The 110891-nt window shown below is 68.7% G+C and carries 114 protein-coding genes, 6 tRNA genes and 1 pseudogene (2 of these 121 running past the window's edge); 75 read left to right on the top strand and 46 right to left on the bottom strand.

All coding sequences use genetic code 11. From position 1 onward, the window contains the following. The 10 genes from purD to E0H50_RS00805 all read left to right on the top strand — a co-directional run. Positions 1-200 carry the end of a phosphoribosylamine--glycine ligase gene (gene purD / locus E0H50_RS00850; protein ID WP_131283708.1) on the top strand. 1078 nt of this gene lie to the left of the window's left edge, so only the last 200 of its 1278 coding nucleotides appear in the window; the start codon falls outside the window, past its left edge; its stop codon occupies positions 198-200. A gap of 76 nt (positions 201-276) precedes the next feature. Further along, a complete protein-coding gene (locus E0H50_RS00845; RefSeq protein WP_131283706.1) occupies positions 277-765 on the top strand; it encodes a SigE family RNA polymerase sigma factor in 489 nt (162 codons plus the stop codon). Then, positions 758-1375, top strand: coding sequence for a hypothetical protein (locus tag E0H50_RS00840; RefSeq protein WP_131283704.1), 618 nt, complete (start codon positions 758-760; stop codon positions 1373-1375). Before E0H50_RS00845 ends, E0H50_RS00840 begins: the two co-directional genes overlap by 8 nt. A gap of 24 nt (positions 1376-1399) precedes the next feature. After that, entirely contained in the window at positions 1400-2827 is a 1428-nt protein-coding gene (gene purB / locus E0H50_RS00835; RefSeq protein WP_420323227.1) for an adenylosuccinate lyase, read from the top strand. Between the two features lie 3 nt (positions 2828-2830). After that, positions 2831-3187, top strand: coding sequence for a hypothetical protein (locus tag E0H50_RS00830; RefSeq protein ID WP_131283700.1), 357 nt, complete (start codon positions 2831-2833; stop codon positions 3185-3187). A gap of 1 nt (position 3188) precedes the next feature. After that, on the top strand, positions 3189-3581 hold the full coding sequence (locus E0H50_RS00825; protein WP_131283698.1) for a hypothetical protein: 393 nt from the start codon (positions 3189-3191) through the stop codon (positions 3579-3581). Positions 3582-3644: 63 nt separating this feature from the next. Beyond that, a complete protein-coding gene (locus E0H50_RS00820) occupies positions 3645-4865 on the top strand; it encodes a bifunctional glycosyltransferase family 2/GtrA family protein (protein WP_131283696.1) in 1221 nt (406 codons plus the stop codon). 1 nt (position 4866) lies between these two features. Then, complete coding sequence (locus E0H50_RS00815; protein ID WP_131283694.1) at positions 4867-6879, top strand: glycosyltransferase family 39 protein; 2013 nt, start codon at positions 4867-4869, stop codon at positions 6877-6879. A gap of 2 nt (positions 6880-6881) precedes the next feature. Continuing rightward, on the top strand, positions 6882-7256 hold the full coding sequence (locus E0H50_RS00810) for a hypothetical protein (RefSeq protein ID WP_131283692.1): 375 nt from the start codon (positions 6882-6884) through the stop codon (positions 7254-7256). Between the two features lie 139 nt (positions 7257-7395). Further along, a complete protein-coding gene (locus E0H50_RS00805; protein ID WP_131283690.1) occupies positions 7396-7818 on the top strand; it encodes a hypothetical protein in 423 nt (140 codons plus the stop codon). Here the strand turns inward: E0H50_RS00805 and E0H50_RS00800 are convergent. Beyond that, complete coding sequence (locus tag E0H50_RS00800; protein WP_131283688.1) at positions 7802-8380, bottom strand: TetR/AcrR family transcriptional regulator; 579 nt, start codon at positions 8378-8380, stop codon at positions 7802-7804. The genes E0H50_RS00805 and E0H50_RS00800 overlap by 17 nt on opposite strands. 53 nt (positions 8381-8433) lie before the next feature. On the opposite strand from E0H50_RS00800, the gene E0H50_RS00795 reads away from it, so the two are divergent. Further along, positions 8434-9495, top strand: coding sequence for an FAD-dependent oxidoreductase (locus E0H50_RS00795; RefSeq protein ID WP_131283686.1), 1062 nt, complete (start codon positions 8434-8436; stop codon positions 9493-9495). A gap of 21 nt (positions 9496-9516) precedes the next feature. Further along, a complete protein-coding gene (locus E0H50_RS00790; protein WP_131283684.1) occupies positions 9517-10392 on the top strand; it encodes a phosphoribosylaminoimidazolesuccinocarboxamide synthase in 876 nt (291 codons plus the stop codon). Here the strand turns inward: E0H50_RS00790 and E0H50_RS00785 are convergent. From E0H50_RS00785 to E0H50_RS00765, 5 genes are all read right to left on the bottom strand, one after another. Further along, positions 10389-10880 (bottom strand): hypothetical protein, encoded by a 492-nt coding sequence (locus E0H50_RS00785; RefSeq protein WP_131283682.1) that lies wholly within the window; start codon positions 10878-10880, stop codon positions 10389-10391. The two genes, E0H50_RS00790 and E0H50_RS00785, sit on opposite strands and share 4 nt — an antisense overlap. Before the next feature lie 79 nt (positions 10881-10959). Further along, positions 10960-11580, bottom strand: a complete 621-nt coding sequence (locus E0H50_RS00780; protein ID WP_131283680.1) for a CDP-alcohol phosphatidyltransferase family protein — start codon at positions 11578-11580, stop codon at positions 10960-10962. Then, positions 11580-12905, bottom strand: a complete 1326-nt coding sequence (locus E0H50_RS00775) for a hypothetical protein (RefSeq protein WP_131283678.1) — start codon at positions 12903-12905, stop codon at positions 11580-11582. The genes E0H50_RS00780 and E0H50_RS00775 overlap by 1 nt, the downstream gene beginning before the upstream one ends. Continuing rightward, positions 12905-13579: an ABC transporter ATP-binding protein gene (locus E0H50_RS00770; RefSeq protein ID WP_131283677.1), complete on the bottom strand. Its 675-nt coding sequence runs from the start codon at positions 13577-13579 to the stop codon at positions 12905-12907. The genes E0H50_RS00775 and E0H50_RS00770 overlap by 1 nt, the downstream gene beginning before the upstream one ends. Further along, entirely contained in the window at positions 13579-14097 is a 519-nt protein-coding gene (locus E0H50_RS00765; RefSeq protein ID WP_130387956.1) for a PadR family transcriptional regulator, read from the bottom strand. Before E0H50_RS00765 ends, E0H50_RS00770 begins: the two co-directional genes overlap by 1 nt. 112 nt (positions 14098-14209) lie before the next feature. Here E0H50_RS00765 and purS point away from each other — a divergent pair, with 112 nt between their 5' ends. The 4 genes from purS (at position 14210) to purL (ending at position 19465) form a co-directional block, all read left to right on the top strand. Then, positions 14210-14458, top strand: a complete 249-nt coding sequence (purS, locus tag E0H50_RS00760; protein ID WP_131283676.1) for a phosphoribosylformylglycinamidine synthase subunit PurS — start codon at positions 14210-14212, stop codon at positions 14456-14458. Further along, the gene (gene purQ, locus E0H50_RS00755) at positions 14455-15123 is read left to right on the top strand and encodes a phosphoribosylformylglycinamidine synthase subunit PurQ (RefSeq protein ID WP_131283674.1); all 669 of its coding nucleotides are present in this window, start codon (positions 14455-14457) and stop codon (positions 15121-15123) included. Before purS ends, purQ begins: the two co-directional genes overlap by 4 nt. 62 nt (positions 15124-15185) lie before the next feature. Beyond that, positions 15186-17204: a hypothetical protein gene (locus E0H50_RS00750; RefSeq protein WP_202867958.1), complete on the top strand. Its 2019-nt coding sequence runs from the start codon at positions 15186-15188 to the stop codon at positions 17202-17204. Further along, the gene (gene purL, locus E0H50_RS00745; RefSeq protein WP_131283673.1) at positions 17204-19465 is read left to right on the top strand and encodes a phosphoribosylformylglycinamidine synthase subunit PurL; all 2262 of its coding nucleotides are present in this window, start codon (positions 17204-17206) and stop codon (positions 19463-19465) included. The genes E0H50_RS00750 and purL overlap by 1 nt, the downstream gene beginning before the upstream one ends. Positions 19466-19476: 11 nt before the next feature. Here the strand turns inward: purL and E0H50_RS00740 are convergent, their stop codons facing one another. Further along, positions 19477-20109: a hypothetical protein gene (locus tag E0H50_RS00740; protein WP_131283671.1), complete on the bottom strand. Its 633-nt coding sequence runs from the start codon at positions 20107-20109 to the stop codon at positions 19477-19479. A 197-nt stretch (positions 20110-20306) separates the two neighbouring features. Here E0H50_RS00740 and E0H50_RS00735 point away from each other — a divergent pair, with 197 nt between their 5' ends. Next, complete coding sequence (locus E0H50_RS00735) at positions 20307-20789, top strand: DUF1707 SHOCT-like domain-containing protein (protein WP_131283670.1); 483 nt, start codon at positions 20307-20309, stop codon at positions 20787-20789. On the opposite strand, the gene E0H50_RS00730 is transcribed toward E0H50_RS00735, so the two are convergent. Beyond that, the gene (locus tag E0H50_RS00730; RefSeq protein WP_131283668.1) at positions 20778-21749 is read right to left on the bottom strand and encodes a LacI family DNA-binding transcriptional regulator; all 972 of its coding nucleotides are present in this window, start codon (positions 21747-21749) and stop codon (positions 20778-20780) included. The genes E0H50_RS00735 and E0H50_RS00730 overlap by 12 nt on opposite strands. A gap of 104 nt (positions 21750-21853) precedes the next feature. Between E0H50_RS00730 and E0H50_RS00725 the strand changes: the two genes are divergently transcribed. Beyond that, on the top strand, positions 21854-24169 hold the full coding sequence (locus E0H50_RS00725) for a beta-L-arabinofuranosidase domain-containing protein (protein WP_238150695.1): 2316 nt from the start codon (positions 21854-21856) through the stop codon (positions 24167-24169). On the opposite strand, the gene E0H50_RS00720 is transcribed toward E0H50_RS00725, so the two are convergent. Next, positions 24162-24998, bottom strand: a complete 837-nt coding sequence (locus E0H50_RS00720) for a hypothetical protein (RefSeq protein ID WP_131283664.1) — start codon at positions 24996-24998, stop codon at positions 24162-24164. The genes E0H50_RS00725 and E0H50_RS00720 overlap by 8 nt on opposite strands. Further along, positions 24985-25557 carry an RNA polymerase sigma factor gene (locus E0H50_RS00715; RefSeq protein WP_238150694.1) on the bottom strand — a complete coding sequence of 191 codons (573 nt, stop codon included), beginning with the start codon at positions 25555-25557 and terminating at the stop codon, positions 24985-24987. The genes E0H50_RS00720 and E0H50_RS00715 overlap by 14 nt, the downstream gene beginning before the upstream one ends. Before the next feature lie 186 nt (positions 25558-25743). Between E0H50_RS00715 and E0H50_RS00710 the strand changes: the two genes are divergently transcribed. From E0H50_RS00710 to E0H50_RS00700, 3 genes are read left to right on the top strand one after another with little or no spacing between them, the layout of a single operon-like run. Beyond that, entirely contained in the window at positions 25744-26475 is a 732-nt protein-coding gene (locus E0H50_RS00710; RefSeq protein ID WP_131283660.1) for a MarR family transcriptional regulator, read from the top strand. A gap of 15 nt (positions 26476-26490) precedes the next feature. Further along, a complete protein-coding gene (locus E0H50_RS00705) occupies positions 26491-27033 on the top strand; it encodes a GNAT family N-acetyltransferase (protein ID WP_131283658.1) in 543 nt (180 codons plus the stop codon). Beyond that, a complete protein-coding gene (locus E0H50_RS00700; protein WP_131283656.1) occupies positions 27030-27680 on the top strand; it encodes a cupin domain-containing protein in 651 nt (216 codons plus the stop codon). The genes E0H50_RS00705 and E0H50_RS00700 overlap by 4 nt, the downstream gene beginning before the upstream one ends. On the opposite strand, the gene E0H50_RS00695 is transcribed toward E0H50_RS00700, so the two are convergent. The 5 genes and pseudogenes from E0H50_RS00695 to E0H50_RS00680 form a co-directional block, all read right to left on the bottom strand. Continuing rightward, a complete protein-coding gene (locus E0H50_RS00695; protein ID WP_337590363.1) occupies positions 27659-29503 on the bottom strand; it encodes an HPr family phosphocarrier protein in 1845 nt (614 codons plus the stop codon). The genes E0H50_RS00700 and E0H50_RS00695 overlap by 22 nt on opposite strands. Before the next feature lie 54 nt (positions 29504-29557). Beyond that, positions 29558-29959, bottom strand: a pseudogene (gene dhaM / locus E0H50_RS44365) (dihydroxyacetone kinase phosphoryl donor subunit DhaM); the annotation flags it as partial. Next, a complete protein-coding gene (gene dhaL / locus E0H50_RS00690) occupies positions 29956-30576 on the bottom strand; it encodes a dihydroxyacetone kinase subunit DhaL (protein ID WP_131284942.1) in 621 nt (206 codons plus the stop codon). The gene dhaL and the pseudogene dhaM, both read right to left, overlap by 4 nt. Positions 30577-30578: 2 nt before the next feature. Further along, positions 30579-31583, bottom strand: a complete 1005-nt coding sequence (gene dhaK / locus E0H50_RS00685) for a dihydroxyacetone kinase subunit DhaK (protein ID WP_131283652.1) — start codon at positions 31581-31583, stop codon at positions 30579-30581. A 224-nt stretch (positions 31584-31807) separates the two neighbouring features. Then, entirely contained in the window at positions 31808-32368 is a 561-nt protein-coding gene (locus E0H50_RS00680) for an RNA polymerase sigma factor (protein ID WP_131283650.1), read from the bottom strand. 61 nt (positions 32369-32429) lie between these two features. On the opposite strand from E0H50_RS00680, the gene E0H50_RS00675 reads away from it, so the two are divergent. Then, the gene (locus E0H50_RS00675) at positions 32430-34031 is read left to right on the top strand and encodes a serine/threonine-protein kinase (RefSeq protein WP_131283648.1); all 1602 of its coding nucleotides are present in this window, start codon (positions 32430-32432) and stop codon (positions 34029-34031) included. A 389-nt stretch (positions 34032-34420) separates the two neighbouring features. Here E0H50_RS00675 and E0H50_RS00670 read toward each other — a convergent pair whose 3' ends face one another. Together E0H50_RS00670 and E0H50_RS00665 are read right to left on the bottom strand one after the other, a co-directional pair. After that, positions 34421-35149 carry a hypothetical protein gene (locus tag E0H50_RS00670; RefSeq protein WP_131283646.1) on the bottom strand — a complete coding sequence of 243 codons (729 nt, stop codon included), beginning with the start codon at positions 35147-35149 and terminating at the stop codon, positions 34421-34423. A gap of 90 nt (positions 35150-35239) precedes the next feature. Continuing rightward, positions 35240-35953: a hypothetical protein gene (locus E0H50_RS00665; protein ID WP_131283644.1), complete on the bottom strand. Its 714-nt coding sequence runs from the start codon at positions 35951-35953 to the stop codon at positions 35240-35242. A 276-nt stretch (positions 35954-36229) separates the two neighbouring features. Between E0H50_RS00665 and E0H50_RS00660 the strand changes: the two genes are divergently transcribed. The 5 genes from E0H50_RS00660 to E0H50_RS00640 all read left to right on the top strand — a co-directional run bounded on the left by E0H50_RS00660 (position 36230) and on the right by E0H50_RS00640 (position 40873). After that, positions 36230-37513, top strand: coding sequence for an extracellular solute-binding protein (locus E0H50_RS00660; protein WP_131283642.1), 1284 nt, complete (start codon positions 36230-36232; stop codon positions 37511-37513). Further along, positions 37510-38442: a carbohydrate ABC transporter permease gene (locus tag E0H50_RS00655; RefSeq protein WP_131283640.1), complete on the top strand. Its 933-nt coding sequence runs from the start codon at positions 37510-37512 to the stop codon at positions 38440-38442. The genes E0H50_RS00660 and E0H50_RS00655 overlap by 4 nt, the downstream gene beginning before the upstream one ends. Then, positions 38439-39263 carry a carbohydrate ABC transporter permease gene (locus E0H50_RS00650; RefSeq protein ID WP_131283638.1) on the top strand — a complete coding sequence of 275 codons (825 nt, stop codon included), beginning with the start codon at positions 38439-38441 and terminating at the stop codon, positions 39261-39263. The genes E0H50_RS00655 and E0H50_RS00650 overlap by 4 nt, the downstream gene beginning before the upstream one ends. Positions 39264-39314: 51 nt before the next feature. Further along, entirely contained in the window at positions 39315-40085 is a 771-nt protein-coding gene (locus E0H50_RS00645; RefSeq protein WP_131283636.1) for a hypothetical protein, read from the top strand. An 80-nt stretch (positions 40086-40165) separates the two neighbouring features. Then, positions 40166-40873, top strand: a complete 708-nt coding sequence (locus E0H50_RS00640; RefSeq protein ID WP_131283634.1) for a hypothetical protein — start codon at positions 40166-40168, stop codon at positions 40871-40873. Here the strand turns inward: E0H50_RS00640 and E0H50_RS00635 are convergent. Next, positions 40870-42273 (bottom strand): family 43 glycosylhydrolase, encoded by a 1404-nt coding sequence (locus tag E0H50_RS00635; RefSeq protein ID WP_131283632.1) that lies wholly within the window; start codon positions 42271-42273, stop codon positions 40870-40872. The genes E0H50_RS00640 and E0H50_RS00635 overlap by 4 nt on opposite strands. Positions 42274-42390: 117 nt before the next feature. Between E0H50_RS00635 and E0H50_RS00630 the strand changes: the two genes are divergently transcribed. From E0H50_RS00630 to E0H50_RS00555, 16 genes are all read left to right on the top strand, one after another. Next, positions 42391-42606, top strand: coding sequence for a hypothetical protein (locus E0H50_RS00630; RefSeq protein ID WP_131283630.1), 216 nt, complete (start codon positions 42391-42393; stop codon positions 42604-42606). 27 nt (positions 42607-42633) lie between these two features. Then, the gene (locus E0H50_RS00625; RefSeq protein WP_131283628.1) at positions 42634-45276 is read left to right on the top strand and encodes a patatin-like phospholipase domain-containing protein; all 2643 of its coding nucleotides are present in this window, start codon (positions 42634-42636) and stop codon (positions 45274-45276) included. 297 nt (positions 45277-45573) lie between these two features. Continuing rightward, positions 45574-45807, top strand: coding sequence for a hypothetical protein (locus E0H50_RS00620; protein ID WP_165546960.1), 234 nt, complete (start codon positions 45574-45576; stop codon positions 45805-45807). 139 nt (positions 45808-45946) lie between these two features. Further along, complete coding sequence (locus E0H50_RS00615; protein WP_131283624.1) at positions 45947-47281, top strand: FGGY-family carbohydrate kinase; 1335 nt, start codon at positions 45947-45949, stop codon at positions 47279-47281. Then, complete coding sequence (locus E0H50_RS00610; RefSeq protein ID WP_131283622.1) at positions 47278-47895, top strand: histidine phosphatase family protein; 618 nt, start codon at positions 47278-47280, stop codon at positions 47893-47895. The genes E0H50_RS00615 and E0H50_RS00610 overlap by 4 nt, the downstream gene beginning before the upstream one ends. Further along, complete coding sequence (locus E0H50_RS00605; RefSeq protein ID WP_131283620.1) at positions 47892-48692, top strand: DeoR/GlpR family DNA-binding transcription regulator; 801 nt, start codon at positions 47892-47894, stop codon at positions 48690-48692. Before E0H50_RS00610 ends, E0H50_RS00605 begins: the two co-directional genes overlap by 4 nt. 12 nt (positions 48693-48704) lie before the next feature. Beyond that, positions 48705-50165: an FGGY family carbohydrate kinase gene (locus E0H50_RS00600; RefSeq protein WP_131283618.1), complete on the top strand. Its 1461-nt coding sequence runs from the start codon at positions 48705-48707 to the stop codon at positions 50163-50165. Beyond that, a complete protein-coding gene (locus E0H50_RS00595) occupies positions 50162-51181 on the top strand; it encodes a 2-hydroxyacid dehydrogenase (RefSeq protein ID WP_131283616.1) in 1020 nt (339 codons plus the stop codon). Before E0H50_RS00600 ends, E0H50_RS00595 begins: the two co-directional genes overlap by 4 nt. Before the next feature lie 21 nt (positions 51182-51202). Beyond that, the gene (locus E0H50_RS00590) at positions 51203-51898 is read left to right on the top strand and encodes an MgtC/SapB family protein (RefSeq protein WP_131283614.1); all 696 of its coding nucleotides are present in this window, start codon (positions 51203-51205) and stop codon (positions 51896-51898) included. A 77-nt stretch (positions 51899-51975) separates the two neighbouring features. Further along, positions 51976-52785: an inositol monophosphatase family protein gene (locus tag E0H50_RS00585; protein ID WP_131283612.1), complete on the top strand. Its 810-nt coding sequence runs from the start codon at positions 51976-51978 to the stop codon at positions 52783-52785. After that, positions 52782-53732 (top strand): carbohydrate ABC transporter permease, encoded by a 951-nt coding sequence (locus E0H50_RS00580; protein WP_238150692.1) that lies wholly within the window; start codon positions 52782-52784, stop codon positions 53730-53732. Before E0H50_RS00585 ends, E0H50_RS00580 begins: the two co-directional genes overlap by 4 nt. Next, positions 53729-54541, top strand: coding sequence for a carbohydrate ABC transporter permease (locus E0H50_RS00575; RefSeq protein ID WP_131283610.1), 813 nt, complete (start codon positions 53729-53731; stop codon positions 54539-54541). The genes E0H50_RS00580 and E0H50_RS00575 overlap by 4 nt, the downstream gene beginning before the upstream one ends. Positions 54542-54543: 2 nt before the next feature. Further along, complete coding sequence (locus E0H50_RS00570; protein WP_165546965.1) at positions 54544-55860, top strand: ABC transporter substrate-binding protein; 1317 nt, start codon at positions 54544-54546, stop codon at positions 55858-55860. Then, positions 55857-56531 (top strand): glycerophosphodiester phosphodiesterase, encoded by a 675-nt coding sequence (locus tag E0H50_RS00565; protein WP_131283606.1) that lies wholly within the window; start codon positions 55857-55859, stop codon positions 56529-56531. The genes E0H50_RS00570 and E0H50_RS00565 overlap by 4 nt, the downstream gene beginning before the upstream one ends. Positions 56532-56679: 148 nt before the next feature. Then, complete coding sequence (locus E0H50_RS00560) at positions 56680-57870, top strand: Gfo/Idh/MocA family protein (protein WP_202867957.1); 1191 nt, start codon at positions 56680-56682, stop codon at positions 57868-57870. A 25-nt stretch (positions 57871-57895) separates the two neighbouring features. After that, positions 57896-58234 carry a VOC family protein gene (locus E0H50_RS00555; protein WP_131283602.1) on the top strand — a complete coding sequence of 113 codons (339 nt, stop codon included), beginning with the start codon at positions 57896-57898 and terminating at the stop codon, positions 58232-58234. Here the strand turns inward: E0H50_RS00555 and E0H50_RS00550 are convergent. From E0H50_RS00550 to E0H50_RS00540, 3 genes are read right to left on the bottom strand one after another with little or no spacing between them, the layout of a single operon-like run. After that, positions 58231-58860: a DAPG hydrolase family protein gene (locus E0H50_RS00550; protein ID WP_131283600.1), complete on the bottom strand. Its 630-nt coding sequence runs from the start codon at positions 58858-58860 to the stop codon at positions 58231-58233. The genes E0H50_RS00555 and E0H50_RS00550 overlap by 4 nt on opposite strands. Positions 58861-58896: 36 nt before the next feature. Continuing rightward, a complete protein-coding gene (locus E0H50_RS00545) occupies positions 58897-59307 on the bottom strand; it encodes a hypothetical protein (RefSeq protein WP_131283598.1) in 411 nt (136 codons plus the stop codon). Continuing rightward, positions 59304-59984, bottom strand: coding sequence for a GntR family transcriptional regulator (locus tag E0H50_RS00540; RefSeq protein WP_131283596.1), 681 nt, complete (start codon positions 59982-59984; stop codon positions 59304-59306). The genes E0H50_RS00545 and E0H50_RS00540 overlap by 4 nt, the downstream gene beginning before the upstream one ends. Before the next feature lie 143 nt (positions 59985-60127). Between E0H50_RS00540 and E0H50_RS00535 the strand changes: the two genes are divergently transcribed. The 8 genes from E0H50_RS00535 to E0H50_RS00500 are packed head-to-tail and all read left to right on the top strand — an operon-like array spanning position 60128 to position 71829. Beyond that, positions 60128-62842, top strand: a complete 2715-nt coding sequence (locus E0H50_RS00535; protein WP_131283594.1) for a UxaA family hydrolase — start codon at positions 60128-60130, stop codon at positions 62840-62842. Positions 62843-62853: 11 nt separating this feature from the next. Next, entirely contained in the window at positions 62854-63759 is a 906-nt protein-coding gene (locus E0H50_RS00530) for a fumarylacetoacetate hydrolase family protein (RefSeq protein WP_131283592.1), read from the top strand. Further along, entirely contained in the window at positions 63756-65207 is a 1452-nt protein-coding gene (locus tag E0H50_RS00525) for an aldehyde dehydrogenase (NADP(+)) (RefSeq protein ID WP_131283590.1), read from the top strand. Before E0H50_RS00530 ends, E0H50_RS00525 begins: the two co-directional genes overlap by 4 nt. Next, positions 65204-67024, top strand: coding sequence for an IlvD/Edd family dehydratase (locus tag E0H50_RS00520; RefSeq protein WP_131283588.1), 1821 nt, complete (start codon positions 65204-65206; stop codon positions 67022-67024). The genes E0H50_RS00525 and E0H50_RS00520 overlap by 4 nt, the downstream gene beginning before the upstream one ends. After that, positions 67024-68328: a nickel pincer cofactor-dependent isomerase, group 22 gene (locus E0H50_RS00515; RefSeq protein WP_131283586.1), complete on the top strand. Its 1305-nt coding sequence runs from the start codon at positions 67024-67026 to the stop codon at positions 68326-68328. The genes E0H50_RS00520 and E0H50_RS00515 overlap by 1 nt, the downstream gene beginning before the upstream one ends. Beyond that, entirely contained in the window at positions 68325-69191 is an 867-nt protein-coding gene (locus E0H50_RS00510) for a U32 family peptidase (RefSeq protein ID WP_131283584.1), read from the top strand. The genes E0H50_RS00515 and E0H50_RS00510 overlap by 4 nt, the downstream gene beginning before the upstream one ends. Beyond that, complete coding sequence (locus tag E0H50_RS00505; protein ID WP_131283582.1) at positions 69188-70561, top strand: FAD-binding oxidoreductase; 1374 nt, start codon at positions 69188-69190, stop codon at positions 70559-70561. Before E0H50_RS00510 ends, E0H50_RS00505 begins: the two co-directional genes overlap by 4 nt. Then, a complete protein-coding gene (locus E0H50_RS00500) occupies positions 70558-71829 on the top strand; it encodes an alpha-L-fucosidase (RefSeq protein ID WP_165546964.1) in 1272 nt (423 codons plus the stop codon). The genes E0H50_RS00505 and E0H50_RS00500 overlap by 4 nt, the downstream gene beginning before the upstream one ends. Positions 71830-72279: 450 nt before the next feature. Here the strand turns inward: E0H50_RS00500 and E0H50_RS00490 are convergent. The 10 genes from E0H50_RS00490 to E0H50_RS44160 form a co-directional block, all read right to left on the bottom strand. After that, positions 72280-72363: transfer RNA gene (locus E0H50_RS00490), tRNA-Tyr, on the bottom strand. After that, complete coding sequence (locus E0H50_RS00485; protein ID WP_202867956.1) at positions 72364-72756, bottom strand: methyltransferase family protein; 393 nt, start codon at positions 72754-72756, stop codon at positions 72364-72366. A 26-nt stretch (positions 72757-72782) separates the two neighbouring features. After that, a complete protein-coding gene (locus E0H50_RS00480; RefSeq protein ID WP_131283574.1) occupies positions 72783-73607 on the bottom strand; it encodes an alpha/beta fold hydrolase in 825 nt (274 codons plus the stop codon). A gap of 139 nt (positions 73608-73746) precedes the next feature. Continuing rightward, the gene (locus E0H50_RS00475) at positions 73747-74937 is read right to left on the bottom strand and encodes an RtcB family protein (RefSeq protein ID WP_238150691.1); all 1191 of its coding nucleotides are present in this window, start codon (positions 74935-74937) and stop codon (positions 73747-73749) included. 29 nt (positions 74938-74966) lie between these two features. Beyond that, a tRNA-Gln gene (locus E0H50_RS42720) sits at positions 74967-75039 on the bottom strand. 33 nt (positions 75040-75072) lie between these two features. Further along, positions 75073-75519 (bottom strand): HNH endonuclease, encoded by a 447-nt coding sequence (locus E0H50_RS00470; RefSeq protein WP_131283572.1) that lies wholly within the window; start codon positions 75517-75519, stop codon positions 75073-75075. An 82-nt stretch (positions 75520-75601) separates the two neighbouring features. Continuing rightward, positions 75602-75675, bottom strand: a tRNA-Leu gene (locus tag E0H50_RS00465). Between the two features lie 117 nt (positions 75676-75792). Next, positions 75793-75866 (bottom strand) — tRNA-Arg (locus E0H50_RS00460). 148 nt (positions 75867-76014) lie between these two features. Further along, positions 76015-76090: transfer RNA gene (locus E0H50_RS00455), tRNA-Pro, on the bottom strand. A 244-nt stretch (positions 76091-76334) separates the two neighbouring features. After that, positions 76335-76466 carry a hypothetical protein gene (locus E0H50_RS44160; protein WP_272948480.1) on the bottom strand — a complete coding sequence of 44 codons (132 nt, stop codon included), beginning with the start codon at positions 76464-76466 and terminating at the stop codon, positions 76335-76337. 259 nt (positions 76467-76725) lie between these two features. Between E0H50_RS44160 and E0H50_RS00450 the strand changes: the two genes are divergently transcribed. The 3 genes from E0H50_RS00450 to E0H50_RS00435 all read left to right on the top strand — a co-directional run bounded on the left by E0H50_RS00450 (position 76726) and on the right by E0H50_RS00435 (position 78370). Continuing rightward, positions 76726-76801: transfer RNA gene (locus E0H50_RS00450), tRNA-Thr, on the top strand. A gap of 286 nt (positions 76802-77087) precedes the next feature. Next, positions 77088-77600 carry a peptidoglycan-binding domain-containing protein gene (locus E0H50_RS00445; RefSeq protein WP_131283570.1) on the top strand — a complete coding sequence of 171 codons (513 nt, stop codon included), beginning with the start codon at positions 77088-77090 and terminating at the stop codon, positions 77598-77600. A gap of 182 nt (positions 77601-77782) precedes the next feature. Continuing rightward, positions 77783-78370 (top strand): GNAT family N-acetyltransferase, encoded by a 588-nt coding sequence (locus E0H50_RS00435; protein ID WP_165546963.1) that lies wholly within the window; start codon positions 77783-77785, stop codon positions 78368-78370. Here the strand turns inward: E0H50_RS00435 and E0H50_RS00430 are convergent. Further along, positions 78333-78803 (bottom strand): NUDIX hydrolase, encoded by a 471-nt coding sequence (locus E0H50_RS00430; protein WP_165546962.1) that lies wholly within the window; start codon positions 78801-78803, stop codon positions 78333-78335. The two genes, E0H50_RS00435 and E0H50_RS00430, sit on opposite strands and share 38 nt — an antisense overlap. Before the next feature lie 60 nt (positions 78804-78863). Here E0H50_RS00430 and E0H50_RS00425 point away from each other — a divergent pair, with 60 nt between their 5' ends. Then, the gene (locus tag E0H50_RS00425) at positions 78864-79460 is read left to right on the top strand and encodes a mycothiol transferase (protein WP_131283562.1); all 597 of its coding nucleotides are present in this window, start codon (positions 78864-78866) and stop codon (positions 79458-79460) included. Positions 79461-79536: 76 nt separating this feature from the next. Here the strand turns inward: E0H50_RS00425 and E0H50_RS00420 are convergent, their stop codons facing one another. The 4 genes from E0H50_RS00420 to E0H50_RS00405 form a co-directional block, all read right to left on the bottom strand. Beyond that, positions 79537-81429 carry a heparinase II/III domain-containing protein gene (locus E0H50_RS00420; RefSeq protein ID WP_238150690.1) on the bottom strand — a complete coding sequence of 631 codons (1893 nt, stop codon included), beginning with the start codon at positions 81427-81429 and terminating at the stop codon, positions 79537-79539. A gap of 288 nt (positions 81430-81717) precedes the next feature. Continuing rightward, positions 81718-82473: an SGNH/GDSL hydrolase family protein gene (locus E0H50_RS00415; RefSeq protein WP_238150689.1), complete on the bottom strand. Its 756-nt coding sequence runs from the start codon at positions 82471-82473 to the stop codon at positions 81718-81720. Between the two features lie 54 nt (positions 82474-82527). Next, entirely contained in the window at positions 82528-83388 is an 861-nt protein-coding gene (locus E0H50_RS00410) for an SGNH/GDSL hydrolase family protein (RefSeq protein ID WP_202867955.1), read from the bottom strand. A gap of 185 nt (positions 83389-83573) precedes the next feature. After that, on the bottom strand, positions 83574-83948 hold the full coding sequence (locus tag E0H50_RS00405; protein ID WP_131283558.1) for a VOC family protein: 375 nt from the start codon (positions 83946-83948) through the stop codon (positions 83574-83576). 120 nt (positions 83949-84068) lie between these two features. Between E0H50_RS00405 and E0H50_RS00400 the strand changes: the two genes are divergently transcribed. Both E0H50_RS00400 and E0H50_RS00395 read left to right on the top strand, forming a co-directional pair. After that, complete coding sequence (locus E0H50_RS00400) at positions 84069-84479, top strand: VOC family protein (RefSeq protein ID WP_131283556.1); 411 nt, start codon at positions 84069-84071, stop codon at positions 84477-84479. A gap of 70 nt (positions 84480-84549) precedes the next feature. Continuing rightward, entirely contained in the window at positions 84550-85071 is a 522-nt protein-coding gene (locus tag E0H50_RS00395) for a DinB family protein (RefSeq protein WP_131283554.1), read from the top strand. Position 85072: 1 nt separating this feature from the next. Here E0H50_RS00395 and E0H50_RS00390 read toward each other — a convergent pair whose 3' ends face one another. Further along, on the bottom strand, positions 85073-85561 hold the full coding sequence (locus E0H50_RS00390; protein ID WP_131283553.1) for a carboxymuconolactone decarboxylase family protein: 489 nt from the start codon (positions 85559-85561) through the stop codon (positions 85073-85075). Between the two features lie 165 nt (positions 85562-85726). Between E0H50_RS00390 and E0H50_RS00385 the strand changes: the two genes are divergently transcribed. Beyond that, the gene (locus E0H50_RS00385) at positions 85727-86611 is read left to right on the top strand and encodes an RNA polymerase sigma-70 factor (RefSeq protein WP_131283551.1); all 885 of its coding nucleotides are present in this window, start codon (positions 85727-85729) and stop codon (positions 86609-86611) included. 3 nt (positions 86612-86614) lie between these two features. Here the strand turns inward: E0H50_RS00385 and E0H50_RS00380 are convergent, their stop codons facing one another. Then, positions 86615-88036, bottom strand: a complete 1422-nt coding sequence (locus E0H50_RS00380) for a serine hydrolase domain-containing protein (protein ID WP_337590360.1) — start codon at positions 88034-88036, stop codon at positions 86615-86617. Between the two features lie 37 nt (positions 88037-88073). On the opposite strand from E0H50_RS00380, the gene E0H50_RS00375 reads away from it, so the two are divergent. Next, positions 88074-88733 carry a hypothetical protein gene (locus E0H50_RS00375; RefSeq protein WP_131283547.1) on the top strand — a complete coding sequence of 220 codons (660 nt, stop codon included), beginning with the start codon at positions 88074-88076 and terminating at the stop codon, positions 88731-88733. Between the two features lie 15 nt (positions 88734-88748). On the opposite strand, the gene E0H50_RS00370 is transcribed toward E0H50_RS00375, so the two are convergent. After that, the gene (locus E0H50_RS00370) at positions 88749-89174 is read right to left on the bottom strand and encodes an SMI1/KNR4 family protein (RefSeq protein WP_165546961.1); all 426 of its coding nucleotides are present in this window, start codon (positions 89172-89174) and stop codon (positions 88749-88751) included. Positions 89175-89274: 100 nt separating this feature from the next. After that, entirely contained in the window at positions 89275-90306 is a 1032-nt protein-coding gene (locus E0H50_RS00365) for a 2-hydroxyacid dehydrogenase (protein ID WP_238150687.1), read from the bottom strand. A 68-nt stretch (positions 90307-90374) separates the two neighbouring features. Between E0H50_RS00365 and E0H50_RS00360 the strand changes: the two genes are divergently transcribed. From E0H50_RS00360 to E0H50_RS00350, 3 genes are all read left to right on the top strand, one after another. Next, positions 90375-91379 (top strand): magnesium and cobalt transport protein CorA, encoded by a 1005-nt coding sequence (locus E0H50_RS00360; protein ID WP_131283542.1) that lies wholly within the window; start codon positions 90375-90377, stop codon positions 91377-91379. 74 nt (positions 91380-91453) lie between these two features. Further along, positions 91454-92389, top strand: a complete 936-nt coding sequence (locus tag E0H50_RS00355) for a hypothetical protein (RefSeq protein ID WP_131283541.1) — start codon at positions 91454-91456, stop codon at positions 92387-92389. 52 nt (positions 92390-92441) lie between these two features. Next, entirely contained in the window at positions 92442-92858 is a 417-nt protein-coding gene (locus tag E0H50_RS00350; RefSeq protein ID WP_131283540.1) for a VOC family protein, read from the top strand. 54 nt (positions 92859-92912) lie between these two features. Here E0H50_RS00350 and E0H50_RS00345 read toward each other — a convergent pair whose 3' ends face one another. Further along, positions 92913-94229: a Gfo/Idh/MocA family protein gene (locus E0H50_RS00345; protein ID WP_131283539.1), complete on the bottom strand. Its 1317-nt coding sequence runs from the start codon at positions 94227-94229 to the stop codon at positions 92913-92915. 78 nt (positions 94230-94307) lie between these two features. Between E0H50_RS00345 and E0H50_RS00340 the strand changes: the two genes are divergently transcribed. Continuing rightward, entirely contained in the window at positions 94308-95273 is a 966-nt protein-coding gene (locus E0H50_RS00340) for a LacI family DNA-binding transcriptional regulator (RefSeq protein WP_131283538.1), read from the top strand. Here E0H50_RS00340 and E0H50_RS00335 read toward each other — a convergent pair. Further along, positions 95270-95758, bottom strand: coding sequence for an Lrp/AsnC family transcriptional regulator (locus E0H50_RS00335; protein WP_131283537.1), 489 nt, complete (start codon positions 95756-95758; stop codon positions 95270-95272). The two genes, E0H50_RS00340 and E0H50_RS00335, sit on opposite strands and share 4 nt — an antisense overlap. 120 nt (positions 95759-95878) lie before the next feature. Between E0H50_RS00335 and E0H50_RS00330 the strand changes: the two genes are divergently transcribed. The 3 genes from E0H50_RS00330 to E0H50_RS00320 are packed head-to-tail and all read left to right on the top strand — an operon-like array spanning position 95879 to position 99215. Next, complete coding sequence (locus E0H50_RS00330; protein WP_131283536.1) at positions 95879-96967, top strand: thiamine pyrophosphate-dependent enzyme; 1089 nt, start codon at positions 95879-95881, stop codon at positions 96965-96967. After that, positions 96967-97953, top strand: coding sequence for an alpha-ketoacid dehydrogenase subunit beta (locus E0H50_RS00325; RefSeq protein WP_131283535.1), 987 nt, complete (start codon positions 96967-96969; stop codon positions 97951-97953). Before E0H50_RS00330 ends, E0H50_RS00325 begins: the two co-directional genes overlap by 1 nt. Beyond that, the gene (locus E0H50_RS00320) at positions 97950-99215 is read left to right on the top strand and encodes a dihydrolipoamide acetyltransferase family protein (protein WP_131283534.1); all 1266 of its coding nucleotides are present in this window, start codon (positions 97950-97952) and stop codon (positions 99213-99215) included. The genes E0H50_RS00325 and E0H50_RS00320 overlap by 4 nt, the downstream gene beginning before the upstream one ends. Here the strand turns inward: E0H50_RS00320 and E0H50_RS00315 are convergent. Continuing rightward, a complete protein-coding gene (locus E0H50_RS00315) occupies positions 99212-99922 on the bottom strand; it encodes a TetR/AcrR family transcriptional regulator (RefSeq protein ID WP_131283533.1) in 711 nt (236 codons plus the stop codon). The genes E0H50_RS00320 and E0H50_RS00315 overlap by 4 nt on opposite strands. Positions 99923-100286: 364 nt before the next feature. Between E0H50_RS00315 and E0H50_RS00310 the strand changes: the two genes are divergently transcribed. Then, complete coding sequence (locus E0H50_RS00310) at positions 100287-101171, top strand: hypothetical protein (protein ID WP_238150686.1); 885 nt, start codon at positions 100287-100289, stop codon at positions 101169-101171. A gap of 325 nt (positions 101172-101496) precedes the next feature. After that, positions 101497-101907, top strand: coding sequence for a class F sortase (locus E0H50_RS00305; protein WP_238150685.1), 411 nt, complete (start codon positions 101497-101499; stop codon positions 101905-101907). A gap of 4 nt (positions 101908-101911) precedes the next feature. Here the strand turns inward: E0H50_RS00305 and E0H50_RS00300 are convergent, their stop codons facing one another. Both E0H50_RS00300 and E0H50_RS00295 read right to left on the bottom strand, forming a co-directional pair. Then, a complete protein-coding gene (locus E0H50_RS00300; RefSeq protein WP_272948485.1) occupies positions 101912-102742 on the bottom strand; it encodes an aldo/keto reductase in 831 nt (276 codons plus the stop codon). Beyond that, positions 102739-103914 carry an MFS transporter gene (locus E0H50_RS00295; protein ID WP_131283526.1) on the bottom strand — a complete coding sequence of 392 codons (1176 nt, stop codon included), beginning with the start codon at positions 103912-103914 and terminating at the stop codon, positions 102739-102741. The genes E0H50_RS00300 and E0H50_RS00295 overlap by 4 nt, the downstream gene beginning before the upstream one ends. 118 nt (positions 103915-104032) lie before the next feature. Here E0H50_RS00295 and E0H50_RS00290 point away from each other — a divergent pair, with 118 nt between their 5' ends. Beyond that, positions 104033-104482 (top strand): MarR family winged helix-turn-helix transcriptional regulator, encoded by a 450-nt coding sequence (locus E0H50_RS00290; protein ID WP_131283524.1) that lies wholly within the window; start codon positions 104033-104035, stop codon positions 104480-104482. 1 nt (position 104483) lies between these two features. Continuing rightward, positions 104484-104672, top strand: a complete 189-nt coding sequence (locus tag E0H50_RS00285) for a DUF3099 domain-containing protein (RefSeq protein WP_131283522.1) — start codon at positions 104484-104486, stop codon at positions 104670-104672. Between the two features lie 270 nt (positions 104673-104942). Here E0H50_RS00285 and E0H50_RS00280 read toward each other — a convergent pair whose 3' ends face one another. Further along, a complete protein-coding gene (locus E0H50_RS00280; protein WP_131283520.1) occupies positions 104943-105836 on the bottom strand; it encodes a LysR family transcriptional regulator in 894 nt (297 codons plus the stop codon). A gap of 71 nt (positions 105837-105907) precedes the next feature. On the opposite strand from E0H50_RS00280, the gene E0H50_RS00275 reads away from it, so the two are divergent. The 5 genes from E0H50_RS00275 to E0H50_RS00255 all read left to right on the top strand — a co-directional run. Further along, positions 105908-106960: an SDR family oxidoreductase gene (locus E0H50_RS00275; protein ID WP_131283518.1), complete on the top strand. Its 1053-nt coding sequence runs from the start codon at positions 105908-105910 to the stop codon at positions 106958-106960. A gap of 234 nt (positions 106961-107194) precedes the next feature. Continuing rightward, positions 107195-107800 carry a helix-turn-helix domain-containing protein gene (locus E0H50_RS00270; protein ID WP_131283516.1) on the top strand — a complete coding sequence of 202 codons (606 nt, stop codon included), beginning with the start codon at positions 107195-107197 and terminating at the stop codon, positions 107798-107800. A gap of 110 nt (positions 107801-107910) precedes the next feature. Continuing rightward, a complete protein-coding gene (locus E0H50_RS00265; protein WP_131283514.1) occupies positions 107911-109071 on the top strand; it encodes an NAD(P)/FAD-dependent oxidoreductase in 1161 nt (386 codons plus the stop codon). Then, complete coding sequence (locus E0H50_RS00260; protein WP_131283512.1) at positions 109068-110855, top strand: 2Fe-2S iron-sulfur cluster-binding protein; 1788 nt, start codon at positions 109068-109070, stop codon at positions 110853-110855. The genes E0H50_RS00265 and E0H50_RS00260 overlap by 4 nt, the downstream gene beginning before the upstream one ends. After that, positions 110852-110891 carry the 5' end (the start) of a dihydrodipicolinate synthase family protein gene (locus tag E0H50_RS00255; protein WP_131283510.1) on the top strand. The gene runs 878 nt beyond the window's last position, so only the first 40 of its 918 coding nucleotides appear in the window; the start codon lies at positions 110852-110854; its stop codon lies beyond the right edge, outside the window. Before E0H50_RS00260 ends, E0H50_RS00255 begins: the two co-directional genes overlap by 4 nt.

Raw genomic sequence — 110891 nt, 5'->3', positions numbered from 1 at the left:
TCTTCCACGCGGGGACGGCGCTCGACGACGAGGAACTGGTGACGGCAGGCGGCCGCGTGCTCGCGGTGAGCGCCGTCGGCAAGGACCTCGCCGAGGCCCGCCAGCGCGCGTACGCCGCGGTCGGTCAGATCCGGATCAAGGGCTCCCAGCACCGCACCGACATCGCCCTCAAGGCCGAGCGCGGCGAGATCACCGTCTGACCCCTCCGCCGGCCCGGCCGGGATAAAGTCGAGAATTCGATGGAACCGGATCGACAGGTCGGGGGTGTTGGTGGGTATGGAGACGGAGGGGTTGCGAGAGTTCTACAGCGCCCACCAGCCGCGGCTGGTGGGTGTGATCTCGCTGCTGACCGGGTCACGTGCCGAGGCCGAGGACATTGTCCAAGAGGCGTTCGTGCGGCTCGTGCCCCGCTGGGAGAAGGTGTCGCGGTACGACGCTCCGGAGGCCTGGGTTCGCCTGGTCGCCCTGCGCCTGGCCGCGAACCGGCATCGGGACGGCAATCGGTTCACGCAGCTGTTCCACCGGCTGCCGGCCGAGAACGTCCCGGACCCCGCCGACCGGTACACCGGTGACCTCGAGCAGGCTCTCGCCGGCCTGCCGATGCCGACCCGGCAGGTCGTCGTCCTCCACTACGTCTGTGATCTGAGCGTGGCTCAGGTGGCGGACACGCTCGGGATCGCGGAAGGCACGGTCAAGTCGCGCCTTTCGCGGGCCCGGGACGCCCTGTCCGATTCATTGCTGTTGAGGAGTGACGACCATGCCTGAGCTGCAGGAGGACCTGCAGGCGCTGGCCGACCGCCGCGCCGCCGAGTCGACCGGAGACTTCGACTCCGTTCTGACCACGGCCAAGACCCGCAAGCGCCGCCGGACCGCCGGTCTGACCGTGATCGGTGCCGCCGCTGTGGTCGGCGCTGTCGCGATCGTCCCGACGCTCCGTCCGGCCTCGAACACGCCCGTGGCCGAGAGCCCGGTGCCCACGACCGCCGTCGTTCCGCCGCAGGTGTCGACGATGCCGTCCGCGCCGAAGCTCCCGAAGGCCGGCCTGCTGGGGCTGAAGGCGGCGAAGTCGGTGACCACGCTCGCCGGCGGACAGTTCGTCGCCACGTTCCCGGACAAGCAGGTCCGCGCGGTGACGTTCTCGCTGGCCTCGGCGTCCCAGCCGGAGAAGTCGCTGTACACGCTGGTCGCGAAGATCCCCGGCGACCCGACCACGCCGTACGCGATCCGGATGACGGGTGAGATGGGGATCGCGATCCCGTCGTTCTCCAGCGCCGGCCCGTACACGCTGGGGATGCCGAAGGGCCTGCCCGCCGGCTCGTACCGGGTGTGCACGCTCTCCGGTGCGCTGCTCTGCGGTCTGGTGACCGTCAGCTAGTCGCCGTCTGGGAGAATGGGGTTCGTGACCAAACCCCGGATCCCCAATGTTCTCGCCGCGCGCTACGCCAGTCTCTCGATGGCGGAGCTGTGGTCACCGGAGCACAAGATCGTGCTCGAGCGGAAGCTCTGGGTCGCCGTACTGAAGGCCCAGAGCCGGCTCGGGGTCGCGGTTCCGGACGGGGTCGTCGAGGACTACGAACGAGTGGTCGACCAGGTCGACCTGGCGTCGATCGCGGACCGCGAGCGGGTCACGCGACACGACGTGAAGGCGCGGATCGAGGAGTTCAGCGCACTCGCCGGGCACGAACACATCCACAAGGGGATGACGAGTCGTGACCTGACCGAGAACGTGGAGCAGCTCCAGATCCGCGCCGGCCTGGAACTGGTCCGGGACCGTGCGGTGGCAACCGCCGTACGGCTCGGCCAGCTGGCGGCCGACCACGCGGCGCTGGTGCTGACCGGGCGCTCGCACAACGTGGCCGCGCAGGCGACCACGCTCGGCAAGCGGTTCGCGTCGGCCGCCGACGAGCTGCTGGTCGCGGTCGCCCGGATCGAGGAGCTGATCGAGCGGTACCCGCTGCGTGGCGTCAAGGGCCCGGTGGGGACGTCGCAGGACATGCTGGACCTGTTCGGCGGTGACCCGGCCAAGCTGGAGGAGCTGGAGCAGGACATCGCCCAGCACCTCGGGTTCAGCCACACGCTGACGAGCGTCGGCCAGGTGTATCCGCGGTCGCTCGACTACGAGGTCGTGTCCGCGCTGGTGCAGCTGGCCGCGGGGCCGTCGAGCCTGGCGACCACGATCCGGCTGATGGCCGGCCACGAGCTGGTCACCGAAGGCTTCAAGGAGGGCCAGGTCGGCTCCTCGGCGATGCCGCACAAGATGAACACCCGGTCCTGCGAGCGGGTCAACGGTCTCGCGGTGATCCTCCGCGGGTACGCGTCGATGGCCGGTGAGCTGGCCGGCAACCAGTGGAACGAGGGCGACGTCTTCTGCTCCGTCGTACGGCGGGTCGCGCTGCCGGACGCGTTCTTCGCGCTCGACGGGCTGTTCGAGACGTTCCTGACCGTCCTGGACGAGTTCGGGGTGTACCCGGCGGTCGTGGCGCGTGAACTCGAGCGGTACCTGCCGTTCCTGACCACGACCAAGGTGCTGATGGCCGCGGTGAAGAACGGTGTCGGCCGGGAGACCGCGCACGAGGTGATCAAGGAGCACGCGGTCGCCACCGCGCTCGACCTGCGCAAGGGTCTCGCGGCGAACGACCTGTTCCACCGCCTCGGCGCCGACGGCCGTCTCGGCCTCACCGAGGAGCAGATCGTCGGCATCGTCGGCGAGCCGCTGTCCTTCACCGGCGCGGCCGTCGCCCAGGTCGCCGCGGTCGTCGCCAAGATCGACGAACTCGCCAAGCGCCACCCGGAAGCAGCCGCCTACACCCCGGGTGACATCCTCTAACCCGTGTTCGCACCGCTCACCTGGTTTCTCGTCGCGCTGGCGCTGCTGGCGATGGTGTACGCCGTCGTGCTGGCGGCGCGGGACAAGCGGATCGACTGGCCCGTGCTCGGCGCGGTCGGCGTCGTCGAGGTCGCGCTGCTCGCTCAGCTCGTCGTGGGCATCGTGCAGTTGAGCGGGACCGAGCGCGACGTGTCCGGTCCGTTCTTCGTCGGGTACCTGGTCGGGTCGCTGATCATCCTGCCGATCGGGGCGTTCTGGGCGCTGGCCGAGAGCAGCCGCTGGGGTGCCGGTGCGCTGGCTGTCGCCTGTCTGGTGATCCCGATCCTCGAGCTGCGGCTGCACGACCTGTGGGCGGTCTGAAATGACCGATCCGGCGGCCACGAAACACGGGCCCGGACGGATCCTGATCGCGGTGTACGGCGTGTTCGCGCTGGCCGCCACCGCGCGGGCCGGCGTCCAGATCGCGACGAAGTTTGGCGACGCCCCGATCGCGTACCTGTTGTCGGCCGTTGCCGCGGTCATCTATTGCGCCGCGACGTTCGCGCTGGCGAAGGCGACCGTGGTGTCGCGCAAGGTCGCCACCGTCGCGATCGCGATCGAGCTGGCCGGCGTGATCGGGATCGGCGCCTTCAGTTACGCCGTACCGGACGACTTCCCGGACGCGACCGTGTGGTCGCACTTCGGCCAGGGGTACGGCTTCGTGCCGCTGGTGCTGCCGGTGCTCGGCCTGCTCTGGTTGCGTCGCACTCGGTAACTGCCAGGAAACTGCCAGCCATGCGCAGGGGCTGACTCAGGTTCGCCGGACAGCATCGGTGACATGCAGATTCCAGGTCATCCTCGGGTCGAGATCGTCGTACCCGTCAAGAACGAGGAAAACGACCTCGGACCGAACATCAGACGGCTGCGGGAGTTCCTCGACACCGCTTTCCCGTTTCCGGCCGAGGTCTGCGTCGCGGACAACGGAAGTACGGACGCGACATATGAGATCGCCACGCTGCTCGCCGCCGAGCTGCCCGGGGTCCGAGTGGTCCGGCTCGAGCAGTCCGGGCGCGGCCGCGCGCTGAAGCAGGTCTGGTCCGCCAGCACCGCCGAGGTGCTCGCCTACATGGACGTCGACCTTTCCACCAACCTGAACGCGTTGCTGCCGCTGGTCGCGCCGTTGCTCGCCGGGCACAGTGACGTTGCCATCGGCACCCGGTTGGCGAAGAGCTCCCGGGTGGTCCGGCGGCCGAAGCGGGAGTTCATCTCGCGCTCGTACAACCTGTTGCTGCGGGCAACACTGAGCGCGCACTTCTCCGACGCGCAGTGCGGCTTCAAGGCGATCCGGGCCGATGTGGCGCGCGAGCTGCTGCCGCTGGTCGAGGACACCAGCTGGTTCTTCGACACCGAGTTGCTGGTGCTCGCGGAGCAGGCCGGGCTGCGGATCCATGAGGTCCCGGTGGACTGGGTCGACGACCTGGACTCCCGGGTCGCGATCGCGAAGACGGTGGGCGAGGACCTGCGGGGGATCGCCCGACTGATGCGCAGCCGCGTCGACCTGGAGCCGATCCGGCAGAAGTACGGCCGGCCGCAGATCCTCGATCCGCGGACCGCGATGGCCGCCCGGGTACTGCGCTTTTGCGCCGTCGGCGTGCTGAGTACGGCGGCGTACGCGCTGCTGTATCTCGTGCTGCGCCAAGGCATGCCGGCCCAGGTGGCGAACCTGCTGGCGCTGCTGATCACCGCGGTCGGCAACACCGCGCTCAACCGGCGGATCACGTTCGGAGTGCGCGGTGTGGAAGGCCGCTGGCGGCATCATCTGCGCGGCCTGGTCACCTTCGGGATCGGCTGGAGCCTGACCGCGGCGTCGCTCTGGCTGCTGCACACCGCGGTCTCCGCCCCGCACCAGGCGGTCGAGATCACGGTCCTGACCATCGCGAACCTCGCGGCGACCGTCGTTCGGTTCAGCCTCTTCCAGGCCTGGGTCTTCGACGACGACGCACCCACCATCCCGACCTTCGAACCCCCGGCGGTTCTCGAAAACACCCGGAGCAACTGACATGGCAACACTCACCGATCCCGTCGAGGTCACCAGACCTCGCGCGATCAGCACGCAGTACACGCTCGGAAAGGACAAGGTCCTGTACGGCGGGCTGCTGGCGCTGACCGCGATCGCGTACCTGTGGGGCCTGTCCAAGAACGGCTACGCGAACGAGTACTACGCCGCCGCGGTACAGGCCGGGTCGACGAGCTGGAAGGCCTGGTTCTTCGGGTCGTTCGACTCCTCCAGCTTCATCACCGTCGACAAGACCCCCGCCGCGCTGTGGGTGATGGGCCTGTCCGGGCGGATCTTCGGCTTCAACACCTGGAGCATGCTGATCCCCGAGGCGCTGATGGGCGTCGCGAGCGTCGGCTTCGTCTACGTGTCCGTACGGCGCTGGTTCTCCGCGAACGCCGGACTACTGGCCGGAGCGATCCTCGCGCTGACGCCGGTTGCCGTCCTCATGTTCCGGTTCAACAACCCGGACGCGCTGCTGGTCCTGCTGCTCTGCGCCGGCGCGTGGGCGGTGACGCGGGCGATCGACTCTGTGAAGTACTCGGCGCGCTGGATGATCCTCGCCGGGGCCCTGGTCGGATTCGGATTCCTGACGAAGATGTTGCAGGCGTTCCTGATCCTGCCGGCGTTCGGGATCGCGTACCTGGTCGCCGGGAAGCCGGCGCTGGGGAAGCGTCTCCTGCACCTGGGGCTGGCGACCGTCTCGCTGATCGTGAGCGCCGGCTGGTGGATCGCGATCGTCGAGCTGATGCCTGCTTCGGCGCGGCCCTACATCGGCGGCTCCCAGAACAACAGCATCCTCGAGCTGACGCTCGGCTACAACGGCCTGGGCCGGCTCAACGGCAACGAGACCGGCTCGGTCGGCGGCGGAGGTGGCGGCAACGGCGGCGGTGGCATGTGGGGCGGCGCGGCCGGCGTACAGCGACTGTTCGGTGGCGAGTTCGCGTCGCAGATCGCGTGGTTGCTTCCGGCTGCGCTGCTCGCCACCGTCGTACTGGTGGTTGCTGCGGGCAAGGCTCCGCGGACGGATCGGAAGCGCGCATTCGTGCTGCTGTGGGGTGGGTGGTTGCTCGGTACCGGTCTGGTGTTCAGCTACATGCAGGGAATCATCCACAGCTACTACATGATCGCGCTGGCGCCGGCCATCGGTGCGTTGATCGGTGCGGCGATGGCGGTGCTCTGGAAGCGGCGTACGGAATGGTTGCCGCGGACAACTTTGGCCGGCGGGATCCTGCTGACGGCCGGGTGGAGCTTCGCGCTGCTGAACCAGACGCCGACCTGGCATCCCTGGATCCGGTGGGTCGTGCTGATCACCGGCGTGGCCGGCGCGGGTGCGCTGATGCTGCTGCCGGAGCTGAAGCTGCACCGTACGACGGCTCGCCGGGCCGGGATGTTCGCGGCGGCTCTGCTGGCGGTCAGCGCCCTGACCGGGCCGACGGCGTACTCCGTGGCGACGATCAACTCCGCACACACCGGAGCGCTGCCGTCCGCGGGTCCTTCGGGAGCCGGCGGCATGGGTGGCGGTATGGGCGGCGGTGGGATGCGCGGCGGCGGACCTGGTGGCGGTCAGATGGGTGCGCCGCCCGGTCAGACCGGCGGCACGACCGGGCGGGGTACGGGTGGTACCGGCGGTGTCGGCGGGTTCCTCGGCGGTGGTGGGATCAGCGGGGTGTCGAGTGAGCTGATCACGCTGCTGCAGAACGGCGCCAAGGGGTACACCTGGGCGGCGGCCGCGGTCACCGCGAACGGCGCCGCGCCGATGCAGATCGCGTCCGGCGTACCGATCATGGCGATCGGCGGGTTCAACGGGACCGACCCGGCGCCGTCGCTCGAGGAGTTCAAGGAATTGGTTGCCCAGGGCAAGGTCCACTACTTCGTCGGGAGTGGCGGCGGCGGGATGATGGGCGGCCGGAACGGCAGCTCCAGTGAGATCGCCACCTGGGTCAGTGAGAACTTCCAGTCCCAGACCGTCGGCAGCACCACCGTCTACGACCTTTCCACCGGAACAGGAGCATGAAGATGACACAGTCCGCAGAAGCCCAGTTCCAGGCGGCCAAGGCCGCCCAGAACAACCCGGCCGCACCACCCGCACCGCCGGCTCAGGAGACGGAGGGTACGAAGGGTGGTGGGCGGCCCAGCAATCTGATGCTGGCCGGCGCCGGTTCGATCGTTGCTGTGCTGGCGTTCCTCGGTGGCATGGCGGTCGGGCACTCGTGGGACGGCACCAGCAACCAGCAGGGTCAGTTCGGCGGCGGCCGCGGCTTCCCTGGTGGGTTCCAGCAGGGCAACGGGCAAGGGCAGGGCACACTCCCGGGCCAGGGTCAAGGGCAGAGAACCCAGCAGGGCCAGGGAAATGGGACGCAGCAGGTCCCGGGGCAGACCCGCACCAGTTGACCCCTCGCCTGAATCAAGGCAGCCCGGCGGGCGTTGAGCGGACACTCGGCCCGCCGGGCGCGGTTTCTGGACGACCGTCAAGCGTGGAACGACACGCGGAATGGTTCGCCGGGGCGTGGGGTGGGGTAGGAACGGGGACGTGGAATGGTCGAACGTCACCTGGTTCCTGACCGCGCTCGGGGCGGTCGTCGTACTGATCACGCGCGTCCGGCTCGGTGGGACTGTTGTCGACGGCACCGGTCACGGCGCGGGCCGGCACGGGTACTCCGCAACGCTGTTGCGACTGCACACCGTGGTCGGAGTGATCACGCTGATCGGCTGGGTCGTTGCCCTGGTCACCGGTCGGCGGGAGATCGCCCTGGTCATGCTGGCCGGCTGGTGGTTGCTGACGGTCATCGGATTGTTGCTTCTGGCCCGTTGGCTGCCGAGTGCCGGCAAGCACTCCGAGGATGCGCAGAGTGACGCCTGGGGTTCCGGCGCCGGCCTGTCCGTCCTCGGCCACGTGGGCATGCTGCTCGGCGTCGGCTATTTCACCTTCGTCACGGTCACGGACCGTCTCTGAGTCCGGCGATCAGCGCCGTGACGGAGCGTCGTACGGCGGCCTCGAACGCTTCTGGTGAGAGCGTTGTCCCGGTCCCGGCGACCCGGTCGTACATCAGCCCGTCCAGCATCGCGGCGACCGGCCACGCGGCCGCCTCCGGATCCGGTACGCCGAGCCCGGCGAGCAACTGCGCGAGCATCGCGCGCAACTGCCGCCCGCCGTCGACGATCGCGGCCCGCAGCTCCGGCTGACGGCTCGCCTCGAGCGACAACTCGTACCGCGCGACCAGATCGTCCGGCCGGTCCTGCGCGAGTCCCGCCGTCATCGCCACCATCAGCTCGACCGGATCCGCCCCGGGCGGCGGCATCCCGGCCACGTCCCGGGTGAGCATCCGGTGCACGCAGGCGGTGAGCAGGGCGTTCCGCGTCCGCAGGTAGTACGACGTGGAGCCCGGCGGCAGCCCTGCCTCGGTGTCGACGGCGCGGTGCGTCAGCCCGCGCAGCCCGCGAGTCGCGACGAGATGGATCGCCGCGTCAGCGATGGCCTCCTGCCGATCCGCACCCCGCGGAACTCGCTTCGTCACGTCGCCCAGTCTCGCACTTCCCAACCGAACTCTACAGATGTAGAGTCAAGGTCATGAGTACGGCGATCGTGGTCGGGGCGGGTATTGGAGGGGTCACGGCCGCTGTCGCGCTGCAACGGCGCGGCTGGCAGGTCACAGTCCTGGAGCGTGCTCCGGAGCTTGGTGAGGTAGGGGCCGGTATCTCGGTCTGGCCGGCGGCGGTCGCCGTACTCGAGGAGCTCGGGGTCAAGGGCGTCGAGAAGGCGTCGGTGCAGTCCAAGCCGGCCGGGATGCGCAAGCCCGACGGTCGCTGGGTGGTCAGCGCGGCCGACCTCGGCATGGAGCTCCCGGTGATGATCCATCGCGCCCAGCTCCACGACCTGGTCACGGCCGAGTTCGGTCCGGCGGTGACGGTCCGGACCGGGTACGACGTACGGACGGTCACGCAGGACGCGGACGGGGTCACGGTCAACGGTGAGCTGCGGGCGGACCTGCTGGTGGCCGCGGACGGGATCCGGAGTGCGGTACGGGGATCGATGTATCCGCACTACGCGGGGCCTCGGTACTCCGGCTTCACGGGGTACCGCGGGATCGCGGATGTGGACCTCGACGACGGCGGCGGCGAGACTTGGGGCCGTGGGCAACTGTTCGGGTTCGCGCGGCTGATCGACGGGCGGTACTACTGGTACGCGACCGCGAACCAGCCGGCCGGTGCGACGAGCGAGCCGACCGTGTTCGAGAGCTGGCACGATCCGCTGCCGCGGCTGATCGCGGGTACCGAGAAGATCCTGCAGAACGACATCTACGACCTGACATTGCCGCTGGTGCCGTTCGCGCAGGGGCGGATCGTGCTACTCGGCGACGCGGCACACGCGATGACGCCGAACCTCGGCCGCGGCGCCTGCTCCGCGATCGAGGACGCGGGCGCGCTGGTGCGGCACCTCGGGCGGACGGGCGAGCTGCGGGCGGCGCTGACGGCGTACGACGCCGAACGGCGGCCCGCGACGACCAAGCTGGTGAAGCGTTCCCGCGCCGTCGGCCGCCTGGGTCAGACCGAGAACCCGGTGCTCTGCACGGTCCGTGACGGTTTGTTCGCCGTCGGCGGGAAGCTGGTGGCCCTGCGAGCGCGCAAGTAGGCGGATGGAACAATCGGCGCCGTGACCATACTTCCGCAGGCGCCTGAGATTCCCGGTGCGAAGCACCTCCACTCCGGCAAGGTCCGGGACCTTTACGAGCTCGAGTCCGGCGACCTGCTGATGGTCGCGAGCGACCGGATGAGCGCGTTCGACTGGATCCTGGAGTCGGTGATCCCCGACAAGGGGAAGGTGCTCACCGCGATGAGCCTGTGGTGGTTCGAGCAGCTCGACGTGCCGAACCACATCATCTCCACGGACGTGCCGGCCGAGGTCGCCGGGCGGGCCGTGGTGTGCGAGAAGCTCGCGATCTACCCGGTGGAGTGTGTCGCCCGCGGGTACCTGAGCGGCACCGGCCTGCTCGACTACAACGCCACCGGCGCCGTCTGCGGGATCCCGCTGCCGAGCGGCCTGGTCGAGGGCTCGCGCTTCGACACCCCGATCTTCACGCCGGCCACCAAGGCCGAGCTCGGCGAGCACGACGAGAACGTGTCGTACGACGTGGTGGTCGACACCGTCGGCGCGGACACGGCGGCCGCCCTGCGGGACGCGACGCTCGAGATCTACACGACGGCGCGGGCGATGGCCGAGGCGCGCGGGATCATCCTGGCGGACACGAAGTTCGAGTTCGGCGCCCGCGCGGACGGGACGCTGGTGCTCGCCGACGAGGTGCTGACGCCCGATTCGAGCCGGTTCTGGCCGGCCGACCAGTGGGCGCCGGGCAAGCCGCAGCCGTCGTACGACAAGCAGATCGTCCGGGACTGGCTGCAGTTCGAGTCCGGCTGGGACCGCACGTCCGGTGAGGCGCCGCCGCCGCTGACCGACGAGGTCGTCGAGCGGACCAGGTCGTCGTACATCGCGGCGTACGAGCAGCTGACCGGGCTGAAGTTCGAGGCCTAGAAGAGGCCCACGCCGAGCGCGAGCAGGATGAAGCGGCCGCTGCGGCCGACCAGGACGGACAGCGTGAAGACGACAGTCCGCATCCGCGAGGCGCCGCCGATGAGCGCCACGCCGTACAGCGGCGGGATGCCGACGAACGCGCTCAGGAGCGTGACCGGGGCGCCCCAGCGGCTGTCGCTCATGGCGTCCAGGAGCCGTTTGGTCAGGTCGCGGTTCCACTGGACGAAGCGGCCCCAGCGGGTGTCCAGGTTGACCGGCCTGGGCTCCTTCTTGGTCTTGCGGGCCGCGTAGCCGGGCCGGTAGCGGACGGCGAGGAACATCCCGACCTTGCCGATGGTCTGGCCGATCGAGACACCGATCGCGGCGACCACCGGGTTCAGGGCGTGCGTGGCGCCGAGCGCGAGGACGTACGCCTCCGCGTTCATGAACGGTACGACGGCGGAGCCGATGCCGAAGCCCACCGCGAGTACCAGTTGCCACACCCACATGACACCGAGGCTAAGTGCGATTCCGGCCGTTGCCACGGAACTCAGGCCCCCTTCCAGGGGTGGACCAGGGTCCACCCTGTCATCGTGCCTCGCCCGGGGCGGCGGCGCGGCGGCCGCTGAGGATCTGGACCAGCCGGTACGACGAGACGACCTTCACCAGCAGGGCCGCGACCGCGACGGCGTACGGCAGCCAGTGTGCATCGGTCTGGCCGGCCACGACCAGCGAGACCACCACAGCGCCGGTGTTCAGCGCCTTGGCGGGCTTGGACCAGTTCCAGACGTAGATCGGCCGGTCGACCTTGTAGAAGTAGTTCGGGCTGAGTACCCATGGCCAGAGCAGGAACGAGAACGTCAGCATGGTGTCCAGGACGCCGAACTGCACCAGGTAGATCGCCAGCGGCCCGATCGTGTCCGGGTACGTCGCCATGAACGCGGCCGCCAGCAGGAACGAGCACGCCCGGTCGCAGACGACATCGAACACCGCACCGGACAGCGACTCCTCGTTCCGGATCCGGGCCACCCAGCCGTCGAGGCTGTCGCCGAACCAGTAGGAGACGTACCCGATCACCAGCCACAGCAGCTCGCCGGTGCTGAACGCGTAGGTCGCGAGCGTCATTGCGATCACGGTCCGGATCAACGTGATCCGGTTCGGCACGCCGAGCAGCAACGCGGGCCGGACCGCCAAAGGTGTAGAGGTCATCAGGCCGCCCTCAGATTCTCGGGATCGAGTGCGTCCCGCAGTTGGTTGCGAAGCAGGAAACCGGCGACGGCGCCGCCGAGCTGGCCGAGGAGCCAGCCTGTAATCGTCAGGATCGCCCCGAGCAGCAGTGTCCCGGGCTCGAACGGCCCGACCGCGCCGCCGGCGACCCGATTGATGCCGGTCACGGTGCCGAGCAGCAGGCCGACGGCCAGTGCGGGAGCCGCGACCACAGTGAGCTGCCGGCGAATGACCCGGCGGAGGAACGGCAGGTCCACACCCAGTGCGGTCAGGCTGGCGAACTGGCGGCGCTGGTCGACCAGCTGGTCCGCGACGCCGACGATCAGCGCAGCCATCGCGGTCAGGGCGACCAGGACGAGTCCGGCGATGGTCAGCCCGAAACCGGTGGTGTAGAACGCGGTAGTGCCGCCCAGATGGTCGTCTGTCTGGACGCCGGCGATCCCGTTCGCCAGGGTGCCGACGAGGAAGCCGCAGCAGCCCAGCAGCATGCAGATCCGGGAGGCGGGCCGGGAGTCGGTCACCAGCCGGAGGCCGGTGAGCAGGTTGGCCGGGTCGCCGGACCGCTGCAGCCGCCGCCCCAGCGCAAGGATCCAGACTCCGGAGGTGCTCAGGAAGAACAACGCCAGGCCGGTGAGCAGGATCGTGGAACCTACGTACCCCATATACGGCGAGGCGAGCAGGCCGAGCGCGATCAGTACCGGTCCCGCGATGATGCCGGTACGACGCTGCGCGACGGACTGTGGTTGCCGCAAGACCGGACCGTCTCGGTGCAGGACGCTCCCGATCACCGCACCGGCCGCCGTCATCATCACGACCACCGGAATCCACAGGAGCGCGTCCAGCAGCTCTGCACCGGGCAGGACTCGGGCCATCAGGGGCAGGGCACCGAAGAGCAGGCTGAGGACCAGGTAGGCCGGTCCAGCGAGCAGTCCGCCGGCCAGACCGGCGATGGCCGCGTCAGTAACGGTCAGCTGTCGTAGCTGCTTCCGGGAGGCGCCTGCCAGCCGGAGCGCGGTCAGTCGCCGTTCGCGGGCCGCCGTACCCAGTCGTAAGGCCTGGACCGCCAGGCCTCCGGTGAGCGCGGCCAGGATGATCAGGATCGCGATCAGCCCGGAGCGGAGGCCGCTCTCGGCGATGTAATTGCTGTAGACATCGTTGCTCAGCTCACCTTTACCCAGGCGGGCGATACGCAGTGCGCCGAGCAGCAGGGCTCCACTGAACGCGAGTGCCGCAGTGGCCAGCTGGACCCGACTACGGTCCGCCGGCGTCCGTGAACGCGCCAGCTGTACCAGCGTCTCGAGCGTCATCAGAGCGCCACCTCGTGCTGGATCAGGCCATCACGCAGCCTGATCTCACGGTCTGCTGACGCGGCTACCAGGTTGTCGTGCGTCACCATCATCAGAGCAGCGCCCCGGTGGCGGGCGGCCTCCAGCAGTACGCCGAGCAGCTCCTGGCCGGCGCGGCTGTCCAGACTGCCGGTGGGCTCGTCGGCGAGTACGACGGACGGACCGGTGACCAGTGCGCGCGCTACTGCGGCACGCTGCGTCTGGCCGCCGGACAGCTCACCAGGGACCGCGTCGGCGTCGTCAGCGATACCTACCTGGTCCAGCCAGTTCATGGCGGCCTTGTGCGCCTCACCACGCTCATGGCCACCCAGCAGGAGCGGCAACGCCACGTTGTCGACCAGTGGCAGGTCCGGCACCAGCTGACCGAACTGCAGCACGATGCCGACCTTCGTACGCCGTAGCGCCGCGCGCTGCTCCTCCGGGAGAGCGGCCAGGTCCTGGCCGTCCACGTGCACGGCACCGGCGTCCGGGGTGAGGATTCCCGCCGCGCAGTGCAGCAGCGTCGACTTGCCGCATCCGCTCGCACCGGTGACCGCGACGACCTCACCTGGCTTGAGTTGCAGGCTGACACCGCGCAGGGCCGTGTTGCGCCGGTAGGCGTACTCGATTCGTTCCAGTTCCAGAGCAGCATTCATCAGCGAGTCCCCCTCTGCTCGGAGATGCGGTCCAGCGCGCCGTCCAGCCAGCGCAGATCAGCGTCCAGGTGGGCCACGATGTACTCGCGGACCAGTGGTGACGTCGGGTCGTCGTCGGCCGGGGTCTCCCGCAACTCACGGATCCGGCGCAGGTGACTGGCGCGCTGACGGGCGAGGAACCCCGCCGCGTCGCCCCCGGTCCGGATCGCTGCGACGAGTTTGCGCAGTACCTCGTCGGCACTGCCCCAGGCCGGCGGCACCGGGTCGTTGAGCCAGTCGCTCAGGTGGTCGCGGCCCTTGCTCGTCAGCGCGTAGACGGTCCGGTCCGGTCCGCCGCCGGAGGTCTTGTCGACCACCTCGACGAGTCCGTCGCGCTCCAGTCGGCCGAGTGTCGTGTACACCTGTCCGAAGGCGAGCGGCCGGCTGTCCGGGAACCAGGCGTCATGGCCCCGCTTCACGTCGTACCCGTGCGCCGGGCCGGCGGACAGCAGCCCGAGGACGAGCTCAGCAGTGGCCATGACCAGAACTATACATCGCGTGTATGTACTCAGTGAATAGTCCAGGATGCGGCATTCCGTCGCGCGGTCGGTAGGATTCAGCCGTCACCCCGCAACGAACCTGGAGTAGTCAGTGGCTCGCGTTGTCGTCGACGTCATGCTCAAGCCCGAGATCCTCGACCCGCAGGGCAAGGCGGTGCACGGCGCGTTCGGCCGGCTCGGCTTCGATGGCGTGGCCGACGTCCGGCAGGGAAAGCGCTTCGAGATCACCCTGGACGGTGAGGCGACCGAGGAGCGCGTCGCCGAGATCCGGAAGGCCGCCGACACGCTGCTGGCCAACCCGGTGATCGAGGACTACACGCTGCACGTGGAGAACCAGTGAAGATCGGGGTCGTCACCTTCCCGGGCTCGCTGGACGACGCCGACGCCCGCCGCGCGGCCGCGGTGGCCGGTGCCGAGGCGGTCGCGCTCTGGCACGGCGACGAGGACCTGCACGGCGTCGACGCGGTCGTCCTGCCTGGCGGCTTCTCGTACGGCGACTACCTGCGGGCCGGTGCCATCTCCCGGTTCGCGCCGGTGATGGAGACGATCATCAAGCGGGCCGGCGAAGGGATGCCGGTGCTCGGGATCTGCAACGGCTTCCAGGTGCTGTGCGAGTCGCACCTGCTGCCCGGCGCGCTGATCAAGAACCACCACCGCAAGTTCGTCTGCAAGGACCAGACGCTGCGGATCGAGAACAACACCACCGCCTGGACCAGCGACTACGACGCCAACCACGAGATCACCATCGTGCTGAAGAACCAGGACGGTTCGTTCGTCGCCGACGAGGCGACGCTGGACCGGCTGGAGGGCGAGGGCCGGGTGGTGGCCCGCTACCTGGGCAACCCGAACGGCTCGTACCGCGACATCGCCGGCATCACCAACGAGCGCGGCAACGTGGTCGGCCTGATGCCGCACCCGGAGCACGCCGTCGAGACACTGACCGGCCCGACCACGGACGGCCTGGGCTTCTTCACCTCGGTGCTGAAGGCCGTCGTCGCCTCCTGATGAACCTGTTACGTCCGAAGAACTGGCGGGAGGTGTCGCCACTTCTTCGGACGTTAGCGGTGGTGGTGGGGGCTCTCGCGGTGGTGGTGGGGGTGAGTGGTACGGCGTCGGCGCAGCCGGCGGGCCTGTTCGCGAAGGTCGTGGTCATCGGCGTACCGGGGCTGACCTGGAACGACGTGAAGGCGTCACCGGAGCTGACCGCGCTGGTGAACCAGTCGCACGTGGGCTCGATCTCGGTGAAGACGGCCGGCCCCCGCACCTGCCCGATCGACGGGTGGCTGACGATCAGCGCGGGGACCCGGGCGTGGGGGAGTGTGCCCGACCAGTCGTGCGGTGACCTGCCCGCGGTGACCAACGGCACAGTGGCCGACTGGCAGACGTACGTCGACCGGCAGGCCGAGCACCACACGGGCGCGCCGATCGGCCGCCTCGGTCAGACCGGGTACCCCATCTGCGGCTTCGGTCCGGGCGCCGCGATCGCACTGGCCCGGACGGACGGCACCGTCGCGAACTGGCAGCCCGAGTTCGACGCCTCCGTGCTGGCGAAGCCGGACTGTGGCGACGCGATCATCGACGGCGGTGCGATGCCGCCGCGTGAAGGACGGGCAGAGGCGCGTCAGAAGGTCGCCCAACTGGTTGCACAGGCCCGCGCGGCCGATGGCTGGGTCCTGCTGGTCGGTATCGGCCAGGAGCTCGCCAACGCGCACCAGGAGCCGCTGGTCGCCATGCAGTTGCCCCCGGACAACGGACCGCGCTGGCTGACCAGCGACAGCACCCGCCGTCCAGGCCTCATTCAGCTCACCGACGTGACCGCGACCATCCTCAAGGAGCGCACTCCGGCGAACGTCGACCCAGCGGGGTCCGCCGAGGCGGGCCCGCTGGACGGCAACGAGATCCACTTCACCGGAGACCGTCACACCGACGCCGCGGCCGTCATCGAGGACCGGCTGGACGCCAACGAGCGGTTCGAGCAGCCACGGCCCATGCTGTTCGCGGTATCGCTGACGATCGTCGCGGCCGAGGTCCTCGCGCTGCTCTGGTTCTGGTTCCGGCGCTCGCCGGCGTCCCGACGTACCGCGGTGTTCACGCTGCTGATGCAGGGCGGGTTCTACCTAGCGGTCTTCCTGTCCACACTGACCGTCTGGTGGCGCTGGCCGTCGCCTGGTTTCTCCTTGTACTGCGTGATCATCGGGATCAGCGCACTGGCTGCTCTGGCGGCACAGGTCGTGCTGAAGAAGTACGCGTACCTCGGGCTCGCGATAGCGGCGTACCTGATCCTGCTGGTCGACGGCGTGCTCGGTACGCCGCTACAGGTCGGCAGCATGTTCGCTGACGGGCCTGTGATCGGTGGGCGGTTCTACGGCTTCGGGAACTCCACCTTTGCGACGCTCGCGGTCGGTGCACTCGTTGCTGCGGGCTTCGCGGCGCAGAAGCTCATCAGCAAGAGCAGGGTGCAGGCTGCGATCGCCGTACTGGTCGTCGGCGGTGCTGCGATCGTTGTGGACGGCAGACCGGGCTGGGGGACCGACTTCGGCGGCATCATCGCGCTGACGCCGGCTGTGCTGCTCATGGCCTGGCTGACGTGGCGTGGGAGCATCTCACTGCGCGCACTGATCGGCGTGGGCGTGGCCGGTGTGCTGGCGGTGTCTGCGGTCGCGTTCCTCGACTACCTGCGTCCACCGGACGAGCGCAGTCACTTCGGCGCGTTCGTCGCCCGCCTCCTCGACGGCGACGTCAGCGACGTACTGATCCGCAAGCTCGAGATGGCCGTGCAGTTCTTCAGCGGTCCAGCAGGCTGGGCCATGCTCATCGCGGTCATCCTCTGCATGCTGGCAACCCTCCTGCCGCACCGCGTGCCGTCCAAGCAGTACCAGGAGTTCTACAACAGCCTCCCGATGGTCCGCCCGACCCTCCTGGCGCTCTCCACCTGCGGCCTCGTCGGCATGCTCCTCAACGACGCCGGCGTCGCCCTGCCCGCGATCATGGTCGGCTTCGCCCTTCCTCTGCTGGTGGCCCATCTGATGGCCGCCTACCAGCCCGCTACCGTTTCACCTGAGCCCCACCTAGTGCAGGAGTCCTGATGTCGACAGACACCGTGTCAGTTGCCGGTAACACGCCCGAGGTCGAGCAGCCGTGGGCCGAGCTCGGGCTGAAGGCGGACGAGTACCAGCGGATCCGGGACATCCTCGGGCGGCGCCCGACCAGCTGCGAGCTGGCGATGTACTCGGTGATGTGGAGCGAGCACTGCTCGTACAAGTCGTCCAAGGTGCACCTGAAGCGGTTCGGTGAGATCCCGCAGGAGACGCCGGCCGGGAAGATGCTGGCCGGGATCGGCGAGAACGCCGGTGTCATCGACATCGGCGAGGGGTACGCCGTCACGTTCAAGGTCGAGTCGCACAACCACCCGTCGTACGTCGAGCCGTACCAGGGCGCGGCGACCGGGGTCGGCGGCATCGTCCGCGACATCATCGCGATGGGCGCCCGCCCGGTCGCGGTGATGGACCCGCTGCGGTTCGGCCCGCTGGACGCCCCGGACACCAAGCGGGTGCTGCCGGGCATCGTGTCCGGCGTCGGCGGCTACGGGAACAGCCTCGGCCTGCCGAACATCGGCGGCGAGGTCGTCTTCGACCCGACGTACCTGGGCAACCCGCTGGTGAACGCGCTCTGCGTCGGCGTGATGCGGCACGAGGACCTGCACCTCGCGAACGCGACCGGCGTCGGCAACCAGATGATCCTGTACGGCGCCAAGACCGGCGGCGACGGCATCGGCGGGGTGTCGGTGCTGGCGTCGGAGACCTTCGCCGAGGGCGGCCCGACCAAGCGGCCGGCGGTCCAGGTCGGCGACCCGTTCATGGAGAAGTTGCTGATCGAGTGCACGCTCGAGCTCTTCGCCGCGAACGTCGTCGAGGGCATCCAGGACCTGGGCGGCGGCGGACTGTCGTGTGCGACCTCGGAGCTCGCCAGCGCGGGCGACGGCGGGATGCGGGTGTCGCTGGACAAGGTGCCGCTGCGGGACGCCTCGCTGTCGCCCGAAGAGATCCTGATGAGCGAGTCGCAGGAACGGATGATGGCCTGCGTCACCCCGGAGAACGTCGAGGCGTTCCTGAAGATCTGCGAGAAGTGGGACGTCCAGGCCGACGTCATCGGTGAGGTCACCGACACCGGGCGGCTGGAGATCGACTGGCACGGCGAGCGAGTGGTCGACGTACTGCCGGAGACCGTCGCGCACGAGGGTCCGGTCTACAACCGTCCGTACTCCCGTCCTGAGTGGCAGGACGAGCTGCAGGCCGACGGCGCCGAGAAGTTGCCGCGGGCAAGCAGTGGGGCGGAGCTGCGGGACACGCTGCTGAAGCTGGTTGCCTCGCCGAACCTGTGTGACAAGTCCTGGGTGACGGACCAGTACGACCGGTACGTGCTCGGCAACTCGGTGCTCGCGCAGCCCGAGGACAGCGGCATGATCCGGGTCGACGAGACCAGCGGCCTCGGCGTCGCGGTGTCGACCGACTGCAACGGCCGGTTCGCGAAGCTCGACCCGTACACCGGCGCCAAGCTCGCGCTCGCCGAGTCCTTCCGGAACGTCGCCACCACCGGCGCCCGCCCGGTCGCGGTCACCGACTGCCTGAACTTCGGCTCGCCGGAGGACCCTGCGGTGATGTGGCAGTTCACCGAGGCGATCCGCGGTCTGGTCGACGGCTGCAAGGAGCTCGGCATCCCGGTCACCGGCGGCAACGTGTCGTTCTACAACCAGACCGGCGAGACGGCGATCCTGCCGACCCCGGTGGTCGGTGTGCTCGGCGTGATCGACGACGTCACCCGCCGGACGCCGATCGGGTTCACGGCCGAGATGGAGGGCCACCAGCTGTACCTGCTCGGCGAGACCGAGGAGGAGCTGTCCGGGTCCGAGTGGGCGCACGTCGTCCACGGTCACCTCGGCGGGCGGCCGCCGGCGGTGGACCTCGCGGCCGAGCAGCAGCTGGCCGACATCCTGATCAACGCGTCCCGCGACGGTCTGATCGACGCGGCGCACGATGTCAGCGACGGCGGCGTCGCCCAGACGCTGGTCGAGTCCGCGCTGCGCGGCGGCATCGGCGCGCGGGTGTGGGCCCCGGACGGTCTCGACCCGTTCCTGTTCCTGTTCGCGGAGTCGGCCGGCCGCGCGGTCGTCGCCGTACCGCGGACCGAGGAGGTGCGGTTCACCGACATGTGCACCGCCCGCCGCTTCCCGCACGCGAAGATCGGCGTCATCACCGGCGACACCCTCGACGTCCAGGACCAGTTCGAACTCCCCCTCACCGAACTCCGCGTGGCCTGGACCTCCACGCTGCCGTCGGTTCTCAACTGACGGTGTGATCCTCAGCCGACCAGGGCGACTCGCTGAGTCGCCTCGGTCAGCACCTTGGTGAGTCCGGCCTGGTCCTGGGGACGGCCCGAGACGGTGATCTCGATGTACGCGCGGCGACCGTTCTCGTAGGTGTCGACGAAGCGGGTGGAGACCCAGCGCTGACCCCGGGCGCCGTCACGGTAGGTGTAGGTGATCTGCGTGTAGGCGACGCGCGGTGCGTCCCACCCGACCTTCGAAGCCGTGGTGCCGTTGCCGCGGTAGGTCAGCTTGAAGCCGGCGACGCCGTGCAGCGCGTGGACCCGCTGGTCGGCGGCGCGGCTGGTGCTGACCTTGCCGCCGAGGCCGCCGTTGACGCGGAGCATCCACGTGTTCGAGCTGTCGGTGAACTTCGCGTGCTGCCGGCTGAGCTGGGTGAACTTCCATCCGGTGGGCGCGTGGACCGCGACGTTGCAGTGGCTCCCGGTTCCCCAGCACTTGTAGCTGAAGTGCAAGCTCGCCGGCTTGAGCGCGGGCTTGGCGTGCGCGCTGACGGCGGCGGTACGAGCCGGTACGGCGGCGTCGCTCGGCGCCATCCCCAGGAACAGCCCCGCGGCGCCGATGATCGCGGCGCCGGCCAGAACGCGGGCAGTGAGGGTCTTCTTCATGGTTTCTCGTCTCCATCGTCAAGGGGGCTCCGTTCGGCCCGTCGGGATCAGAGATGGCTTGATCCCGCCGCCACGTTGAGTGCCGGATCTGTGATCAGCGTCTCCGCCGGACCCGGCAACAAGCGCACCCGACGCAGCGTCAGAAGACGCCTTCTGAGCGTCTGGCACACTCGGAGGGGACGAGTGAGGTGAGGCGGATGGCGGAGCGGCGACCGGTGAAGCCGTCTGATCTGGTGGGGATGGCTGCGGCTGCCGGGCAGGAAGCTCGGGTGGTGGCGGCTCGGCGGCGGATGGCTCAGATTCGGCTGACGGATGAGCAGCGGCGGATTCTCACCGACGAGTTGGCGCAGGAGTTCGCGGTCGGGCGGTTGGACGAGGCGGAGCTGCACCGGCGGGTCGATCTGCTGAACAGTGCGGTGACGCACGGGGACCTGGAGCCGGTGCTGGCTGGGTTGCCGGTGTCGTCGTTGTACGCGCCGCCCGCGCGGAAGTCCGGCCGGTGGCGGTGGGCCGCGTTCGCCGGCGCGGTGTGGCTGGCGGTGCCGTTCGTGCTGGCGGGGTTGCTGTTGCTGGTGTTCGGGCGGGAGATCGCGGCGGCCGTCTTCGGCGTACCAGCGGTGGTCTGGGTCGCGTACGCGTACCGGTGGGCCTCCAAGCCGCGGCGGGAGTCAGGTTCCTAGCGTCGACTCGCGCGTGATCAGCTGCGTGGGGAGTTCCAGTACGCCGTGGTGCGGTTTGCCGTCGATCGCTTCCAGCAGGAGTGTCGCGGCGCGGCGGCCGAGGTCTTCCAGGCGGAGGTCGACGGTGGTGAGCGGCGGGCGGCTGGCGAGCGCCATGACGGGCCAGTTGTCGTAGCCGGTGACCGCGATGTCGTCGGGGACCGAGTGGCCGAGTTCGCGGAGGCGGTCGCAGACGCCGCGGGCGATCTGGTCGCTGCCACAGGTGATCGCGTCCGGGTGCTGACGCAGTACCAGATCCGTGGCTTGGCGGCCCCAGCGTTCGCTCCACTCGCCGAAGAGCGGTTCGGTGCAGAGCGCAGGCGTGATGGCCTGGGCGCGTTCGGCGGCCGAGCGGTGGTCGGACGGGCCGGTGATGTGGGCGATGCGGGTGCGTCCCAGGCCGGCGAGGTGGGTGATCGTGGCGGTGGCGCCGGCTGCGTCGTCGACGATCACTGAGGCGTCGGCCGGGTCGGTCGAGGCGGCGAGCGCGTAGACAACCGGCAGCGGTACGTCGATGGGCGCCCGCGGCTCGGTCCGGCGACCGGTGACGACGATGCCGTCGACGCCGCGCGCGACGAGAGAACGCAGGTACGTCTGCTCGCGCAGCGGGTCGTCGCGCGTGTCGCAGAGGACAGTCGCCAGCTCGCCCGCGCTGAGCACGTCCTCGACGCCGCGCATGATCGGGATGCTGAAACGGCCCGAACTGTCGGTGGTCAGCAGCGCCACGGTGTACGTCCGGCCGGAGGAGAGCGCGCGACCACGGGCGTCTGGCGTGAAGCCGAGCGTCGCCGCGGCCCGGCGTACCCGGTCTCGTGTCTCCTGGCTCAGCTGGCCGGTGTTGCTGAGGGCCTTCGACGCGGTCCCGGCGGACACCCCGGCGAGCGCGGCAACATCCACCATCCGCACGCCTGGCCTCTTCATTCCTGTTTCCTTCCGGTCGTTCGGTCCAGCGTAGTCTACGACGGAAAACGTGTGCCGTTTTTCCGTCGAAGCCCTGTGACCCGAAAGGTCCGACAACCATGGCCATGCCTGAACCTGCCGGCCGCAGCGGGCACTATGTCCCGCAGCGCGCACCGCTCCGGCCGGTCCCGTTCCAGAAGCTCCCGCCCGGTGCGATCGAGCCGCGCGGCTGGCTCGCGCAGCAGCTCGCGTTGCAGGTCGACGGGCTGTGTGGCCGGTACGACGAGATCTCGGACTTCCTGGTGTACGAGACCAACGGCTGGGTCGACCCGGCGCTGGGAGCCTGGGAGGAGTTGCCGTACTGGCTGCGTGGCTTCGGCGACCTCGGCTACGTCACCGGCGACACCGGCGTACTGACCCGGACACAGCGGTGGATGGACGGGATCCTCGCGACCCAAGCAGACGACGGGTGGTTCGGTCCGGAGCGGTTGCGGACGTCGCTGGAGAACGGGCCCGATTTCTGGCCGGGTATGCCGCTGCTGGCCGCGTTCCGGTCCTGGTACGAGTACTCCGGAGACGAGCGGGTCATTCCGTTCATGACGAAGTACCTGCGGTTCCAGAACACGCAGCCGCCGGAGGTGTTCAACCGGTCGTGGGGTGCGTTCCGCTGGGGCGACAACATCGACAGCGCGTACTGGCTCTACAACCGCACCGGGGAGCAGTGGCTGCTCGACCTGGTGACGAAGATGCACAACGGGTCCGCGGACTACGTCAGCGGTATCCCCAACTGGCACAACGTCAACCTGGCGCAGGGGTTCCGGGAGCCGCTGCAGTACTGGCTGCTGTCCGGAGACGCCAAGCACCGCGACGCGACGTACCGGAACTATGCGACGGTGATGGGGCTGTACGGCCAGTTCCCGGGTGGCGGGTTCGCGGGGGACGAGAACTCGCGGCCCGGGTTCGGTGACCCGCGGCAGGGGTTCGAGACGTGCGGGATCGTCGAGCTGATGCACAGCTGCGAGCTGCTCACCCGTTTCACCGGTGACGTCGCGTGGACGGACAGGTGTGAGGAGCTGGCGTTCAACTCGCTGCCGGCGTCGTACGACCCGCAGCAGCAGGTTATGCACTACATCACCTGTGCCAACAGCGTGCAGCTCGACGACCGGCGCAAGCACGGGCAGTTCCAGAACCCGTTCGCGATGCAGTCCTACAAGTACGGCGTACACCAGTACCGCTGCTGCCCGCACAACTACGGCATGGGCTGGCCGTACTACGCGCAGGAGCTCTGGCTGGCCACGACGGACAACGGTCTCGCTGCGTCGATGTACGCCGCCAGCAAGGTGACCGCGACGATCGGAGCCGGCGAGACGGTCAGTGTCGTCCAGGACACGGAGTACCCGTTCTCGGACACCATTGCGTTCACGGTGCAGACGCAGCGACCGGTCCGATTCCCCTTCTATCTAAGGCGTCCTGGCTGGGCTGACGACGCGACACTGAAGGTCAACGGGCAGCGGGTGCATGTGTCTGGTGACTGGATGAAGCTGGAACGCACCTGGCACACAGGGGATCGTGTGGAGCTCACCCTGCCGATGCGCACGACGACGCGTGTATGGGAGGACAACCAGCACTCGGTGTCCGTCGACAGAGGTCCTCTCACGTACTCGCTGCAGATCGACGAGCGCTACGAGCGCATTGGTGGCACCGACGAGTGGCCGGAGCTCTCTGTCTACCCGGAATCGCCGTGGAACTACGGTCTGGTCGCTGACGCGCCGTTCGACGTCGTACAACGGGAGGAGGGCGACAACCCGTTCACCACGGACGGTGTGCCGCTCACACTGACCACACTGGCCCGGCGGATCCCGCAGTGGGAGACAGACACGGAGGACGTGGTCGGACTGCTCCAGCCCGGTCCAGCGCAGTCGGACGAACCTGTGGAGACCGTGACCCTCATCCCGATGGGCGCGGCTCGTCTGCGGGTGACGTCGTTCCCACAGGTCGCTGCAGACGGGAAGGCGTGGAGCTACCGCACCAGGATCACCGCGTCCCACGTGAACGACGGAGACTCGCTCGAGGCGCCGGACTCCGGACGTACGCCGGAATCCTCTGCGGACACGTCGATACCGCGCTTCACCTGGTGGGACCGCCGCGGTACGACGGAATGGATCGAATACGACCTGCGATCGGTACGGGAGCTGTCGGCGGTCTCGGCGTACTGGTTCGACGACACCGGCTCCGGTCAGTGCCGTGTCCCGCAGTCCTGGCAGGTGCTGTGGCTGGACGGTGAGACGTGGCGGCCGGTCCAGAACACCACGCCGTACGACGTAGCGGTGGACCGGCTCAACACGACGACGTTCACGCCGGTGCGGACGCAGCACGTCCGGGTGGAGGTCGTGCTGCGTCCGACGTACTCCGGAGGCTTGCTGCAGCTCCTGGTTACTTGACGGGTGTCGGGCTGACGTACAGGGAGACCACGCCCTCTGCGTACGTGGAGGCGTCGTCGACGTACCAGTTGCCGGGCGGTGACTTCACCGGCTCGTGCTTCGGTCCGTCGCTGGTCAGGTACTCGATCTCGCGGACACCGCGGGACCTGACCAGCGGCAGGACCTGGTCGATGGTCTTGTTCTTCACCGTCAGCCCGGCCAGCACCTCGCCCTTGTCCGTCGCCGACGACGAGGTGTGGACGTACATCTCGCCCGGCTTCGCCACGCGGCCGAACTGGATCTCGGTCTTGCCGTCGTAGTTCTTCGGCAGCTCGACACCCTCCTGGCAGCCCGGGTCCGAGGCGTTCAGCGTCCCGTTGCACTGCTCACCCGGCTCCAGCATCCTGAGCTGGCTCATGTCCTTCTCGTTGCGGCCGGAGAAGCTGATCATCTTGCCGACCCACGGCGGGCTGACCGCGACGCTCAGCACTGTCACGTCCAGGCCCATCTTCTTGAACTCGGCGTTGTAGCGCTTCGGGTCCGCGTTCGGGTCGACCACCCGAACGATCAGCTTGTCGCCGCGTTCGGTGAACGAGAGGGCCTGCGGCTGGCTCTGGTCCGGACGGTTGACCACAGTCGCTGCGACCACGCCGGCAATCAGCAGGGTGCAGGCGGCAACCAGCGCGAGACGGCGGCTGGGCTGCGAGCGGCGCAGTGGGTGTACCACCGGAGTCGACGCGTCTGCGGTGACGGCGTCCGCCAGCTCGCTCCAGGCGTTGTCCGAGACGCTGTCGGCGGACTGCTGCGGGTTGAGGCCGCGGACCGCGGCGTCGATGTCATGCGTCTTCATGTGACACCTCTTCGGTGAGAGCGACCACGGTGCGGTTCGCGAGTGGGGCGGTGAGCAACTTGGCGAACCGCTTCCGGGCGCGGTGCAGCCTGATCCGTACGGCGTTGCGTGAGATGCCGAGGACCGTGGCTATCTGGCCTGTGTCGAGCTCCTCCCACGCGACCAGCGACAGCAGTTCCCGGTCCTGCTCCGGCAGTGCACGGAAGGCACGTGCCGTGGGTGTGTCCTCCTGCAGCGGGTGCACCGGTGGCGTGTCGCTGAGCTCGCCACGCAGTTTGGTGGCCAGTGCGTGCCGGCGGCCCTCACCCCGGCGGTGATTGGCGAGCACCCGGCGCGCCACGCCGTACAGCCATGGTCTGGTCTGTGGGTCGAGCGGTACGTCGTCCAGCCGGCGCCAGGCGACCAGGAAGGTATCGGCGAGCAGGTCCGCGGCGTCGTGGCCGCTGTCGGTCCGGCGGCGCAGGTACCCGAGCACCGCCTCCCGATGCGTGGCGAAGACCTGCTCGAACCGCTCCCGGTGCGCGTTCGGTGGTGGGTCGTGCACGACTCCCTCACTCACCGGCCCACTTCGAGCCTCGATCGGTATCAGCGTCATACCCGGTAGATGTCCACCAGCTCGTCCACCCATTTCACCCGACCGAGATTGCAGCTTCCTGCACCGTTCCGTGTGGGTTCGATGACCGCCAGTCCTGAGAGAATCATCCGGGGCCAGTCGAGGGGGGAACCTGTGGCACATGACCCAGTGTTGGAGAACACGCTCCTGGAGCACCTGCGGTTCGCACCGTTGACCCGGGCGGAGCTGGTCCGTCGTACCCGTACGAGCAGCCAACGGGTCCAGGTCGCGTTGGACACACTGGTCCGCGAGAAGTTCGTCGTACGGCGCCTCCAGGACGACGGCCCCGAAGACTACGAACTGACCGAGGCCGGTGCCGGCCGGCTGGACGTGATCCTCGACCTCACCCACGAGCCACTCAAGACCATGGGAAAGGTGTTCGCCGCGACCGTTGCCGAAACGATCCGGCCACGGTATTCCCCGACGGCGGACCCGAGGGAGGTGCGGCGGGCAGGTTTGGGGCTGATCGGCTGGATGCTGCTGCCGGTCCTGGTCGTGGGTCTGATCGTCGGTGGATCCATCGCGTCCGGGCATCTCTCCACCGCGGTGCTGTTCGTCCTCGTCGCCGCCGGTGCCGTGGCCTGGAAGTTCCGCGGAAGCGGCCGCCGTTCGGCAGCAGTCGCGGCACAGCCCCGTCCACAGCCCCGTCCGGAGCCCGCAGCGACGTTCGCGGCTTCGCCGGAACGGACGGACCGCGAGTTGGTCGTGAGCCTCGCGAAGATCTTCGGTGTCGGGTTGGTGTTCGCGGGGGTGATCATCGCGACGAACCCCAGCATGGTGCTGCTGTTGGTGCTGCTTGTCGTGACCGGGGGCAACATGTTCAAGGCGTACCGAGACTGGGCCAAGAAGGGCCGTTCGCAGTGAACTAGCCTGTGAGGCGTGGAGGCTAGGTTGCGGTTGGCGGTGGCGGCGGACGGGCCTGCGGTGGCTGAGTTGGCTCGGGCCGCGGTGGAGGCGCAGTTTCCGGCGTACTACCACGAGGCGCAGACGGCCAGTGCGGCTGAGCACATCACCACGTTGGACACCGCGCTGATCGACGACGGCACCTACTACGTGCTGGAGGCGGACGGTGAGGTCGTCGCCTGTGGTGGGTGGAGCCGGCGGAACAAGCTGTTCAACGCGAGTACGGCGGGAGCGGACGAGCGGCTGCTCGACCCCGCGACCGAGCCGGCCCGGATCCGGGCGATGTTCGTCCGGGCGGACTGGACGCGGCGTGGACTCGGCCGGGCGATCCTGACCGCCTGCACCGACGCGGCCCGCGCGGAGGGGTTCACCCGGCTGGCGCTGATGTCGACGCTGCCCGGCGTACCGCTCTACAAGGCTTTCGGGTTCATCGAGGTGGAGCCCGCCCAGCTACCGATGCCCGACGGCGTCATCCTGGCTGGAGTCGCTATGGAACGACCAATCGAGGAGATTGCATGACCGCCGGTACTACTGTCACCGCCCCTGACGGCACGGAGGTCGTCCTCGGTGAGATCGGGACACGCGTGCTGCTGAAGAACTCCCGCGTCCGCGTCTGGGAGGTGGAGCTGCAGCCGGGTGAAGCTCAGGGCTGGCACCTGCACCACAACCCGTACGTCGTCCTGTGCCTCTCGACCTCGCCCTGCCACATGGACTGGCTGGACGGCAGCCCGGCGCGCCAGCTGAACGAGACGGTCGGCGGCTCGGTCTACCGTCCCGTGTCGCCGGTGCACATGCTCACCAACGACGGCGACACGCTGTACCTCAACCGCCTCATCGAGGTGCTCGACCTGGGCGAGGAAGCCTCCGGCGACCCGTACTTCGGGATCGACACCGCCGCGGCAGGTTTCGAGCAGGCCGGAGAGATCCCCACCAAGGTCGTGGTCGACGAGGACGACGTACGCGTCCAGCACGTCACCCCCGACGCAGGTGAGTCCTACACCTGGCACACCGGTGCCTACCCGGCCCTGGTGGTCGACCTGGACCTGCAGCACCCAGACGTGACCTACCTGGAGCCAGGGGAGTCCTACACACTCCCAGCCAAGCCAGAGCGTACGTCCGGCTTCAACCTCGTCGAGCTGCGCTACTACAGCAGCCCGCGCACCTGAGCCGCGTCCCGAGCCGCCAGCACAGCGGCAGTGTCGACCCGTCCCAGGTCGGCCTGCCGTAGCTGCGCCTTCACCAACGGCACCTGTGGTCCAACAGCACTCAGCTCGGTCACACCCAGGGCAGCAAGCAGTACGGCGGCCTGTGGGTCGCTGGCCAGGTCACCGCAGACTGCAACGCGTACGCCGGCGTTGCGGACGACATGGTCGATCAGCTGGAGTACAGCGGGATCGAGACCGTCGGCGAGCGGTGCGACCGCGGCGTTGGTGCGGTCGGCAGCTGTCGTGTACTGCGTGAGGTCGTTGGTGCCGATGCTGACGAAGTCGAGATCCCTGGCGAGGGTGCTGACGCGCAGGGCGGCCGCAGGTACCTCCACCATGATCCCCACCTCGAGACCGTCCCGCGGGCCGAGCTCCTGCAACGCCCACTCCACCTCGTCGGCGGTCGTCACCATCGGGAACATCACGTGCACCTGCGTCTCGGCCGCCGTACGCCGGACCGCTTCGAGCTGATCGCGGAGCAGTTGTGGGCGGCGGCGGAAGACGCGGAGGCCGCGTTCGCCGAGGAACGGGTTCGCCTCCCGGTCCTGCGGGAGGAACGGGAGCGGCTTGTCGCCGCCGATGTCCCAGGTCCGGATCGTGATCGGCCTGCCGCCGAGGGCCCGTGCGATCGCGCGGAACGCGTCCACCTGTTCGTCGACGGTCGGCGCCGTACGGCGATCCCCGAAGAGCACCTCGGTCCGCACCAGACCGGACCCGTCCGCACCGCGCGCGTCGACGGCGTCCTGAACGACTCCCACGTTCACGAGTACATCGATGGTCCGGCCGTCGCGGGTGGTGGCTGGTTGCTCGGCGTCCGCGATCGCTCGCGTACGTTCGCCCTCGCGTTCGGTGATGGTCGCGCGGACCCGGTCCTCGTCCGGCGCGACCTCGAACGACCCGGTCCGGGCATCGAAGAAGACGACCACGCCCGGCGGCACGTCGACGTCCCCGATCCCCGTGATCAGCGGGATCCCCCGCGACCGGGCCACGATCACCCCATGGCCGGTTGTGCCCGCCGCCCGGACCGCGATGCCTGCGATCCGGGTCGCGTCGAGGGTGGCGGCGGTCGCCGCATCCAGCTCCGGTACGACGAGAATGCCGTCCGTCGGCGCTTCCGCAGTCACTCCGACCAGCAAGCGCAGTACGCGGTCCCGCACGGCGCGGACGTCCTGGGCGCGCTCCCGCTGGTACGGGTCATCGAGCCCTTCGAACGTGGCCGCCAACCCGTCGTACACCTGTTTCCACGCCGTCGGCGCGGATGCACCAGCGGTGATCGAAGCACGGACGTCGTCGAGCACCTTGCGATCGCCCAGCAAGGCGAGATGCGCCGCGAAGATGTCGCCGTGCACGTCCTGCAGTTCGCGGAGCTGGTCGCGCGCGGTCGCGAGAGCGTCGTCCAGCCGGAGAAGCTCGTTGTCCCCGGCAACATAAGCGCCCAGGTCGACGCCTGCGCCCGCGAGCACTGCCGGCCCAAGAGCCACATCCAGCCCGGACCCACCAGGGGAAGGAACAGTCGTCTCCACGACCGCATCACCGAAGTTCTCCGCCGCGAGGTTCTCGACCGCCGCGAGCACCGCTTCGGCTTCGGTACCGCTCGCGCCCACTCGCAATCGGTGCCCCTGCTGCGCGTTCAACGTCGCGACCATGCTCAAACTGCTCGCGTCTACAGGCCCCTTGCCGGTGTCCAGGTCGGTGAGCGTCACCACCGCATCGAAACCGTTGACCAGACCCACCAACCGCGCCGCCGGCCGCGCATGAAGGCCATGCTCGTTGCCGACAACCACCTCGACCGCGCGATCAGCTTCAACAACCGGAGCACTCTCTGCGGTGGCAACGCCGAGGTGGTCCTGCTTACCCACCAACCCCCGCTCAGCCTCCGCAGCGACCGCATCCAGGGACGCATCGGTCGACGCGGTGACAACAGCCGCTACCAACCCCTCGACCAACGGCGCACTCGTCAGCCGCACCCGCGCAGCAACCTCGGGATCAACAAACTCCAGCGCCATCTCAGCGCTGAGCACCGCACTCCCCAGATCCAGCAGCACCAGTACGCCGTCCGGACTGTCCGCCGTGCCAATAGCCTCCGACACCGCCATCGCATCGGTCCCGAACGTCGTCGCGTCGAGCCCAGCGGCGACCGCGATCACCGGACGCTTGTCCTCGGCAACCATCTCCGCGGCGAGCCCGACCGCCGCATCAGCCAGCGCGCGGCTGTGCGAAACCACCACGATCCCGATCATGACAGCGTTCGGGCTGCGGACTCCAAGATCAGCGTCGTACTGGTCGCGCCGGGGTCCTGATGGCCGGCGCTGCGCTCACCCAGATAGCTCGCGCGGCCCTTCCGGGCGACCAGCGGGATCGTCGCGTCCCGGCCCTTCGCGGCGGCCTCGGCGGCAGCGCCCAGCGCCGTACCGAGGTCCGATCCGCCCGCCACCGCGGCGTCGTACGCGTCCAGCGCCGGCGCCCAGGCGTCGTACATGGTCTTGTCGCCGAGCTCTGGCTTGCCGCGGGCCAGCACGCCTTCGACCCCGGCGTGCAGCCCCTTCCCGATCGTCTCCGGCGTCAGGTCGGCCCCGGCGAGCGCGGTCCCGAACCGCAGGAAGAACGTCCCGTACAGCGGCCCGCTCGCCCCGCCGACCTTGCTGACCAGCGTCATCCCGGCCTTCTTCAGCAGCTCGTCGGCCCCGCCGAACGATGTCTCGTCCAGCATCCCGACCACCGCCTGGAACCCACGATCCATGTTCGCGCCGTGATCGGCATCCCCGATCGCCGAATCCAGCTCGGTCAGATACGCCGCGTTCTCGTGCAACGAACCAGCGGCATCACGCAACCAGCTGACGAAGGAATCCACTCCCATGCTCACGCGCCCCAGCGTAGGCCGGGGGTGTTTACCGGGGCGTCCCAGAGGCGTACCAGTTCGTCGTCCGCCTTCAGGAGGGTGACCGAGCAGCCGGCCATCTCCAGCGAGGTGATGTAGTTGCCGACCAGTGAGCGGGCGACCGTGATCCCCGCGCGGTCGAGGAGTTGGGCGACCTCGTGGTACATCAGGTACAGCTCGAGCAGCGGCGTACCGCCCATGCCGTTGACGAACGCGATCACTGAATCGCCTTGCTGGTAAGGGAGATCCGAGACCACCGGGTCGACGAGCATCGCGGCGATCTCGCGGGCGGGGGCCAGCGGCAACCGTTGCCGGCCGGGCTCGCCGTGGATGCCGATGCCGACCTCCATCTCGTTCTCGGCCAGCTCGAACGTCGGCTTGCCCGCGGCCGGGACGGTGCACGACGTGAGCGCCATCCCCATGCTGCGACCGTTGTCGTTCACCCTGCGAGCGAGGTCCGCGACCTCCTGCAGCGGGCGGCCCTCCTCGGCGGCCGCGCCGACGATCTTCTCCAGCAGTACGGTCACGCCGACGCCGCGGCGGCCGGCCGTGTAGAGGCTGTCCTGGACGGCGACGTCGTCGTTCGTCACCACCGACAGCACCTCGGTGCCGGCATCGGCGGCGGCCAGTTCGGCGGCCATCTCGAAGTTCATCACGTCGCCGGTGTAGTTCTTCACGATGTGCAGTACGCCGGCGCCGGCGTCGACTGCCTTCGTCGCGGCCATCATCTGGTCCGGCACCGGGGAGGTGAACACCTCACCCGCGCAGGCTGCGTCCAGCATCCCGAGCCCGACGAACCCGCCGTGCATCGGCTCGTGCCCCGACCCGCCACCGGAGATCAGTCCGACCTTGCCGGGTCTCGGCGCGTCCTTGCGGTAGACGATCCGGTTCTCCAGGTCCACCCGGAGCCGGTCCGGATGCGCCGCCGCCATCCCCTGCAGCGCTTCACTCACAACATCGGCCGGGTCGTTGATGAGCTTCTTCATGCCCCCCATCTGAGCACACCCCGGAAGCCAGCGGGAGCCCCCGCACTCCGCCCGTCACCACCACCGACCCAATTGAGGGCCCCGAACCCCCTCGAACCACAAGAACCGCATTTGCCTGGTTGACCCACGAGATCGGGGGTTCCAGACCCAGATTCACGGTGCAGAACCCCTCATTTCACTGGCGGACCAGGCAAATTCGTGGGTCAGCCAGGCAAAGGGGGAGGTCAGTCCTTGGGGCGCAGTAGCGGGCGGACGACCTCGCGGGCGTCGTGGATCCGGGACTTGACGGTGCCGAGCGGAGCGCCGACCTCGGCGGCGATCTCCTCGTACGAGAGGCCGTAGACATCCCGCAGTACCAGCGGGGTGACCATCTGCGGACGGTCCCGCTCCAGGGTCTCCAGCGCCTCCAGGAGGTCCAGACGGGTGCCGGCGATCACACTCGTGGTGCGCGGGTCCGGCTTCTCCATCTGCTCGGGGTTGTGCGCGGCCTGGGCGGTGCGCTTCAGCTTGCGGTACGTCGAGCGCGCGGAGTTCGCGGCGACCGAGTGGACCCAGGTCGAGAAGCTGCTGCGGCCGGAGAACGAGTTGATCTTGGTGGCGATGTTGAGCAGCGCCTCCTGAGCGGCGTCCTCCGCGTCGGCGGAGTACGGCAGGACGCTGCGGCAGATCCGCAGGACGCGCGGATACACCTGCCGCAGCAGGTCGTCCATCGCGTTCTTGTCGCCCGCCTGCGCCTGCTCCGCGAGGGCGGCGAGGTCGTCGGCCGGACTGGTGCTCTCGCTCATCTGCGCCTTTGCTCTCGATCGGCCCCGGTGAGGGACACTCCAATGACCCATAATGCCCTGTATGGGGGTCCCAACCAGACTCGGTCGGTACGTCGTGCGCCGACGCCTGGGCTCAGGCGGTTTCGCCACGGTGTGGCTGGCTCATGACGAGCAGCTCGACGCCGAGGTGGCGATCAAGGTGCTCGCCGACAACTGGGGTCACGACGACTCGGTCCGGCAGCGGTTCCTCGAGGAGGGCAGGTTCCTGCGCCGCGTCGAGTCCGAGCACGTCGTCCAGGTGCACGACGTCGGCGAACTCGAGGACGGCCGCCCGTTCCTGGTGCTGACGTACGCCGACCGCGGCACGCTGGCCGACCGGCTCAAGAAGGCGCCGCTGGAGCTGCCGGACGCCGTCGACGTGGTCGTCCAGGTCGGTCGCGGCCTGCAGGCGCTGCACCGGCGCGGCCTCCTGCACCGCGACGTGAAACCGGCGAACGTCCTGTTCCGCAGCACCGACGACGGCGAGCGGGCGGTGCTGTCCGACCTCGGGCTGGGCAAGTCCCTCGACGAGATCTCCCGCATCACGATGCCCGGCGGCACCCCGTCGTACGTCGCTCCTGAGCAGGCGCTCGGTGAGCGGCTGGACCAGCGCGCCGACCAGTACTCGCTGGGCGCGGTCGCGTACGCCGCTCTGACCGGCCGGTCCCCGCACCAGGTCGACGGACTGGGCGCCGCGAGCCGGGTCAAGGTGGCGCCGCCGCCCAGCTCGCTCGGGTTCGAGCTGCCGGGGCAGGTCGACGCGGCGATCGTCCGCGCGCTGGACCCGGACCGGGAGAAGCGCTGGCCGGACGTGCAGACGTTCACGCGGCAGCTCGTGGGCGCGCTCGACGAGACCACGCGCGACTTCCCGCTGTCGACCCGCGAGACGGTGGTCGTCGCGTCCGAGGACCTGGACGCGAAGACGGCGCTCAGCGACGAGAACCAGCCGACGATCGTGAAACCGGCCGATCCGTCGGAGACCGCGCCCGCGGACGCGGAGACCGTCGCCGTGGAGAGCGCTGGGGTTGGGAGCGCCGCGGGGGAGAAGGCTGCGGCGGAGCCCGAGGTCAGTGAGTCTGCGGGCGCCGAGGCAGAGACTGCCGCGGTCGCGACGACGGCGCCCCGGAAGCGGCGGCGCGGGCGATGGGTGGTCGCCGCCCTGCTGGCGCTGCTGGTCGGCGGCGGCGTCGGGTACGGCGGTCATTGGTACCTCTCGGGCCGCAAGATGATTCAGGTCTCGGAGGGCCAATTCTCGGTGACCCTGCCCGAGGCCTGGGCGCAGTCGATGGCTAAGTCCAACTGGACCGCGCCCGGCGGCACGGGGAGCGCGCCGGCGTTCCGCGTCAGCCGTGACCCGGACTGGTCGGGGAAGACGCCAGGCGTGTTCATCGGGGTGTCGAAGTCGAAGCTGGCGGTGCCGGACGGCAAGCAGTGCGGCAACGAGGGCACTGTGCAGCCGCACATGGTCCGTGAACTCTCAGTAACCGACCGGTTGTCCGCGGACTGCTTCGGTGCCGATATCGTGCTCCTCCAACGGGTCGTCGATCACGGGGACGGCGGCTCGCTCCTCGTACAGGTGGTCGTGCCCGGATCGGATGTCCTCCGGGCCACGGAGATCGCCGATTCGGTGCAATACACGTCCTAGGAAGTCCCCATGCGTTTTCCGACCGAACGGCTCCGGCCGTCGCCGGCGCTGCTCCAGTCCGCCCGTCGCAGGTTCTACCGGCTCCGCTCCACCATCTTCCGCACCATCTGGCCGGCCGACTGACGTCACACCCCCTCCGGTCACCAGCGGGCGAGCACCCGCAGAAGTCCGGCGAGCGCAAACATGTGGAGACACCGCGCTCACCTGGAGATGCAGACCGCAAGAACTGCAGCTCGACAGTACGTACATGCCCACTACCCGCAACCGTGAACTCTAGGCTTTGCCCACCTTGGGCACCGATCAACCGGCATTCGCGGCGAATTCTGGTTGACCCGTGCTCAAGGTGCTCACTGGCAAGCAGGGCGCCGCCGCGGCCTCGCCCAACTGCTCTAGCCCGACAGCGGAGTATCCCGACGCTGAACGCTGTCGGTCGCATGGTCAAGCACGTCGAGCAACGCGTCCTTGTCCTGAGGGAGTCCTGTGGAGCTCATCTCGACAGCACAGTTCCCAGTGTCATCCGCAACCCAACGCACGATGACATGACGCAGGACGCCTTCGGGGGAGAGTTCCTCGTCCGGCACGTAGGTGTAGCTGAGTGTGGCGTAGTTCGCTTCCACTTCCTGCGACAGGATTTTCACCATCTGGCTCGCCGAGATGCCGGCGAGCTGCTTGAGCCGGGCGGCCAGCGAGTCGGCGGGCGGCCGGGTGATCGTGAAGCCGGCCTCGACCCGGATCCAGCGCTTCTTGGTCCGGTCGGTGAACCGGCCGCTCTTCGGCGGAGTCTGCTTGGTGTACACCCAGTCCGACGGCACGCGGACCGAGATCCGCGACCTGACCATGTCGGTGACCGTGAAGGTCCGGGTCGCGTAGCTCAGGTCGTCGGCATCGAGCGCGGGCGACTTGTCGTACGTGACCTTGCGCGGTGGCCCGGTGGGTGTCGGCGTGGGCGTCGGCGTCGTGCCCGGGGTAGGGCTCACGGCGAGTGGGGCTGCGGTGCCGGCCAGGCTGGGTTCCTTGGTGAGGAACAGGCCTACGCCGTAGCCGCCCGCTCCGCCCACGCCCGCGAGCGTCAGCAGACCGGCGCCGAGCATGGCGCGCCTGCTCACCGTCCCCGCCACGCCCCCACCTCCCCAGAGATCTACTAAAAGAAGACACCTCAGCCCCCACAGAGGTTGCACCGACTAAGTAACGATTCCGTGAAAAGGGGGTCAGCCGGTCTCGTTGACCGAGGTGCTGGCCTTGTCGAGGATTTCTTTGAGGGCGTCCGCGTCCTGGGGGAGGCCGGTGACGCTCATCTCGATGTTGGTGTTCTCGCCGTTGATGGCGATCCAGCGGACGATCACGTACCACAGGGTCTCGCCTGGGATGTACGTGTAGACCAGTGTCGACACCGTTCGGGATTCGCCGTCGTCGCCGGTGATCACCTCGGACGTGTGGTCGAGGACGCGGACGTCGTTCTCGGGCGCCTGGCTCTTCTTGAGGTCGACGATCAGTTGGGCCATCTCGTCCGCCGGCGTGCCCTCGGCGGGTTGGTCGGCCTGCACCCGCACGCCGCGTTGTTCGACCTTTTCGACATATCTGACCTGGTCCGGGCGCTTCGTGTCCCTGGTCAGCCGCCAGCCCTGTGGCACCTCGAGGGACAGCCGCACGGTCTGACCGTCCTTCGTCTGCACGGAGAACGAGCGTTCGGTGTAGTCCAGCCCGGGCTCGAGCGGCTCCTCGTTGTTGGGGATCGGGGTCTTGACCGGGGTCGAGGGCTCGGTCGGAGACGGTGTGGGGGACGGGGAGATTTCGCCGAGGGGGCCGGCTGTGCCGGAGGCGGTTGGTTCCGGGGTGTCGAGGTAGTCGCCCGCGTAGTAGCCACTGCCGGCGCCGAGCGCCAGGGCCAGCAGCAGGAGGCCGGCCAGGAGAACTCGTCTCACGCTCGCACCCGTCCACAGGTCGGCGCGGGCGGCACGACAGACGTCGTACCGGCCGGATGCGGGCAGGCGGTCACGGGCACGTAGCCCATCTTCTCAGGCCAGGTGGGCCGGGCCCCAAAACCCCGGCGGAGGCCTTTTCACACCGGGCCGGACTGAATCCTTTCAACGAGGTCTTGACACCCTCCCGGGCCGTACGTACCGTCCCCGTGACAAAAGTAACACGATCCTGCGGTTACTTCACATTCTTGGCCGGTACTTCGGCGCTCAGGAGGAACCATGGCACTCGATCGATCCGTCAGCCGAAGGCGGCTCCTGCAACTCGCCGGTGGTGCGACCCTGGCCGGTGCGTTGGCGGCCTGCGGCGGCGGCAACGGCAGTTCGTCGTCCGGCGGCCCGCTCAAGGTGATCGGCGCCGGCAGCCAGGAGGCCGGCCTGCGGAAGGCTCTCGACGACTACAAGAAGGCGCATTCGGACTTCGACTTCAACCTCTCGTTCTCGCCGGCCGACCAGCTGCAGACCGCGCTGCGCGCGCAGCTCGCGGCCGGTAACGCCCCGGACCTGCACGCGGTCTACCCGGGTAACGGCAGCGCGATGTCGATGGTCCAGCTGAGCAAGGCGAATCTGCTCACGGACCTCAGCAGCCAGTCCTGGACGCAGAAGATCCCGACCGGTTTCAAGGGCGCCTTCCAGAACGACGGCAAGACGTTCATCTTCTCGCCGGGTACCAGCGTGCTCGGCGCGATCTACAACAAGAAGGCGTTCGCGACCGCGGGTGTCGACGTACCGACCACCTGGTCGGAACTGCTGTCGGTGTGCGACAAGCTGAAGAAGAAGGGCATCGTGCCGATCGCGCTCGGCGCCCAGACCCCGTGGGTCACGCAGCTCATCGACTACGCGCTGGTCCCGGGCACGGTCTACGCCAAGACGCCGGACTTCGACGACAAGATGACCGCCGGTACGGCGTCGTTCGCGGACTCGGGCTGGGCGGACGCGATGGACAAGTACCTCGAGCTGCAGAAGAAGGGTTTCTTCAACGACAACCCGAACGGGACGACGTACGAGCAGGCCACCTCGATGGTCGGTACCGGCAAGGCCGCGATGGCCGTCCAGGTGTCGGCGGTCCTGCAGGCGTTCCGCGCGGCGTCGCCGACGCCGGACGACCTGGGCATGTTCCCGTTCCCGGCCACCGATGTCGCCGCCGACAACTGGATCCCCGGCGGCGTCGTGGTCGGTATCGCGGCCAGCGCGAAGAGCAAGAAGGCCGAGGAGGCGAAGAAGTTCATCGAGTACTGCGGCCAGCCGGAGGTCGTCAACGCCTGGGCCGAAGCCGTCGCGTGCGTCCCGCTGTACTCCGACGGCGACGCCAAGGTCGACCCGGTCCTGAAGCCGTTCCTCCCGTACCTGAAGGACAACAAGGCGGTCCCGTTCATGGACCAGCGCTGGCCGAACGCCGAAGTACAGCCGACCCACTTCGCCGTCGTCCAGGAACTTCTCGGCGGCAAGAGCACGGTCCCGGCCGCACTGAAGAAGATGGACGAGGCCTACCGGAAGAGCGCATGACGGTCACAGCTCAGGCCGTACGCCGGGACGCTGTCAAGGCACCGCGGCGCCGCGGCGGCGGGATCGCGCCGCCGTGGTTGTTCGCGGTGCCGGCGTTGCTGATCTATGTGCTGGTTGTCTTGTATCCGGCGTTTTCCGGGGCCGGGTCGGCGTTCACGGACTGGTCGGGGGTGGGGGCGCAGCGGTCGTTCGTGGGGCTGGACAACTTCCAGCAGTTGTTCCACGACGACCAGGCGCTCGGGGCGTTGCGCAACACGTTGCTGCTGACGGTGGCGATCGTCGTCGTGCAGAACGGGATCGGGCTGCTGCTGGCGCTCGGCGTCCACACGGGGATCAAGAGCCGGATGGTGCTGCGGGTGATCTTCTTCGCCCCCGTCGTGGTGAGTCCGGTGATGGTGTCGTTCCTCTGGAAGTACGTGTACAACCCGGCGCCGGACGCCGGGCTGAACGCGGCGCTCGGGGCGATCGGTCTCGGCGGGTTGCGGCAGGACTGGCTGGGCAACCCGTCGATCGCGTTGTGGTCGGTCGCCTTCACCGTGATCTGGCAGTGCGCCGGGTATTCGATGGTCATCTTCCTGGCAGGTCTGGAGGGCGTGCCCGCCGAGCTGCACGAGTCCGCGATGGTCGACGGTGCGGGCACCGTGGCCCGGTTCCGGCACATCACCTGGCCGTTGCTCGCGCCGGCCGTGACGATCAACCTGATGCTGTCCACGGTCGGCGGCCTGACGCTGTTCACCCAGATCATCGCGATGACGAACGGCGGGCCGGGGTACGCGACCGACACGCTGTCGACGGTCCTCTACAAACAGGCCTTCGTGTTCGGGAAGTTCGGGTACAGCACCGCGGTGGCGCTGGTCCTGGCGATCTTCGTCGCGGCCGTGTCCTTCATCCAGATCGGGTACCTGCGTTCGAGGGAGACCGCGGCATGAGGAAGTACAAGCCCCGTACCTTCGTGCTGGAAGTCGTCATGGTGGCGGTCGCCATCGCCTTCCTCTTCCCGGTCTACGCGCTGGTCACGCTGGCCTTCAAGGACCCCGGCCAGATCGCCAACAAGCCGCTGTCACTGCCGGATCCGCCGTCGGTCGGGAGCTTCGGCGAAGCGTGGCAGTCGGCGTCACTCGGCTCGGCGCTGCTGAACAGCACGCTGATCACGGTCAGCAGTGTTCTGGTGCTGATCGTGCTGGGATCGCTGGCGGCGTACTTCCTGGCCCGTACGGCGACGCGCCTGAGCTACACGCTCTACATCCTGTTCCTGGTCGGCATCATCCTGCCGTTCCAGCTCGGGATGATCCCGCTCTACCAGATGGTCAACGACCTGGGCCTGCTCGGCACGTACCAGGGGATGATCCTGTTCTACACGGGCATCCAGTTGCCGTTCACGGTGTTCCTGTACACCGGGTTCATCCGCTCACTGCCGGCCGATTACACCAACGCGGCGCTGATCGACGGCGCCTCTCATCTGCAGGCGTTCGCGCACGTGATCTTCCCGCTGCTGCGGCCGATCACGGGCACGGTCCTGATCCTGAACGCCGTACACATCTGGAACGACTTCTTCACCCCGCTGCTGTACCTGGGCGGATCCGGCCGCGAGACCGTCCCGGTCCGGGTCTTCGCCTTCGTCAACGAGTACACGTCCAACTACGGGCTGGTGGCCGCCGGGCTGGTCCTCGCGGCGCTCCCGATCCTGCTGCTGTTCCTCGTCCTGCAGCGCTACGTGATCCGCGGATTCGCCTCCGGATTGAAGGGATGACCTCTCCGCCCAGGACACTGAGCACCTACAAGCGAACAGAGGGGGATCGACATGGTACGTCGACTCGTGGCCGGGGTCCTGGCCGTCGGGGCGCTGCTGGGTGGGGCCGTGCTGGTGGGAAGCGCACCGGCCGAGGCGAAGACGGTGGCGGTGTCGGACACGCTGCTACCGGGGCAGAAGTTGATGGCCGGGCAGTACATCCGTTCGAAGAGCGGCGTGTTCACGCTGATCATGCAGCCGCGCGGGGACGCCAAGCTGTACCAGCGCGGAGTGAAGGCTCCGCTGTGGGCTTCGGGCACGTGGCGGCCGAACTCGGTGCTCGTGATGGGCACGGACGGGACGCTGCAGGTCATCTATGGCCGGACGAAGGTCTGGTCGATGAGCATCAAGAGCGTCGGCGCCAAGCTGGTACTGCCGAACGACGGCAAGCTGGCGATCTACAACACCCGCGGTAAGGCGAACTGGAACCGGCACATGGTGATCGGCACGCTGATGCCGCAGAGCAAGATCGCCGCGGCGGACGCGTACTGGGACGAGGTCATCATGTACTCGGTGAACCGCGTCTACACGCTCAAGTTCCAGCCGAACGGGAACCTCGTGCTGTTCAGGAACGGCACCACCGCGCTCTGGAGCACCGGCGTGACGAAGGCCTCCGAGGCGTACGGCTGGGTCGGCCCGAACGGCGACTTCGCCACCGTGAACGCCTTCGGGGACCTCACGTTCTTCTACGAGACCCGTCGCCCGGGCAGCGTCCTCCAACTCCGCGACGACGGCCACCTCGTGATGGTCAACGGCCGGACCGTCGTCAAGACGTTCCACTGACAGACAAGGGGAGTGGGATGGTACGTCGTTTGTTGGCCGGAGTCCTGGCCGTCGGGGCAATGCTGAGTGGAGCTGTGCTGGTGGAAAGTGCACCGGCCGAGGCGAGAACGGTGGCGGTGTCGGACACGCTGCTGCCGGGGCAGAAGTTGATGACGCTGCAGTCGATCAAGTCGGCGAGCGGGGTCTTCACGCTGACCATGCAACGCAACGGGAACGTGACGCTGCTCCAGCGCGGCGTGGCGCAGGCGCTGTGGATGTCCGGAACGTATCGGCCGGGGTCGGTGCTCGTGATGGCGGCCGACGGCACAATGCGGATCATCTACGGGCGGACGCAGATCTGGTCGATGGGTGCGGCCAGCCCGCAGGCGAAGCTGGTGCTGCCGAACACCGGTCTGCTGGCGATCTACAACACCCGCGGCAAGGCGGTCTGGAACCGGCACATGGTGATCGGCACATTGATGGCGGGCGCCATGCTGCGTGCGCCTGACGCACTCGGCCGCGACGTGACGATGTACTCGCTGAACCACGTCTACACGCTGAAGCTGCTGACGAACGGGAACATGGTCTTCCTGAGGAACGGCACGACCGTCCTCTGGAGCACTGGCAAGACCCAGTGGCCCGAGTCGTCCGCCTGGATCGACGTTAACGGTCTCTTCGGCACCTACAGCCGCGACGGAGACGGCACCTGGGACTTCCATACCCACAGGCCTGGCACCGTCGTCCAGATCCGCAACGACGGCCACTTCCTGCTGATCAACGGCCGCACCATCGTGAAGACGTTCGTCTAGTAGACCTCGATGCGGTCCAGGCTGATGACCGCGCTGGTCGAGGCGGGGTTCTTGTCGCCGGTCACGCGCACCTTCAGGGTGTGCGGGCCGGGCGGCAGGGCCGGGCTGATGTACATCAGTTGCTCGCCGACGCGGATCGAGCTGTAGTAGTCGATCCGCTGCTCCGGTCCGCCGTCGACCGAGATGGCGGCGATGCCGTTGCCGGTGTCCGCGACACTCAGCAGGGCCACACGGGTGCCGGTGAACTGGATCGTCGCGGCCGCGTTCGGCTCCCAGCTCCAGTGGTCATTGCCCCAGAAGCACTGGTTTCCGCAGCCCGACCCGGAGCTCCACGCGCCGGTGTAGGCGACGGTCGCGTCGGTGTCGTTGATCCAGTAGTTCGCCGAACCCGGGTCGCCGGACGGCAGGTTCTGGGTCGCGCCCGCGGCGAGCGGCCGGCCGAGGTTCGGCGTACCGTCCGCGTTCCAGGTGATCTTCTGGACCCGCGTCGTGCGGTACGAGTACGTGTAGGTGCTGGTGTTCTTGCCGTGGTACGCGATCCAGTCCTCGGTCCCGTCCGGTGACTTGAAGAACGAGTGGTGCCCGGGACCCCACACGCCGGTCTCGTCGTTGCGGGAGAAGACCGGGCCGGGATGTTGCACCCAGTTCGCCGCGACCATCGGGTCGGCGCCGTTCGCGATGCTCTTCATCCACAGCTGGTAGTCCGGCTTGCCGGTGTCGCAGGTCGAGTAGGTCAGGAAGGTGCGCGTCGCGCCGTAGAGCGGGGTCGGTCCTTCCCGTACTTCGGTGCACCCGCCGTCGGCCGGGATGGCGACGCGGCCGCCGGTAGCGGTCCACGGGTTGCTCATCCGGACGATGTACAGCTGCGCCGGTCCGCCCTGTCCGCGGCCCGGGCCGGTCCAGACGAAGTACTGCTGCCCGTTGACCGTGATCGGCTCGCCGTCGATCGCGTACTCACCGAAGTCCGCGATCTTCGCCTTGAAGCTGTACGGGCCGAGCGGGTCGTCGCCGGCCGACTCGAGCACGTACATCCGGTGGTTGGCGTCGACGCCGTCGGAGGCCGTGTAGTAGATGTACCAGCGGTTCCCGACGTGCCGGAACGCCGGCGCCCACATCTGCGTGTTGCGGCTCGTGTCCGAGTCCCGCCATACGACTTGCTCGGGTTGCACGAGCAGCGTCGCGAGGCTGGTCGACGACCAGATCCCGATCCGGTCGCCGCGCGTGGTCGCGACGTAGTACTTGCCGTTGTAGAACATCAGGGACGGATCCGCGGACGGATTCACCGGGTTCCGGAACGTCTGCGACGTCACAGCGTGCTCCTGCTGGTCGGCTGCGGATGCGGTCGGAGCGAGCAGGCCGCAGAGCAGTGCGGCGGCCAGGGCGGCACGGAAGATCCTCATGACACACCTCTCGAAACCTGGGGCGGACCGGTCTCGCTCTCGTTTGTACCGGCTACTTCCAACGTTGTAAACCTTTCGGCCAGGAACCTGAGGCCGGCAGCCGGCGTCACACCGCACATGAAGCTCAAGGTTCGGGTCGTGCACTACCGGCACGATTGCTGGTACGCCGACATCGACGACGCCGACGACCGGCAGCCCGACGACCCCTTCTGGTACGCCGACTGCCGGACCCAGGCCGAGGCCATCGCGCTGGCCTGCACCGAACTCGCCGCCCTCGAGGCCGGCGACGTCCCTCCGTGCCGCTTGAGCGAGACGCGCGTGAACGCCGCATAGACCCTCACGCCCCGGCATGATGGGGCGATGCTCGGGGACTCGGACGGCACCAGGGGCGAAGCCACGATCGAGCAGATCGGGCGCCGGCGGACCTTCACCAAGACGCTCCAACTCGCCATCGTCCTCGCGATCGTGCAGGTGCCGATGCGGGCCGCCGTCCAGCAAGCGGCCGGTTCGGCGGCGGAGTGCGCGGCGCCGGCACGGCTCTCGATCCTCGTCGACTCGGCGTTCGTGCTGGCCGGCGTGTACGCGGCGTACCGGGCGTACAAGTACGTCAAGTTCCTGAACCTCCAGTCCTGGCGGCGGGTCGCGGTCGTCGGGTGGTGGCTCGTCCTTGTCGCCGCCGTCCTCGACATCGCCGAGAACCTGGCCCTCTGGGGCGACTTCGCGTCCGCTCCGTGCGCTGACCTCTCCACCGGCTGGTTCACCTGGCTGGCGCGGGCCGTCGTCGTGGCCGGCGTACTGATCCTCGCTGTCAGCCTGTTCGCGACGAGCCGCTTCGGTCAGCGGAAGTGGTACGGCGCGGAGCCGCCGCCGCCCGCGACGTTCCGCCGGGCGAAGCGTGACGACAAGGACAGCGGCCGCCTCGTCATCACCTGTTCCGGCGGCGGGATCCGCTCGGCGTCGTTCTGCCTCGGTGCGCTGCAGTTGTTGCGCGAACGCGGTCTGTACGACAAGGCCTCGACAGTCATCGGCGTCAGCGGCGGCGGATACCTGGCCGCCGCCTTCCACGTACTTCGCCGTACCTGCGCCGACCCGTTCTCGCCGGGATCACCCGAGCTGGCCCGCCTGCGACGGCAGACCCGCTATCTCCTGTCCGGTGGCCGGGCGATGTTCCGCGCGGCGTTGTCGGTGCTGTTCGGCCTGGTGGTGAACCTGTTGCTGATCGGCATCACGCTGCGCGCGATCGCCTGGATCCTCGGCTGGTTCCTCGCGGACCAGAAGGTCATCATGGACGGGCTCCGGGTGGACTGGAAGCCGAACGACTCCTGGTTCTTCGTCGGCATGTCCGTGTTCCTGCTCGCGGTGAGCGCGCTGATGTTCCTGATCGAGAAGGTCTGGGACCGGTGGGCGCGGATGCCGGACCTGGTCCGCACGATCCTCACCACGATCGGCAACGTGACCCTGCGGTACGGCGTACCGGTCGCCGTGCTGTTGCTCGGTGTGCCGGGAGGCCTTTACCTGTTGGGGAAAGTCCCCGGTGAGTCCATCGACCAACCGAGTCTGCCGTCGGCGCTCCTGGCGTTGGTCGACCCCACGAAACAGGGCGTGGCGTCGTTCAGCGCGCTGGTCGTCGTACTGATCGGCCTGGGTAAATCGGTCTGGAACGGGCTGACTGTCGAGGGCAAGGCGGCGACCGGACTGCGCGCGCGGTTGCTGGTGTTCGCGCGGACCAAGCTCGCGCCGTGGGCGGGGAGCGCCATCATCGTGATCGCCGCCGTGATCGTGCTGCTGCGCTGGACCGGCGGCTACGCGACCGATGCGACGTACCAGGAGGACTGGAACGTCGCGCTGATCCTGGCCGCGATCGCGCTCGCCATCAAGGTGCTGACCGACGCGAACCGCACCTCGCTGCACTCCTTCTACCGGGAGCGGCTGTCGCGCGCGTTCCTGGTGAAGCGGCAGGACAACGGCGCCGCGGTCGGACTCGACTACCACCTGCGGCTGCGGTACTCGGACTGGGCGAAGCCGATCGACGGCGGGCCGCAGCTCGTCATCGCCGGCGTCGCGAACGTCGACGACCCGGACTTCGTGCCGACGCAGCGCGACTGCGTGCCGTTCGTGTTCGACGCCGAGCAGATCGGGATCGTCGGGGACCGGTCGCTGCCCGACGGCGGCCGGCGCGAGACGGCCGACTACGAGCGCGAGGCCGACGTCCTCAAGCGCGAGGTCACGGTGCCCGCGGCGATGGCGATCAGCGGCGCCGCGTTCAGCCCGTTGACCGGCCGGGTGAATGCCCGGACGCGGCCGGTGCGGCTGCTGCTCGCCGTACTCAACGCGCGGCTCGGTGTGTGGCTGCCGAACCCGTACTGGAACAACCGCGCCGAGGCCGCGTTCCCGGACCGGCGCGGGTTCGTCGCGAAGGTACGGCGGTACGTCGGCAGCGTGATCGACAAACCCGGCCCGTACCGGCTGCTGCACGAGGCGGTCGGGTCTCCGTCGATGTACGAACGTCGGATCTACGTCACCGACGGTGGTCATTACGACAACCTCGGCCTGGTCGAGGCGCTGCGCCGCAAGCCCGCCCAGGTGATCGTGATCGACGCCTCGAACGACGCCGAGGACCGCTTCACCGCCCTCGCCGAGGCGATCGCCACGGCCCGGATGGACCACGGCATCGAGATCAACCTCGACCCGTCCCCGATGATCCGCGGCACCAAGCCCCGAGCCGACCGGGCGTGGGCGTACGGGATCGCGACGCACCCGTTGGATGAGGGTGAAGAGAAGCCGTACAAGACCGAGATCTTCTTCGTGAAGGCCGTCCTCGCCGGCCACCTCGACTGGGACCTCGAGCAGTACGCCGTCGAGCACGCCGACTTCCCCCGCCGTACCACCGGCGACCAGTTCTACGACGAGTGGGACTTCGAGGCCTACCGCTCCCTCGGCCACGCCCTCACCGAGTCCCTTGTCGACCATCACCGAGTGCACGACCGGTTGTACGACGTGTAACCAGCGAGCTGTCCACAGATTCTCCTGTGGATAACGAGTCTTGACTGTGGACAAAGGGGCTGTTGCTGTGGACAACCGGGGTGTTGCCTGTGGAAGGGGCAACAAAATCCTTTGAGGATGCACGTGCAGTCCGGTGGTTGAGAGAACGGTTGCCGGAGCGCTGTTTCGGTGCTGAGATGGGTCCTCGTACGGGCTGAAACTTTACGAAGATTTATCCGTGACGTTCGGTGTGCCAGATCGTTGATCTGTCAGACAGTTCCGCTCAGCGGATCGCTGGGGAATCCGGAGGGACCGCTAGTGCACAAGTTCAACCCGCCGCCGCAGTGGCCGCAGCCGCCGACGGACGGCTGGCGTCCGCCGCCCGGATGGACGCCTGACCCGACCTGGCCCGAGGCCCCGGCGGGCTGGCGCTTCTGGCTCAACCGGAGCGGTCGTCGCAGCAGCGGCCCAATCGGTGCGTACGGCGCGGTCGACGCGGGCCGGCTCGAGCTGGCCACGGCCGACACTGCCCTGGTTCTGATGCACTCCTGACCCGACGCTCCTGGCTCCCGTAGGCCGACCGGCTTGCGGGGGCCGTTTTCTGTCCGCCTTCGGTCAGGGGCTGGTGCGTTCTTATCGTCTTCTGGTGTTATGTTATCAATGCAGATAACACTCACCTGGGAGGCGCTTCGTGGGCTGGATCGGGCTCGACCTCGGCACGCAAAGTGTGCGTGCCGTGCTGGCCGATGCCAAGGGTCACGTTCTGTCCCGTGCAACGCGTCCGCTTACCAGCCACCGTGACGGCGTCCGTCACGAACAGGACCCGCAGGCCTGGCTGACCGCCGTCGACGCGGTCCTCGCGGAGGTCGGATCGACCGGCGTCGACGGCGTCGCGATCTGTTCCACCTCCGGCACGTTCCTGCTGACCGACCGCGCCGGTCGCCCCGTCACACCGGCCCTGATGTACGACGACGCGCGCGCGACCGCCCGTCGCGACCACATCGTGGACGCCGATCCGGAGCGCTGGGCGACCAGCATGCAACCGACGTGGGCGCTCCCGAAGATCCTCGACCTCGACCTCACGGACCGTCACGTCGTCCACAGCGCCGACTTCGTCGCGGCGCACCTCGTCGGGCACCCGGTCGCGACCGACACCAGCCACGCCCTCAAGACCGGCTACGACCTGATCGCCGACGCCTGGCCGACTGCGGCCTTCGACAAACTCGGTCTCCCGCTCACCGCGTTCCCCGAGGTCGTCCGCCCGGGCACCGAGCTCGGCCGCACGCCGGACGGCGTCCCCGTGTACGCCGGTATGACCGACGGCTGCGCGGCCCAGATCGCCGCCGGCGCCCTCGCTCCCGGCGCGTGGAACTCGGTCCTCGGCACCACACTTGTCCTCAAAGGCGTCAGCACCGAGCTGCTCACCGACCCCACCGGAGCTGTCTACAGCCACCGTCACCCCGACGGTGGCTGGCTACCTGGCGGCGCGTCCAGCACCGGCGCCGGCGTACTCACCGAGCTCCTTCCCGGCGCCGACCTCGACGCCCTGGATCGAGCCGCCCACCCGGTCGATGCAGTCATCTACCCCATCACCAAGACCGGCGAGCGATTCCCCTTCGTCGCACCACAGGCCGAACGGTTCACCCTCGGGAGCACCAACGACGACCTGCAGACGTACGCCGCCGTGCTGCAAGGTGTCGCGTTCGTCGAGCGACTCGCGTTCGAACACCTGGAGACGCTCGGCGCGGACCCGGTTCGCTCGGTCTCGCTGACCGGCGGCGCCACCCAGGCCGGGTACTGGAACCAGCTCCGCGCCGACGTCCTCGGCGTACCGGTAGAGCTTCCGGCGATCCCGGACCCGGCGTACGGCATGGCGGTGCTGGCCGCGTCCGGCGGGACCGATCTCACCGGGACGGCGCGCCGGATGGTCCGGGTCGACCATGTCCTCGAGCCGCGCGGCGAACGACTGGACGATCTGTACGGCGAGTTCGTCGCCGAACTCGACCGCCGGGGGTACAGGGGATGAGAACGACGATCGTGCTGGCCCGCCACGGCCGCACCGAATGGCACCACGGCAACCGCTACACCGGGTCCACGGACCTCCCGATCGACGAGGTCGGCGTACGGCAGGCGCAGCAACTGAAGGACTGGGCGGCGGACTATGCGCCGGATGCGCTGTGGGCGTCGCCGATGCTGCGGGCCCGGCAGACGATCACGCCGACGGCGGAACTGCTCGGCCTCACGCCCACGCTGGATGCCCGGTTGCGGGAGGTCGACTTCGGGTCGGCCGAGGGCAAGATGCTGAGTGAGCTGCCGCCGGCGGTGGGCAAGGCGTTCGAGCTCGACCCGGTGCGCGACCACTTTCCGGGCGGCGAGGATCCGGCCGCGGCGGCCGATCGGGTCCGCGAGGTCTTCGACGAGATCGGGCAGCGGCACCAGGGCCAGAAGGTCCTCGTGGTCGCGCACAACACGCTCATCCGGCTGCTCGTGTGCAGGGTGCTCGGTCTGCGACTGAACGACTACCGCAGACTGCTACCTGCGCTCGGTCCCGCGGCGCTCGTGCGTTTGCGCTGGCAGAACGGCACAGTGGGTCTCGAGGCGTTCAACGTTCCTCCTGTGCGAATGGAGACCCTGGAATGACAACGGATGTCGACGGCGACACCACCGAACTGAGTCGTCCCGCGCGCCGGCAGGCCGAGATCGCGGCGTACGTCGTGAAACACGGCTCGGTGTCGGCGAACGATCTGGTCGAGGCGTTCGGTGTGAGCGTGATGACCGTGCACCGCGACCTGGACGAGCTCGAGCGGCAGGGCGTGGTCCGGAAGTACCGCGGCGGGGTCAGCGCGCAGCCGACCAGCGTGTTCGAGAGCAATGTCGCGTACCGGCTGAACACCGCGCACGCGGAGAAAGCCGCGATCGCCCGGCACGCGCGGGCGATGATCGAGCCCGGGATGTCGGTGATGCTCGACGACTCGACCAGCGCGCTGGCCCTGGTCGACCTGTTCGAGGACATCGCTCCGTTGACCGTGGCAACGAACTTCCTGCCGGCGATCACCAAGCTGGCGCAGCTGCGGGACGTCACGCTGCTGGCCCTCGGCGGGATCTACTCGGCGACCCACGACTCGTTCGGCGGGATGCCGTGCGCGGAGGCCGTCGAGGCGCTGCACGCCGACCTGCTGTTCTGCTCGGTGTCCGCGGTGTCGTCGACGCACGCGTTCCACCAGGAGGAGGAGATCGTCCTGGTGAAGCGGGCGATGCTGCGCTCGGCGCGGACCAAGGTGCTGCTGGTCGATCACGCCAAGCTGCAGCGCACCGCACTGCACCGGCTGGCTCCGCTGACCGATTTCGACGTCGTGATCGTCGACGAGAAGACCCCGAAGGACCTGATCGAACCGCTGCGCGACCACGGCGCCACCGTGGAGGTCGCCAAACTCTAGGAGGGGGCATCTATGGACGTAGGCGTTGACGTCGGCACCACCGTCACGAAGGCAGTCGCGTTCAGCGCCGACGGCCGCCCACTGGCCGAAGCATCGCGACCGACCAGGCTGCTGCACCGCAGCCCTGGGCGATTCGAGCACGAGACCCCCGAGATAGTTGCTTCGGTCAACGAGGTGGTCGGTGAGCTGGCGGCCGCTGTGGGAACCCGACCCGAGGTCCTGGCCATCACTGCGCAGGGCGACGGCCTGTGGCTGGTCGACGACGCCGGTACGCCGGTGCGCCCGGCGATCTCCTGGCTGGACGCGCGGAGCAGCGCGATCCTCGAGCAGTGGACCGCCGACGGGGTCGCGGAACACGTGTTCCGCCGTTCCGGAAACCGGATGTTTCCGGGCGCATCGGGTCCGCTGCTGGCCGCCGTGCTAGCGGAAGAACCCGACGTCGTCGAGCGGGCCGGTACGGCGGCGTACTGCAAGGACGTGGTGATGCAGGCGCTGACCGGTGTCCGGGCGACGGATGTGTCCGATGCCTCCGCACCGTTCCTGGACCCCAGGACCGGGGAGTACGACGACGCGGCGCTGGAGGCTACCGGGTTGTCGGGCGTGCGCGGGCTGCTAGCGCCCGTTGCGGCCACCGGACCGGTAGGCGAGTTGCGCGACGACTCGACCGGGATGGCACCCGGAACACGTGTTTCCGCCGGTCCGTACGATCTCCCGGCCGCGGCAGCCGGCGCTGGAGTGACCGAGCCAGGTGACGCGCTGCTGACGGTGGGTACGACGTTGGCCTGCCAGGTCATCACGCGAGAGCTGCCCGTCGACGGCGAACCCGCGGGCCTGTTCCTAGGCACCTGGACGCCAGGGGTCTGGCTCCGCGCGATGCCTGCAATGGTCGGTACGGCTGCCCTCGACCGGGTCCTCGCACTTGTTGGCGTCACCACCGACCAGCTGCCGTCGCTGCTCGCGGACAGCCCGCCCGGCGCATCCGGCGTCACGGTCCTGCCGTACCTGTCGGAGGCGGGCGAACGGGCCCCGTTCGTCGACACCCGGGCCCGCGGCACGATCGACGGCATCTCGCTGTCCACGACGACGGCCGACCTGGTCCGCGCGACTTGCGAAGGCATCGCGTACGCCGCACGGCACTGCCTCGACGCGGCCGGCTGGACCGGTCGCGTCACCGTGTGCGGCGGCGGCGCCCGGAGCAGCGAGTGGACCCAGATCCTCGCCGACGTACTGAACGCGCCGTTGCACACCGCCGAGGCCGAACAGGTCGCCGCCCGCGGTGCGGTGATCTGCGCGCGTCGTGCGATCGACCCGGACAGCGCCGGCGCCGAGTGGATCGCCGAGACCCGCCAGGTCGACCCGGACCCGGCGCGCGCCGCGTTCTACGCGGAGGGCTACGCCCACTACCTGCGCCGCATCGAGTCGGCCCGCCCACGCTGGTCCGACCCAGCACCTACGTTCACAGGAGATCGATGAGAACCGTCAAGACGCTGCTCGCCGGCGACCATTTCGTGCGGAACGACCTGCTGGCCGCGGCGCTCAGCACGATTCCGGACGTGGCGTTCGAGTTCCGTGAGGTCACGCTGCCCTGGCCGCTGACGCCGTACGGACGTGTCGCCGAGGTGGACGAGGCGAGCGACGCGGAGGACCAGCTGATCGAGGCGCTGGCCGGGGTCGAGCTCGCGGTCACGCAGATGGGGCCGTTCACCGAGCGCGTGCTGGACGCGGCGCCCGACCTGCGGTTCCTGGTGGTCTGCCGAGGCGGCCCCGTGAACGTGAACGTCGCCGCGGCGGCCGAGCGCGGGATCGCGGTGGCGTCGACGCCCGGACGGAACGCGGTGGCGGCCGCCGAGCACGCGGTCGCACTGACGATGGGTGCCCTGCGCAACCTTCCGCGCCTGCAACGGACGCTGGAACACGGCGAGTGGCGCTCCGACCTCTACGCGTACGACGAGTGCGGGGGCGAACTCGACGGCTCGACCGTGGGCCTGGTCGGGTACGGCGCGATCGGGCAACGGGTCGCCCGGGTGATGCTGGCGTTCGGCGCTCGCGTCCTGGTCGCCGATCCGTACGTCGACCAAGCGCCCGAGGGCATCGAACTCGTCGAACTCGACGAGCTGCTGCGGCAGTCGGATGTGGTCAGCCTGCATGCGCGGCTGACCGATCAGACCCGCGGGATGATCGGTGCGCAGCAGATCGCCGCGATGCCCCGCGGCGCCGTACTGGTGAACACCGCCCGTGGCGGTCTGCTCGACTACGACGCGACAGTGGACGCGTTGGAGTCCGGGCAGCTGGGAGCGGCGGCGTTCGACGTGTTCCCGTCCGAGCCGGTGCCCGCGGGATCGCGGCTGCTGACCGCGCCCAACATCGTGATGACACCGCACCTCGCCGGTGCCACGCGGCAGACGGCCCACCGCGCCGGATCGATCGCGGCGGAGGCAGTCGCCGCCTTCCTCAACGGAAAGGACCCCGCTGGACTGGTCTCGGCGTAGGCGGGGCACAGGACAGGGATCATGAAGTTAGCAACCACCACGACCTGGACCGAGCTTCTGCTGTTGCTGATCGCCTTCGTGCTGTCGATGGTGATCGGCATCGAGCGTCAGGTACGGCAGAAGAGCGCCGGTATGCGAACGCACACGCTCGTCGGCACCGGGGCCGCGCTGTTCACCCTGGTGTCCGGGTTCGGCTTCAACGCCGTCCTCGGGACCGACGTCAATCTCGACCCGTCCCGGATCGCGGCGCAGATCGTGTCCGGCGTCGGCTTCCTCGGCGCCGGCGTGATCTTCATGCGCCGGGACGTGGTCCGCGGGCTGACTACAGCGGCCACGATCTGGATGACCGCCGCGATCGGTATGGCCTGCGGCGCAGGGATGCCGCTCCTCGCGCTGGCGGCGACCATGCTGCATTTGGTTGCCGTCGGCCCGTTCGCGCGACTCGGCCGGTTCCTGCCGTCGCCTGACCGCCGCCGCGTCGTCACAGTGCGGTACGACGACGGAGCCGGCGTACTGCGGGCGATCCTGGCGACTGCCACGTCGATGGGATTCGAGGCCTCGGTGCTCGGCACCGAGGTCCATCGGGACGGGGCGCGCCCGCAGGTACGGGCGTCTATGCGGTTCTCCGGGCGCCCACCGTTGCAGAACCTGGTGCTGGCCCTGGACGATCTCGACGGCGTCACCGGCGTACGGCTCCGCAACGACGATGACGATTGAGCTACGAATGTGATTTAGATGAGAAAATCACACAGATTATCTATACGTAACCATCGTTCGGTGATAATTTCACCGGCATGCCCGCTGTACCGAACCTCGTTGACCTGCGCGAACTCGCCGTCCGGCTGGCGATCGCGGCAGGTTCGGAGCTCCTGGCCCGTCAGCGGAGTCTGTCGATCGACGCGGCTGGTGTCGAGACCAAAAGCTCCGCCAACGACCCGGTCAGCGCGGCCGACCGCGCGTCCGAGAAGCTCATCACGGACGGTCTGACCGCAGACCGCCCCGGCGACGGACTCCTTGGCGAAGAAGGCGCTTCACGGCCCTCGACCACTGGGCTGACCTGGGTGATCGACCCGCTCGACGGCACGGTCAACTACCTCTACGGCCGCGTCGACTGGAGCGTGTCGATCGCCGTCGAGGACGAGAACGGCGCACTCGTTGGCGTGGTCCATCAACCGCGCACCGGTACGACATGGTCCGCCGTCCGCGGCGCGGGCGCCTATCGTGCCGACGCCCCGTCTGATGGTCGGCGCCTGGGTCCGCTGCGGCAGACCCGGCTGGAGGCTTCCCTCGTGTGTACGGGCTTTTCGTACCTGCCGGAGCGCCGGGCCGAGCAGGCAGCGCTTCTGCAAGACTTGCTGCCGGCCGTCCGCGACATCCGCCGCGGCGGATCGGCCGCGCTCGACCTGTGCTCGGTCGCCGACGGTACGGCGGACGCGTACTACGAGCACCTGATCCAGCCCTGGGACGTCGCCGCCGGTGCGCTGATCGTCCGCGAGGCCGGCGCCACCGTCGTCCGCGGACCCCTTTTCCCGCAAGGCATCCTGGCCGCCGCCCCCTCGGTGGCCACCCCACTGCAAGAGTTACTCATGAGGAGGTCGGTGTGACGGTAGTAGACCTGCCGGCCCGGACCCATCCGGACGAACGAACGATTGCCGATGGCAATGATCAGCGGAAGCGCCGACGCCGGCGCGAGTACGGGCTGTTCGCATTGCTGGTCGCGCCGAACCTGCTGGTGATCGCGGTCTTCGCGTACTGGCCGATCATCTACAACGCGTTCCTCAGCCTGACCGACTGGAACATGATCGCGGCGCGCCCGACGTTCGTGGGGCTGGCCAACTACGGCCGCACGTTGACCGACCCCGCGTTCCACAAGACGCTGTGGATCACCGTCGTGTTCACCGGCCTGATCGTGGTCGGCAGCCTGGTGATCGGGCTCGCGCTGGCGTTCCTGTTCAACCTGCCGCTGAAGGGCCGCGGGGCGGTCCGGACGATCGCGTTCGCGCCGCACATCCTGTCCGGCGCCGCGGTCGCGACCATCTGGGCGTTCATCTTCGACCCCGGGTACGGCCTGATGCGGGCGCTGATCGAACCGTTCGGCGCCGAGCCGCCGGACTGGATGAACAACTCCGACTGGGCGCTGCCGGGACTCGTCATCGTCTACCTGTGGAAGAACGTCGGGTTCGCCGCGCTGATCTACCTGGCCGGCCTGCAGGGCCTGCCGAAGGAGCTCGACGAGGCGGCCGCGATCGACGGCGCGTCGACCTGGACACGGTTCCGCTCGATCAAGCTCCCGTTGCTGGCCCCGATCACCTTCTTCCTGCTGATCACCACGGTGATCGGCACCTTCCAGGCGTTCGACGTGATCGCGGTGATGACCGGTGGCGGCCCTGGTGATGCCACCACCACGCTGAGCTGGTCGATCTACAACGAAGGCTTCCAGGCGTTCAACGCGGGCCGCGCGGCGACGCTGTCGATCATCATGTTCGTCATCCTGCTGCTCGTCACCACCGTGCAGGCCCGGGTGATGGAGAGGCGGGTGCACTACCGATGAAGACACGCGCGATCCAGTACGTCGTACTGATCGGTGTGGCGGCCGTGTTCCTCGGACCGCTGTACTGGTTGCTGTCCACGGCGTTCAAGCAGCCGACCCAGATCTACCAGTGGCCGCCGGCCTGGTGGCCGCACCTGACCTGGGAGAACTTCAGCCTGGCGTGGAAGGCCGCGCCGTTCGACCGGTTCTTCCTGAACTCCACGATCATCACCGTGATCGGGACCGCGCTGAAGGTGGTCAACGCCGTGCTGACGGCGTACGCCTTCGCCTACCTGCGGTTCCCGTTCAAGAAGATCCTGTTCTTCGCGGTGCTCGGCGCGATGATGGTGCCCGGCCACGTGACCCTGCTGCCGAACTACCTGACCGTGGCGAGCCTCGGCTGGATCAACACCTACGCCGGCCTGATCATCCCCGGGATCGGGTCCGCGTTCGCGACGTTCCTGATGCGGCAGCACTTCCTCACGCTGCCCACCGAGGTGACGGACGCGGCCGCGGTCGACGGCGCGGGACACCTGCGCACGTTGTGGCGCGTCGTCCTGCCGATGTCACGGCCGATGCTGATCACCGTCGTGGTGATCACCGCGGTCGAGGAATGGAACAACTTCGTCTGGCCGCTGATCGTCACCAACACCGCGTCGATGCGCACACTGCCGGTCGGGCTGCTGATCCTCAAGGACGAGGAAGGCCTGGCGGCCTGGGGAACGATCATGGCCGGCACGCTGCTGGTGCTCGCGCCGATGCTGCTGATCTTCCTGATCGCCCAGCGCTACATCGTCGGCGGCATCACGGCCGGAGCTCTGAAGGGATGAGCATGCTACGTCGTACTTTCCTCGGAGTCACCGCAGGACTTTCGCTGGCCGGTTGCGGCTACCGTTCCGTCGACGCGACCTACTCACAGCCGGACGGGGAGGTGCCCAAGCAGTACGCCGGGCGCACGCGGGTCGTGTTCTGGTCGCCGTACGGCGGTGTGAACGGCAAGGCGGTCGACAAACTCGTTGCCAAGTTCAACGACTCGCAGCAGGACGTGTACGTCGAGGTGCAGTTCCAGGGCAGCTACGACGACGTGGCGCAGAAGGTCGCGGCCGCGCTGGTCGCGAAGCAGGCGCCCGATCTCGCCGTACTGTCGGACGTCACCTGGGAGCGGTTCTTCCTGAACGACGCGCTCGAACCGTTGAACGGTTATTTCACCGACGGATTCGGGCCCGGTGTCTACCAGGAGAAGCTGTTCGGGGAGTACGTCGTGAAGGGGCAGAGCTGGGCCGTCCCGTTCGCCCGCAGTACGCCGATCATGTACTACAACCGGGACGCGTTCGCGAAGGCCGGGCTGCCGGACCGCGCGCCGCGGACGTGGAGCGAGCTGCGGTCCTGGGTGCCTTCGCTGGCCAAGGTGCAGTCGGGTGGACGGTCGTTGCGGACGATCGCGTTCGCGAAGATCGACGGCGACTGGCAGTTCCAGGGGAACGTGTGGCAGTTCGGCGGCGCGTACTCCAAGGGCCTCGACATCACCATCGACCAGGCCGGTGCGGTGGCTGCGGGGGAGTGGCAGCGGTCGATGGTGCACGACCTCGGCGCGGCGTACATGGCCAGCAGCCCGAGTACGGACTTCGCCAACGGACTGGTCGCGGTGATCCAGGAGTCGACCGGTGGCATGAAGACCATCAGCAGCAAGGCGAAGTTCAAGGTCGGCGCCGGGTTCATTCCGTCCGAGGTCGCCTCCGGGCTCGCGACCGGCGGTGGCGGAATCGGGATGCTGCGGAACATTTCCGACGAGCGGAAACAGGCCGCGGCGACTTTCCTGCAGTTCCTCGCGCTGCCGGAGAACTCGGCCTGGTGGACGACGCAGACCGGGTACCTTCCGGTGGTGAACAAGGCCCGCGAGGACGCCGAGCTGAAGAAGCTGATCGCCGAGCAGCCGAACTACGGCGTCGCCATCGCGCAACTGGAGAACGCGCGGCAGCAGGACGCGATCCGGCTGTACGGGCGGAACGCGAACGTGCAGATCTACACCGGGCTGCAGCAGATCTACGCCGACAACGCGCAGCCGAAGAAGGTGTTCGCCTCGGTCGGGCGCCGGCTCGAGGCGATCGGCGACGAGGTCAAACGGCTCTACGAGGAGAAGGTGCTGTGATCATCACCGGCCACCGGGGCGCGCTCGGGACCGAACCGGAGAACACGCTGCGCTCGTTCCGGCGGGCGGTCGCGGACGGCTGCGACGAGATCGAGCTCGACCTCCGCGTCACCGCGGACGGCGAACTCGTGATCATGCACGACGCCACGGTCGACCGCACCACGTCGGGGTCGGGCGCGGTCGAGGAGCTGATGCTGGCGGAGATCCGGGCCTTGGACGCGGGCCTCGGGGAGCAGGTCCCGACGTGGGCCGAGACCGTCGCGGCGATCGACGTACGGTTCCAGGCAGAGATCAAGGCCGAGGCCGCCGTACCGCTCCTCGCTCAGTCGCTGAAGGCGGACCGGTCGCTGGCCGAGCGGACCCTGGTCACGTCGTTCCACCCGGAGATCCTGCTCGCGGTCCGGGAGGCGTTCCCGGACGTGACGACCGGACACATCTTCGGCCGTACGCCGGAGATCGCCGAGGTCATCACCCGCACCCGCGCGGCCGGCGCCAGCTGGGCGCTGTGCGGCATCGCCGGCCTGACCGTCGAGGCGGTCGCCGAACTGCACGCCGCCGGGTTGAACGTCACCGCCTGGCCCGTCCCCGACACGGAAACCCTCGCCACGGCGGTGACGCTCGGCGCCGACGGCATCACCACCGACAACCCCCACCTCCTCACCCACCACTGACCACCCAACTTTGAGCACCAACCAACCGTTTTCCCGGGCTGGAAATGGTTGGTGGGTGCTCAAAGTGCGCTGGGGATGGGTGGGGCACACGTTCCAACGTCTGAATATGTTCTTCCGTGGAACATAAATGTGTGGTTGGGTCTTCTGCATGGGAATCAGCATCGGTGTGGCCGGAGCCGGCCAGTTCGCTCCTTCGTTCCTGCGGCTGTGGTCCGCGCACCCGGACGTGTCCGAGGTGCGGCTGACCGACGTCATCCCGGAGCGGACCGCGGAGATGGCCGCCAAGCAGGGCATCACGGTGACGCACACGTCGTTCGAGGAGATGCTCGAGTCGGACGTGGACGCGGTCGCGATCTTCACGCAGCGCTGGCTGCACGGCGAGATGGCGATCAAGGCGCTCGAGGCCGGGAAGCACGTGTACTCCACGGTCCCGATGGCGATCGAGGCGGACCAGATCGCCCGCATCATCGAACTGGTGAAGGAGACCGGGCTCACCTACATGATGGGTGAGACCAGCTTCTACTACCCGTCCTCGGTGTACTGCCGGCAGAAGCTGGCCGACGGCGAGTTCGGCCGGGTGTTCTACACCGAGGGCGACTACGTCCACGACATGGACCTCGGGTTCTACGCGGCGTACCAGTACTCCGGCGGCGAGGACTGGAAGAAGACCGCGTCGTTCCCGCCGCTGCTCTACCCGACGCACGCCGTCGGCAACGTGCTCTCGGTGACCGGTCAGCACGCCACCCACGTGTCGGCGATCGGCGTCAAGGACGACCGCGGCGACGGCGTCTTCGACAAGGACGTCAGCCAGTTCGACAACGACTTCTCGAACGCGACCGCCCTGTTCAAGCTCGCCGACGGCGGGATCATGCGGACGAACGAGATGCGCCGGGTCGGGTACCCGTCGCACATCCGCGAGTCCCGGCTGCGGGTGTTCGGCACCGAGGGCAGCTTCGAGCAGCTCGCCACCACGACCCTGTGGCAGAACAAGGAAGGCGTCGAGGACGTCTCGCATCTGATGGAGACCAAGGCGACGGGTGACGACGCCGACCTCGAGAACGTCGATCCCGCGCTGCGGGACGCGTTCCGCTCCGGGCTGTCCCCGGTGCACGACCGTTCCCGCCTGCCGGAGGAGTTCGCCGGCCTGCACAACGGCCACGAGGGTTCGCACCACTTCCTCGCCGACGACTTCGTCCGCGCCGTCGCCGACAAGACCCTCCCGCCGATCAACGCCTGGGTCTCCGCCCGCTACACCCTCCCCGGCATCTACGCCCACCAGTCCGCCCTCCAAGGCGGCGTACAACTCGAAATCCCCGACCACGGCGACGCCCCCGCCTGACACCCTTCGGTCGGTAGTATCCGGTATGGACCTCTTTGCCGGAATCTCCGTCCGTGACTACGAGAGCGCGGTCGCCTGGTACGAGAAGCTTCTCGGAGCGCCGCCGAGCTTCCTTCCCAACGACATCGAGGCGGTGTGGGAGCTCGGCGAGCACCAGTACCTCTACATCGAGGTGGTGCCTGAGCATGCCGGTCATGCTCAGCACACCTTGTTCGTCGAGGACTTCGACGAGACCTTGAAGGGGATCGCGGAGCGGGGGCTCGAGCCGGCCGTACGGGAGACGTACGAGAACGGCGTACGGCACGCGACGTTCTACGACCCGGACGGCAACGAGGTCTCGTACGGTGGTGCGCCGGTGGCCTAGGGCTCGCGGTCGGAGTGGTAGCGGTAGAGGTCGGGGAGGAAGTTCTCCAGGTTGCCGATCTCCTCGATGTGGTGCCGGATCCACGCGCTCAGCTTGGCGGGTGGGAACGCGCGCTGGTGGGCGGTTCGATTCAGGAACAGCCGGCCGAGCGTGGTGGTGTCGCCGATGGTGAGGCGGGTGATGTAGCGGCAGCCGGAGTTCGTGCGAGTGAACTCGTTCTCGAGCTGGACCAGTGAGCTGCCGAGGATGCGTTTGGTGATCACCGCCGATTGGCTGTCGACGGTTTCGATCATCACCTCCAGGTCGAGCAGCATCGACGGATCCCGCCCGAGTGCCTCGGTGATGTGCAGCCGCGTGCCGGGCCCGATCAGGCCGGGTGTGGTCGCCTCGTAGGAGATGTGGTCGAGCGGATGCCAGACCAGGTACCGCGGCCAGGTCGTCCCGGCGTACCGCATGTCTCCCGGGACGTGCGTGTACCACCAGGCGAGCATCTCCGGCGTCACCTGCTCGAGTGGCGCGTGGGCGATCGTGACGAGGGTTCGGCTCTCGTCGGACGAGGTGGAGACGCCCGCGCTGTCGAGCGGACGCAGCGGCCAGAGGACAGGGCGCGGCGCAGGCAGATCCATCTTCACGCGGTGCCCGGTGCTGATACACCCAAACAGTCAGTCGGGTACGGCGATGCGGTCCAGGTCGGCCCAGTCGAGCAGTCGAACGGCGACGGTCGGACGGTGTTCGAGCTCTGCCCGGAGCAGCCGGTGGACCCCGTCCAGGATCGTGATCCGGTTGTCGGGTCGGCGAACGGTGTCGATGGGATGGCGAAGGTCCGCGGCCAGCGTGCGTTCGTACTGCGCCCGGTACGTGACCGGGTCCGCCGCGACCTGACGGGGCGTGACCTGGAAGGGCCGGTCGTCGTACGCCCAGAACGGCAGGTCGAGATGGTGTGCCAGGTCGGCGACCGGCAGCTCGACCGTCGGCAGGTCGAGGGCGTGCAGCCGTTCGACGTCCCAGTGGAAGTCGAGGATGTACGCCGTGAGCACCGCCGGCACCGTCAGCGGGAACGGGCGGCGGGTCACTCGTACAGGCGGCGCAGCCGCAGCGTCATCGAGTTCTCGATGTGGCGAGTCATCGCGGACTCGGCGGCGGCCGGGTCGCCGGAGCTGATCGCCTCGACCAGAACCCGGTGTTCGGTGAGGACCTCGGGGCCGATGTCGCGGTCGTAGTGCAACCGGAAGATGTGCAGGTGGCAGTGGGTTCGCTCGAACGCCGACCGGACCTGCTCGCTCCCGGACAGCGACGCGATCAGCGAGTGGAACCGGTTGTCGTGCACGGTCAGCGACTTGTACCCGGCGTAGTCGATCGAGGTCGGCTCGACCGCGGTCGCCAGCTCGGCGCGCAACCGTTCCACGCCCTCAGGGGAGATCAGCTCGGCCGCGCGGCGGGCCGCCCAGGGCTCGAGCAAGAGCCGGAACCGGTAGAGATCGTCGAACTCCTCGAGCGACAGGAGCGGGGTCGCGCGATAACCCTTCAGCGGCTCCTTGACCGCCAGCCCTTCGGACTCCAGCCGGGCCAGTGCCTCCCGGACCGGGGTCGACGACACCTGGAACTCCCGCGCGAGTCCGTCGATCGAGATCCGCGCCCCGGGCCGGATGACGTGGTCCATCAGCATCGTCTTGATGGCCTCGTACACGTCGTCGGCGAGCATCTGCCGCCGGAGCAGCCGCCGGTCCACCGGTGCCACTGGCTCGCTCATCAGGTGTCTCCGGATTCTGGTCGCGGGCTTGACCCCACCGGTCAGGTTTCGGCAGGGTAACACTGGTAATCATGCATCATGCACGATTCTGGGCTCGGCAAGCTATGGTCAAGCCACGGGCACGCTAGGGAAGGTCGCGAACGATGGTGCGGTTCGAACAGATCGGCGTCCTGCCCGAGCCCGGCGACAACGTCGCGATCGCCTCGCGGCGGCTGGAGGCCGGCACGGAGGTCGAGCTCGACGGTACGACGATCACGCTGCCGCACACCGTGCTCGAGGGACACCGCTTCGTGGTCGCACCGGTCAGCGCACAAGACGCACTGACCTCCTGGAACACGGCGTTCGCGCGCGCCTCCCGTGACCTGGTCCCCGGCGACTACGTCTGTACGCCGACCAGCCTCGCCGCGGTCACGGCCCGTGGCGTGGAGGGGCTGCCCGCGGAGCCTTCGGCCACGAACGAACCGCTCGACCCGTTCGAGCTGGACGAGTCGGCATTGCACTTCGGCGCCCAGGTGACGAGCGTCGAGCAGCCTGGTACGTTCCTCGGCTATCCCCGGGAGCGGGGTCCGGCCGGGACGCGAAATCACGTCGTACTGCTGGCGACCAGTTCGCGCAGCAGCGGGTTCGTCACCGAGTTGGCGCGGCGCTTCGACGGCGCGGCCGCGGGCGACGGCGTCGTACCGGTGGCGCACACCGAAGGCGGCGAGGACGAGGTCCCGAACAACCTGCACTTCCTGCTCGCCACCCTCGGCGGCTTCACGCTGAATCCGAACGTCGGCGCCGTCCTGATCGTCGACACCGAGGGTGATGTGGTCTCCGGCGAGGCGATCAAGAACTTCCTGGCCGAGAACGGCTACCCGCCGATCAAGGTGCCGCACGCCTACTTCACCCGGAGCGCGGGCTTCGAGCACGACCTGACGGCCGCCGGCGCGCTGATCGAGCCGTGGCTGCCGGTCGTCGACGCGCAGCAGCGCCAGGAGGTCCCGCTCGCGGACCTCAAGATCGCCTTGCAGTGCGGTGGTTCTGACGCGTTTTCCGGAATTTCCGCGAACCCGCTCGCCGGGCAGGTCAGCGCGGAGGTCATCCGGCACGGCGGTACGGCCGTGCTCGCGGAAACGGACGAACTGATCGGCGCCGAGCCGTACGTGCTGAAGAACGTCCGCGACCTGGCGACCGCGAAACGTTTTCTGGCGACGATCAAGTCGTTCAAGGAACGGGTCGGCTGGCACGGGCACACCGCCGAGGGCAACCCGTCCGGCGGCAACGTGTACCGCGGTCTCTACAACATCGTGCTGAAGTCCATCGGCGCGGCCCGGAAACTGCCGCGCGAGGTCCGGCTCGACCACGTGATCGACTACGGCGAACCGCTGCCCGGCGACGGCTACGTCTTCATGGACAGCCCCGGTAACGACCTCGAGTCGGTGGCCGGCCAGATCGGCAGCGGCTGCAACCTGATCTTCTTCACCACCGGAAACGGCTCGATCACGAACTTTCCGTTCGTTCCGACGCTGAAGTTCGTCACGACCAGCGCGCGGTACGAGCGGTTGCACGCCGAGATGGACGTCGACGCCGGCAAGTACCTGACCGGTACGTCGATGGCGGACCTGACCGCGGAGACCTTCGATCTCGTCGTCCGTGTCGCATCCGGTGAGCAGAGCGCGGGCGAGCGCGCCGGCCACAGCCAGGTGTCGATCTGGCGGAACTGGAAGCAGACCGGACACCGCGAGGGCATCTCGATCACCACGGACGGCCGGATGAGCCGGAAACTCGTCGACCTCCCGAGCGAGGACCGCGACGCTCCGCTCGACGGCCTCCCGCACCGCGGCCTGACCTCCGACAGCCGGACACCCGCGGAACTGTTGCGCGTCGACGACCGGTTGGTGCCCGAGGCGGTTGGCCTGATCCTGCCGACCAGCCTCTGCTCCGGCCAGATCGCCTTGCGGATCGCGGCCCAGGCAGAGCTGGAGAAGTGGGCCGGTGACGCCGTCACGCGGATGGTCGCACTGCCGCACACCGAGGGGTGCGGCAGCAGCGGCGGCGCGTCCGAGGAGACGTTCGCGCGGATCATGCTCGGCTACCTCCTGCACCCGAACACCCGGATGGCCCTGCTTCTCGAGCACGGGTGCGAGAAGACGCACAACGACTACTTCCGGTCCCGGCTGGTCGAGGCCGGCAAGGATCCGTCCCGTTTCGGCTGGGCAAGCATCCAGGCAGACGGCGGCCTGGACGCGGTCGGCGAAAAGGTCAGGGACTGGTTCGGCAGCTTCGACCTGCCCGCACCGCTCGCCCAGACCGGTGATCTCGGCGCGCTGACGATCGGCCTGGAGGCCCGCGGACCGTTCTCGGACACCACCGCCGAGGCGCTCGCGCTGATCGGTCGCGAGATCGTGGGCTCCGGCGGTTCCGTCGTACTGTCGTCGCGTGGCGCGTTGCTGGCACACGACGGCTTCCGTACCGCGGCGTTCGGCTCGTCGGACCCGGTGGGCCCGACGGTCGCGCACGGTCAGCGGCTCGCGGTGCCGGGCTGGCACGTGATGCGGATGCCGGGAACGGACTGGATGGAGACCGCGACCGGCTTCGGCGCGACCGGTGTACAGCAGATCCTGGCCCATGTCTCGGGCGGCACTCTGTCGGCGCAGCGGTTCGTCCCGGTCGTCGAGTTCAGCAACGACCCGGAGACGGTCGCGACGTACGGCGACGACCTGGACGCCGTGGCCACCGGTGACGCGGCCGAGCAGGCGCGGATCGGGCTGGACGTCGTCGCCGCGGTCGCCGGTCGCCGGCTCGTCCCCAAGGCTGTTGCCTCCGGCAACGTCGGATTCCAGATCACCCGCGGTCTGCTCGGAACGTCAATGTGAGAGGTCTGTCCATGCATTTGGTCCGCTATCTGTCCCCGGTCGACGGCCGCCCGATCCCCGGTGTGCGCACCGGGGACCCAGAGTCCGGCACGGTGGCTCCGCTGCCCGGGGTGAACAGTTTCGCCGAACTGCTCCGGCTCACCCGCGAGGAGCTGCAGGCGGAGGTCGACAAGGCCGGTGAGGCGCTGCCCGTCGCTGGGCTGTCGTTCCTCCCGCCGATCGACGGCCGCGGCGAGGTGTGGTGCGCGGGTGTGACGTACGAGCGCTCGCGCGGCGCCCGGATGGAGGAGAGCAGCGAGCAGTCGGTCTACGACAAGGTCTACACGGCCGACCGGCCCGAGCTGTTCCAGAAGGCGCCGGCCTGGCGGGTCGTCGTCGACGGCGAGCCGGTCGGGATCCGGTCCGACTCCGGTCACGACGTCCCCGAGCCGGAGCTGGCGGTCGTCGCCAACAGCCACGGTGAGATCGTCGGATTCACCGTCTGCAACGACATGAGCTCGCGGTCGATCGAAGGCGTCAACCCGCTGTACGTGCCGCAGGCGAAGCTGTTCGCGGGCGGATGCGCGCTGGCGGCCGGGATCCGGCCGGTGTGGGAGGTCGCGGACCCGAAGAAGCTGGGGATCGACCTGGTGATCCGCCGCGGCGGCGACGAGGTGTTCAGCGGTACGACGTCCACCGAGAAGCTGGTGCGCGAGCTGCAGGACCTGATCGACGCACTGTTCCTGCCGAACGACTTCCCCGACGGCGTGATCCTCGCGACCGGCACCGGCATCGTCCCCGAACTGGACTTCGCGCTGGCCGCGGGCGACATCATCACCATCACCATCGACGAGGTCGGCACCCTCACGAATACCGTGGCCGTAGGCCGGGAACCGTTCGAGTTCCTCGCCACCAACAACCTGGAGGGACTCCGATGACCCCGGACACCACGCCCGCTCAGCTCGAGCACGCGCTTGCTGCGGCTGCTGGGGCCGCGCCGGCCTTTGGATCCTCCGAGCCCGCGGTTCGGGCGGGCTGGATCCGCGCGGTCGCGGACGCGCTGGACGCGGCCTCCGATGAACTGGTGCCGATCGCGATGCGCGAGAGCTCGCTGCCGCAAGCCCGGCTGACCGGTGAGGTCGCCCGGAGCACCGGCCAGCTGCGGATGTTCGCGGACGCGCTCGAAGAAGGCTCCCTGCTGGAAGTCACCATCGACACCTTGGATCCGCAGGCGAAGCCGGTCCCGCGCCCCGACCTCCGCCGCGTCCTGGTCCCGCTCGGCCCGGTCCTGGTGTTTGCCGCCAGCAACTTCCCGTTCGCGTTCAGCGTCTGCGGCGGCGATACCGCGTCCGCACTCGCGGCCGGTTGCCCGGTGATCGTCAAGGCCCACCCGGGTCACCCGGAGCTCTCCGTCCGCACCGCCGAGGTGATGATCGAGGCACTGAAGGCCGCCGGTGCGCCGGACGGGACCTTCGGCCTGATCTCGGGCTTCGATGTCGGCGTCACAGCACTCAAGGACCCACGGATCACCGCCGCCGGCTTCACCGGTTCGGTCCCGGCCGGCAAGGCACTGCACGAGATCGCCGTCACGCGCCCGGAGCCGATCCCGTTCTACGGCGAGCTCGGCAGCCTGAACCCGGTCTTCGTCACGCAGGCAGCGATCGATGCCCGCGGCAAGGACATCGCCACCGGGTACGCCGGTTCGTTCACCCTCGGCGTCGGGCAGTTCTGCACCAAGCCCGGCCTGCTCTTCCTCCCGGCCGGCCACGGCCTGCAGGATCAACTGTCCGAGGCAGTCGGTGCCGTCGCCGAGGCGCCGATGCTGAACGACCGCATCAAGGACGGCTTCAGCTCCGGCCTCGACCGGCTGGAGAAGGTCGACGGCGTAAGGGTCTGGGCCTCCGGCGGCGCGACCCTGCTGCAGACCACGGTGCCCGAACTGCTCGCCCGCCGCGACGAGATCCTCGAGGAGTGCTTCGGCCCGGTCTCGGTCGTCGTCGAGTACGCCTCGCCCGACGAGCTGCGTGCGGCCGTCGAGGCGTTCGACGGCAACCTGACCGCGACGCTGCACGCGGAGGACGCGGACGCCGAGCTCGCGCGCGACCTGCTCCCGCTGCTGACCGCCCGTGCAGGGCGCGTGCTGTGGAACGGCTGGCCGACCGGGGTCGCGGTGTCGTGGGCCCAGCACCACGGCGGGCCGTTCCCGTCGACGGTCGGCTCGATCCACACCAGCGTCGGGGTGACGGCGGCGCGCCGGTTCCAGCGTCCGGTCGTGTACCAGGACGCCCCCGATGCGGTGCTGCCCGACGTACTGAAGGACTCGAACCCGGCCGGGATCACCCGCCGGGTCAACGGAACCGTGACCACAGGTGAGGTGTCGCGATGACTGATGTACCTCCGACCAACGACCCTGCCGAGGGCGACGTCCTGGCCGGTGAGGCGGCGCCGGCGTCGACCGGACGGCGGAGTTACGACCACTGGTTCGGTGAGCACGGCCGCAACGGGTTCATCCACCGGTCGTGGATGAAGTCGCAGGGGTTCTCCGAGGAGGCGTTCGACGGGCGCCCGGTGATCGGGATCTGCAACACCTGGTCCGAGCTCACCCCGTGCAACGCGCACCTGCGCCGGCTCGCCGACTCGGTGAAGCGCGGGGTCTGGCAGGCCGGCGGGTTCCCGCTGGAGTTCCCGGTGATGTCGCTCGGCGAGACGCTGCTGCGGCCGACCGCGATGCTGTTCCGGAACCTGCTCAGCATGGACGTCGAGGAGTCGCTGCGCGGCAATCCGCTGGACGGCGTCGTCCTGCTGACCGGCTGCGACAAGACCACGCCCGGCTCCATCATGGGCGCCGCCAGCGTCGACCTGCCGACCGTCGTCGTCACCGGCGGTCCGATGTTGAACGGTAAATTCCGCGGCTGCGACATCGGCTCCGGTACGGCGGTCTGGCGGTTCACGCAGGACCTCAACGCGGGCCGGATGTCGGCCGAGGACTTCGCGGCGGCCGAGGCCGGCCAGTCGCGCAGCAACGGCCACTGCATGACGATGGGGACGGCGTCCACGATGGCCTGTATGGCCGAGGCGCTCGGCCTGCAGCTGACCGGGTCCGCCGCGATCCCGGCGGTCGACTCCCGCCGGTACGTGATCGCGCAGAAGTCCGGGCAGCGGATCGTCGAGATGGTGCGCGAGGACCTGAAGATCAGTGACGTGCTGACCCGGGACGCGTTCGCGAACGCGGTCCGGGCGAACGCGGCGATCGGCGGCTCGACGAACTTCGTCATCCACCTGCTCGCGATCGCCGGCCGGGTCGGCGTCGACGTGACGCTGGACGACATCGACGAGTGGGCGCGCGGTGTCCCGTGGCTGGTCGACCTGCAGCCGTCGGGCAAGTACCTGATGGAGGACTTCTACTACGCCGGCGGCCTGCCCGCGGTCCTGAAGGAGATCCTGCCGCTGCTCAAGACCGACGCGATCACGGTCACCGGCAAGACGATCGGCGAGAACGTCGCGAACGCGGAGCGGATCGAGGCGACGTACCCCGGTGGCGCTCCCGGCAGCGAGACGTACGCCGTGATTCGCCCGGTCGGCGATCCGCTCGGCAGCGGCGCGGGAACCGCCGTACTGAAGGGGAATCTCGCGCCGGACGGTGCGGTCATCAAGCAGTCGGCGGCATCGGAACGGCTGCTGCGGCACCGGGGCAAGGCGCTGGTGTTCAGCAGCATCGAGGAGTACGACAAGGCGGTCGAGGACCCGGATCTCGACGTCGACGAGGACACCGTGCTGGTGCTGCAGAACGCCGGCCCGCGCGGGTACCCGGGGATGCCCGAGGTCGGCAACATGACGATCCCGCGCAAGCTCGCCGAGATCGGCGTCGACGACATGGTGCGGATCTCGGACGCGCGGATGAGCGGTACGGCGTACGGCACCGTCGTCCTGCATGTCACGCCGGAGGCTGCTGTCGGTGGGCCGTTGGCGCTGGTGCGGACCGGTGACTGGATCGAGCTCGACGTACCGGCGCGGCGGCTGCACCTCGACGTACCGGACGAGGAACTGGAGAAGCGCCGCGCCGACTGGCAGCCGCCGACACCGCCGACGGACCGAGGCTGGGCCCGCCTGTACGTCGACCATGTGACCCAGGCAAACCAAGGCTGCGACCTCGACTTCCTGGTAGGCCGCACCGGCTCCGCCGTGGCCCGCCAGAGCCACTGATGAGCTGGGGACCGTTCGAGCAGATCCGCGGGCTGCGGCCCGCGGGGACGCTTCCGCAGGTGACGCCGGTCCGGCGGATTCTCACGGATCTGCCGGTGTCGGCGGATCCGTACGCCGACGCGCGGGCGGCGCTCGAACCGCTGCGGTCCCGGATCCTGCCCGGTGCGCGGATCGCGGTGACCGCGGGGAGCCGGGGGATTCACGATCTGGTGCCGGTGGTGAAGGCCGCCGTGGACTGGCTCCGCGACGCCGGGGCCGCGCCGTTCGTGATCCCGGCGATGGGATCGCACGGCGGCGCCACCGCCGACGGTCAGCGGGAGATGCTGGAAGGTCTCGGAATCACGCCGGAAACCGTTGGCTGCCCCATCGAGGCGACGATGGAAACCGTTGTCGTGGGTGCGCTGGACGACGGCACCGAGGTGCACCACGACGCGATCGCCGCCAAGGCCGACGGCGTCCTGCTGGTGAACCGGATCAAACCGCACACCGACTTCCGCGGCCCGATCGAGAGCGGGATCGCGAAGATCCTCGCAATCGGACTCGGCAACCACCTCGGCGCGGCCTCCCTGCACGCCGGCGGCATCCCGTCGCTCGGCGCCAACATCGAGGCCGCCGCCCGCATGGTGGTTGCCCAGGGCAAAATCCTGGGCGGCCTCGCGATCCTGGAGAACGCCCACGAGCAGACCGCGTCGGTCGAGCTGCTCACCGCGGACGGGATCGGCGAAACCGCCGAGAACGCCTTGCTGCAAAGAGCTTCCAGCCTGCTCGGACGGCTGCCGTTCGACGAACTGGACGTCCTGGTCGTCGACGAGCTGGGCAAGGACAAGTCCGGCGCCGGCATGGACACCAACGTGATCGGCCGGTGCTGGGTGCACGGTATCCCGGAGTTCGAGTCGCCAACGATCGCCGCGATCAGCGTCCACTCGCTGTCGCCGGCCTCGCACGGCAACGCGTCCGGGCTCGGCCTGGCGGACGTGATTCCGGCGCGGCTGCTGGAACAGATCGACCTGCGCGCGAGCTACGTGAACGCGCTGACCTCCGGCGCCGGCGGTGCACGCCGTTCGCGGTTGCCGATGGTGATGGAGGACGACGAGGCCGCCGTACTGGCGGCCGTGACGATGTGCGGACGGCGGCACTGGTCCGAGCTCCGGCTGGCCCGGATCAAGGACACGCTGTCGCCGAACGAGTTGATGGTGACACCGGCCCTGCTGACCGAGGCGGCCGAACGATTCGACCTGGAGATCACCGGTACGGCGCGGGACCTGACGCCGGCCGGGCGACTCGGACCTTGGAGCGAGACATGAACCTTCGCGAAGCACGTGCCCTGCTGGCCGACCGCGGTTTCCGGCCGGGTGAGACGTCGACGAAAACGTTTTCCGACGGATCGCCGTACAAGGTCGAGATCCCTTCCTGTGAAGGGCCGCGGGTGATGACCGCGGTGCTGGAGGAGGCCAAGAACCGCGGCGTCACCATCGACCGGGTGTCGCAGGGCAGCGGTGTGATGATGCTGACCGACGGCGAGATCGAGGAGATGCTCTCGCTGGGCGCCGACGCGGGCGTGGAGGTCTGCCTGTTCCTCGGGCCGCGGGGCTCCTGGGACATCGGCGGCCAGGCGAAGGTGTCGGCCGCGGTCGGTGGTGTTGCGCGGGGCAACGATCAGGTGGCGGCGTCGTTGTGTGACGCGTACCGTGCGGTCGAGCTCGGCGTACGGAGCCTGCTGGTCGGCGACATCGGCGTACTCGAGATCCTGGGCCAGCTGAAGATCGAGGGGGAGCTGCCCGCGGACCTGGTGCTGAAGACCTCGGTGCTGATGCCGTTGCCGAACGCACCGACCGCCCGGCTGTACGAGCGGCTCGGCGCGACCAGCCTGAACGTGTCGACGGACCTGCCGGTGCCGGTGCTCGCGGAGATCAGGTCGGTGACGACGGTCCCGATCGACATGTACATCGAGGTCCCCGACGACCAGGGCGGCCACGTCCGCTTCTACGACGTACCGGAGATCGTCCGGACCGCGGCCCCGGTGTACCTCAAGATGGGTCTGCGGAACGCCCCGAACATCTACCCGGTCGGGGCGCATCTGACCGGTACGGCGGAAGCGCTCGGACGGGAACGGGTGCGCCGGGCGGAGTTGATCCTGCGGCTCCTCGCCGAACAAGACGAAGGATGACCGATCCGCTCGTAGCGCGGCTCCGGTCCGCCCTCGGAGACGACGCCGTCGTCGACGATCCCGACGTACTGGACAGCCATCGCAACGATCACGCGAAGTTCTGTACCGCCGGGGCGCCGCGGGCGCTCGTCCGTCCGTCGTCGACCGCGGAGGTCGTCGAGGTGGTTCGGGCTGCCGGTGAGCTCGGCGTGCCGATCGTGACGCAGGGCGCGCGCACCGGGCTTTCGGGTGCCGCGAACGCGATCGACGGGTGCCTGCTGCTGTCGACCGCGCGGATGACGCAGATCCTGGAGATCTCGGTCGAGGACCAGGTCGCCGTGGTGCAGCCGGGCGTGGTGAACGCTCAGTTGTCGCGCGCTGTGCTGGAGCAGGACCTGTTCTACCCGCCGGATCCGTCGTCGTGGGAGATGTCGACGGTCGGCGGGAACATCGCGACGAACGCGGGCGGGTTGTGCTGTGTGAAGTACGGCGTGACCTCGGACTTCGTGCGCGGACTCGAAGTGGTGCTGGCGTCCGGTGAGGTGGTGCGCACCGGACGGCGGTCGGCGAAGGGCGTCGCCGGGTACGACCTGACGCGGCTGATCGTCGGGTCCGAGGGCACGCTCGGAGTGGTGACCGAGGCGACGCTGGCGTTGCGCCCGGCGCCCGAGGCGGCGTTGACCGCGGCGGCGACGTTCCGGTCCATCGAGGACGGGATCGCGGCGGCCGCGGCCGTGATGGCCTCGGGCCTGCGTCCGTCGCTGCTCGAGTTCCTGGACCAGCCGACGCTGCGAGCGATCCAGGACCACCGGGACATGGGTCTCCCGGAAGATGTCGGCTCGATGCTGCTCGCGCAGTCCGACCGCGGGACGCGTGCCGCCGAGGACGTCGCGCGGATCGCCGAGATCTGCACGGCGCACGGCGCGATCGAGGTCGCCGAGGCGTCCGACGCCGAGGAGTCCCGGATGTTGCTCGAGGCGCGCCGGCTGGTGAACTCGGCGCTGGAGCCGCTGGGTACGACGCTGATCGACGACGTCGCCGTACCGCGGTCGCAGCTGATCACGCTGCTGCGCGGGATCGCGGAGATCGGCGCGAAGTACGACGTACTGATTTGTTGCCCTGGGCATGTAGGTGACGGGAACATGCACCCGACCGTGGTCTTCGACCCCGCCGACGCGGCGGCCGAGGCGCGGGCGCTGGAGGCGTTCGGCGCGGTGATGCAACTCGGTCTGCGGCTCGGCGGGACGATCACCGGGGAACACGGGATCGGGACGTTGAAGGCGCGCTGGCTGGAGACCGAGCTCGGGCCGGTCGGGCTCGAACTGCACCGGCGGATCAAGGCCGCGTTCGATCCCGGGAACCTGTTCAATCCTGGAAAGGTACTGCTGTGATCGATCCCTCCGCCGTCCGCCCGTCGCCGCGGCAGCTCGCGTGGCAGCGGCAGGAGCTGACCGCGTTCGTGCACTTCGGGCCGAACACGTTCACGGACCTGGAGTGGGGGACCGGCGTCGACGATCCGGCGGCGTTCGCTCCGTCGTCGCTGGACTGCTCGCAATGGGTTGCCGCGCTGGTGTCCGCGGGATTCAAGAGCGTGATCCTGACGGCCAAGCACCACGACGGCTTCTGCTTGTGGCCCAGCAAGTACCTTCCGCACACGGTTTCCGCCGGCTTCGGTCGCGACGTCGTGGGTGAGCTGTCCGCGGCTTGTGAGGCCGGCGGACTCGGGTTCGGGGTGTACCTGTCGCCGGCCGATCTCTATCAGGAGAAGGCGCCGGGCGGGTACTACGGAAACGGGAGTCCAGCGGTTTCCGCGCAGATCGGCGAGTTCACGTACGTGGTCGACGACTACAACCGGTTCTACATGCAGCAGTTGCACGAACTACTGACGTCGTACGGGCCGATCGCCGAGGTCTGGCTGGACGGGGCCAATCCGACTCACAGTGCGCAGACCTATTCTTATGACGATTGGTTCGACCTGATTCGGCGGCTGGCCCCCGACGCGACGATCGCGATCGGCGGGCCGGACGTGCGATGGGTCGGGAACGAGGACGGGTTCGCGCGGGAGACGGAGTGGAGCGTCGTACCGTTCCTCAACGGGCAGATGGTGGCTGAGCAGACCGCGGCGTCTGTGGCCGGCCCGGAGGAGTTGGCTCGCGCTGACGAGTTGCGGTGGTATCCCGCTGAAGTAGACGTGTCGATCCGGCCCGGGTGGTTCTACCACGCGGCCGAGGACACGGCGGTGAAGTCCGTGCCGGAACTGCTGGACATCTATCGCAAGTCGGTCGGGCGGAACGCCGTACTGCTGCTGAACATCCCGCCCGACCGGCGCGGGCTGTTCGCGGATCCGGACGTCGAGGCGCTGACCGCCTTCGGTGCGGCTGTGCGGCAGTACTACGACACGCCTGTCGCGCTGCCGGGTGAGGTCAACGTGGTCGATCTGCGCGAGGACATCACGGCCGGTCAGCAGGTCGAGTCGTTTGCTGTGGACGGTCTGGTCGACGGGTCCTGGCAGGAGATCGCCCGTGGAACAACGATCGGCCACCGCCGGCTCCTCCCGCTGGAGTCGCCTGTCACGGTGAACGACGTACGCCTCCGCATCCTCTCGGCGCGCGCTGATGCCGAAGTGAGTTTGTCCGTCCACTTCGATCCACTGTTGTAGTCCCCCTGCCCGGAGTCGAACCAGGAACCGAGCCTTCGGAGGGCCCGGCGAGAATCCGTCACCAGGGGGAATACGCGCAGCGCACCGACCAGACGCCGTACGCCCACACGACGACGTGTCCCGCTAACCCTCCCCAAACTGGTTTGGGGAGGGTTATGGGTACTAGGCCGGCCGTTGCGGGACACTGCCGGCCCTGGTGCTGACTACTCCTGGACCGAGACCACGCGGATCCAGTCGGAGCAGTCGGCTTCGCACCAGACGTGATCTCCACGGTGGGCGATTCGGTCGCGCTGCACATGCCCGCAGGCGAGCAGCACGCGGCGCATCGAGTGACCCTGCTGGACCGGAGCACCGGTCCTGCCGCCAGGCACTCGCTTCCTGTTCCTGAGGTCGGCCATGGCCGGTCCTCCTCTCTTGTCATATCTGTTGTCATAGCTGTGCAGTCCTGCGTGCAGAAGGCAGGATTCGAACCTGCTAGGCCCGAAGGCAACGGGTTTACAGCCCGCCCCGCCCCTCCAGCGGCGGCGCTCCTGCTCATCGCCTGGGGAGGTAGCGACCGACCTTCTCCGAGTAGCGCTCGTACTCGTCCCCGAAGCTCCGGGCCAGTCGCCGTTCCTCACGGACGACGTCCCGGTGCAGCCCCGCCCCGACGGCCGGCAACGTCGCCAGCACCCAGCCGGAGCCGGTCACCAGCCCGATCCCCACCTGCGCCATGAACCAGCCGACGTACATCGGATTCCGGCTCAGCGCATACGGCCCGCTGGTGACGAGCCGTTCGGGCCTCGCGAGGTCGTTGGTTGCGGCTGCCCGCACGGCGCCCGCGATGACGATGCCGCCGGCGGCGATCAGCGCCCATCCGCCGGGCCGTCGTCTGACACACCACGGATGGAGCTGCTCGAGCGCGAACCCGGCCGCGATCCCGGCCACACTGGCCTCGGGGATCGGGAGGTTCCTCAGCGCGGCGTTCGTGTGACTTCCTCGAGGAACGCGCCGGGTCGCTCGATGTGCGGGACATGCCCGGCGTCGTCGATCACCTTGAGCGGCCAGCCAAGCCTGCGGCCGGCCTCCTCGGCGAGGGCCAGCGGTACGAAGCGGTCCTGCGCACCCCAGATCAGCGTCGTGGGGACGTCGATCCGGTCATGCATCTGTTTGGTGCAGGTGGCGACCAGGTAACGCATCGTCCGCTTGACGTGCGGTACGCGGGCGCGGCTGCGCGTATAGGTGCTGAAGGCGTCCATCCAGTCCGGTGCGCGGCGTCGTACGGCGTCGAGATCGGCGAAAGCCCACCGTTCGAAGCGTTCCATGTTCGCCGCGGACGGGCGCAGCGCGAACCGGACAGCGATCCCCCGCAGCCCGATCGGCATCCGGTACGGTCCAATCCCGGGTACGCCGTACAGCACCAACCGCTGCAGGCGCGTGGGGTGAGTCGCCGCGAACCGCGCCGCCAACGTCCCGACGAGCGAGTGCGCGATCAAGGTCGGCGGCTGATCGCACAGCTCGAGCAGCGCCTTCAGCCAGTCGTCGAAGGTCGGCTGGTCCAGTCGAGCGACCGGATCGGACTCCCCGAGCCCCGGCATATCCGGTACGACGAGGTGGTGCTGCTCCGCGAGCCGCGGGATCACCGGCGCCCAGTAGGCCCCGCCACACTCGATACCGCCGTGCAGAAGAACAAGCGGCGGCCCGTCCCCGCCCTCGAGAACGACCGTCGCCACACCGCCGACCTGGCCCCGCCGTTCGTCGACCGGCAGACCTCGCAGCAGCCGCCCGCGCACCGTCATACCGCCAAGGTAGGCCTCGACGCCGCACTTCCGCTTCCGAAGAACTACCCACACCGCCCTCGGCGCACCTGCGAACAACCACGTACCAGCGAGCACCTCGAGGTTCCTGCCGTGTCCCCTGACCACGGCAGGAACCTCTTCAGCCCTTGACGCAGATGACCTGCTTGAGGTGGGCGACGACCTCGACCAGGTCGGACTGGGCGGCGATGACCGAGTCGATGTCCTTGTAGGCGGCGGGGATCTCGTCGATCACGCCGGCGTCCTTGCGGGACTCGACGCCGGTCGTCTGGGCGACCAGGTCGTCCACGGTGAACCGGCGCTTCGCCTCGTTGCGGCTCATCCGCCGGCCTGCCCCGTGCGAGGCCGAGTAGAACGAGCGCTCCGAGCCGAGCCCGCGAACGACGTACGAACCGGTGCCCATCGACCCCGGGATCAGCCCGAGGTCGCCACGCCCGGCCCGGATCGCCCCCTTGCGGGTGACGAGCAGGTTGAGCCCGTGGATGTGCTCCTCGGCCACGTAGTTGTGGTGGCACGAGATCGGCTGCTCGAACCGTACGTCGACCTCGAACGACCCGCGCACCGCCTCCATCACCAGCGCGAGCATGACGGCCCGGTTCCGGGCGGCGTACTCCTGGGCCCACGTGAGGTCGCGACGGTACGCGTCCATCTCCGGCGTACCGGACAGGAACACCGCCAGGTCACGGTCCGGGAGATCCGCGTTGTGCGGCAGGTCCCGGGCGATCCGCATGTGCCGCTCCGCGAGCTCCTTGCCGATGTTCCGGCTCCCGGAGTGCAGCATCAGCCACACACGGTCCTCGTCATCGAGGCACACTTCGATGAAATGGTTGCCCCCGCCCAGCGACCCCATCTGCTGCTTGGCCTTGCGCTCCCGGTCCTGCACACCGTCGTGCAGACTCGTGAACTCGCCCCACAGCTTGTCCCACGGACGCGGGTCCAGCCCGAGCCGCCGTACGCCGACCTGGTCCTCGTGAGCCCGGAAGCCGACCGGTACGGCGGCCTCGATGCGCGACCGGATCGCCGACAGGTCGTCCGGCAGATCCGAAGCCGTCAGCGAGGTCAGGACACCTTCCATCCCGCACCCGATGTCGACGCCCACGGCGGCCGGCGACACGGCCTGGTTCATCGCGATCACCGACCCGACGGTCGCGCCCTTACCGAGGTGCACGTCCGGCATCACCCGGACGCCGTGCACCCACGGCAGCGCCGCGATGTTCCGCAGCTGCTGCAGGGCCTTCGCGTCGACGTCGTACTCCTGAGCCCACATCAGGGTGGAGCTCTTCGCCCCACTCAGCTCAACTGGAAGCTCCACGTTCCCCTCCTCGATTCGTCTGCATGCAGCTGCCAGGGCAGGGCTCGAACCTGCGGGGCCTCGGGTCAGAACCGAGGGTGGGTCACCGGCGCCCACCTGGCATCGCGCTCGTCGGCGGCACCGGTGGGTGTCGCGTCAGAGCGCTATCTCGGCACGGGAAGGGACCCACGGCTGCCACCGCAGTGGCATGCCGGCCTCTTCCGGTGTGCGCGAGCCCTTCTTCTCGTTGCAGCGCGCGTGCGCGGCGACGGCGTTCAGCCACTCTCCCCGACCGCCGCGTGATCGTGGGATCACGTGGTCCATCGTGGTGGCGCCGAGCTGGCCGCAGTACGCGCACGTGTACTTGTCGCGCTTCAGTACGCCGGCCCGCGTGTACTGCAGCCGGCCGGAGGCGTAGCGCCACTTCATCACGACGTACCGGACAAGACGCAGGACGCGGGGGAGGGGGAACGGTCCGATGCTGGCGCCGTCATGTGCTTCCTCGACGACGGCGACCTCCCGGACGAGCATCCGGATGGCATGCGGGATCGACACGACGTGCAGCTGCTCGTACGAGGCATTCAGAACGATCACACCGCTCATGTGGTTCCTCCTCCCATCCAGTGTGCCCGACCCGCGGTCAGCAGGTCGGCGATCTCGGTGTCGGTCGGTCTCGGTTGATCCGTGCGGCCCCAGGGATTCGAACCCTGAACCTCCTGGTTCTAAGCCAGGCGCCTCTCCCAGTTGGGCCAGAGCCGCGGGGAGTACGGCGTACGCTGCGTGAGCGTGCCGTACTCGAGGGTGTCCGGCGGGGCTCGAACCCGCTTCCTCCGGGGCCACGTCCCGGCGCATCGCCCGCTTCTGCCTCGGACACAGCACGCCCGGCAGGATTCGAACCTGCACCCTCCTGCTTCGTAGGCAGGCGCTCTGTCCGGTTGAGCCACGGGCGTTCACCGGCCCTGCGCCGGATGTCTTGCGGATTTCCGGCGCAGGGCGCATGGGTGGGTCGGCAGCGGCAGTCCAGAGCCTCCCCTGGCTGCAGACGCCGACCTGGTTGTGGCGCTCGCTCGGCCGGTAGCTGAGCATCCTGCGGGCGCCTGGTCCAGTTGGAGGGACTCGAACCCCCGATCTCCTCAACCCAAATGAGGTGGCCTGGCCGCTGGCCTACAACTGGTCCTCTCCCGGCCCCACAAGGCGCCGGGAGAAATGCGATGAATGTCCAGTTGTCAATTGTTCGTGCCGATATCCGTGAATACCGGAAAGCACCGATGGAGGGAGTCGAACCCTCATGACGCGGGTTTGGAATCCGGTCCGCAACCATTGCGCATCGGCGATGGCCCGTGGTTCGGGCAAAAGAAAGAGCCGCCTGCTGCCGGTACCCGGCTCAGACGGCTCCTGGAGGTCTCTCCACGCGGAGATCACCCAGGTGGGCCGTCCGTGCACAGGCTGAGCTGGTGGTAGGCGGTGTCGTCGCCCACGGATCGCAGGCACGCCGACAAAGCCACGCGGCCCGGCCGCCAGGCTTCGTTCAGGATGTGCGTTCCGTACACGATCTTCTCCTCAAGGTCTTGGTCTCGCGGGAAATAGTCTCACCCAGCACCCACAACGAAGTCAACGCATTTCCGCAAAACAATTGTTCCCAAGCAATTCAGCCACCCCTCCGACGCCCACCACCCCACCCCGGTTCCGCTCCCTTCCCCAGTGACCCCGACCACACCCCGCCCCCGCGGTACCCCGCCGTACCCCTCCGCCCAGGATCCGATTCGGAATCCTCCCCCACCTCCCGCTACACTCTTGCCGCAGCAACCCGCCGCCTTAGCTCAGTCGGCAGAGCGTCTCACTCGTAATGAGAAGGTCGTCGGTTCGATTCCGACAGGCGGCTCCACTCCCGCACTCGGAGAACCCCAGGTCAGAGCAACATCGACCTGGGGTTCTGCATGTCTCGCCTGCTTCGTCGTGCCGCTCATGGTGCGGGTTTGCCAACGCGCGTGCTAACTGGGCACCAGCGCGGACGCCTCCGGCCCCTCGTCCTCGTCTGTCTTGTCGTATTCGTCCGGCTCGGCGTTAGCAGGCTTTCTGGGCGCTCGGTACGGGTCGGGTACGGGCAGTAGTGCGGCGGAGGTGGCGCGTACCGTCGCGGCGCAGGCTCGAGGACACTTCTGGAGGATTTGGTGAAGACGCGCATTCTGAGCGCCGTGGTGGGGATCGCGGCGGTGGTTGCCGGTTTGTTGGTCGCAGGTCCGGCGCAGGCCAGTGGCAGCTACACCGGCCGGGCTTACGTGGCCGGGTCAGGCGCGATGCAGACCGACTGGTACGACGAGGGTGTGGTGAGCGTCGCCGTCCATCGGTACTCGAACGCCACCTGCCTGTGGCAGGCGGTGCTCTGGGCCAACGGCTTCCTGGCGAAGAGCGAGATCGACGGCATTTTCGGCGACCGGACCGATACGGCGACGCGGGCGTTCCAACGGGCGAACGGTCTGTCTGCGGACGGTTCCGCGGGCCGCCAGAGTTGGACTGCGGCGGGCATCATCTCTCACACCTTCGACGCGTCCGGCTGGGTCAACGGGCTGTACTCCGGTCCCGAGCATGCCTTCTACGTTCGTCGTAGCAGCGCCGGAAACTACCAGTTCAACATTGGCAGCGGCTGGACGTGGGCGTCGTACAACACCCGGACCTGCAGCTAACCGCGCCAGAGGCCTGGCCATTGTTCGGTGCCCAGGGCGTTGTAGCGGTGCCCTTCAGGGGCGGGCCGTCCGTGACCAGGCCGTCGGTGCCGACCACCGCGTGTTCCACGTCGCGGTCGTCGTAGCTCAGCGCGCCGGATCCGACGTGCGTCCGGACGATACATGCGTGGTTGAATGCGCGGGTGGAGGCGTATCCGGTCGACCAGGGGCGGTGGGAGGACCTGCTCGAGCTGTTCGGGACGAGTGGTGGGACGCGGGGATGCTGGTGCATGGCCCGCCGGCTGCCTGCGTCGACCGTCGCCGCGAACGGAAGTGCCGAGAACCGCGCCGCGCTCGAGGGTTTCGTTCAGGCAGGCGTCCCGGTCGGGCTCATCGGGTACGTCGATGAGCGCCCGGCGGCCTGGTGTGCGGTCGCCCCGCGGACGGAGTACGCCGCGATCGTCCACTCGCGGGTGTTGCCGATCGACGAGCCGGAGGACGAGACGATCTGGGCGATCAACTGCCTGTTCGTGAAGAGCGGGTACCGGAGGCAGGGGCTGACGTCTCCGATGGTCGATGCGGCCGTCGATTACGCGCGCAGTTCGGGTGCGCGGATCGTCGAGGCGTACCCGGTGAAGGCGATGCCCGGCGACCCCGGCCGCGGCGTACTCAGCACCTTCCTCGCCGCCGGCTTCACGACGTACGCCGAGGACCGTACGTCGGCCAAACGCAACGTTGTCGTCCGCCGGACCTTTACTGATCCCAGCTCCACGTCTCTCCGTAGAGGGTGAACCCCCAGTCCCGCCCGCGGATGCCGTACGCGAGGTAGTCGACCGCGGGTACGGCGATCGGTGGGTACGGAAGCTTGCTCAGCAGCCGTACGGCGTCCTCGACCGGGACCCACCGCACCTCCATGACCGACCGGTCCGGATCGTCGACCGCGAACGCGGGATCGCGCACGTCCACGACGTAGTTCCACGACCGCGACGTCATGCGGCCGTCGGCCGTCGTGCGCGTCGTCCACACCAGCTCCAGGTCTCCCGCCGCGGCGACCAGGCCGGACTCCTCGCGCAGTTCCCGTACCGCGCCGTCCGCCGGGGTCTCACCGTCCTCCACGGCGCCGCTCGGCAGGTTCCAGTACGGCGCGTCCCAGGCCTCGTACTGCTCCCGGACCACCGCGACCATCCCGTCGTACCGTGCGATCACACCGGCGTATCGCTGCATGCGGGCGAGTATTGCAGGTTCCGGAAGGAGAGTGTCCGGAACCGGGCCTACCGTGCTGCCATGAGTGAAACTGCGTGGGTGTCGCCGTGGTGGGAGCCGCCGTTGGCGGGGAGTGACGTCGAGCATCTGGTCGGTGCGCTGGACCGGTTGCGTACGACGTTCCGGTACAAGGTCGACGAGCTGGACGCGGACGGGTTGAACACGCGGATCGGGGCGTCGTCGATCACGCTCGGCGGGTTGATGAAGCACCTGGCGGCGAACGAGGACTATCTGTTCGACGTGAAGTTCCAGGGGAGGCCGATGAGCGGGCCGTGGCTGGAGAACGGCTGGCGGGACGACAACGACTGGGAGTTCAACTCCGCCGTCGACAACACGCCGGCTGAGCTGTACGCGCTGTGGGACGGCGCGGTCGCCCGGTCGCGGGCGACGTTGACGGCGGCGATCGCCGACGGTGGGCTCGACCAGCCGGCCGACATCGCCTGGCCGGATGGGAGGCACGCGAGCCTCCGCCGCCTGGTCTGCGACCTGATCGAGGAGTACGGCCGCCACACGGGCCACGCGGACCTGATCCGCGAGGCCGTCGACGGCCGCGTCGGCGAGGACCCACCCCACGACTGGAAGCCGGTCGGCCCGAAGCGGACCGCCACCACTACATAACCTGCCTCGGCGACCCCGGTTCACGCTCAGCGCGTGCCGAGGAGGGCAGTTGTTGAGTGCTGGCGGTCCGCGAAACCTACTTGATCCGCTGCAGCGTCCCGTCCGCGGAAACCCCGATCACCGTTGTCACCCCGTCGACGGTCAGGTTCACGATCATCCGTGAGCCCTGCATCGACGTGGTGTACGAGACCGTCGCGTTGGTGCGGGTCGGCGCGATCACGGACAGGATGCTCGCGTTCTGCCCGGTCCGGTTGAACTTCACCACCGGCGACGGCAGGCGCTTGTCGATGGTCGTGTAGTGCCAGCCCTGGATCGGGTCCTGCTGCCCGGTCGTCACCTCGATCGGCGTCGTCTGCTGCTGGAACGGGATCTGCAGCAGCGTCGTCTTCACCGTGTCACCCGGCCGCGCGGCCGTCGCCCGGTCGTTGCCGCTGACAACTACCGTCTGGTCCGCGGGCAGATGCCACAGCGTCGAGTACTCCTGCTCGGCGGCCGACGAACCGCGATCCAGCACCACCATCAGGTCGGGATCCTTCAGCACCAGTACGTCCCGCGTCCGGTCGACGGCGCCGAGCTTGTCCTTCAACTCGTAGAACTCCGACGTGTCCTTGATCGACGACCGCACCAGCTTCGTGTCCGGGTGCTCGGCCGCGGCCGAGGCCACGGTCAGCTCGTTGTGCGCGAACTGGCTCTTCGCCCAGCTCCGCCAGTCGTCCACCTTGTACCCGGCGTGCCCGCCGTCGATCAGGATGTCCCGCCCGCGCGACGTGTACGTGATCGACGTGTGGTCCTCGTGGCCGTGCAGTTTCCGCGTCGGCCCGAACCGGATGCTGTACGTCGATTCCTGCGTGAACGGCCGCTTCTCGCCCCAGCCGGTCCGCCCGAAGATGTACCCGGCGTCGAAGATCCCGATCCGCTGCGTCGGCCGGATGCCGCGGGCGCCACGCGTCCCGGCGTACTCCAGAACGGTCCCGGGGACGGGCGCCGTGCGCACCACCTCGGAGTCGCCGAGCTGCGGCAGGTTCCCGAGCGAGTTGGTCGCCAGCGCGAGCCATTTCGCGAGTTCCCGCCGGCGGGCCGTGATCGTCGTACCGGGGTCGGCGCCGCACTTGCGCAGTACGTCGATCGCCCGTCCCCAGAGCACGTAGTTGAACTGCGCGTACGCCGTCGACTGCTCGTTCGTCGACCCCTGCGTGTCGATCGACGTCTTGATCGCGCTCGTCAGCCGGTCGGACGCGATCTTCTTCAGGTCGTCGCGCTGCAGCGTGCAGCCGATGCCGAACAACGCCAGGCTCTCGTCGGTCCCGTGGTTCCAGTCGCCGCTGTAGTTCTTCTGCAGGAACCACGCGTGCTCCAGCAGCGCCTTGTCCAGCCACGCGTACGTCAGCGGCAGCCGCGCCACCTTCAGCCCCGACAGCACCGCCTGCCGCAGGCAGATCAGCACGTTGGTGCGGTGCATGGTCGACTCGTACGCGCCGACGTCGGACTTCCACGAGTACGGGTTGTCCTTGACCCAGTCGTGGACGATCGCGCTGACCCGCTGCAGCGCAGCCTTGTCACCGCGCGCGGCGGCGTCGATTCCTTGCCCGAGCCAACGAAGCGAGTGCAGCCACATGTACCAGCTGGGGTTGTTGGCCGGGTTCATCCGCCAGTTGATGTTCCCCTTGCCGTCACCGACCTTGGTGGGCGGCGTCGTACCCCACTTGAATGTGTCCTTGTAGAGGTTGGCGACCGGGTTCGCGTGGTCGATTCCGCTGTACGCCGGGCATGTGTAGACGTTCTGCCGGACCGGCGCCGGTGGCGGTGTGGGCGGTTCGGGCGTGTGGCTCACGGTCGGGTCCGGAGCGGCCTCCGGCTCGGAGCCGCCCCACGGGATCATCAGCACGGCGCCCAGTACGGCGACGCTCACGAGCAACGCGATCGTGAGCCGGAGCGTCGTACTGGACGTGCGGAGATGTCTCGCCGGCATCGTTGGTCCTCCCCACATGCCCGAGGGCATGACTATTCTGGCCTAGACCTGAATTCGGGTGGGGCGATCCCCGGGACAGAGTCAAGTGGTGGTGTCGCTTCAGAAAACGCTGAGCGCGTCGCCGTAGGTTGCACCCGGCATCAGATCCGCCGGTCTGCTCCTGTCGTGTACGTCGCCATCGGTTCCCCCCGAGGTCAGATTGTTTCCTCTACCTCATAGATGTCGTGAGTGCTCCGAAAAGTTGCGCGGATCGGCGACTCCGGTTTCCGGTTGCCCGGAAGGGCAGCGTCAGCTGGTCCGGATCGCCCGCAGAATCAGGGCGTTCCGCGCGTTCTGACCGGTCGGCACGGTCGTGTGCCGGCCGTCACGCAGGTCGGTGTGCAGCCGCTCAGGCCGGGCCGCGAGGAACTCGGCCCAATGTACGATCCGCAGGTTCGGATGCCGCGACGCTGCCTGCGACAGTTGCAGGTTGATCCACTCGCTGTTGCGCTGATCCGCGACCTGGACCACGGTCGGCTCGTCCGTCCGGGACACCTGTACGTCGACCCAGACCACGGATCGCTGCGGGCCGGCGATCCGGAGCGCCCGCTCGACCTGTGCCGCGAACGCCGGCGGATCGAAGATGTCGTTGGACCCGACCGCCATCACGATCCGCCGCGGGAGGCCGTACTCGCGGTCCCAGACTGCCATCTCGTCGACCGCGGCGGACGTCGGCTGGCCGGCCCAGCTGTACTGCGCGAACGACGTACCCAGCTGTTGCCCGAGGAGCCGGCCGAGCGCCGCGCCGTCCTGTACGGCGATGCTGTCCCCGAACAGCACCACGCCGTCGGACGCGACCACGTGGCGGACCTCCGCGCTGCTCGAGATCACCCGGTTGTTCGCCTGCCAGGACCCGAGCGCGCCGGATCCGTAGTCCCCCGAGCTGACGACCGGCGCGGCGGCCTTCGCATGCGCGGACGGTGCTTCGAGATGCAGCAGCGCCAGGAGGAACGCGGTCAGGACCACGATGACGGCGGCCGAGGTCGACCAGCGCTTGATGAACATGCCTACCTCCTCAGCTCTGTTCACGCGCACACCGGCGTCGAGGTTGGCACGCGCCTAGCGATTTCGGATCGCGTCCGCGATCAGCTCGTTGCGGGCGGACCCGCCGGCCGGCTGGCTGGTGTGAACGCCGTCCCGTAGATACTGCGCCGGGCCGTTCGGCTGGGACGTGAGGAACCCGGCCCAGTCGATGATCCGCAGGTTCGGGTGCCGGATCTCCGCATCCTGCAGTTGCTGGTTGATCCACGCGCTGTTGGCGCGATCGGCAGCCCGTACGGAGGCCGGCAGCTTGGTGCGGTCGACGTACACGTTCACCCAGTACACCGTCCGGTCCGGACCGGCGATCCGCAGCGCGCGCTCGATCTGCGCCGCGAACGCGGGCGGGTCGAAGATGTCGTTCGTACCGGCCGCGATCACGATCCGCCGTGGCAGACCGTAGGTCCGCGACCACTCTTCGAGCGCGTCGACCGCCGCGGACGCCGGCTGCCCGGACCAGTCGTGGAAGGCGATCGCGTCGCCGGTGCGATCGGCCAGCAGCCGTTCGAGCGCGGCGCTGTCCTGGACGGCGATGCTGTCGCCGAACATGAAGACCCCGTCGAACGCGAGCACCTCGCGGATCTGGTCCTCGGGACTGATCCGGTGGATCAGGTTCTGCCACGGACCGAGGGTGCCCGATCCGTAGCGCCCCGGCCCGCCCGACGGGACGCTGTACGACCCGCTGACGGCGGTGTCGGCGCTCGTCGACCGCGGGTCCAGTACGACGAGGACGCCGCCGAGCAACGCCACCACGAGCAGTGTCACACCGATCGCGAGGACCGACCCCAGGAACGCCCGCCACGCGGACGGCTTCCTGTGGTGCCCATGCCCCGGCTTGTCCCGCACCTGTTGCAACATCTCGACGCCCCCCAGCCTCCGCATCCCTTTACTGACATGACGCGGTGACCCCCGAATTCGCTGCATGCTCCTACCCCCAACACCCCGGAGCGAACCCCCCGGTTCCCCACACCAGGATCCCCGAAGAGGCAATTCCTGGATAGGTTGACGGGACGTGGGGGGTCGATCACGACGGGTGGTGCGGACGAGCGGCGTACGAGCTGGTCTGCTCAGCCGGCGCGCTCCGCTTCGCTGCGTTCGACGCAGAACTCGTTGGCCTCGGGGTCCTTCATCGTGACCCAGCCGCGGCCGTCCGGGACCCGATGGTCCTCGTGGATCGTGCCGCCGAGCGACAGGATCCGGTCGACCTCCTGATCCCGCGTCCGCTCCGTCGGGCTCCAGTCGAGGTGCACCCGGTTCTTCACGGACTTTCCTTCCGGGACCGCGATGAACAGGAGCCCGGGAAGCGGCGCCGGCGCCTGCACCAGGACCTCGTCGTCTCCCGGCACGTCCCCGTCGGCCACTGGCCAGCCGGTCACGGTACTCCAGAACTGCGCGAGCTTGTAGGGGTTTCCGGCATCGATCGTGATGTGTCGCAGCAACATGCCGAGACCTTAACTGGATGGCGAGTTTCCAGGGGTCGCGGACTGTCGGCGGCCGGGTCTACTGTGCGGAGCATGGGCGCCGGGCCAGAGGGTCCGGCCGTTTGGGGGAAGGAAGGTTCGATGGCATCTCGGCTCAATCCGTACATCCAGTTCGACGGCGACGCGCGTGCCGCGATGGAGTTCTACCAGGGGGTCTTCGGCGGCGAGCTGTCCTCGAACACCTTCAAGGAGTTCGGCACCGGTCACGGGCCGGACGACGACGACAAGCTGATGCACAGCCAGCTGGAGACCCCGAGCGGGTTCACGCTGATGGCCGCCGACACACCGCAGGGCATGCCGTACAACCCGGGCGAGAACATCGCGATCAGCCTCAGTGGCGAAGGCGACGAGCTGCGCGGGTACTACGAGAAGCTGTCCGCCAACGGCGGCAAGGTGACGGTCCCGCTGGAGAAGCAGATCTGGGGCGACGAGTTCGGCATGGTCACCGACAGGTTCGGCATCAACTGGATGGTCAACATCGCCGCGAGCTGACGACGACGTACGCCGTGCTCGGGGACGAAAACCGGTACCCCGGGCCCGGCGGGCGCGGCTAGCGTGAAGTATGGGACTCAACGATCTGCTCTACGACCCCATCCGGCACAACAACTGGGCGACCGGCAGCCTGATCGAGTTCTGCCGCGCCCAGAACCTGACCGCCGAGCAGCTGGAGATCACCGGCGTCGGCACGTACGGCGGCATCCTCGCGACCCTCGACCACATCGTCCGGTGCGACGGCAGCTACCTGCGCCGAATCGTCGACCGGCCACTCGAGTACGTCGACACCGAACCGGCGACCGATCTGGAGACGCTGGCCACCTGGAACGCCGAGGCCGGCGTGCTCTGGGAGTACTTCCTCACCCAGCCGTTCGACGTCGACCGCGTGATCGTCATCGACGACAACACCCGGGAGACGCGCGCGGGGATCTTCGTCGCCCAGGCGATCAACCACGCCAACCACCACCGCGAACAGGTCTGCGCGATCCTCACCGGCCTCGGCATCGAGCCCCCGGACATCCAGGCCTGGGAGTACGCCTGGACATCCGGTCGCATCTGGGACCTCCCGGCCGCGGCCGCCGCGGAGTAGTTCAGCTGCTGACAACGGCCGCCATCAGACCGGGCTCGTAGGAGCCGCCGAGCTGGTTGAGGGTGACGGCCATCCGGTTGGTCGCGTTGATCATGGCGATCAGCGTGACCAGCCCGATCAGCTGGTTCTCGTCGTAGTACTTCGCCGCGCGGGCCCACGTCTCGTCCGAGACGCCGTCGGACGCGTCGGCGAGCCGGGTCGCCTCCTCGGTCATCGCCAGCGCGGCCTGCTCCTCCTCGGTGAACACCGTCGAGTGCCGCCAGCCGGCGACCAGGTTCAGGCGAGTCGTGGTCTCGCCCTCGGCCGCGGCCTCTTTCGCGTGGATGTCGATGCAGTTTCCGCAGCCGTTGATCTGGCTGGCCCGGAGCATCACCAGGTTCTGGGTCGCCGTCGGCAGGCCGGTCTGCTGCACGAGGCTGTGGACCGCGTACATCCGCTTCGCGAGCTTGCCGCCGAATTCGTTCTGCATCAGGTCGATACGGGGTTCCATCGTCGTCGTCCTCACTGTGCGATCTACTGGATGACCACGAGATGCCACCGGCCCCGGTCCCGTGACAGCCGGCCGGCGTGACGAGCGCCATACCGGCTCCGATGTCACAAGATCGGCGCGGGCGGCATCTTGTGGGTGACACACGCGCGCAGAAGGAGCCAAGTCATGACCGGTACCGACCGGGCCACCGAGGCCTTCGTTGCCCATCGCAATCTCTTGTTCACCGTCGCCTACGAACTCCTCGGCTCGGCCGCGGACGCCGAGGACGTCCTGCAGGAGACCTGGTTGCGCTGGGTCAAGGTGGACCTCGACACGGTGCAGGACCACCGCGCGTACCTGGTCCGGATCGCCAGCCGCCAGGCCTTGCAGCGCCTCCGCACCCTCGGCCGCCGCAAGGAGTCGTACGTCGGACCGTGGCTGCCCGAACCGCTGCTCACCGCGCCGGACGTCGCCGAGGACGTCGAACTCGCCGACAGCGTGTCGATGGCGATGCTGCTGGTCCTCGAAACGCTCAAGCCGACCGAACGGGCCGTGTTCGTTCTCCGCGAGGTGTTCGGTCTCGACTACGACGAGATCGCCAAGGCGGTCGACAAGACACCTGAAGCCGTTCGCCAGGTGGCGCACCGGGCCCGCTCTCATGTGGCCGCCCGCCGCCCGCGCGGCGTCGTCTCCGCCAACCAGACCCGCGACGCGCTGGAGGCGTTCCAGCGTGCCGTGAACACCGGCGACCTCCAGGGCCTGGTCGACATTCTCGCCCCTGATGTGGTCTTCCTGGGCGACGGCGGCGGCGTGGTGCAGGCCCTCCCGCGTCCGGTCGTCGGCGCCGAGAAGGTCGCCCGCCTGCTCGCGCTGGCTGTCGAGCGTCTGGCGGAAGGGTCCCTCGAGATCACCCAGATCAACGGGCAACCGGCACTGATCCTCCGCTTCAGCGACGAGGTGGACACGGTCACCGTTCTCCACGTGGAGGACGGCAAGATCGCCGGCCTGTACGCCGTACGGAACCCCGCCAAGCTCGCCCACCTGACGGAAGAGACCTTCCTGACCCGCTAGGGCCTAGGAGACGTCGGGGCGGGTCATCAGCGGCGACTGGACGTGCAACACCAGATTGGGGCCGGTCAGCGGCAGGGTGTTCCAGGTGGCCACCGCGGTCCCCGCCTCGGCGTCGACCACCACCCGGACCCGGTGCGGGCTCGTGATCACGAACAGTTCGGCGACGAACGTGTTGTCCTGCCAGGCACCTGTCGCGACCACTGGACGGCCGAGTGGCGAGCTCTCCCGCCATTCGCCGTGACCGACCTCGAAATCGAGGAGCTCTCCGAGTCGCAGGCGCCACCCGTCGCCCGCGGGATCGACGGTGACAGTGGTGCCGTCGGGCAGCGGCGAGTCCGGCGTGGACGCCTTGAGCCTGGCCTTGGCGGAGCGCTCCGGGTTGGCCTCACCCTGCACCGGCGTGAACGTCAGTTGCCGCAGCCGGTCGGCGAGCAGTTCGTCGTCCGCCGCGCTTTCCGGGGCGTCGAGGCTGGGCAACAGGCACTCCCAGAACAGGCCGGGCAGCGCGTGTTCCTGCTCGATGGAGCCGGTCACGACGATCACCAGATCGTGAGCCGGGGCAACCACGCAGTACTGGCCGAAGGCGCCGTTGCCGTGGAAGCCGTGCTGCGACATCCAGAACTGGTAGCCGTACCCGAACAGGAACTCCGGGTTCCGCCGCCAGTTCGGGAGCGGCAACGTGTCGACGTGCCGGCGGGTCGCCAGCTCGATCCATTCACGCGGGACCAGTTGGCGGCCGCGCCACACACCGCCGCGGAGGAGCAGTTCACCGAACGCGGCGACCGCCTCGGTGGTGAGGTGCAGCCCGTGGAACCCGAACGCGGCACCGCTCGCCACCCGGTCCCACTCGGCGTGGTCGATGCCCATGGGCTTGAAGATGCGTTCGTCGAGGAACTCCGGGAGGCCGCGGCCCGTCACCCGTTCGACCATCCGGGCCAGGACGAACGTGGTCGAGTTGTCGTAGGTGTGCTGCGATCCCTCCGGCGCGGCGAACGGCGTACGGAGGAAGCCCTTCACCAGATCGCCCGGTTCCCGTCGCCAGGCCTCTTCGAGACTGTCCTCGGCGTGGCCGGCCGTCATCGTGAGCAGGTGCTGAACGGTGATCCGGCGACCCTGCTCCGAGACGTCGTCCGGAACGTGATCAGGCAGTACGTCGACCAACCGATCGTCCAGCGCGAGCAGCCCGTCGGCGACCGCGAGGCCCACCGCGATCGAGGTGAAGGACTTGGTCAGCGAGTAGAGCAGATGCGGGCGTTCCGCCGAGTACGGCGCCCACCAGCCTTCCGCGACGACGTGCCCCCGCCGTACAACCATGATCGAGTGACACTCAACGGACTCCGCCTCGAGCCGATCCAGCAACTCGAGAACCGAACGCCCCGAGACCCCCACAGCACCAGGCGCAGAACGCGGCAACAGACCAGACACCCCAGGAACACTAACAACGCTGTGGGACGGTAGGCCCGTGCTTTTCCTTACCCAGCTCCCGCACCGGTGGGTAACCATCCAGGTCCCCGGCACGTACTCGGAGCGGTCCTTCGCCACGTACGTCGGCTACGACGAACGCCCTCCCGCCCCCGCCGACGTAGGCGACTTCAAATGGCTCCGGAACGCACCCCGCCACCCCGAGGACCACCTCGCGGACGCCTCGGACGACGCCGTACGGGATTTGTCGGCGCAGACTGTGGCGGAGCTTCTCGGGGACGACGCGACCATCCCCGACGACTTCGCGCGCTTCCTGGACGAAGGACTCCGCGACCGCCTGAGAAGCGCCACCGACTCGTACTTCGACCTAGGTGACTTCATCGTCGCCGTCGAAGGCGGTCGCCTCCTGCACCTGATCTCAGACTCCCAATGGGTCTATCACTGGCTCCTCTACCTGGGCGACGAAGGCACCTCCGTTGTAGTCGGCACAATGTCCCCCGCCGGCTTCACCCCCGACCCCGACGATCCTCCGCTGGACTCCACCGAGTACGTCGTAGTCGCCGACTCTTTCGCCGAATTCACCTGGCGCTGGTGGATGGACAACGAAATCTTCTACCACTCCGCCGTCGATCGAACGTCACTAACCCCGAACCAGCAGGCATACGTCACCCAGTACGGCCACCCGACCAAGCTGAGCTGACCCCACGCGGGAGCGTCAGGTCCTGATGTCCCCCGACAGCCAGCTCAACCAGAACTCGTGCAGGGTGGCAGCGAGTGGCCGCACTTCCTGTGCGATTGGTGACCAGGTCAGGACGATGGGCTCGCCGTCTACTGCGATGCAGAAGGGGGCTCCCGTGCCGTCGTCGCCGAAGCCTAAGAGTTTCTGGCGGGCCTCTGGTGCCCCTCCACTCCAGGCGGCAAGGTTCGAGTTCGCAACGTCCGCGAGAGGCCACATCACGAACCACTGGCCAGGCCTGTCGTAGATGCCGTTCGTCGCCGCGTACAGCGCACGCAGCTCGGCGGGGAACGCGATGCCCAGTTGACGTTCGACGGCCGCGATCTCGCCGGGGTCGGCGGGTGGCTGCAACTTCAGGCGGTTGCCTACAGCATGCAATGTCTGTCTCCAGGCGGCCTCGTCCACGAGAGGCAGCTTGCCACGCCAGGCTCAAGTGCGCAGTCCTCGTCGTCGCGATCTTGGCTGCGAGGCGTGCACATAGCCGTCGCACGCGTGGAGTGGTTGGTTAGGGGAGGAGGCGGGTGGATTCGGGGACGGGAGTCAGTGGGGTGCCTGTGGTCAGGTAGGTGGTGAGGTTTTGGACCACCAGGTTGGCCATGGCGGTCCGGGTCGGGACGGTGGCGGAGCCTACGTGGGGGAGGAGGACGGTGTTGGGGAGGGTGAGGAGGTCGGGGTGGACCTTGGGCTCGTGTTCGAAGACGTCGAGGCCGGCCGCGTGGATGGTGTTGGTGCGGAGGGCGTCGACCAGGGCCTGCTCGTCGATGACGGTGCCGCGCGCCACGTTGATGACGATGCCGTCGGGGCCCAGTGCCTTCAGTACTTCGGCGTTGACGAGGTGGCGGGTGGTGTCGCCGCCGGGGATGACGATCATCAGGATGTCGACGGCGGCGGCCATCTCGACCAGGGACGGGTAGTACTGGTACTCGACGTCCTTCGGGCTGCGGTTGTGGTAGGCAACGGTGATACCGAACGGCTGGACGCGGTCGGCGATCGCCTGGCCGATGCGGCCGAGGCCGAGGATGCCCATCCGGCGGCCGTGCATGGTCGCGCGGGTCAACGGGTACGGCCCGCCGTCGGCCCAGTTGCCGTCGCGAAGGTAGCGCTCTGCCTGCCCCAGCTCGCGGACAGTCATCAGCAGCAGACCGAGTGCGGTGTCGGCGACCTCGTCGTCCAGGACGCCGGGGGTGTTGGTGACCACGACACCGCGCTCGGCGGCGGCGGTCGCGTCGATGCGGTCGTAGCCGACGCCGAAGCTCGCGACCAGGCGGACCGCGGGCAGGCGGTCGAGGTACGGGCCGTCGATCGCCGTACCGCCCGTGGCGACGGCGACGATCTCGTCCCGGCGGGCCGCGAGGACGGCGTCCGGGTCGCTCTCCTCCCAGAGCCGGATCAGCTCGCAGTGACCGTCCAGCCCGGGGGCGACGGCTTCGTGCATCGGTCCTGGCATCAACACGACTGGTAGTCCCATGGCCTCATCTTTGTCGACGGCCGCGACCCGTGCCAGGAACCCGACCAGCATCTGAACCGGAACCTTCATCCCCGCTTCGCCCGACGCCACTGTCGCCCCGGCGCCCGAACGACGACGATCAGGGTGAGGAGGTCACCATGATCATCGACTGCGCTTACTACCGGGACGGCCGCCGCCAGCACGTCGAGGCGATGTCGGTCGCGGACGCCGCCGCGAGCTGCCGCGCCGGCGGGTTCGTCTGGCTGGGGATGTACGAGCCGACCGCCGAGGAACTGACCGAGGTCCGGGAGAGTTTCGGTCTGCACGAGCTGGCCGTCGAGGATGCGCAAACGTTCCACCTCCGCCCCAAGGTCGAGCCGTACGAGGGCGACATCCGCCTGGTGATCCTGCGCACCGCCCGGTACGACGACGAGCGCGAGGAAGTGGACTTCGGTGAGGTCAGCGTCTTCGTCGGGCCGGCGTTCGTGATCACCGTCCGTCAGGGTGTCGCGAGTGACCTGCACGGCGCGCGGATCCGGCTCGAGCAGCGGCCCGAGCTGCTGGAGTGCGGTACGAGTTCGGTGCTCTGGGCGATCCTCGACCAGGTCGTCGACGGGTACGGCCCGGTCGTCGCGGAGCTGGAGCGGGACATCGAGGAGGTCGAGCGGACGGTGTTCGCCGGTTCGGTCGCCCCGACCGAGCGGATCTACTTCCTGCGCCGCGAGGTCACCGACTTCTACCGCGCCGTCCACCCGCTGATCGCCGTCCTCGCGACCCTCGAACGCGATGCCCGCAACACCGCGCTCCTGCCGTACTTCCGGGATGTCCACGATCACCTCGTCCTGGTGAACGAGGAGGTCGCCGCTCAGCGCGACCTGCTGGCCACCGTCCTGGAGGCGAACATGGCGGTGATCGGTGTCGAGCAGACCAAGGTCAGCGTCCGGCAGAACGCGACGATCGAGCAGCTCACGATCCTCGCCACGGTCTTCCTCCCGCTGACCTTCGTCACCGGCTTCTTCGGCCAGAACTTCGGCTGGCTGGTCGACCACATCGGCGCCGAGTGGGACTTTCTCGCCCTCGGCATCGGCGGCCTCCTGATTCCGTGCATCGCGCTGGCGATCTGGTTCCGCCGCCAACGAGCAGCCCGACGGCAAGCTACCTGACCGGCCTGATTCACACGGTGTTCCGCCGGCGAGCCGAGGGTCGGGAGCAAGAACCACATCCCCTGGAGGTTGTGATGCGAAAGCTCCCCGCCCTCGTCGTCGCGACGGCAGTACTGGCCGCGGTCGCCCTGTCCCCGGCGTCCGCAGTTCCGGTGCGCACAGTCGACGTCAGTACGTCGGCCGCGACGCCCCCGACGTACGACGCCACACCGCTCGCGTCGTACCCGGCCTTCGACGCGAATCAGGCGATCGCCGTCGACGCGAAGTACTTCTACGCGGTCAACAACCGCACGATCACCAAGCACGACCGCCGCACCGGTGCGCCGCTGCTGCAGTTCGCCGGCGACACCGACGGCCCGTTCAAGCACATGGACAGCGGTGTGGTCGTCGGCTCCAAGTTGTACGCCGTGCACTCGAACTACCCCGAGTGGCCGATGGAGAGCTCGATCGAGGTGTTCGACACCAAGACGATGCGCCACGTCGACTCGTACTCGTTCGGGATCTACCGTGGCTCGCTGACCTGGCTGGACTGGCACGACGGTGCGTGGTGGGCCGGCTTCGCGAACTACGACGACATGTCCGACGAGACGAACCAGCCGTACGGGCAGACGTACAACACCCAGATCGTGAAGCTGAACGACAAGTTCCAGCCGCTCGCGTCCTGGACGATCCCGAAGCCGATCCTGGACCGCTTCAAGCCGATGTCGAACTCGGGCGGCTCCTGGGGGCCGGACGGCCGGCTCTGGCTCACCGGCCACGACCTCGGCGAGGCCTACGTGATGGAACTGCCGGTCGCGGGCGCCGAGCTGCGCTGGATCGCCACCGTCGAGCTGCCCGACGTACAGGGTCAGGGCATCGCTTGGGACCGTTCGGATCCGAGGCACCCGACCTTCTGGGCGATCAGCCGGCCCAATCGGCTCGTCCACACGTTCAGCATGCCGCTGAGCTCACTGCAGACACCGGCCGCCAAGGGCTGGCAGGTACTCGGTCCGGGCCAGTTCCGCAAGTAATCGGATCGGGTAGCGGTCAGCTCCCGACCGCTACCCGCTCCAAGCTGGACACATGACCAACACAGCAACGCTCTACGCGTACTTCGGCTACCGCGACGCGGTCGGTGCCCTTCGCTGGCTCGAGAAGGCGTTCGGCTTCGAGACCACGATGGAGGTGCCGGACGGCAAGGGCGGCGTCATGCACGCCGAGATGCGGTACGGCGGTGTCGCGTTCACCCTGTTCACGGACGAGGAGGGCTACGACCGGCCCGCCCGCAAGGGCGAAACGGTCGGTCACGGGATGTACGTCGGCTTCGACACACAAGACCAGGTCGACGCCATCTTCACGAAAGCCACGGCCGCCGGAGCCGACGTGGTGTGGAAGCCCGAACTGACCCAGTGGGGCAACTACCGCTGCCGCGTCGCCGACCCCGAAGGCTACGAATGGACCTTCGGCACGCACCGCCCCGGCCTTCCCGCCGCCTGGTAGTCGCACTCGATTGTTGTCCGGGGCAACGTCCGAGCCAGGCGGCGGGGAGCGGGGTTACGAGCCCCAGCCGCCGAGGTTGAGGTCGGCGACGACGACCGGCTGGCCGCTGGCGAGTGACTGGTTGGCCGCGATGCCGACCGCGACGGCGCGGACACCGTCGTTGACGTCGGCCGCGCGCCCCAACGGATCGTTGCCGGGACCAACGAAGAGGTCGGCGTAGATCAGCCGGTCGCCACCGCCGTGGCCGCCTTCGCCACGCGGGATCTCGACCTCGACGGCCGGTGCCCAGTGCTTCTGCAGCACGAGCCGCTCGCCGTTGGTGCGCACGTCACCGGCGATCACGCGGTCGGACGGGTAGCTCGGGTCGATCTGGTCGTCGACGACCGCGGCCCGTTCGACCACTTCCAGCTCGGCGCGACCGAGCGTGCCGTTGACGGCGACGCGGTACCCCTCCCACGGCGAGTGCGCGTTCAGCGAGTAGCTCAGCCGCGCGCCGTTCGCGTACTCCGCGATCACGGACATGTTGTCCTCGATCGTGATCCCGGGCGCGAACACGTCCTGGTCGCGCAGGTACCCGTCGTACTTCTCGTTCTCGTAGTACAGCTGCCGATTCGTGTCGTCGGTGCGCAGGTCGAGCAGCCACGGGTCGTCGGCGGCGCCGTCGATCGTGCCGCGCGCCGGACGCTCGCCGAGGCCACGGGCCGCCGCGTTGTCGGCGCCGTAGAAGGCCAGCCCGCCGGACGCGAACACTCGGGTCGGCGTCGAGGCGATCCACCAGTTCACCAGGTCGAAGTGGTGGGATGCCTTGTGGACCAGCAGACCGCCGGAGTTCTTCTTCTCGCGATGCCAGCGGCGGAAGTAGTCCGCGCCGTGCCGAGTGTCGAGCACCCACTGGAACTCGACGCTCGTGACCTGACCGATCTCGCCGTCCTGGATCAGCTGCCGCAGCGCGCTGTTCCGCGGCGAGTAGCGGTAGTTGAACGTGACGACGACGGACTTGCCCGACTCGTTCATCGCGTCGACGATCTGCCGCGTCCCGTCCGCGTCGATGGTCAGCGGCTTCTCGACGATCACGTCCGCGCCCGCCCGCAGCAGCCGCGACACGACCGCGGCATGTGTGTAGTCGGGGCTGGTGACGACCACGCGGTCGACGGCCTGCTCCTTGACCATCCGCTCCAGGTCCTCGGCGCCGTACTCCGGGAGCTCGGAGCCGCCGAGCTCGGTCAGCTTCCGCTGGTGGAACGCCAGCCGGCCCGGGTTCGAGTCGAGCAGGGCGACCAGCTCCGCCTCCTCGGGGTGCTCCTGGAGGATCGCGCGGATATAGGACTGCGCTCGCGAACCGGTCCCGGCGACTGCATAGCGTCTGGCCACGGTGGACTCCTTCTACTCGTGTAGACACGAACGCTAGCAATCGCTTTCCGGACGGGTCAACCGTCGTACCATCACTGCATGCCCAAGGATCCGGTGACCCGCAACGACGTGGCGGAATACGCCGGGGTCAGTACGGCCGTCGTCAGCTACGTCGTGAATGAGGGCCCGCGGAAGGTCGCCCCGGAGACCCGCGCGCGGGTGCTGGACGCGATCCGCACGCTCGGGTACCGGCCGAACGCGACCGCGCGGGCGTTGCGGATGGGTACGACGCGGACCTTCGGCCTGATCACGCCGGACGGGGGCAACCCCCTGTTCGCGGGGCTCGCGAAGGCGATCGACCGGGAGGCCGCGGCGCGGGGGTACGTCGTACTGCAGACGAGCGCCGACGGGGACCCGGTCACCGAGCGGGCGAAGATCGCCGAACTGCTCACGCGCCAGGTCAGCGGCCTGCTACTGGTCGCGCCGACAGCGGATCCGTCGCTGGACGACGTCGAGGTCCCGGTGATCGCGATCAACCGGGTCCTGCCGACGGTCAGCTCGGTACGGCCGGCGTACCGCGAGGGCGCCCGGATCGGTGTCGAGCACCTGATCTCACACGGGCATCGCACCATCGGCCTGGTGATCGGCGGCGCCGGTCACCCGGAGCGGGAGCTCGGCTGGCGCGACGCGCTCGCGGCCGCTGGTCTCGCACCCGGGCCCGTCGCCCACGCGACGTTCAGCCGTGCGGGCGGGCGCGCGGCCGGCCGGGAGTTGCTGGCGTCGTCCGACCGTCCGACGGCGATCTTCGCCAGCTCCGATCTGCAGGCTGTCGGTGTCCTGAGTGCCCTGCACGAGGCGGGTGTGCGAGTGCCCGACGACGTTGCGGTGGTGGCGTTCGACGGCACCCCCGAAACCGAGTACAGTTGGCCGCCGCTGACCGTCGTACGTCAGCCGCTGGAGCGGATGGCCGAGGCCGCCGTCGGCCGGCTGATCGACGGGGCGCAGGCGGTCGAGGCGTTCACGTTCCCGACGGAACTGATCCTGCGCAGGTCCTGCGGCTGCTAGAGGGTCCCGACGTCCTCGAAGATCAGCGCTGTCCGGGTCGCCAGGACCTCGGGGATCGCCTGGAGCTTCTCCAGGACCAGGCGGCGGAGGCCCTCGTTGTCGGCGGCGCGGACCAGCAGGATCGCGTCGAAGTCGCCGCCGACCAGCGCCATGTGCTTGATCTCCGGGATCGCCTGGAGCTGTTTGCGGAGCGTCCGCCAGGAGCTCTGCCGGAGACTCAGGGTGACGTACGCCGACGTTGCGAGGCCGAGTCTGAGCGGGTCGACGGTGACCGTGAAGCCGGTGATCACGCCGGTGTTCGTGAGCCGTTCGACGCGGGCGTACGCGTTCGCGCGGGAGATGTGCACCTCGTCGGCGAGGGCCCGGATCGACAGCCGTCCGTCCCGTCCGAGCGCCTCGATGATCTGCCGATCGATCTCGTCGAGTGCCGGAGCGACGACAATCCGTCCAGGACCGGCCCGGTGGACCATCACCTCGTCGGACATTCGCACGACCTCCTCGGCTCGGTGTTCGGCCAAACGTCTCTCAATATTTCCAGCTATGGATCAACTTGGCCAGTAGGGACGACGATGTGGCTACCGTCCGTCTCCTGCGCTGGAGGGTCCATGACCACCGTCGAGGAGCACTTGCTCCCCTCCGCGGAACCCGTCTGTCTGATCGATCAGAACGGCGTACCGCACGACCATCCGTCGTACCGGCTGCCCACCAAGGAAGCCCTGCTCGACGGCTACACACAGTTGATCCGGGGCCGCCGGTTCAACGACCAGGCGAGCGCGCTGGTCCGCCAGGGCCGCCTCGCCGTCTATCCGTCGTCCTTCGGCCAGGAGGCCTGTCAGCTCGCGGCGACGATGGTGCTGCGCGACAGCGACTGGCTGTTCCCGACGTACCGCGACACCGTCTCGATCATGAGCCGTGGCGTCGACCCGATCGAGACGCTCACGCTGCTCCGCGGCGACTGGCACTGCGGCTACGACCCGTACGAGCACAAGGTGGCGCCGCAGGCGACGCCGCTCGCGACCCAGCTCCCGCACGCGGTCGGTGTCGCGCACGCGGCCCGGCTGAAGGGTGAGGACACGGTCGTGATGGCGCTCGTCGGCGACGGCGGGACCAGCGAGGGCGACTTCCACGAGGCGCTCAACTTCGCGGCGGTCTTCCAGGCGCCGGTCGTGTTCTTCATTCAGAACAACGAGTACGCGATCTCCGTGCCGCTCGCCCGGCAGAGCGCCGCGCCGTCCCTCGCGCACAAGGGCATCGGGTACGGCGTTCCGGGCGAACGCGCCGACGGCAACGACATGGCCGGCCTCCTCGCCGTCCTCGGGCAAGCCGTCGACAAGGCTCGGGCCGGCGAAGGACCGCAGCTGGTCGAGGCGCACACCTATCGCGTGCAGGCGCACACCAACGCCGACGACGCGTCCCGGTACCGCCAGGACGACGAGGTCACCCCCTGGCTGGACCGCGATCCGATCGCCCGCCTGACGACGTACCTCGAGCAGCAGGGCTGGCTGTCCAGCGAGATTCGGGCGACCGCCGAGGCGGGCGCGGCCGAGGTCGCCGCGCAGTTGCGTGACGGGCTGATGCCGGAGCCGTCCGTCGACCCCGCCGACCTGTTCGCGCACCTCTACGCGTCGGAAACCCAGCAGTTGCGCGAGCAGGCCGCGTTCCTCCGCGACGAACTCGCCCGTGAGGAGGCCTGATGACGCACACGAAGATCTCGATGGCGCAGGCGCTCAACCAGGCGCTGCGCGACGCGATGACGGCCGACGAGTCGGTGGTGATGTTCGGTGAGGACGTCGGCGCGCTCGGCGGCGTCTTCCGGATCACCGACGGGCTGACCGCGGAGTTCGGCGAGCAGCGGTGCTTCGACACGCCGCTGGCCGAGGCCGGCATCGTCGGGATGGCGGTCGGGATGGCGATGAACGGGATGCGCCCGGTGGTCGAGATGCAGTTCGACGCGTTCGGGTACCCGGCGTTCGAGCAGGTCGTCTCGCACGTCGCCAAGATGCGCAACCGGACCCGCGGCCGCGTGCAGCTGCCGATGGTGATCCGGATCCCGTACGGCGGCGGCATCGGCGGGGTGGAGCACCACAGCGACTCCTCGGAGAGCTACTTCGCGCACACACCCGGGCTGACGGTGGTGACCCCGGCAACGGTCGCGGACGCGTACGGATTGTTGCGCAAGGCAATCGAATTCCCGGATCCGGTCGTGTTCATGGAGCCGAAGAAGCTCTACTGGGCCAAGGAAGAGGTCGACCTCACCGAGGCGCAGCCGGAGATCGGCAAGGCCGTCGTACGCCGGGACGGGGCGGACGCGACGTTGATCGCTTACGGTCCCGCGGTGCCGGTCGCTCTGGAGGCGGCGGAGGTCGCGGCGGCCGAGGGGCGGCAGCTGACCGTGGTGGATCTGCGGTCGGTGGCGCCGCTCGACGACGAGACGGTGTGCGCGGCGGTACGGCGTACCGGACGGGCTGTCGTGGTGGCCGAGGCGAGCGGGTTCGCGAGTGTGTCGTCGGAGATCGTTGCCCGCGTCACCGAGAAGTGCTTCCACTCGCTGGCCGCACCCGTGCGGCGGGTGACCGCGTTCGACATTCCGTTCCCGCCGCCGAAGCTGGAGAAGTACCAGCTCCCGAGCGTCGACCGGATCCTCGACGCGGTCGACGACCTGCAGTGGGAGGACTCGTGAACACGTTCCTTCTCCCGGACCTCGGTGAGGGGCTGACCGAGGCGGAGATCGTCCGGTGGCTCGTGAAGGTCGGTGATGTGGTCGCCGTCGACACTCCGATCGCGGAGGTCGAGACCGCGAAGTCGGTCGTCGAACTGCCGTGCCCGTATGCCGGTGTGATCGAGGAACTGCACGGTGAGCCCGGTACGACGGTCCCAGTGGGGAAGCCGCTCGTCACGGTCGGGGATCCGGACGCGGCGGCGTACCGCGTCGAGGAGCGGGCCGGGTCGGGGAACGTGCTGGTCGGGTACGGGACGTCCGAGTCGTCCGGGGCGGCACGTCGTAGGCGGCCTCGGGTTTCCGGAACAAATGTTGCGCCTGCTGCGGAAAAGGTTCCGGAAAGGCGCGTTCCGCTGGTCATTTCCCCACTGGTACGCCGGTTGGCGCGCGATGCCGAGGTGGATCTGCGGGCGTTGTCAGGTTCCGGCCCCGACGGCCTGATCGTCCGCCGCGACGTGGAGCTGGCGATCGCACAGCGGATCCAGCCGGAGCCTGTTCCCGTTGTGAAGGCGCCGTCCGTGACCGGGCTGCCCGAGTTGCGCCGTACTCCGATGAGCGGGTTCCGTAAGGCTGTGGCCGCGACGCTCAGCCGGAGCCGCGCGGAGATCCCGGAGGCGACCACCTGGGTCGACGTGGACGCGACCGCCCTCATCGAGCTCCGCGAATCGTTGCGATCGGCAACGGATGGCGGACCGGGCCTGCTCGCGCTGATGGCGCGCTTCGTGGTCGCCGGACTGCTCAAGTATCCGGAACTCAACGGGTACGTCGACACCGAGCGCGAGGAACTCGTCCAGTACGACGGCGTGAACCTCGGACTCGCGGCGCAGACGGATCGCGGTCTCGTGGTGCCGGCTGTCGCAGGTGCGCACGCGCTGACGACACGCGGGCTGGACGCGGAGATCCGCCGCCTGACCGCGTCGGCGCGCGACGGCAAGCTGACCCAGCAGGAGCTGACCTGCGGCACGTTCACGTTGAACAACTACGGCAGCTTCGGGGTCGACGGTAGCGCGGCGATCATCAACCACCCACAGGTCGCGATCCTCGGTGTCGGCCGGATCATCGACCGGCCGTGGGTGGTCGACGGCGAACTGGCGATCCGGAAGCTCACCCAACTGTCGCTGGTCTTCGACCATCGCGTCTGCGACGGCGGCACGGCAGCCGCCTTCCTCCGCTTCGTCGCCGACGCCTTCGAGAACCCCGCGTCTGCATTCGCCGATCTCTAGGAGATCTGCCGCGGCCGCAACCCGACCAGAATCACCCGGAGCCCGGAGGTGAAGCGCGCCTCCGGGCCGCCGTGGCTTCCGCGGTCCAGGTAGGCCGCGAGATGCTCCGCGTCGACGCCCATCCGGTCGGCGGACTCGGAAGCCCAGCGCGATCCGTTCATCCCGCTGCGCCGTACCACCGAGAGCCAGGCGGCACCTGTGACGGCCGAGCCGATCAGGTACTGGAAGATCGCGGACACCGCCGAGTCCAGGTGTGTGCCCCGGAAACCCGCAGACCTCAGGATCATGTGCAAGCGCTCAGTCAGCCCTTGGTAGTTCGGACCGAGCTCGGCGTGCGACGCCAGCAACTCGCACGCCCACGGGTGGTCCGACAACGCCTGATAAGCCGCCCGGACAACGGTTGTCACCTGATCCCGCCAGTCGCCCTCGTCCGTTGGTGGCACCAACGCGGCCGCGAAGACCTCGTCGACGACCAGTTCGAGCAGGTCGTTCTTCGTTGCGACCCGCCAGTACAAGGCGGACGTCGCCGCGGTGCCGAGTTCGGCCGCCATCATCCGCATCGAGAACGCTGCCAGGCCTTCGCGGTCGAGCACTTTGATCGCGCTCAGGACGATGTCGTCGCGGCTCAGCGGAGCCCGGGTGGGCGGTGGTTCCTCCCGCAGCCACACCGACCCCAGCACGGTCTTCCGGTCCGCTTCGCGTGCCACCCGCGGGAGCATAGCGAATACAGCGTGTCAGAGCCTAAAACGGTGTTTTAGTAGCGATTGGCAACTACTCTTCGTCCGGATCGGCGACGATCTGTTGCGAAACGTAAGGAACACGGCGAGTCGTCGCGCTGAGACTTGCGCTCGATGGTCTGGATCACCACACTCTCGAAGGTCAGGTTCCTGTTGGGGGAAGCCTGTTCGACCGGGCTTTGGAACGACGAAGGCTTGTACCGCCTGGTCCGGATGCGGGACACCGCTCTGGGCCCACCGGCGATCTGCTGGTCGCGAAGGACTGGCCTCAGAACTAGGGGAGACTGTGGAAGACATTTCGGCGGGCGCACGTGGGCGCTCCAAGAACTCACGCGTGATCGCGCTGCTCGGCAGCGTGGGCGCACTCGCACTTGCCGTCGGCGGCGTCGCCTTGGCCACGGCTCCGTCCGCGTCGGCGGACACCGTGACCACGATTCCGGGCAACCCGAAGTGCAAGGACCTGATCCCGGGCTCTACGGAGATCAAGTTCGACCCGCCGACCCCGGGTTCCAAGGAGGGCGCCGGCGTCACGGTGACCTGGGCGAAGACCGGCGACCTGATCAGTTTCACCGCCACCGGCGGCACAGTGCTCGGCGCCATCGTCAAGGGTGGTCCGAACGCGAACTTCTACGACTACCGTCCCGGCGGCACGATCGCCGGAGCAGGGCTGCACACGCCGCTCAACGACAACGGCAAGTACTACGGGCTCAGCCACCTGAGCTTCTGCGTCGGTGAGGCCACGACGCCGACGCCGACGCCGACGGAGACTCCGACGACTACCCCGTCGGAGACGCCGAGCGAGACGCCGTCGGAAACCCCGAGCGAGACTCCGTCGGAGACGCCGAGCGAGACTCCGTCGGAAACCCCGTCGGAGACCCCGAGCACGACCCCGTCGGAGACCCCGAGCCAGACGCCCTCGGAGACGCCTAGCGAGACTCCGTCGGAGACCCCGAGCACGACGCCGTCGGGGACGCCGAGCGAGACCGTTTCCGAGACGCCGAGCACGACGCCGTCCGAGACCCCGAGCGACACGTCGAGCAGCACCCCGGTAGGTGTTCCGACCGAGGTCGACGCCGGTCTGTCCGGTGGTGCGCGGAACACCTCGGCGCTCTCCAGCACTCAAGGGACCTGGGGTATCGCCCTGCTGTCCCTGGGCGGGATCCTGCTGATCGCCGGTGCCGCGAAGCTGCTGCAGCGGCGGGGTCAGCACTCTGCCTGACGCGTCGCCCAAGCGTCGCCGTCCGGGTCGCGCACGCCCCTCTTGGTGGGCGATCGCGGCCTGGACGGCCGGCGGCGTACTACTCCTGACCGGCGGATACCTCCAGTTGAGGACCGACGGCAGTGAGAACCGACAGCAGGCGGGCGGCGCTACGACGTCGCCCGTCGGCACGACTGGCAGCGCGCCGCGTAGAACGACAACCGCACCGTCGCCGTCAGCGGGTTCCACGCAGCAGACCAGCCCCACGCAGCCTCAGCAGAGCGGTCCGCCTCCAGAGGTCCGCAGTACGGCTCGACCGCAACCCAGTGACCCGATCAGGTTGTCAGTGCCCCGGCTGGGCGTTTCGGCGCGGGTACTGAGCATCCGCGCCCGCGGCGGCACCCTCGTACCGCCCTCGAACCCGCTACTCGTCGGATGGTGGTCCGACGGCGCCAGGCCGGGCGCGACCAAGGGCTCGGCGATCATCACCGGCCATACCGTGCACACCGGCGGCGGGGCCTTCGACGATCTGGACCGGCTGACTGCCGGCGACGCGGTCGCGGTGACGACGCGACGCGGAGCGATCAGCTACGTGGTCACCTCCGTCACGGTCTACCGCAAACGAGCCCTGGCGAAGCAGGCGGCCAAGGTGTTCGACCAGTCCGTCCCCGGCCGCCTCGTCCTCGTCACCTGCGAGGATTGGGACGGTACGGCGTACCTCAGCAACGCCGTCGTCATCGCCGTACCCAAGACATAACCGCCTAGGCGACGTTGAAGGCGTCGGGGTCCGGGCCGGTGCGTTCGTTGCGGTCGAGGGTGCTGATCGCGGTGAGGTCGTCGTCGGTCAGCGTGAAGTCGAAAACGTCCAGGTTCTGCCGGATGCGGGCCGGGGTGACGGACTTCGGGATGACGATGTTGCCGAGCTGCAGGTGCCAACGGAGGACGATCTGGGCTGGTGTGCGCCCGTAGAGCGCTGCCAGCTTGGCGACCACGGGCTCGTCGAGCAGCGTCCCGCCCTTGGCCAGCGGGCTCCAGGCCTCGGTGCGGATGCCGAAGTCACCGCCGTACGCGCGCACCTCGTCCTGCCGCAAGTACGGGTGCAGCTCGACCTGGTTGACGGCCGGGGTGATGCGGGAGGACTGCGCGAGACGGTCCAGATGCTCCGGCTGGAAGTTGGACACACCGATCGCTCGCACGCGACCGTCGGCGTACAACTGCTCCAGTGCGCGCCAGCTGTCGACGTACAGGTCGCGTGCCGGGGTCGGCCAATGGATGAGGTACAGGTCCAGGTATTCCAGGCCCAGCAGGGAGAGGCTCTGGTCGAACGCCTTCAGAGTGGAGTCGTAGCCCTGGTCCGCGTTCCATAGCTTGGTGGTGACGAACAGATCGCTCCGGTCGAGCCCGGACGCGGCGAGCGCCTGCCCGACACCTGCCTCGTTCTGGTACGCCGCCGCGGTGTCGATGCTGCGGTAGCCGGCCTCGAGCGCCTGCGTCACGGCAGCGGCCGTTTCGTCGTTCGGGACCTGGAAGACGCCGTACCCGAGCTGAGGCATCTCGACGTCGTTGTTGAGCTTCACGGTGGGGATCATCAGTGGCTTCCTTCAAGTACTAGTGCGGGAACCCGGCCACGGTCGAGCACGCCGGACAGGACAGCGACGAGGAGACCGGCAACCGCCAACGCAGCGCCGACCCAGTTGGGGGCGGTGTAGCCGAGGCCGTGCTCGATGGTGAGTCCACCGAGGTAGGCCCCGGCCGCGTTGCCGAGGTTGAACGCGGCGATGTTGGCCGCGGACGCCAGTGCCGGAGCGCCCTTGGCCTTGTCCATCACTCGCTTCTGCAGCGGAGCGACGGTGGCGAACCCAGCGGCGCCGAAGAGCGCGATCGTCACAGCAGAGGGGAGCTTGGCGTGCGCAGTGAACACGAAGACGACCAGTACGGCGGCCAGCAGCGTCAGGATCAGGTACAGACTCGGCATCAGCGAGCGGTCCGCTGCTCTACCGCCCAGCAGGTTGCCCACTACGAGCCCACCGCCGAACAGCACGAGCAGCCAGGTCACCGCACCTGCGGAGAAGCCCGCGACCTCGGTCATCATCGGTGCGATGTAGGTGAACGACGCGAACACCCCCGCGAAGCCCAGTGCGGTCATCGCCAACGCCAGCCACACCTGCAGGCTCTTGAACACCGCGAGCTCGCTACGGAGACCAGGACCTTCCGCGGTGTTCTGCCGCGGCACCAGGAACACGATGCCGAGCAGCCCGATCACACCGAGCGCGGTCACCGCCCAGAACGTCGACCGCCAGCCGAGCTGCTGGCCGAGCGCGGTCCCACCCGGTACGCCGAGCACGTTGGCGACCGTCAGTCCGGTGAACATCAATGCGATCGCACTGGCCTGCTTCGCCTTCGGAACCAGCGACGCCGCGACCACGGACCCGACGCCGAAGAACGCGCCGTGCGACAGCGCCGCCACGATCCGCCCGGTCATCAGAACGCCGTACGACGGAGCGACCGCGGAGACCAGGTTGCCGGCGATGAAGACGCCCATCAGCGCGATCAGCACGGTCTTGCGGGAGACCTTCGAGCCGATCGCGGTGAGCAGCGGGGCGCCGACCACGACCCCCAGCGCGTAGCCGGAGATGAGCAGTCCGGCGGACGGGATGCTGACGCCGAAGTCGGTGGCGACCTCGGGCAGCAGGCCCATGATGACGAATTCGGTGGTCCCGATGCCGAACGCACCGATGGCGAGTGCGAGCAGGGCCGCTGGCATGACGCTCCTTTGAATGTAGTCTGAAGACTGTTACCGGCGTGCGCGATAGTTGCACACGCGGGCTATTGCACAAGCGCTATGATTGCGCATGCAAGCGTGATGTTCAAGTGGAGGTGTCGTGGGACTACCGGATGACGCCGCGGAGGCGCGGGCGCAGGGCTGGCGGACTCTCGCGGCGCTGCACGCCCGGATCGAGGACGAGCTGGAGCGCGCGCTGCAGAAGCAGCACGGGCTGTCGGTGAGCGAGTACAGCGTGCTGGACGTGCTGGCCCGGCAGGACGACTACCACCTGCGGATGAACCAGCTGTCGAACGCGGTGGTGCTCAGCCAGTCCGCTACTACGCGCCTGGTCAACCGGCTGGAGGACCGCAACCTGCTCCAGCGGTACCTGTGCCCGACAGATCGCCGTGGCATCTACACCGAGGTCACCGAGGCCGGCCGTGAGCTGCTCGACCAGGCGCAGCCGACCCACGACGCCGTACTGACGTCCGCGTTGGAGCGTGCCGCCGAGCTACCTGAGCTGTCCCCGCTGGTCACCGCGCTGGGGAAGCTTCCGCTGACGGTGTGACATGGCCCGCCGCTACGACAACCGCAAGCTCTACATCCTGCTGATGGGCAGCTGCCTGACGCTGATCATCCTGGCGTGGTTCGTCGTGCGCCTGTTCTCGATCCCGGCGGCCGTCGGGATGAGCGCAGTCGCCGCCGTACTGCCCCCGATCGCCGCCATCGTCGCGAACTGGGGTCACGACAAACGCTGACGCGCGTCGGCGGGGGTCGGGTCGAGATAGAGACCAGAGCCATGGTGACGCCGACCCCGGCGATCAGGAGACCGATCAGGGCGGCCGAGTCCTCGAAGGCGACCGTCTTCACGGCAGGCTCGGCGACGCGCAGCTGCTTGCTGAGCGGTATGCCTGCCGCGCGGGCCTCGCGCCGCAACCGGACGACAGTGCGCAGCGGCGACGACCTTCGCGATCGCGATCGCGAGATTCGCCGTACCGGCCAGGAGGACTGTGACGTCCGACTCTTCGTCAGGCATCACCTTCGCGTGCCCGGATGCCCGCGGATCGAAACAGGACGTCGATGAAGGCGGCGGCGAGCGGGTCTGGTGTACCACGCGTGTACGCCGTGAGCGTCCGGCGTACCGCCGGTTCAGGGTGCAGGACGTGGCCGTCGAAGTCCTTCGGCAGGATGTTGTAGGGGACCAACGCGGGCCCGAGACCTGCCGCAGCCAGCGCGGGCGCGGCCGCGGTCTGCTCGGTCCGTACGGCGATGCGCGGCTCGAATCCCGCTTGTGCGCAAGCGTTGTCGAGGACGTCGGCGAGGCCGTGACCTGGTGCGTAGTGGACCCAGGAGCGGTCCGCGAGGTCGTTGAGCTTGACGGTGTCTCCGGTCGCGGCGGGATCGTCGGCGGCGACCACGACGACGAGTTCCTCGGTGCCGAGTACGCGGGTGACACCGGGCCAGTTCGACGGCTCGGGGCCGACAGCGAGATCGGCCTCGCCGGCGTTCATCGCGTCGACGAGTTCGTCGGTGTGCCGGTGCTCGAACAGGCGGATGCCGACGTTCGGGCGGGTCCGTCGCCACTCCCGGAGCGCGGCCGGCAGGACGCCCAAGGTGATCGAGTAGAGCGTCGCGATCTGCAGCTCGCCCACCTCGAGTCCGGCGGCCTGGCGGGCGGCGCACCGTGCTCGTTCCGCGTCGGCCAGCGCGGCGCGGGCGTGCGGAAGCATCGCTCGGCCCGTCGGCGTCAGGCGGAGACCGCGGGGGAGTCGCTCGAGCAGCGGTCCGCCGGCCGACCGTTCGAGGGTGCGGATCTGGTGGGAGAGCGCGGGCTGCGTGACGTGCAGGAGCTCGGCGGCCTTCGTGAACGAGCGCTGGTCGACCACGGTGACGAGGTACTCGAGCTGCCGGAGCGTTGCCATGCTCTCAGCTTATGAGATCGGTGAAAACTATGCGTTGGTTTTATCCTTGCAGGTCAGCAAGGCTGGTCGGTATGGAAAACGTTGCGTTGGTGGTCGGTGCCCGCGGTGTGATCGGGACGAATCTGGTCGAGCATCTGGCGTCGCTGCCCGACTGGCGGGTGATCGGGCTGTCGCGCCGCGGCGGTACCGACGTACCCGGGCGGGTGCGGCACGTCGCGGTCGATCTGCTGGACCCGGACGACACCCGGGACAAGCTGTCCGGGCTGACCGACGTGACGCACGTGTTCTACGTCGCGTACCAGGACCGGCCGACGTGGGCCGAGCTCGTCGCGCCGAACCTGGCGATGCTGGTCAACGTCGTCGACGCGATCGAGCCGGTCGCGCGCGGGCTGCGGCACATCAGCCTGATGCAGGGCTACAAGGTGTACGGCGCGCATCTCGGGCCGTTCAAGACGCCGGCCCGCGAGGACGATCCGCCGCACCTGCCGCCGGAGTTCAACGTCGACCAGCAGCGCTTCCTGGAGGAACGTCAGCAGGGCAAGGCGTGGACGTGGTCGGCGCTGCGCCCTTCCGTCGTCGGTGGATCCGCGCTCGGCAACCCGATGAACCTCGCGGTCGCGATCGCCGTCTACGCGTCGCTGTCGAAGGAACTCGGCGTACCGCTGCGCTTTCCCGGCAAGCCCGGTGCGTACCACTCGTTGCTCGAGCTGACCGACGCCGGATTGTTGGCGAAGGCAACGGTCTGGGCCGCGACCGCAACGGCCGCGGCGAACCAGGCGTTCAACATCACGAACGGCGACCTGTTCCGGTGGAGCGAGCTGTGGCCCAAACTCGGCGCGTGGTTCGGGCTGGAGGTCGCGCCGCCGCTGCACATGTCGCTGCAGGACGTGATGGCGGACAAGGAGCCGGTCTGGAAGCAGTTGCAGGTGTCCCACGGCCTGACCTCGACGTCGTTCGCCGAGGTGTCGTCGTGGCCGTTCGCCGACTTCGTGTTCGGGTGGGACTACGACTTCTTCGCCGACGCCTCGAAGTCCCGCCGGGCCGGCTTCCACGAGTACGTCGACACCGAGCAGATGTTCTACGGCATCTTCGCCGACCTGCGCAGGCGTCGCGTCATACCGTGATCATTCGCCGCGAAGATAGGTCCCGTTGGTGCGGCTGACCGCACCGCTGGGCGATCAGGTAGTCGAACGCCTGCCAGGTGCGCGAACGGACCTGCTTGACCACGGGCGTCATCGTCCTGGTCAGCGGCAGCCGGACGGTCGGGTCCAGCCGAACGAGTTGATGACCCAGCGGCGCACCGTCCCGTTGCTGAGTCCGTAGAACTGGTTCCGCGCCGTACGCCGCCTCGATGTGGCATGCTCCGGGCTGTGACGGCGATGGGTGCGGGAAAACTTCTCGGGACGAACCTGCGGGCGCGGCGGGACGAGCAGGGCATCTCCCTGTCCGAGCTCGCCCGGCGGTCCGGGATCGCGAAGGGCACGCTGTCACAGCTCGAGTCCGGCGCGGGCAACCCGACGATCGAGACAGTGTTCAGTTTGTCGAACGCTCTCGGCGTACCGGTGTCTGCGCTGCTGGCCGATACGCCGGCCTCCGACGTGGTGCTCGTGCGGTCCGCGGACGTCGACGTACTGTCCGGCGACGCGATCGACCTGCGGATGCTGCGGCGGCTGGAGCACCCGGGCGGGCTGTTCGAGATCTACAACCAGGAGATCCGGCCGGACGCGGTCCAGCACTCCGACGGGCATCCCGGGACCGAGCACCATATCGTCTTGTCCGGATGCCTGCGGATCAATGCTCACGGGCAGATCGAGGACCTCGGGCCCGGTGACTACCTCGCGTTCCGGGCGGCCGGGCCGCACTCGTACGAGGCCGTGGACGGGCCGGTGCGGTCGGTGCTGCTGCTCGAGTACCCGCCGGATGTCTATCCGACGGCGGCCGGCGGGCCGCACCTGCCGGGATAGTTCCTCCAAAGGTCCGGATGAGGTCCGGTTGCGTGCATTGACCGGCCGCCCGGAGCACGCGTACGCTCGGTATCGTTCATTTTAGCGAACGCCTGCCGAGGAGGCCTGCCATGCACCGGTCCGCGACACCCGACGTGGTGGTGGTCGGCGCGGGCATGGTCGGCGCCGCGTGCGCGGAGGCGCTGTCGGCAGCCGGCGTGCGGGTGGTGGTCATCGACCGCGACGGCCCGGCCGCCGGTACGACGGCGTCCGGCGAAGGCAACGTGCTGGTGTCGGACAAGGAGCCGGGGCCGGAGCTGGAGCTCGCCGTCGCGTCCCGGGCCGAGTGGGAGATCGTCCGTGGCCGGCTGCCCGAGTGGGTTGCCGACGTGGAGTGGGAGGCGAAGGGCGGCGTCGTGGTGGCGACCGGCGACCCGGAGCCGTTGACGGCGTTCGCGGCGAAGCAGCGCGCGGCCGGGGTCAGCGCCCGCGTGATCACGCCCGCGGAGGTCTTCGAGCTCGAGCCGTTGGTCACGCCAAGGGTGACGGTCGGGGTGCACTACCCGGACGACGCGCAGGTGCAGCCGGTGCTGGCGGCGACGGCGTTGCTGGCAGCAGTTCGCGAGCGCGGCGGCGAGGTGAGATCGGGGGTCACCGCGCTCGGGATCCGGCAGTCGCGAGGCCGCGTCGTCGGTGTGGACACCTCGGACGGCGACATCGCTTGCGGTGCGGTGCTCAACGCGTGCGGGCCGTGGGCGGGCGCGTTCAGTGCCGCGGCCGGTGCACCGATCGAGGTGCTGCCGCGGCGCGGGATGATCCTCGTGACGGCGCCGCTGCCGGAATGCGTGCGCCACAAGGTGTACGACGCGGACTACGTCGGAGCAGTCGGCAGCGGTGACGCCGACCTGCAGACCTCCACGGTGGTCGAGTCGACGCGGGCCGGGACGGTGCTGATCGGATCGAGCCGGGAGCGGATCGGGTTCGACGACGCGGTCCGCGTGCGGGTGCTGCGAGAGCTTGCGCGGAAGGCAGTCGGCCTGTTCCCGTTCCTCGGCGACGTCCCGGTGATGCGGACGTACGGCGGCTTCCGCCCGTACGCGCCGGATCACCTGCCGGTCATCGGTCCGGACCCGCGGGTCCACGGGCTGTGGCACGCGACAGGCCACGAAGGCGCCGGTATCGGTCTCGCCCCGTCGACCGGTCGGCTGATCACCGAATTGTTCCTCGGCCTGTCACCGCACCTCGACCCGCTGCCCTTCCGCGTCGACCGCCCGGCGGTGATCGCCGCATGACCGCCTACCTCCGCCCGCAGTCGGGCGACCCGGCCGAGCCCGGTACGCCGACGTCGGTGGACGTGACCGTTGACGGGCGCCCGGTCGCGGCGCACGCGGGGCAGACGGTAGCCGCCGTACTCCTCGCCAACGGTCGCGACACCTGGCGCACCACCCGCGTCAACGACCGCCCCCGAGGCATCTTCTGCGGCATCGGTGCCTGCCAGGACTGCCTGGTCACCCTCAACGGCCTCCCCGACATCCGCGCCTGCCAACGCACAATCACCCCCGGCGACAAAATCACCACCCAAACAGGCGCCACCCTCCCAACAACCCCCACCTCCCCGACCGTCTCCTCGCAGGTGGCGGCTCGGGTGGTTGAGGTTGTGGTTGTGGGGGCTGGGCCTGCGGGGGTGGCGGCTGCTCTTGCTGCTGGGGATGCAGGGGCTCAGGTGCTGGTTGTTGACAGCGGGCGTGCGGTTGGTGGGCAGTACCACCGGCAGCTGCCGACAGAGTTCGCCGCCCAGCGACCGGACCGCCTGCAACACGAGTGGAAGGCCTTCGCCGAGCAGCGCGACCGGCTGGCCGCCCATCCGCGGATCACTTACCTGTCCGACACGTCGGTGTGGGCCATCGAAGGCCTCCGACTCTGGGCCCAGACCGGTCCAGCAGACGCCAGCGGCCGGCAACCATTTCCGATCGACGCACAGTCCGTCGTGCTCGCGGCTGGCGCCTACGATCGCGTCCTTCCGTTCCCTGGTTGGGATCTCCCCGGCGTCTACACCGCCGGTGCCGCGCAGGCTCTCGCCAAGGGCCAGCGGATCGCCGTCGGCCGCAAAGTACTCGTCGCCGGCACCGGCCCGTTCCTGCTGCCGGTCGCCGAGTCATTGGTCGGCGTCGGTGCACACGTCATCGCGCTCCTCGAAGCCAACACGCTGACCACTGTCCGCAAAGGCTGGTCAACCGACCCGTTAGTTGCCCCAAGCAAGCTCCGCGAAGCCGTCGGGTACGGCGCGTTGCTCGCCCGCCATCGCATCCCACTCCGCCACGGCTGGACCGTGATCGCCGCGCACGGCACCGACCACGTCGAGGCGGCCACGATCGCTCGCCTGGACAGCGATTGGCACCCGATCCGCGGCAGCGAACGCCGGGTCGACGTCGACGCCGTCTGTGTCGGCTTCGGCTTCACCGCAAACCTGGAGCTCGCAGTCGCCGCCGGCTGCACGCTCACCACCGGGCCCGACGGGGGCCCAGCCGTAGCCGTCGATGACCACCAGCAAACAAGTACCCCCGGCGTCTTCGCAGCCGGCGAACTCACCGGCATCGGCGGCGCCGCCCTCTCCACCGCAGAAGGCACCCTCGCCGGCACCACCGCAGCCCACCACGCCCTCACGACGGCAGTCGACCACTCCCGTGCGACAGATGCTCGGAGAGCTGTTGAGCGGGGGCGGCGGTTTGCTGTGGCGTTGGCCCGGGCCTATCCCGTGCGGGACGGGTGGAAGAGCTGGAGCACTGCGGACACACTCGTCTGCCGCTGCGAGGAAGTGACCCGCGGACAGCTCGAAGCCGCCGCCCAGGAGCGCGGGCTCGACGACGGGCGAGCGATGAAGCTCACCAGCCGCGCGGGCCTGGGAATGTGCCAGGGCCGCGTGTGTTCGCGCACCGTCGCAGCCTTGCTGGCCGCGCCGGGCGAGGTACCCAAACCAAGCATGAAACGACCGATCGCCGTACCAGTGAGGCTGCGGGATCTGGCGAACGCCGAGGAATCACCGGAAACCGTGCTGGACACGATGGAGGAACAATGAGCGAGAAGCTGGACGGCGTGATTGTCGCGACCGCGC

It is taken from the genome of Kribbella sindirgiensis (genome assembly GCF_004331435.1).
Taxonomy (GTDB): domain Bacteria; phylum Actinomycetota; class Actinomycetes; order Propionibacteriales; family Kribbellaceae; genus Kribbella; species Kribbella sindirgiensis.
This window is presented reverse-complemented; position numbering and strand designations above follow the sequence as displayed.

Excerpts from the sequence above, each read along its gene's own strand:
- E0H50_RS00280 (WP_131283520.1), bottom strand. The coding sequence starts at position 105,836 with ATGGCAACGCTCCGGCAGCTCGAGTACCTCGTCACCGTGGTCGACCAG.
- E0H50_RS00630 (WP_131283630.1), top strand. The coding sequence starts at position 42,391 with ATGAAGCTCAAGGTTCGGGTCGTGCACTACCGGCACGATTGCTGGTAC.
- E0H50_RS00285 (WP_131283522.1), top strand. The coding sequence starts at position 104,484 with ATGGCCCGCCGCTACGACAACCGCAAGCTCTACATCCTGCTGATGGGC.
- E0H50_RS00395 (WP_131283554.1), top strand. The coding sequence starts at position 84,550 with ATGGGACTCAACGATCTGCTCTACGACCCCATCCGGCACAACAACTGG.
- E0H50_RS00550 (WP_131283600.1), bottom strand. The coding sequence starts at position 58,860 with ATGGATCTGCCTGCGCCGCGCCCTGTCCTCTGGCCGCTGCGTCCGCTC.
- E0H50_RS00335 (WP_131283537.1), bottom strand. The coding sequence starts at position 95,758 with ATGTCCGACGAGGTGATGGTCCACCGGGCCGGTCCTGGACGGATTGTC.
- E0H50_RS00555 (WP_131283602.1), top strand. The coding sequence starts at position 57,896 with ATGGACCTCTTTGCCGGAATCTCCGTCCGTGACTACGAGAGCGCGGTC.
- E0H50_RS00295 (WP_131283526.1), bottom strand. The coding sequence starts at position 103,914 with ATGCCAGCGGCCCTGCTCGCACTCGCCATCGGTGCGTTCGGCATCGGG.
- E0H50_RS00720 (WP_131283664.1), bottom strand. The coding sequence starts at position 24,998 with ATGAAGACGCATGACATCGACGCCGCGGTCCGCGGCCTCAACCCGCAG.
- E0H50_RS00385 (WP_131283551.1), top strand. The coding sequence starts at position 85,727 with ATGACCGGTACCGACCGGGCCACCGAGGCCTTCGTTGCCCATCGCAAT.
- E0H50_RS00340 (WP_131283538.1), top strand. The coding sequence starts at position 94,308 with ATGCCCAAGGATCCGGTGACCCGCAACGACGTGGCGGAATACGCCGGG.
- E0H50_RS00735 (WP_131283670.1), top strand. The coding sequence starts at position 20,307 with ATGGCGGAGCGGCGACCGGTGAAGCCGTCTGATCTGGTGGGGATGGCT.
- E0H50_RS00680 (WP_131283650.1), bottom strand. The coding sequence starts at position 32,368 with ATGAGCGAGAGCACCAGTCCGGCCGACGACCTCGCCGCCCTCGCGGAG.
- E0H50_RS00645 (WP_131283636.1), top strand. The coding sequence starts at position 39,315 with ATGGTACGTCGACTCGTGGCCGGGGTCCTGGCCGTCGGGGCGCTGCTG.
- E0H50_RS00595 (WP_131283616.1), top strand. The coding sequence starts at position 50,162 with ATGAGAACCGTCAAGACGCTGCTCGCCGGCGACCATTTCGTGCGGAAC.
- E0H50_RS00765 (WP_130387956.1), bottom strand. The coding sequence starts at position 14,097 with ATGGCCACTGCTGAGCTCGTCCTCGGGCTGCTGTCCGCCGGCCCGGCG.
- E0H50_RS00560 (WP_202867957.1), top strand. The coding sequence starts at position 56,680 with ATGGGAATCAGCATCGGTGTGGCCGGAGCCGGCCAGTTCGCTCCTTCG.
- E0H50_RS00795 (WP_131283686.1), top strand. The coding sequence starts at position 8,434 with ATGAGTACGGCGATCGTGGTCGGGGCGGGTATTGGAGGGGTCACGGCC.
- E0H50_RS00675 (WP_131283648.1), top strand. The coding sequence starts at position 32,430 with ATGGGGGTCCCAACCAGACTCGGTCGGTACGTCGTGCGCCGACGCCTG.
- E0H50_RS00815 (WP_131283694.1), top strand. The coding sequence starts at position 4,867 with ATGGCAACACTCACCGATCCCGTCGAGGTCACCAGACCTCGCGCGATC.
- E0H50_RS00525 (WP_131283590.1), top strand. The coding sequence starts at position 63,756 with ATGACCCCGGACACCACGCCCGCTCAGCTCGAGCACGCGCTTGCTGCG.
- E0H50_RS00770 (WP_131283677.1), bottom strand. The coding sequence starts at position 13,579 with ATGAATGCTGCTCTGGAACTGGAACGAATCGAGTACGCCTACCGGCGC.
- E0H50_RS00730 (WP_131283668.1), bottom strand. The coding sequence starts at position 21,749 with ATGAAGAGGCCAGGCGTGCGGATGGTGGATGTTGCCGCGCTCGCCGGG.
- E0H50_RS00270 (WP_131283516.1), top strand. The coding sequence starts at position 107,195 with ATGCTCCGGGCTGTGACGGCGATGGGTGCGGGAAAACTTCTCGGGACG.
- E0H50_RS00365 (WP_238150687.1), bottom strand. The coding sequence starts at position 90,306 with ATGAAGGTTCCGGTTCAGATGCTGGTCGGGTTCCTGGCACGGGTCGCG.
- E0H50_RS00535 (WP_131283594.1), top strand. The coding sequence starts at position 60,128 with ATGGTGCGGTTCGAACAGATCGGCGTCCTGCCCGAGCCCGGCGACAAC.
- E0H50_RS00845 (WP_131283706.1), top strand. The coding sequence starts at position 277 with ATGGAGACGGAGGGGTTGCGAGAGTTCTACAGCGCCCACCAGCCGCGG.
- E0H50_RS00785 (WP_131283682.1), bottom strand. The coding sequence starts at position 10,880 with ATGTGGGTGTGGCAACTGGTACTCGCGGTGGGCTTCGGCATCGGCTCC.
- E0H50_RS00330 (WP_131283536.1), top strand. The coding sequence starts at position 95,879 with ATGACCACCGTCGAGGAGCACTTGCTCCCCTCCGCGGAACCCGTCTGT.
- E0H50_RS00660 (WP_131283642.1), top strand. The coding sequence starts at position 36,230 with ATGGCACTCGATCGATCCGTCAGCCGAAGGCGGCTCCTGCAACTCGCC.
- E0H50_RS00405 (WP_131283558.1), bottom strand. The coding sequence starts at position 83,948 with ATGTTGCTGCGACACATCACGATCGATGCCGGAAACCCCTACAAGCTC.
- E0H50_RS00585 (WP_131283612.1), top strand. The coding sequence starts at position 51,976 with ATGCCCGCTGTACCGAACCTCGTTGACCTGCGCGAACTCGCCGTCCGG.
- E0H50_RS00655 (WP_131283640.1), top strand. The coding sequence starts at position 37,510 with ATGACGGTCACAGCTCAGGCCGTACGCCGGGACGCTGTCAAGGCACCG.
- dhaK (WP_131283652.1), bottom strand. The coding sequence starts at position 31,583 with ATGAAGAAGCTCATCAACGACCCGGCCGATGTTGTGAGTGAAGCGCTG.
- E0H50_RS00420 (WP_238150690.1), bottom strand. The coding sequence starts at position 81,429 with ATGCCGGCGAGACATCTCCGCACGTCCAGTACGACGCTCCGGCTCACG.
- dhaL (WP_131284942.1), bottom strand. The coding sequence starts at position 30,576 with ATGGGAGTGGATTCCTTCGTCAGCTGGTTGCGTGATGCCGCTGGTTCG.
- E0H50_RS00610 (WP_131283622.1), top strand. The coding sequence starts at position 47,278 with ATGAGAACGACGATCGTGCTGGCCCGCCACGGCCGCACCGAATGGCAC.
- E0H50_RS00650 (WP_131283638.1), top strand. The coding sequence starts at position 38,439 with ATGAGGAAGTACAAGCCCCGTACCTTCGTGCTGGAAGTCGTCATGGTG.
- E0H50_RS00510 (WP_131283584.1), top strand. The coding sequence starts at position 68,325 with ATGAACCTTCGCGAAGCACGTGCCCTGCTGGCCGACCGCGGTTTCCGG.
- E0H50_RS00820 (WP_131283696.1), top strand. The coding sequence starts at position 3,645 with ATGCAGATTCCAGGTCATCCTCGGGTCGAGATCGTCGTACCCGTCAAG.
- E0H50_RS00415 (WP_238150689.1), bottom strand. The coding sequence starts at position 82,473 with ATGTTCATCAAGCGCTGGTCGACCTCGGCCGCCGTCATCGTGGTCCTG.
- purL (WP_131283673.1), top strand. The coding sequence starts at position 17,204 with ATGTCGACAGACACCGTGTCAGTTGCCGGTAACACGCCCGAGGTCGAG.
- E0H50_RS00740 (WP_131283671.1), bottom strand. The coding sequence starts at position 20,109 with ATGAAGAAGACCCTCACTGCCCGCGTTCTGGCCGGCGCCGCGATCATC.
- E0H50_RS00390 (WP_131283553.1), bottom strand. The coding sequence starts at position 85,561 with ATGGAACCCCGTATCGACCTGATGCAGAACGAATTCGGCGGCAAGCTC.
- E0H50_RS00810 (WP_131283692.1), top strand. The coding sequence starts at position 6,882 with ATGACACAGTCCGCAGAAGCCCAGTTCCAGGCGGCCAAGGCCGCCCAG.
- E0H50_RS00515 (WP_131283586.1), top strand. The coding sequence starts at position 67,024 with ATGAGCTGGGGACCGTTCGAGCAGATCCGCGGGCTGCGGCCCGCGGGG.
- E0H50_RS00840 (WP_131283704.1), top strand. The coding sequence starts at position 758 with ATGCCTGAGCTGCAGGAGGACCTGCAGGCGCTGGCCGACCGCCGCGCC.
- E0H50_RS00625 (WP_131283628.1), top strand. The coding sequence starts at position 42,634 with ATGCTCGGGGACTCGGACGGCACCAGGGGCGAAGCCACGATCGAGCAG.
- E0H50_RS00505 (WP_131283582.1), top strand. The coding sequence starts at position 69,188 with ATGACCGATCCGCTCGTAGCGCGGCTCCGGTCCGCCCTCGGAGACGAC.
- E0H50_RS00410 (WP_202867955.1), bottom strand. The coding sequence starts at position 83,388 with ATGCGGAGGCTGGGGGGCGTCGAGATGTTGCAACAGGTGCGGGACAAG.
- E0H50_RS00605 (WP_131283620.1), top strand. The coding sequence starts at position 47,892 with ATGACAACGGATGTCGACGGCGACACCACCGAACTGAGTCGTCCCGCG.
- E0H50_RS00430 (WP_165546962.1), bottom strand. The coding sequence starts at position 78,803 with ATGCAGCGATACGCCGGTGTGATCGCACGGTACGACGGGATGGTCGCG.
- E0H50_RS00780 (WP_131283680.1), bottom strand. The coding sequence starts at position 11,580 with ATGACCTCTACACCTTTGGCGGTCCGGCCCGCGTTGCTGCTCGGCGTG.
- E0H50_RS00480 (WP_131283574.1), bottom strand. The coding sequence starts at position 73,607 with ATGACGGTGCGCGGGCGGCTGCTGCGAGGTCTGCCGGTCGACGAACGG.
- E0H50_RS00700 (WP_131283656.1), top strand. The coding sequence starts at position 27,030 with ATGACCGCCGGTACTACTGTCACCGCCCCTGACGGCACGGAGGTCGTC.
- E0H50_RS00530 (WP_131283592.1), top strand. The coding sequence starts at position 62,854 with ATGCATTTGGTCCGCTATCTGTCCCCGGTCGACGGCCGCCCGATCCCC.
- E0H50_RS00520 (WP_131283588.1), top strand. The coding sequence starts at position 65,204 with ATGACTGATGTACCTCCGACCAACGACCCTGCCGAGGGCGACGTCCTG.
- E0H50_RS00540 (WP_131283596.1), bottom strand. The coding sequence starts at position 59,984 with ATGAGCGAGCCAGTGGCACCGGTGGACCGGCGGCTGCTCCGGCGGCAG.
- E0H50_RS00360 (WP_131283542.1), top strand. The coding sequence starts at position 90,375 with ATGATCATCGACTGCGCTTACTACCGGGACGGCCGCCGCCAGCACGTC.
- E0H50_RS00470 (WP_131283572.1), bottom strand. The coding sequence starts at position 75,519 with ATGAGCGGTGTGATCGTTCTGAATGCCTCGTACGAGCAGCTGCACGTC.
- E0H50_RS00325 (WP_131283535.1), top strand. The coding sequence starts at position 96,967 with ATGACGCACACGAAGATCTCGATGGCGCAGGCGCTCAACCAGGCGCTG.
- E0H50_RS00400 (WP_131283556.1), top strand. The coding sequence starts at position 84,069 with ATGGCATCTCGGCTCAATCCGTACATCCAGTTCGACGGCGACGCGCGT.
- E0H50_RS00260 (WP_131283512.1), top strand. The coding sequence starts at position 109,068 with ATGACCGCCTACCTCCGCCCGCAGTCGGGCGACCCGGCCGAGCCCGGT.
- E0H50_RS00635 (WP_131283632.1), bottom strand. The coding sequence starts at position 42,273 with ATGAGGATCTTCCGTGCCGCCCTGGCCGCCGCACTGCTCTGCGGCCTG.
- E0H50_RS00355 (WP_131283541.1), top strand. The coding sequence starts at position 91,454 with ATGCGAAAGCTCCCCGCCCTCGTCGTCGCGACGGCAGTACTGGCCGCG.
- E0H50_RS00425 (WP_131283562.1), top strand. The coding sequence starts at position 78,864 with ATGAGTGAAACTGCGTGGGTGTCGCCGTGGTGGGAGCCGCCGTTGGCG.
- E0H50_RS00265 (WP_131283514.1), top strand. The coding sequence starts at position 107,911 with ATGCACCGGTCCGCGACACCCGACGTGGTGGTGGTCGGCGCGGGCATG.
- E0H50_RS00600 (WP_131283618.1), top strand. The coding sequence starts at position 48,705 with ATGGACGTAGGCGTTGACGTCGGCACCACCGTCACGAAGGCAGTCGCG.
- E0H50_RS00590 (WP_131283614.1), top strand. The coding sequence starts at position 51,203 with ATGAAGTTAGCAACCACCACGACCTGGACCGAGCTTCTGCTGTTGCTG.
- E0H50_RS00350 (WP_131283540.1), top strand. The coding sequence starts at position 92,442 with ATGACCAACACAGCAACGCTCTACGCGTACTTCGGCTACCGCGACGCG.
- E0H50_RS00775 (WP_131283678.1), bottom strand. The coding sequence starts at position 12,905 with ATGACGCTCGAGACGCTGGTACAGCTGGCGCGTTCACGGACGCCGGCG.
- E0H50_RS00570 (WP_165546965.1), top strand. The coding sequence starts at position 54,544 with ATGCTACGTCGTACTTTCCTCGGAGTCACCGCAGGACTTTCGCTGGCC.
- E0H50_RS00575 (WP_131283610.1), top strand. The coding sequence starts at position 53,729 with ATGAAGACACGCGCGATCCAGTACGTCGTACTGATCGGTGTGGCGGCC.
- E0H50_RS00725 (WP_238150695.1), top strand. The coding sequence starts at position 21,854 with ATGCCTGAACCTGCCGGCCGCAGCGGGCACTATGTCCCGCAGCGCGCA.
- E0H50_RS00825 (WP_131283698.1), top strand. The coding sequence starts at position 3,189 with ATGACCGATCCGGCGGCCACGAAACACGGGCCCGGACGGATCCTGATC.
- E0H50_RS00275 (WP_131283518.1), top strand. The coding sequence starts at position 105,908 with ATGGAAAACGTTGCGTTGGTGGTCGGTGCCCGCGGTGTGATCGGGACG.